The organism is Tardiphaga sp. 42S5, from assembly GCF_034044155.1.
Lineage (GTDB): Bacteria > Pseudomonadota > Alphaproteobacteria > Rhizobiales > Xanthobacteraceae > Tardiphaga > Tardiphaga robiniae.
Genome location: NZ_CP139027.1, coordinates 4733237 through 4848579, shown reverse-complemented (window position 1 = coordinate 4848579; position 115343 = coordinate 4733237). Strand labels below are relative to the sequence as shown.

The 115343-nt window shown below is 62.3% G+C and carries 87 protein-coding genes and 1 tRNA gene (2 of these 88 running past the window's edge); 70 read left to right on the top strand and 18 right to left on the bottom strand.

All coding sequences use genetic code 11. From position 1 onward, the window contains the following. Positions 1-421: the beginning of a LysR family transcriptional regulator gene (locus SFY93_RS22590; protein WP_320444669.1), read on the bottom strand. 527 nt of this gene lie to the left of the window's left edge; only the first 421 of its 948 coding nucleotides appear in the window; the start codon lies at positions 419-421; the stop codon falls past the left edge of the window. Between the two features lie 136 nt (positions 422-557). Here SFY93_RS22590 and SFY93_RS22585 point away from each other — a divergent pair, with 136 nt between their 5' ends. From SFY93_RS22585 to SFY93_RS22570, 4 genes are read left to right on the top strand one after another with little or no spacing between them, the layout of a single operon-like run. After that, positions 558-1598 (top strand): ABC transporter substrate-binding protein, encoded by a 1041-nt coding sequence (locus tag SFY93_RS22585; protein ID WP_320444668.1) that lies wholly within the window; start codon positions 558-560, stop codon positions 1596-1598. Positions 1599-1603: 5 nt separating this feature from the next. After that, positions 1604-2377 carry an ABC transporter ATP-binding protein gene (locus SFY93_RS22580; protein ID WP_320447825.1) on the top strand — a complete coding sequence of 258 codons (774 nt, stop codon included), beginning with the start codon at positions 1604-1606 and terminating at the stop codon, positions 2375-2377. After that, positions 2374-3246 carry an ABC transporter permease gene (locus tag SFY93_RS22575; RefSeq protein WP_320444667.1) on the top strand — a complete coding sequence of 291 codons (873 nt, stop codon included), beginning with the start codon at positions 2374-2376 and terminating at the stop codon, positions 3244-3246. Before SFY93_RS22580 ends, SFY93_RS22575 begins: the two co-directional genes overlap by 4 nt. Positions 3247-3253: 7 nt before the next feature. After that, positions 3254-5317 (top strand): molybdopterin-containing oxidoreductase family protein, encoded by a 2064-nt coding sequence (locus tag SFY93_RS22570; RefSeq protein WP_320444666.1) that lies wholly within the window; start codon positions 3254-3256, stop codon positions 5315-5317. 419 nt (positions 5318-5736) lie between these two features. On the opposite strand, the gene SFY93_RS22565 is transcribed toward SFY93_RS22570, so the two are convergent. After that, on the bottom strand, positions 5737-6093 hold the full coding sequence (locus tag SFY93_RS22565; RefSeq protein ID WP_320444665.1) for a transposase: 357 nt from the start codon (positions 6091-6093) through the stop codon (positions 5737-5739). A 275-nt stretch (positions 6094-6368) separates the two neighbouring features. Here SFY93_RS22565 and SFY93_RS22560 point away from each other — a divergent pair, with 275 nt between their 5' ends. From SFY93_RS22560 to SFY93_RS22535, 6 genes are read left to right on the top strand one after another with little or no spacing between them, the layout of a single operon-like run. Then, positions 6369-7610, top strand: a complete 1242-nt coding sequence (locus SFY93_RS22560) for a transporter substrate-binding protein (protein WP_120286956.1) — start codon at positions 6369-6371, stop codon at positions 7608-7610. Between the two features lie 60 nt (positions 7611-7670). Beyond that, positions 7671-9284, top strand: coding sequence for an urea ABC transporter permease subunit UrtB (gene urtB / locus SFY93_RS22555; protein ID WP_320444664.1), 1614 nt, complete (start codon positions 7671-7673; stop codon positions 9282-9284). After that, positions 9281-10375 carry an urea ABC transporter permease subunit UrtC gene (urtC, locus tag SFY93_RS22550; RefSeq protein ID WP_320444663.1) on the top strand — a complete coding sequence of 365 codons (1095 nt, stop codon included), beginning with the start codon at positions 9281-9283 and terminating at the stop codon, positions 10373-10375. The genes urtB and urtC overlap by 4 nt, the downstream gene beginning before the upstream one ends. Continuing rightward, the gene (locus SFY93_RS22545; protein ID WP_320444662.1) at positions 10375-11103 is read left to right on the top strand and encodes an ABC transporter ATP-binding protein; all 729 of its coding nucleotides are present in this window, start codon (positions 10375-10377) and stop codon (positions 11101-11103) included. The genes urtC and SFY93_RS22545 overlap by 1 nt, the downstream gene beginning before the upstream one ends. Beyond that, entirely contained in the window at positions 11100-11798 is a 699-nt protein-coding gene (gene urtE / locus SFY93_RS22540) for an urea ABC transporter ATP-binding subunit UrtE (protein ID WP_320444661.1), read from the top strand. The genes SFY93_RS22545 and urtE overlap by 4 nt, the downstream gene beginning before the upstream one ends. Before the next feature lie 24 nt (positions 11799-11822). Continuing rightward, positions 11823-12761, top strand: a complete 939-nt coding sequence (locus SFY93_RS22535) for an acetamidase/formamidase family protein (protein ID WP_120286951.1) — start codon at positions 11823-11825, stop codon at positions 12759-12761. Positions 12762-12882: 121 nt separating this feature from the next. Here the strand turns inward: SFY93_RS22535 and SFY93_RS22530 are convergent. Next, positions 12883-14075 (bottom strand): IS3 family transposase gene (locus tag SFY93_RS22530; protein WP_320444660.1). Its coding sequence is split into 2 segments (ribosomal slippage): positions 12883-13814 and positions 13814-14075, totalling 1194 coding nucleotides; the frame shifts between segments, so codons are not numbered across the junction. Between the two features lie 138 nt (positions 14076-14213). After that, positions 14214-16907 (bottom strand): winged helix-turn-helix domain-containing protein, encoded by a 2694-nt coding sequence (locus SFY93_RS22525; protein WP_320444659.1) that lies wholly within the window; start codon positions 16905-16907, stop codon positions 14214-14216. 214 nt (positions 16908-17121) lie between these two features. Between SFY93_RS22525 and SFY93_RS22520 the strand changes: the two genes are divergently transcribed. The 6 genes from SFY93_RS22520 to SFY93_RS22495 are packed head-to-tail and all read left to right on the top strand — an operon-like array spanning position 17122 to position 22697. Beyond that, positions 17122-17973, top strand: a complete 852-nt coding sequence (locus SFY93_RS22520) for an alpha/beta fold hydrolase (RefSeq protein ID WP_320444658.1) — start codon at positions 17122-17124, stop codon at positions 17971-17973. A 2-nt stretch (positions 17974-17975) separates the two neighbouring features. Then, positions 17976-19265, top strand: a complete 1290-nt coding sequence (locus tag SFY93_RS22515) for an MFS transporter (RefSeq protein WP_320447824.1) — start codon at positions 17976-17978, stop codon at positions 19263-19265. Positions 19266-19319: 54 nt separating this feature from the next. Further along, positions 19320-20504: an LLM class flavin-dependent oxidoreductase gene (locus tag SFY93_RS22510; protein WP_320444657.1), complete on the top strand. Its 1185-nt coding sequence runs from the start codon at positions 19320-19322 to the stop codon at positions 20502-20504. A 28-nt stretch (positions 20505-20532) separates the two neighbouring features. Continuing rightward, positions 20533-20976, top strand: coding sequence for a cupin domain-containing protein (locus SFY93_RS22505; RefSeq protein ID WP_320444656.1), 444 nt, complete (start codon positions 20533-20535; stop codon positions 20974-20976). 43 nt (positions 20977-21019) lie between these two features. Then, positions 21020-21646, top strand: a complete 627-nt coding sequence (locus tag SFY93_RS22500; RefSeq protein WP_320444655.1) for an NADPH-dependent FMN reductase — start codon at positions 21020-21022, stop codon at positions 21644-21646. Continuing rightward, positions 21597-22697 carry an alpha/beta hydrolase fold domain-containing protein gene (locus tag SFY93_RS22495; RefSeq protein WP_320444654.1) on the top strand — a complete coding sequence of 367 codons (1101 nt, stop codon included), beginning with the start codon at positions 21597-21599 and terminating at the stop codon, positions 22695-22697. Before SFY93_RS22500 ends, SFY93_RS22495 begins: the two co-directional genes overlap by 50 nt. 65 nt (positions 22698-22762) lie before the next feature. Here the strand turns inward: SFY93_RS22495 and SFY93_RS22490 are convergent, their stop codons facing one another. The 3 genes from SFY93_RS22490 to SFY93_RS22480 are packed head-to-tail and all read right to left on the bottom strand — an operon-like array spanning position 22763 to position 24009. Continuing rightward, positions 22763-23053 carry a hypothetical protein gene (locus tag SFY93_RS22490; RefSeq protein ID WP_320444653.1) on the bottom strand — a complete coding sequence of 97 codons (291 nt, stop codon included), beginning with the start codon at positions 23051-23053 and terminating at the stop codon, positions 22763-22765. After that, positions 23050-23523, bottom strand: a complete 474-nt coding sequence (locus tag SFY93_RS22485) for a nucleoside deaminase (RefSeq protein ID WP_320444652.1) — start codon at positions 23521-23523, stop codon at positions 23050-23052. The genes SFY93_RS22490 and SFY93_RS22485 overlap by 4 nt, the downstream gene beginning before the upstream one ends. Positions 23524-23556: 33 nt before the next feature. Continuing rightward, complete coding sequence (locus SFY93_RS22480; protein WP_320444651.1) at positions 23557-24009, bottom strand: MBL fold metallo-hydrolase; 453 nt, start codon at positions 24007-24009, stop codon at positions 23557-23559. A gap of 53 nt (positions 24010-24062) precedes the next feature. Here SFY93_RS22480 and SFY93_RS22475 point away from each other — a divergent pair, with 53 nt between their 5' ends. Continuing rightward, entirely contained in the window at positions 24063-24602 is a 540-nt protein-coding gene (locus SFY93_RS22475; RefSeq protein WP_320444650.1) for a universal stress protein, read from the top strand. A gap of 180 nt (positions 24603-24782) precedes the next feature. Here the strand turns inward: SFY93_RS22475 and SFY93_RS22470 are convergent, their stop codons facing one another. Then, positions 24783-25010: a LysR substrate-binding domain-containing protein gene (locus tag SFY93_RS22470; RefSeq protein ID WP_320444649.1), complete on the bottom strand. Its 228-nt coding sequence runs from the start codon at positions 25008-25010 to the stop codon at positions 24783-24785. Between the two features lie 23 nt (positions 25011-25033). Further along, positions 25034-25234 (bottom strand): hypothetical protein, encoded by a 201-nt coding sequence (locus SFY93_RS22465; RefSeq protein WP_141137116.1) that lies wholly within the window; start codon positions 25232-25234, stop codon positions 25034-25036. Positions 25235-26063: 829 nt separating this feature from the next. On the opposite strand from SFY93_RS22465, the gene SFY93_RS22460 reads away from it, so the two are divergent. From SFY93_RS22460 to SFY93_RS22300, 33 genes are all read left to right on the top strand, one after another. After that, positions 26064-26465 carry a hypothetical protein gene (locus SFY93_RS22460; protein ID WP_320444648.1) on the top strand — a complete coding sequence of 134 codons (402 nt, stop codon included), beginning with the start codon at positions 26064-26066 and terminating at the stop codon, positions 26463-26465. A 1262-nt stretch (positions 26466-27727) separates the two neighbouring features. Continuing rightward, positions 27728-28408 carry a hypothetical protein gene (locus SFY93_RS22455; protein WP_320444647.1) on the top strand — a complete coding sequence of 227 codons (681 nt, stop codon included), beginning with the start codon at positions 27728-27730 and terminating at the stop codon, positions 28406-28408. Continuing rightward, positions 28401-28976 (top strand): RNA polymerase sigma factor, encoded by a 576-nt coding sequence (locus tag SFY93_RS22450; protein WP_320444646.1) that lies wholly within the window; start codon positions 28401-28403, stop codon positions 28974-28976. Before SFY93_RS22455 ends, SFY93_RS22450 begins: the two co-directional genes overlap by 8 nt. Continuing rightward, positions 28943-29932, top strand: a complete 990-nt coding sequence (locus SFY93_RS22445) for a FecR family protein (RefSeq protein ID WP_320444645.1) — start codon at positions 28943-28945, stop codon at positions 29930-29932. The genes SFY93_RS22450 and SFY93_RS22445 overlap by 34 nt, the downstream gene beginning before the upstream one ends. A 160-nt stretch (positions 29933-30092) precedes the next feature. Further along, positions 30093-41186 (top strand): filamentous hemagglutinin family protein, encoded by an 11094-nt coding sequence (locus SFY93_RS22440; RefSeq protein WP_320444644.1) that lies wholly within the window; start codon positions 30093-30095, stop codon positions 41184-41186. Between the two features lie 320 nt (positions 41187-41506). Further along, positions 41507-41740 (top strand): hypothetical protein, encoded by a 234-nt coding sequence (locus SFY93_RS22435; RefSeq protein ID WP_320444643.1) that lies wholly within the window; start codon positions 41507-41509, stop codon positions 41738-41740. 544 nt (positions 41741-42284) lie between these two features. Beyond that, positions 42285-42923: an STN domain-containing protein gene (locus tag SFY93_RS22430; RefSeq protein WP_320444642.1), complete on the top strand. Its 639-nt coding sequence runs from the start codon at positions 42285-42287 to the stop codon at positions 42921-42923. Between the two features lie 10 nt (positions 42924-42933). Continuing rightward, positions 42934-43656 carry an energy transducer TonB family protein gene (locus tag SFY93_RS22425; protein WP_320444641.1) on the top strand — a complete coding sequence of 241 codons (723 nt, stop codon included), beginning with the start codon at positions 42934-42936 and terminating at the stop codon, positions 43654-43656. A gap of 146 nt (positions 43657-43802) precedes the next feature. Next, positions 43803-44309, top strand: a complete 507-nt coding sequence (locus tag SFY93_RS22420; protein ID WP_320444640.1) for an RNA polymerase sigma factor — start codon at positions 43803-43805, stop codon at positions 44307-44309. A gap of 226 nt (positions 44310-44535) precedes the next feature. Then, a complete protein-coding gene (locus tag SFY93_RS22415; protein ID WP_320444639.1) occupies positions 44536-45513 on the top strand; it encodes a FecR family protein in 978 nt (325 codons plus the stop codon). 231 nt (positions 45514-45744) lie between these two features. After that, a complete protein-coding gene (locus SFY93_RS22410; protein ID WP_320444638.1) occupies positions 45745-47523 on the top strand; it encodes a ShlB/FhaC/HecB family hemolysin secretion/activation protein in 1779 nt (592 codons plus the stop codon). 20 nt (positions 47524-47543) lie between these two features. After that, positions 47544-49517 carry a DUF2341 domain-containing protein gene (locus SFY93_RS22405; protein ID WP_414716947.1) on the top strand — a complete coding sequence of 658 codons (1974 nt, stop codon included), beginning with the start codon at positions 47544-47546 and terminating at the stop codon, positions 49515-49517. Positions 49518-49522: 5 nt separating this feature from the next. Continuing rightward, positions 49523-49927 (top strand): ExbD/TolR family protein, encoded by a 405-nt coding sequence (locus SFY93_RS22400; RefSeq protein WP_068731594.1) that lies wholly within the window; start codon positions 49523-49525, stop codon positions 49925-49927. A 7-nt stretch (positions 49928-49934) separates the two neighbouring features. After that, a complete protein-coding gene (locus tag SFY93_RS22395; RefSeq protein WP_320444637.1) occupies positions 49935-50414 on the top strand; it encodes a hypothetical protein in 480 nt (159 codons plus the stop codon). Further along, positions 50411-51136: a TonB C-terminal domain-containing protein gene (locus SFY93_RS22390; protein WP_320444636.1), complete on the top strand. Its 726-nt coding sequence runs from the start codon at positions 50411-50413 to the stop codon at positions 51134-51136. The genes SFY93_RS22395 and SFY93_RS22390 overlap by 4 nt, the downstream gene beginning before the upstream one ends. A gap of 62 nt (positions 51137-51198) precedes the next feature. Beyond that, positions 51199-53028 (top strand): putative porin, encoded by a 1830-nt coding sequence (locus tag SFY93_RS22385; protein WP_320444635.1) that lies wholly within the window; start codon positions 51199-51201, stop codon positions 53026-53028. A gap of 2 nt (positions 53029-53030) precedes the next feature. Then, entirely contained in the window at positions 53031-53624 is a 594-nt protein-coding gene (locus SFY93_RS22380; RefSeq protein WP_320444634.1) for a hypothetical protein, read from the top strand. Continuing rightward, positions 53624-54688 (top strand): peptidylprolyl isomerase, encoded by a 1065-nt coding sequence (locus SFY93_RS22375; protein ID WP_320444633.1) that lies wholly within the window; start codon positions 53624-53626, stop codon positions 54686-54688. The genes SFY93_RS22380 and SFY93_RS22375 overlap by 1 nt, the downstream gene beginning before the upstream one ends. A 27-nt stretch (positions 54689-54715) precedes the next feature. After that, entirely contained in the window at positions 54716-55216 is a 501-nt protein-coding gene (locus SFY93_RS22370; RefSeq protein WP_320444632.1) for a YbjN domain-containing protein, read from the top strand. A gap of 19 nt (positions 55217-55235) precedes the next feature. Then, positions 55236-56069, top strand: coding sequence for a lytic transglycosylase domain-containing protein (locus tag SFY93_RS22365; protein WP_320444631.1), 834 nt, complete (start codon positions 55236-55238; stop codon positions 56067-56069). Positions 56070-56075: 6 nt separating this feature from the next. Next, a complete protein-coding gene (locus SFY93_RS22360) occupies positions 56076-56459 on the top strand; it encodes a hypothetical protein (RefSeq protein WP_320444630.1) in 384 nt (127 codons plus the stop codon). 27 nt (positions 56460-56486) lie between these two features. Further along, positions 56487-57287 (top strand): S1 family peptidase, encoded by an 801-nt coding sequence (locus tag SFY93_RS22355; protein WP_320444629.1) that lies wholly within the window; start codon positions 56487-56489, stop codon positions 57285-57287. Positions 57288-57298: 11 nt separating this feature from the next. Further along, complete coding sequence (locus SFY93_RS22350; RefSeq protein WP_320444628.1) at positions 57299-57766, top strand: hypothetical protein; 468 nt, start codon at positions 57299-57301, stop codon at positions 57764-57766. Between the two features lie 386 nt (positions 57767-58152). Further along, positions 58153-58644: an STN domain-containing protein gene (locus SFY93_RS22345; protein ID WP_320444627.1), complete on the top strand. Its 492-nt coding sequence runs from the start codon at positions 58153-58155 to the stop codon at positions 58642-58644. Positions 58645-58728: 84 nt separating this feature from the next. Then, the gene (locus tag SFY93_RS22340; protein ID WP_320444626.1) at positions 58729-59100 is read left to right on the top strand and encodes a hypothetical protein; all 372 of its coding nucleotides are present in this window, start codon (positions 58729-58731) and stop codon (positions 59098-59100) included. A 302-nt stretch (positions 59101-59402) separates the two neighbouring features. Then, positions 59403-60002 carry an STN domain-containing protein gene (locus SFY93_RS22335; RefSeq protein ID WP_320444625.1) on the top strand — a complete coding sequence of 200 codons (600 nt, stop codon included), beginning with the start codon at positions 59403-59405 and terminating at the stop codon, positions 60000-60002. After that, complete coding sequence (locus SFY93_RS22330) at positions 59995-60600, top strand: RNA polymerase sigma factor (RefSeq protein WP_320444624.1); 606 nt, start codon at positions 59995-59997, stop codon at positions 60598-60600. Before SFY93_RS22335 ends, SFY93_RS22330 begins: the two co-directional genes overlap by 8 nt. After that, on the top strand, positions 60584-61618 hold the full coding sequence (locus tag SFY93_RS22325; RefSeq protein ID WP_320444623.1) for a FecR family protein: 1035 nt from the start codon (positions 60584-60586) through the stop codon (positions 61616-61618). Before SFY93_RS22330 ends, SFY93_RS22325 begins: the two co-directional genes overlap by 17 nt. Positions 61619-61780: 162 nt before the next feature. Further along, positions 61781-72526, top strand: coding sequence for a filamentous hemagglutinin family protein (locus SFY93_RS22320; protein ID WP_320444622.1), 10746 nt, complete (start codon positions 61781-61783; stop codon positions 72524-72526). 332 nt (positions 72527-72858) lie between these two features. Further along, positions 72859-73533, top strand: coding sequence for an STN domain-containing protein (locus SFY93_RS22315; protein ID WP_320444621.1), 675 nt, complete (start codon positions 72859-72861; stop codon positions 73531-73533). After that, on the top strand, positions 73530-74075 hold the full coding sequence (locus tag SFY93_RS22310) for an RNA polymerase sigma factor (RefSeq protein ID WP_320444620.1): 546 nt from the start codon (positions 73530-73532) through the stop codon (positions 74073-74075). Before SFY93_RS22315 ends, SFY93_RS22310 begins: the two co-directional genes overlap by 4 nt. Before the next feature lie 31 nt (positions 74076-74106). Then, positions 74107-75090, top strand: coding sequence for a FecR family protein (locus SFY93_RS22305; protein WP_320444619.1), 984 nt, complete (start codon positions 74107-74109; stop codon positions 75088-75090). Positions 75091-75413: 323 nt separating this feature from the next. Then, a complete protein-coding gene (locus tag SFY93_RS22300) occupies positions 75414-87677 on the top strand; it encodes a filamentous hemagglutinin family protein (protein ID WP_320444618.1) in 12264 nt (4087 codons plus the stop codon). A 223-nt stretch (positions 87678-87900) separates the two neighbouring features. On the opposite strand, the gene SFY93_RS22295 is transcribed toward SFY93_RS22300, so the two are convergent. After that, entirely contained in the window at positions 87901-88050 is a 150-nt protein-coding gene (locus SFY93_RS22295) for a hypothetical protein (protein WP_320444617.1), read from the bottom strand. 908 nt (positions 88051-88958) lie between these two features. Next, positions 88959-89657, bottom strand: a complete 699-nt coding sequence (locus SFY93_RS22290) for a hypothetical protein (protein ID WP_320444616.1) — start codon at positions 89655-89657, stop codon at positions 88959-88961. 149 nt (positions 89658-89806) lie between these two features. On the opposite strand from SFY93_RS22290, the gene SFY93_RS22285 reads away from it, so the two are divergent. Both SFY93_RS22285 and SFY93_RS22280 read left to right on the top strand, forming a co-directional pair. Continuing rightward, positions 89807-90934 (top strand): serine hydrolase domain-containing protein, encoded by a 1128-nt coding sequence (locus tag SFY93_RS22285; protein WP_320444615.1) that lies wholly within the window; start codon positions 89807-89809, stop codon positions 90932-90934. Positions 90935-91445: 511 nt separating this feature from the next. After that, positions 91446-91613 carry a hypothetical protein gene (locus tag SFY93_RS22280; RefSeq protein ID WP_320444614.1) on the top strand — a complete coding sequence of 56 codons (168 nt, stop codon included), beginning with the start codon at positions 91446-91448 and terminating at the stop codon, positions 91611-91613. A 30-nt stretch (positions 91614-91643) separates the two neighbouring features. Here the strand turns inward: SFY93_RS22280 and SFY93_RS22275 are convergent, their stop codons facing one another. The 3 genes from SFY93_RS22275 to SFY93_RS22265 form a co-directional block, all read right to left on the bottom strand. Then, complete coding sequence (locus tag SFY93_RS22275) at positions 91644-92258, bottom strand: hypothetical protein (RefSeq protein ID WP_320444613.1); 615 nt, start codon at positions 92256-92258, stop codon at positions 91644-91646. 120 nt (positions 92259-92378) lie between these two features. Further along, the gene (locus SFY93_RS22270) at positions 92379-93110 is read right to left on the bottom strand and encodes a YkgJ family cysteine cluster protein (RefSeq protein WP_320444612.1); all 732 of its coding nucleotides are present in this window, start codon (positions 93108-93110) and stop codon (positions 92379-92381) included. An 84-nt stretch (positions 93111-93194) separates the two neighbouring features. Then, positions 93195-93866, bottom strand: a complete 672-nt coding sequence (locus SFY93_RS22265) for a TetR/AcrR family transcriptional regulator (RefSeq protein WP_320444611.1) — start codon at positions 93864-93866, stop codon at positions 93195-93197. A gap of 269 nt (positions 93867-94135) precedes the next feature. Here SFY93_RS22265 and SFY93_RS22260 point away from each other — a divergent pair, with 269 nt between their 5' ends. The 5 genes from SFY93_RS22260 (at position 94136) to SFY93_RS22240 (ending at position 99921) form a co-directional block, all read left to right on the top strand. Next, positions 94136-95371, top strand: a complete 1236-nt coding sequence (locus SFY93_RS22260) for an acyl-CoA dehydrogenase family protein (RefSeq protein ID WP_320444610.1) — start codon at positions 94136-94138, stop codon at positions 95369-95371. Between the two features lie 22 nt (positions 95372-95393). After that, the gene (locus tag SFY93_RS22255) at positions 95394-96455 is read left to right on the top strand and encodes a phosphotransferase family protein (protein ID WP_116661769.1); all 1062 of its coding nucleotides are present in this window, start codon (positions 95394-95396) and stop codon (positions 96453-96455) included. A gap of 119 nt (positions 96456-96574) precedes the next feature. After that, positions 96575-97486 carry a DMT family transporter gene (locus SFY93_RS22250; RefSeq protein WP_320444609.1) on the top strand — a complete coding sequence of 304 codons (912 nt, stop codon included), beginning with the start codon at positions 96575-96577 and terminating at the stop codon, positions 97484-97486. Positions 97487-97648: 162 nt separating this feature from the next. Further along, positions 97649-98560, top strand: coding sequence for a DMT family transporter (locus SFY93_RS22245; protein ID WP_320444608.1), 912 nt, complete (start codon positions 97649-97651; stop codon positions 98558-98560). Positions 98561-98679: 119 nt separating this feature from the next. Then, positions 98680-99921, top strand: coding sequence for an MFS transporter (locus tag SFY93_RS22240; RefSeq protein WP_320444607.1), 1242 nt, complete (start codon positions 98680-98682; stop codon positions 99919-99921). A gap of 29 nt (positions 99922-99950) precedes the next feature. Here the strand turns inward: SFY93_RS22240 and SFY93_RS22235 are convergent, their stop codons facing one another. Beyond that, positions 99951-100736, bottom strand: a complete 786-nt coding sequence (locus tag SFY93_RS22235) for an SDR family NAD(P)-dependent oxidoreductase (protein ID WP_120293134.1) — start codon at positions 100734-100736, stop codon at positions 99951-99953. Positions 100737-100871: 135 nt separating this feature from the next. Between SFY93_RS22235 and SFY93_RS22230 the strand changes: the two genes are divergently transcribed. Both SFY93_RS22230 and SFY93_RS22225 read left to right on the top strand, forming a co-directional pair. Continuing rightward, entirely contained in the window at positions 100872-101609 is a 738-nt protein-coding gene (locus SFY93_RS22230) for a histidine phosphatase family protein (RefSeq protein ID WP_120293136.1), read from the top strand. Between the two features lie 143 nt (positions 101610-101752). Continuing rightward, complete coding sequence (locus SFY93_RS22225; RefSeq protein ID WP_089264737.1) at positions 101753-102520, top strand: SDR family NAD(P)-dependent oxidoreductase; 768 nt, start codon at positions 101753-101755, stop codon at positions 102518-102520. Positions 102521-102680: 160 nt separating this feature from the next. Here the strand turns inward: SFY93_RS22225 and SFY93_RS22220 are convergent, their stop codons facing one another. Further along, entirely contained in the window at positions 102681-103904 is a 1224-nt protein-coding gene (locus SFY93_RS22220; RefSeq protein ID WP_320444606.1) for a serine hydrolase domain-containing protein, read from the bottom strand. A 174-nt stretch (positions 103905-104078) separates the two neighbouring features. Between SFY93_RS22220 and tuf the strand changes: the two genes are divergently transcribed. Beyond that, on the top strand, positions 104079-105269 hold the full coding sequence (tuf, locus tag SFY93_RS22215; RefSeq protein ID WP_184517871.1) for an elongation factor Tu: 1191 nt from the start codon (positions 104079-104081) through the stop codon (positions 105267-105269). A 254-nt stretch (positions 105270-105523) separates the two neighbouring features. Continuing rightward, positions 105524-105599: transfer RNA gene (locus tag SFY93_RS22210), tRNA-Trp, on the top strand. A 69-nt stretch (positions 105600-105668) separates the two neighbouring features. On the opposite strand, the gene SFY93_RS22205 is transcribed toward SFY93_RS22210, so the two are convergent. Continuing rightward, the gene (locus tag SFY93_RS22205; RefSeq protein ID WP_309945073.1) at positions 105669-106820 is read right to left on the bottom strand and encodes a GGDEF domain-containing protein; all 1152 of its coding nucleotides are present in this window, start codon (positions 106818-106820) and stop codon (positions 105669-105671) included. 325 nt (positions 106821-107145) lie between these two features. On the opposite strand from SFY93_RS22205, the gene SFY93_RS22200 reads away from it, so the two are divergent. The 6 genes from SFY93_RS22200 (at position 107146) to SFY93_RS22175 (ending at position 112602) form a co-directional block, all read left to right on the top strand. After that, positions 107146-109302 carry an SGNH/GDSL hydrolase family protein gene (locus tag SFY93_RS22200; RefSeq protein ID WP_309945074.1) on the top strand — a complete coding sequence of 719 codons (2157 nt, stop codon included), beginning with the start codon at positions 107146-107148 and terminating at the stop codon, positions 109300-109302. A 247-nt stretch (positions 109303-109549) separates the two neighbouring features. Next, a complete protein-coding gene (gene secE, locus SFY93_RS22195; RefSeq protein ID WP_068731532.1) occupies positions 109550-109741 on the top strand; it encodes a preprotein translocase subunit SecE in 192 nt (63 codons plus the stop codon). Between the two features lie 12 nt (positions 109742-109753). Further along, positions 109754-110284 (top strand): transcription termination/antitermination protein NusG, encoded by a 531-nt coding sequence (gene nusG / locus SFY93_RS22190; protein ID WP_068731530.1) that lies wholly within the window; start codon positions 109754-109756, stop codon positions 110282-110284. A gap of 129 nt (positions 110285-110413) precedes the next feature. Continuing rightward, positions 110414-110842, top strand: coding sequence for a 50S ribosomal protein L11 (rplK, locus tag SFY93_RS22185; RefSeq protein ID WP_068731528.1), 429 nt, complete (start codon positions 110414-110416; stop codon positions 110840-110842). 6 nt (positions 110843-110848) lie between these two features. Then, positions 110849-111541: a 50S ribosomal protein L1 gene (rplA, locus tag SFY93_RS22180; RefSeq protein ID WP_089268281.1), complete on the top strand. Its 693-nt coding sequence runs from the start codon at positions 110849-110851 to the stop codon at positions 111539-111541. A gap of 110 nt (positions 111542-111651) precedes the next feature. Beyond that, a complete protein-coding gene (locus tag SFY93_RS22175) occupies positions 111652-112602 on the top strand; it encodes a 2-hydroxyacid dehydrogenase (RefSeq protein ID WP_093762203.1) in 951 nt (316 codons plus the stop codon). Between the two features lie 5 nt (positions 112603-112607). Here SFY93_RS22175 and SFY93_RS22170 read toward each other — a convergent pair whose 3' ends face one another. After that, a complete protein-coding gene (locus SFY93_RS22170; protein WP_320444605.1) occupies positions 112608-113744 on the bottom strand; it encodes an FAD-dependent oxidoreductase in 1137 nt (378 codons plus the stop codon). Positions 113745-113851: 107 nt separating this feature from the next. On the opposite strand from SFY93_RS22170, the gene SFY93_RS22165 reads away from it, so the two are divergent. From SFY93_RS22165 to SFY93_RS22155, 3 genes are all read left to right on the top strand, one after another. Beyond that, positions 113852-114532 carry a TetR/AcrR family transcriptional regulator gene (locus tag SFY93_RS22165; RefSeq protein ID WP_320444604.1) on the top strand — a complete coding sequence of 227 codons (681 nt, stop codon included), beginning with the start codon at positions 113852-113854 and terminating at the stop codon, positions 114530-114532. A gap of 161 nt (positions 114533-114693) precedes the next feature. After that, entirely contained in the window at positions 114694-115158 is a 465-nt protein-coding gene (locus SFY93_RS22160) for a (2Fe-2S)-binding protein (protein ID WP_068731522.1), read from the top strand. Positions 115159-115161: 3 nt separating this feature from the next. Further along, positions 115162-115343, top strand: the start of a protein-coding gene (locus tag SFY93_RS22155; RefSeq protein ID WP_120286932.1) for a xanthine dehydrogenase family protein molybdopterin-binding subunit. It continues 1984 nt past the right edge of the window; 182 of the gene's 2166 nt are visible here — the first part of the coding sequence; the start codon lies at positions 115162-115164; its stop codon lies off the right edge, out of view.

Here is a 115343-nt window from a genome sequence, read left to right as displayed (position 1 = left end):
CGATCTTGCCCGATCGGAGCCAGCCTCGCAGATCGCCGGTCAATCCTTCGAAGACATGGACCTGGGCGCCGGGAAACTCGGTTTCGAGCGCCTGCAGCAGTGGCAACGTCAATACACCGGCCATGCTCACGGGAATGCCGATGGATACTTCGCCGGCCACATCGGCGGCTTCCCGTACCTCGCGCCGGGCCTGGTCGAGATGGGCACTGATCTGTTTTGCGTGGGCTAGTAAAACTTCACCGCAAGGGGTGAGCGAGACGCCGCGCGCATGCCGTATCAGGAGCTGGACACCGAGATCTGCCTCCAGAGCGGCGATCTGACTGGACAGGGCCGATTGCGCGATGTTGCACCGCGCGGCCGCGGTGGTGATGCATCCATGGGACGCAACGCTTTGAAAATGCGTCAGTTGCTTGAGATTCATGGGCGCGCCGCTGCAGCCGGATCCAATTTGGAGCCATCTTAAAATCAGATCGCAGTCAGCGCAATTTACTGTTTGCTGAATTTTGAGGCGGGCGTGAAAGTTGCCTCTCCCATTAGCAAGTCGTTCCGGAGGGACTATGACGAACAGCAGTGGCAACGGCCGGTGGAGCCGTCGCGAAGTCGCCCTGGGGCTCTTGGCTGCCCCCTTCGTTCTGTCGACTGCGGCGCGGGCCCAGTCGTCGGCCAAATACGAATTCGGCGTCGCGGGCATCGACCCGATCTACAGCGCGCCCTATGTCGCCTTCAAAAAAGGGTACTTCAAGGAGGCCGGGGTCGATGTCGGCTATCTCAATTCCCAGAGCGGGCCGCGCACCAAGCAGATTCTCACGGCGGGGCAGGTGCTGATCGGTTCCAGCGGCGTCAATGACGCGCTGGCCACCACGGTTGCCGGCAAGCCGACCACGGTGGTGTTCGGCCTCGATCGCCGCATCACCTATGCCAATATCCTGATCCGCAAGGAGGATGCCGCCAAGTACAAGTCGGTGAAGGATCTCAGTGGTCAGCGCCTGGCGGTGACGCAGCTGCAGTCGGCGACCTGGCTGATGGCGGTGTTCATCGCGGAGAAGGGCGGCGCCAAGGATGTCGATATTCGTGGCCTCGGCGACTTCGCCACCATGCTCGGCGCGTTGAAGTCCAAGCAGGTGGCGGCCACGATCGCGACCTCGGCCATGCTCGAGCAGATGAAGGGTGAGGACTGGGCGGTGCCGCTGTTCAGCATCGGTGATGACTCAAGCTGGAAGTCGACCTTTGGCGGCGATGTTCCGGGGATCGGCTGCTACGTGCTGCAGGAGCAGATCAAGAAGAATCCGGCAGCCATCCAGGCGGTGGTCTCAGGCCTCGTCAAGGCGCAGGATCTGATCAATGCCAGCACGCCCGAGCAGCTCACGGAATTGCTGCACGAGGACTATATGAGCTCGCTGCCGAAGGCGACGGTGACCAGCGGACTCACCTTCTACAAGCAGAACGTCTTCTCGAAGGACAACATCATCACCGAAGAGAACTACGCGAACCTAGCCGATATCATCAAGGATCGTCAGTTCACGCCGGAGCAGATGGCCAAGATCCCCTACAAGCAGGCGATCAACATGGACTTCGTTCGCAAGGCGCGCACCGCGTGAGCGCGATGATCGAACTGCGTCACATCAGCAAGTCGTTCGAGAGCAAGAACGGCGAGATCGTGAAGGCCGTGGGCGACGTCTCCCTGACCATCGAGAAGGGAGAATTCGTCTGCATCGTCGGCCCGTCCGGCTGCGGCAAGAGCACGATCCTCAACATGATCGCCGGCTTCATGCCCCCGACGTCGGGCGAGGTCTATGTCGATGGCGCGCGGGTGGATCACAATGTGCCGCCCTCGCTCGGCTACATCTTCCAGAAGGACACGGTGCTGCCCTGGTACACCGTGCGGCAGAATGTTGGTCTCGGGCTCAAATTCGCTCATGCGCCGAAGCGGGACATCGACAAGAAGATCGACCGGCTGCTGCGGCTCGCTCATCTCAGCGATTTCGCCGAAGCCTATCCGCACCAGCTCTCTGGCGGCATGCGCCGCCGGGTGGCGCTGTGCATGAGCCTCGCGGTGGATCCGAAGATCCTGCTGCTCGACGAGCCGTTCGGTGCGCTGGACACCCATACGAAGACGCATCTGCACAGCGAGCTGCTGGAGATCTGGCGCGAGCTCGGTCAGACCATCGTGATGATCACGCATGATCTCGATGAGGCCGTGACGCTTGCGAGCCGCGTGATCGTGCTCTCAACGCCACCGAGCCACACGCTGCTCGAAGAGGTCATCGACATTCCCTATCCGCGGGATGTCTTCGAGCTCCGTCAGTCCAGCCAGTTCACGACGCATATCCAGCGTGTCTGGAAAATTCTCGGCAATCAGTTCAGGGCGGCCGCATGAGCAGAGAACACGTGCAGATCGTAAGCCCGGAGATGCCGGCAGTGCGTGCCTCGCGGGCACAGCCGCGGCGGCGCTCGCAGGGGCGTTTGAGAATCACACTGACCCAGCTGCTCGTATTGGCGGCGGTGATCGGCGTGTGGGAGACGCTCACGCGCATCACTTGGTTTCAACAGAACACGATCTTCGATCCGTTCTTTATCAGCCGGCCGTCGCTGATCGGCGAGCGGATCTGGACCTGGATGCAACCCGGCAAGAACTCGATCTGGTCGCATCTGGCTTCGACGCTCAATGCGACCGGCATCGGCCTTCTGGTCGGCACCTTGTCGGGCTTCGCAGTTGGAGTCCTGCTGGCGCAGAGCCGATTCTGGGCGAAGGTGCTCAACCCCTTCATCGTATCATTGAATTCGATGCCGCGAATCGCCTTTGTGCCGCTGATCACCATGCTGTTCGGTCTCGGTCTTGCCTCGAAGGTCGTCACCGCGTGGTTCATGGTGTTCTTCCTCGTCTTCTTCAACACCTACAAGGGAGCCAATAGCGTCGAGCAGGAACTGGTGAATTTCTGCCGCACGCTCGGTGGCCGCCCATCGCAGATCCTGTGGCGCGTGCGCATTCCCACGGCAGCTGCATGGACCTTTGCGGCGCTTCCGAATGCCATCAGCTTCGCCCTGATCGGCGTTGTGCTCGCCGAATTCGTGGGATCGACCACCGGCGTCGGCTATCTGATGACGACCTCTCTGGCGACGCTGAATGCGACGGACATGTTCGCCTCGATCGTCGTGATAAGCCTGATCGGTGTTAGCCTCGTCTATCTGATCAGCGCGATCGAGCGGCGCGTGCTGCATTGGTCGTCCGAATTCCGCAACGATTGAGGCGGCCATGCTGAGCAACAGTTTCGTCAAGACCGCATGTCCGCACGACTGCCCGAGCGCCTGCGCGCTGGAAGTCGAGCGGTTGTCCTCCACGAAAATCGGCCGCGTGCGCGGCAGCGCCGAGAACAGCTATACGTCCGGCGTATGCTGCACCAAGGTCGCGCGCTATGCCGAGCGGGTCCATCACCCCGATCGGCTCAGGCAACCGATGCGGCGGATCGGCGCGAAGGGATCTGACGAGTTCGCACCGATCAGCTGGGACGATGCGCTCGATGAGATCGCCGAGAATTTCACCCGCGCGACGCAGACCTACGGTTCGGAAGCCGTCTGGCCGTATCACTCCGGCGGCAATATGGGCGTGATCCAGCGCTACGGGCTGGATCGCCTTCGGCATGCGTTCCGCTATTCGCGCCAGCAGACCACGATCTGTGTGACGCCGGCGGAGTCCGGCTGGAAGGCCGGCGTGGGGGAATTGCGCGGCTGTGACCCGCGCGAGATGGCCGAGGCCGACCTGATCCTGATGTGGGGCGGCAATCCCGTTTCCACCCAGGTGAACGCGATGACCCACATCTCGCGGGCCCGTAAGCGCGGCGCGAAACTGATCGTGGTCGATGTCTATCGCACGCCGACCACCGCCGCCGCCGATATCGCTATCATCGTGCGTCCCGGCACGGACGCTGCGCTCGCGCTTGGCATGATGCATGTGCTCCTGAAGGAGGGCTTCGCAGATGAGGCCTATCTGGCGCGCCTGACCGATTTCGATGACAATGTGCGCCGCCATATCGAGAGTTGGCCACCGGAGCGCGCAGCCGAAGTAACCGGTGTGGCCGTCGAGCAGATCGTCGAGATCTCGCGGCTATATGGGCAAACCAAGCGCAGTTTCCTGCGCCTCGGCTTCGGTTTCACGCGGTCGCGCAATGGTGCGGCCAGCATGCATGCCGTGTCCTGCCTGCCGGCCATTACCGGCTCCTGGGCGCATAAGGGAGGCGGCGCCTTCTTTCTTGCGCTCGCCAATTGGCGGCTCGACACGACCGTCGCCCATGGCCTCGACATGCGCGATTTGAATACACGCATCCTCGATCAGTCGCGGATTGGCGCGGTGCTGACCGGCGAGCCTGATGCGCTCAAAGACGGGCCTCCCGTTGCCGCGATGATCATGCAGAATGCCAATTCTGCCAATGTGGCTGCCAATAGCCGCAAGGTGGCACACGGGCTCAGTCGGGAGGACCTGTTCCTGTGCGTGCACGAGCAGTTCATGACGCCGACCGCGCGCTACGCCGATATCGTGCTGCCTGCGGCGATGTTCCTGGAAGCGGACGATATCTTTTACGGCCTCGGCCACACTTACATCACGGCGGGCCCGCGCGTGCTCGATCGCTTCGAGCAAAGTTGGACCAATCATGAAGTTGTCTGCGGTATCGCGCGCCGGCTGGGATCGGATCATCCAAGCTTCCGGATGAGCGCGGTCGAGCTGATCGACGCCACGCTAAGGGCGTCGAACAGGGGGACCGCCGCCGAGGCTTTCGAGACCGGCTGGGTCGAGTGCGCCGAGCCGTTCGAGGACGCGCATTTTACGAACAGCTTTCCGACCGCCGACGGCAAATTCCATTTCAAGCCGGACTGGACGGCAATCGGGCCTCACGGCGACCAGATGCGATCGCTGCCGGACTTCTTGCAGAATTACGAAGTCGCCGACCGTGAACATCCCTTCCGCCTGGTAGCACCGCCCGCACGCACCTTCCTGAACACGACTTTTACCGAGATCGACAGTTCGCGGAAGCGCGAGGGCGCGCCATATGTGATTGTGCATCCCGACGATGCCGCGCGTGAGGCCGTCACCGATGGTGCGCTGGTGGTGATCGGCAATCGGCGCGGTCAGCTCGCGCTGCCGGCCAAGATTGATCAGAGCGGCCGGCCGGGCGTCGTCATCGTCGAAGGCATCTGGCCCAATGACGACTTTTCTGGCGGGCTCGGTGTCAATCAATTGATCGGTGATGATCCCGTGCCTCCCAATGGCGGCAGCGCCTTTCACGATACGGCGGTATGGCTGCGTCCCCAAAGGTCGCGGTAACGGCTGCTTAGGCCAGTATTCCGAGACAACGATTTCCGTGGCTTGTCCGCTCTTGGCGCAATGTATGGACCGGCTGCTGATCGCAAGTGAAGGTTTGCGTGGATAGCGTAAGTCGCTGATATGTATCCGGCCTGTTGATCGGCTCGTGGGCCGTGGCCTTGATGGGGATACGCACGCACTTTTGGCCTCATTAGCGGACAGGTTTTCGAGTAACCATGCTACCGGTCGCGTTGGGGAAGCCGACCCCGATCCCGCTAGCAGCTGACTCGGTACGAAGGTGAAGGCAACCAGGGTGCTAGATGTGTCGGCACTGTACGTCCAGGGCGAGAAGCTTGCGGAAGCTAACGAGTGGCCTGCCCTAAGCAGCCCGGCGATTTTGTTCCCTCGGAGTGAGGACCCCATCATGCGCGGAAGTTCGTTCAGCGCATGCCGCGAACCGAGGCGAAGCGACCCAAGGAGGTGCCGTGCATGTGCGGCAGCCTTTGCTCACCGGATCCTTTTTCGGCCCGCTGGGGAGTAGGAGAAGCTGGCGTGATCACGTCGCTGCGGCGTTCCGATAGTCGGCTTACGAGGGCCTTGAGCCGCTGATTTTCCAGCTCCAGATCCTTCATGTGCAGCAAGGCCGCCGGCGTCAGGCTGCCGTAGCGCTTGCGCCAGCGATAAAAGGTGCGCAGCGAGATGTGCGCGGTGCTGCAAATTTCAGCAATTGAAACGCCCATCTCGGCTTCATAGAGAAGGTGAAGAATCTCGCTGTCAGTGTGCTGAGAGTGTCGCATCGGCGTCTGCTTTCATCTGCTACAGGAAGCGTTGACCGGAATAGTCGTTGTGCGAGCCGGTCCCACGCACCAGCTTTTGCATTCGTTCTCGAACAAGACCATTGCGATCGTACTCTAGCAGACCTGCCGTCGTTAAATGGCAAAATTGACATCAAGGTCGTTAAGCGGGCCTCGCTGCTTGCTCGTTAAGCAGGCCTGTACGATATTTGGCGTTGTCTGTTCGTCAACGACGGCGTGAACTCCGGCCACCTTGCACGACTATAGGGGTCAGGATCATGAGCTTGCTGTCTCGCCGTTCGTTTCTTCATGCGACAGGGGCCGTTACTGCTGCGCTGGCAGCGCCCGCTCTCATTCGCGCCGGCCATGCAGCCGGCGGCACGGTCAAGCTCGGTTGCCTGTTCTCGTCGTCCGGCACCATGGCCAATCTCGAAGGGCGCCTGAACCACGTGGTCCGAATGGCGGCCGACGAGATCAATGCCAAGGGCGGCGTCAACGGCCGCATCATCGAGGTCGCCGCGTCGGATCCGGCCTCGGACGCGCCGATCTACGCGCAGGTTGCCAAGCAGATGCTGGAGCAGGACAAGGTCGCGGCCCTGTTCGGCTGCTGGACCTCGGTGTCGCGCAAGTCGGTTCTGCCGGTGGTCGAACAGGCTAAGGGGCTGCTGTTCTATCCGCTGCATTTCGAAGGCGACGAGAATTCCAAGAACGTTGTCTATGTCAACTCACCGCCGGCGAGTTCGGTGCTGCCCGCCGTTGATTACCTGATGAGTGAAGATGGCGTCAGCGCCAAGCGCTTCTTCATGATCGGCTCGGACTATGTCTGGCCGCGTACCATCAACAAGCAGTTGAAGGGCTACTGGAAGTCGAAAGGCATTCCGGAAACCGCCTGGAAGGAAGAATACGTCCCCTTCGGATTTTCGAATTTCCAGACCCTGGTCAACCAGATCCGTGCCTTCGCCGACCAGGGCGGCGGCAAGCCGGTGGTCGTGCTCACGGTGGTCGGCTCGTCGATCCCGGACTTCCTGCGTGAATTCGCCAATCAGGGCATCAAGGCGACCGACATTCCGGTACTTGGTCTCGACATGGTCGAGGCCGACCTCGAAGGATTAAACACCGAGCCGCTGGTCGGCCATCTCAATTGCTGGGCCTATCTGCAGAATGCGCCGGGCACTGCCAACACGGCGTTCCTGAAGCAGTGGGCCGACTACGTCATCGCCAAGAAGGTGCCATTCAAGGGCGACGTCGTGATCGATCCGATGGTTTCCGCCTATGACTCGGTCCACCTTTGGGCAATGGCGGCGGCGAAGGCCAACTCCTTCGACGTCCCCGAAGTTCAGAAAGCCTTCGCCGGCCTGAGTTTCAATTGCCCGTCCGGCTATAAGATCTCGATGACCGCCGAGAACAATTATGTTTCGCGCGGCGTCTTTATTGGCTCCGTCAACGCCAAGCAGGGCTTTGACATTCTCTGGCAGTCCAAGGATGCGCCGAAACCCGTCCCGTTCAGTCCGTATGGTTGAGTGGAATTCGAACGGGGCAGCCGCCGGCCCATGCTGGCCCGCGGCTATTGGTCGGACATGATGCGACGTACTCTGGGTGTTGCTGCGATCCTAATCGCGGCGTGGATTCCGGCAGCGTTGGTCGCTGCGGAGGCTCCGCGTGCGGATCTGGTCGGCAAACTGTGCGGCGACACCGGGGCGATGGGCGAAGGCGGTCGAACTCTGACGGCCCTCGCGCAGGACGGATCGCCGGACGATCGCAAATGGGCCGCTCCACTGGCCCGCGCCATGATTGATCGAAAGCTGACTTGCGACGCCGGCGGCGCCGTACTGATCACCGCCGAGGGATCGCAGGATGCCGTCACCCGTGCGCCGCGCACCGCCGGCGAGCGCGACCGTCAACCCTTCCTAAGCCTGAAAAACCGGGCGCTGCTCGAGACTGCTGCCGCGACGCTGCAACTGCGCACGGCAACGGATCTCGGGCAGCGTGCTGCAGCGTTGCGCGCCCTAGAGCGGCAGACTTCCGGCCTGCCGGACCGGCTGTTCGAGATCGCCGCCGAGGAAGAAAGCGATGCCGGGCTGAAAGCGCAGATTCTGGCGACGGCGCAGGCTGCCGCGCTGAACTCGACCGAGCCGGCCAAGCGGATCCGTGCGGTTAGGCACATCTCGACGACGCCGGACCGCCGGGCACTGGCGCAAATTCGGCCGATGACCGCCGATCCCGCCTACGCCGCCAATCCGGAATTCAGGAGCGCCGTCGATGCGGCCATCAGCACGATCAACCGCGGCATACTGACCGGCGATGTGCTGGCCGCGCTCTACAACGGTTTCAGTTTCGCCAGCATCCTGTTCATGGCCGCGATCGGCCTTGCCGTGATCTTCGGCCTAATGGGTGTGATCAACCTCGCGCAGGGCGAGATGATCATGATCGGCGCCTACGTCACCTGGCTGGTGCAGGAAGGGCTGCGGCACCTCGCGCCAGCGCTGCTCGACTGGTATCTCGTCATCGCCATCCCGATCGCATTCGTCGTGACGGCGGCGATCGGCATCGCGCTCGAGGCTATCCTGCTGCGCCATCTGTACAAGCGCCCGTTGATGAGCCTGCTGGCGACCTGGGCCGTCAGCCTGTTCCTGATCAATCTGGTGCGGGTGACGTTCGGCACGCAGAACCTCAACTTCGTGACGCCGTTTTACGTCACGGGCGGCGTGCCGGTGATCGGCGACTTCATCTTCACCTGGAACCGGATGTTCGCTATTGCCTTCGCAGTCGTGACGCTGGCTATCACTTGGGGCCTGATGCGGTTGACGCCGCTAGGCCTCAACATCCGCGCGGTCACGCAGAACCGCACGATGGCGGCCTGCATCGGCATTCCGGTGCGGCGCATTGACATGCTGGCGTTCGGGCTGGGCTCTGGCCTTGCGGGGCTCGCGGGCCTGGCGCTGGCGCCAATCTATAGCGTCAACCCGCAGATGGGTCAGAACTTCATCATCGACAGTTTCATGGTGGTTGTGCTCGGCGGCGTCGGCACCATCATCGGCACCGTCGTCGCGGCGCTCGGCATCGGCCAGATCAACGTGTTGATCGAGCCGCTGTGGGGCGCGGTGGCGGCCAAGGTTATCGTGCTGCTGATGATCATCACTTTCCTGCAATGGCGGCCGGAAGGCCTGTTCGCTATCAAGGGGCGGCGCAAATGAAGCCGCTTGCGTCGGACCGTCCATTTCTTTGTCTGCTCCTCATCGTGATTGCGGTGGCCCTGCTGCTGGCGGGGTCAGTCTTCAACTCGGCCGGGCTGTCACCCTATCTCGCCAATGCAATAGGCCAACTCGCGGCGTTCGCCGTCCTGGCGATCTCGCTCGATCTGATCTGGGGTTACCTCGGGATCCTGTCGCTCGGCCATGGCCTGTTTTTCGGCATCGGCGGTTACGTCGTCGCGATGTACCTGCTCAAGCATTCATACGAGGTGACGGGCAGGGTGCCGGACTTCATGCAGTTCATGGGCTGGACCGAGCTGCCATTCTACTGGGCCGGTTTCGGCTTCTTCCCCTATGCGCTGCTGGTGGCCGTCGTCGTCACGCTGCTGATTTCCGGTGTGTTCGGCTACGTCTCGTTTCGCTCGCGGGTCGGCGGCGTCTATTTCGCGATCATCACGCAGGCGCTGGTCTACGTCGCGATGCTGCTAATGTATCGCAACGACACCGGCTTCGGCGGCAACAACGGCATGACCGGCTTCACGGTGGCGTTCGGCTGGCCCGTCGGCTCCGGAGGCGTCGTGATTACCATGGCCGCGGTCTCCGTTCTGGTGCTCGGTCTGACCCTTCTCAGCTGCCGGTTCCTGATGGCGAGCCGCTTTGGCGTGATGATCGTCGCGGCGGGCGACGACGAAGTGCGGCTGCGCACGCTGGGTTACGATACGCTGCGGCTGAAGCTCGCCGTCTGGTGCCTGTCGGCGGTGATCGCGGCGGTGGCCGGTATGCTCTACGTGCCGCAAGTCGGCATCATCAATCCGCGGTTGCTGGCGCCGGAACTGTCACTGGAGATCGCCGTCTGGGTGGCGATCGGCGGACGCGGCAATCTGATCGGAGCCGTGATCGGCGCGGTGCTCGTCAATGCCATCAAGTTCTGGCTGTCGGCCGCGGCGCCCGAACTCTGGCCGTTTATCCTGTCGGGTCCGATCGTGCTCATCGTGCTCGTCTTCCCGAACGGGCTGATCGATCTCGCCAAGATGAAACTGGTGCGGCCGATGGGCGTCAAGCGCATCGCCGCCGAAACGCCGGAGTTGCACTGATGGCGGGCGTGGCGTTGCTGGTCGACAACATCACGGTAGAGTTCGGGAGCTTTCGCGCAATCGATGCGCTGTCGCTCGCGGTGGATTTCGGCGAGGTCCGCGCCGTGATCGGACCCAACGGTGCCGGCAAGACGACGCTGCTGGATGTGGTCTCCGGCATCGCCCATCCGAAGCACGGTCGGGTGATCTTCGACGACACGACGGATGTCACGCGAAGCAGCGAATCCGACATCGCCCGCGCCGGTATTCGCCGCAAGTTTCAGAAGCCGAGCATCTTCGAAGGTTTGAACGTGCATCAACACATCGCCATCGGCGCGCAGGGCGGATTGCGGCGCTCGCTATTGCCGGGGCAACTGGCAACGCGCGTCGATGAGGTGCTGGAAGCCATCGGCCTGCGCGATCTGGCGCAGCGCTCCGCGGCGGAACTGGGCCACGGCCAGAAGCAATGGCTGGAGATCGGCATGGTGCTGGCGTCCAATCCCAAGGTGCTGATGCTCGACGAACCCGTCGCCGGCCTGACTGACGACGAGACGGAGCGTACCGTCGCGCTGGTCCGCGGACTCAAGCGCGCCGACCGGGCGATTGTGATCGTCGAGCACGACATGGACTTCGTCGAGAAGGTCGCCGATCGCGTCACCGTGCTGCATGAGGGCCGCACGCTATTCGAAGGATCGATGGCCCATGCGCGCACCGATGAACGCGTCATCGACGTCTATCTGGGGCGATGACCATGCATTTCCGCGTCGAAGGTATCGATCAGCACTACGGCAGCGCGCAGGTACTGCGCCAAGTGGCGTTCGAGATTGCACCTGGGGAGTGCGTCGCGGTGCTCGGCCGCAACGGCGCGGGCAAGACGACGCTGCTGAAATGTTTGATGGGCGTGCTTCCGGTCTCGCGTGGCCGGGTGATGGTCGATGACACTGAGATCACGGGCTGGTCGCCGAACCGGCGATCCGCCCGCGGCCTAGCCTATGTGCCGCAGGGCCGTGAAATCTTTGCCGAACTGACCGTGGCCGAAAACATCGAGGCCGCCGCACGGGCACACGGCACTTTTGGTACCGCGCTGGTTGAAGACACCATCGCATTGTTTCCGGTGCTGACGCAGATGTGGAGGCGCCCCGGTGGCGCGCTGTCGGGCGGCCAGCAGCAGCAACTCGCCATAGCGCGCGCACTGGTCACCAAGCCCTCTTTACTGATCCTGGATGAACCGACCGAAGGCATCCAGCCCAACGTGGTCGCCGCCATCCGCGACGTGCTGGCGTCGTTCAAGGGAAAGATCTCATTGCTGTTGGTCGAGCAATATCTTGATTTTGCGATGAGCCTTGCGGACGCCTTCGTCGTGCTGTCGCGAGGCGGCGTCGTCGAAGCCGATCGCATGGAATCCTCCAGCCGCGAACTTCTGCAGCGCCATATCGCTATCTAACCATTATCATCTAAGGAGTTGCCTATGTCCCGCCGTCACGAAATCTCTTCCGCCCCCGAGAACATGGTGTGGGGATATATCGACAGCACCACCAAGCCGGTGCTCGAGATCGCATCGGGGGATACGGTGACGCTGCATTCGTTTCCAGCAGGCGGCAAGGAGGCCCTGCCGCCGGACCTCAGCATCGTGCCGGCGGACTATCTGGCCGCGCTCGACCAACTCGTGCAGGGCGGTGGCCCGCACTTCATCACGGGGCCGGTCTATGTGAAGGGCGCACAGCCCGGCGATGTCCTGCAGATAGATATTCTCGACGTGAAAGTCCGCCAGGACTGGGGCTTCGTTGCGATCCTGCCATTGCTTGGTACGCTGCCGGACGAGTTTACCGACTATGAGACGATCCACCCGACCATCGATCACGCACGGAATGTCTGCGTGATGCCATGGGGACTGGAGATTCCGCTCGACCCGTTTTTCGGAATTATCGCAACCGCGCCGCCGCCGGCCTGGGGCCGCTGCGGCTCGCCGGTGCCGCGCAAATTCGGCGGCAACATGGACAACAAGGAGCTGCGCGCCGGCACGACGCTCTATCTGCCGGTGTTCAACGAGGGCGCGCTGTTCTTCGCCGGCGACGGACACGGCGTACAGGGCGACGGCGAGGTCTGCATCACCGCGCTGGAGACCGGCGTCACCGGCACGTTCCGTCTCACCGTCCGCAAGGACATGGATCTGAAATGGCCGTTCGCCGAGAGTTCTACGCACCTGATCTCGATCGGTCTCGATGAAGATCTCGACGATGCGGCCAAGCAGGCGGTGCGGGAGATGGTGAACCACGTATGCGATCGTACCAACCTGTCGCGCAATCAGGCCTACATGCTGTGCTCGCTCGCGGGCAATCTTCGGGTGACACAGTTGGTCGATGGCAACAAGGGCATCCACATGTTGCTGCCAAAAGCGTATTTGTAACGTGATCCTTGAGAGCCCGTTTAAGGACGGGAGGTCAACTGTTGGCGGCGCAAAGCCGCCGTTTCCGCACAGCCAACCAAGAGAGTATCTACCGAGTTTGGTTTGGAGCTGGCCTGCCCCATTAGGGAGGTCCGCTGGATAAGTTAGAGCTCCGGCGGTTGTAGTCGCCGAGATTGGCTGAGCGTGGTGGAGCGTAGAGGATGCTGGCCGCACGAGGCAAGATGGCTTGCGGTGTCGGCGGTACATAGCCGAGTGAGCTGTGCGGCCTGATCGTGTTGTAGTGCTGCCGCCAGTTCTCGATCAGGATCTGAGCCTCCTTCAGTGTGTAGAAGATTTCCCCGTTGAGCAGTTCGTCGCGAAGCTTGCCGTTGAAGCTCTCGCAGTATCCATTCTCCCAAGGTGATCCTGGCTCGATGTAGAGCGTCTTGACGCCGATGCGGCCCAGCCATTCGCGAACAGTAATGGCGGTAAATTCGGCGCCATTGTCTGACCGGATATGCGCCGGCGGACCATGCCGAGCGAACAGATCGGTCAACACCGCCAGCACGTCGTCGCTTCGGATCTGACGCTGGACGTGGATCGCCAAGCACTCACGGCTGAACTCATCGATCACCGTCAGCATGCGGAAGGCCTTGCCGTCGTGGGTGCGGTCAGCCACGAAGTCATAGCTCCAGACGTGACCGCGATAGCGTGGACGCAGTCGAACACACGATCCATCGTTCAGCCATAGACGGCCACGTTTCGGCTGTCGGTGCGGCACTTTCAGCCCCTCTCGACGCCAGATGCGCTCCACCCGCTTGGCATTTACCGTCCAGCCTTCCTGACGAAGCAGGGCTGTGATGCGGCGATAGCCATAGCGACCATAGTTCGAAGCCAGCCGGACGATATCCGCCGTCAGGCGCTTCTCATCGGATCGTGGCTGCAAACGCCGGCGCGGGGTCGAGCGGTGCTGGCCAGTCACACGACATGCACGACGCTCGGACACACCGAGCGCCGCACAGACATGGGCTACGCCAGCACGACGTCGGGAAGGGCTCAGTACTTTCCCTCGACGACTTCCTTCAGGATCAGCGCGTCCAGCGTCAGATTGGAGACCGCTTTCCTGAGCCGCGCGTTCTCCTTCTCCAACGCTTTCAGCCGTGCTGCCTGGGTCATCTTCAGACCGCCATACTCACGACGCCAGCGGTAGTAACTCTGCTCCGATATCCCGAGGCTGCGGCAGATCGCACCGGTCTTCTCACCCTGTGAAAGCCGAACCTCAGCTTCGCGCAACATCCCGATGATCTGCTCTGCCGTGTAGTGTTTCCGTGCCATTCCGTGCTCCTTTCAAAGCCCAAAATAGCCGAAACTCTAACTCTCAAACCGGACCACTTCTCAGGGGGAAGGCCAGGTTGGCACGGCCAACTGCAATGGCCGCTACTTGCGCAAAGCGGACTTTGTCGTTCTGGCATGCTAAATCAGCCCGAGCGATCGTGCTCGCTCAAGTGACCCAGCGCGTTTACGGATGCCGATCTTGTTGAAGATCTGCTGCATGTACCATTTGACCGAGCCTTCGGTCATTCCGACGCGCACCGCGATCTCGCGGTTCTGTAGGCCGGCGCTGGCCATCTGCAGGATTTCTGCCTGGATGCGGGTGAGCCGCTCGGGGCTGGGCATGCTGGCGGCATGGGCCTGTGGTCTAGTTGCCGTCGAAGAAACGTTGCAATCGGCAGCGGCGGCCTGCAGCAATCGGGCGACGAGCAAATCCGTTGCGGAGGTGCGGATATGTGAGGCGCCGAGCTGTTCCTGCAGCAGGCGCGTGATTGGCGCACCCTCGTCGAGAAAGCTGCGCACGAAGCCGCCGGTGACGGCGCGGGCCAGCGCGCTGCGCAATTCGCGTTGCGCACGGGTCGTCTGGCCCTGCGCAACATAAGCGCGGGCAAGCTGTAACTCCCACCGGATCGCCGACCGAAAGGCGCCGGCCCTGACCGCGAAACGCTTCCAAATCCGGCCGAGCTCGATGGCGGGTGTCAGATCGCCGCGCGCGGTCGCGAGCCTGAACCACGAGACGGCGCGCATTTCGTCTCGCGTCGTGCAGTCTGCCCGCGGCTGCATACCGTCAGCCGCGCCGAGCAGTCCTTCCTGGCGCCCGATCTCGAAAGCGCGTTGCTGCTCGCCGTCATCTAGCAGCAACTTCACTCGTTCTCCGATCATGGCCTGACGCAGGCGCGCCAGCGACCGGCTCTCGGCCAGCACCATGCCCTCGTCTAGGCGGCGATGGGCGGCCGCCATGTCGCCCGCGTACGCCAGCAGTTTTGCGCCGGTGACATAGCCCGCCACATACTGGTCGATGAAGCCGACCCGCGGCGCCAGATGATGCCGGTCGATCAGCGCTTTAGCCTGCGTGAGGTCGTTGCGCTCGTAGCAGACTTCGGCGAGTAGCAAAGCAGGCACCGACGCGATCCATTCGGCTTCGACGAGATTGCCGGCGATGCTTGCGGCTTCCTCGAGCCGCCGAGCCGCTGTCGCAAGGTCGCCGCGCATGGCATGAGTAGGTCCAAGCACTGAGAGGTGCCACACCATGCCGAGCAGGCGTTCGCCGAGATTGAATTCGCGCACGCCCGTGGCTTCAAGTTCAGCTGCGTCGGTGAAATCGAACTGCTCGCGCCGCGCATACAGCAGCGAGCCGAAGATCGTGCCGCGGGTATAGTGGTCGAAACTGTCGATGCGCTTCAGCAATTCGGCGCATTTGCGCCCGGCGGCGATCTGATCGTCCTCATATTGCGCCGTCAGCATACGGCTGTGGAGCACAAGGCCTTCGAGTTCGGCCGCATCGTCGCGCAAGGTGGTCTCGTCGGCGAGCCGCAAGAAATCCTCGACAAGACCGAAGCGCCAGCCGGTGGACGCACCGCGCGCTGCGAATACCGCCGCGCGCGGGTGCTGCCGCAACACATCCTGAGGCAGTTTGAGCGCCATTGCGGTGACCAGTTCGCCTTGTCCGGTAAGGCAGGCGCGCATGCCGAACACGTCCAGCAGCGCGGCGGCTTTGTCCCATGCCTCGGCACGCAGGGCGCAATCAAAGGCTTCCGGCATTCGATTGTCGCGCTCGAACCAGTCGGCGCCGCGCAACGCGATCGCATCATGCTCCACGCGGCCAGATCGCATCAGCAGGGATCGAAGATAGGTCGCAAACAGCGGATGAAGCCGGTAGTCCTGTCCGCAGCCATCGACGGGATGGATGAACAGGCCCGCGCTCACGGCGTCGTCGAGTAATTCCGCGCTGGTCTCGATGGCGAGCGCGGCGTCGCAGGCGCCCGCGGTTAATGTGCCAAGTCCGGAGGCGCCGATCAAGAAATCGCACAGCGGTGCTGGCAGTGGTTGCAGGATTTCTTCGGCGAAAAAGTCATCCATCAGGCGGGAGCCGCGCCGCATCTCGCGTAGCAGTGCGGGCACACCGATCGCGCTGGCGCGCTGCAGATAAATGCCGACCGCTGCCGGCCATCCGCCGGTCGCGTCCGCAATCTCGGTCGACGCGCGCTGATCTAGCTCCAGCCCGAACTCAACGGCGGCGATCTCCGTCAATTCGTCTGCCGTTAGTCGCAAATCCCCGACGCCGATATCGCGCACGCGTTTCAGCGCGCGCGCGCGCGCCAGGGCGACGCGGAGCGGATGGCGCGTCGTCAGTAATAGCGCATGCTGATGCAGCTCGAGCTGCAGGAAGAACGTGCACAGGCTCTGCGCGATGGCATCCGGCAAGACATGGCCGCCATCGACCAGCACGATGCCGCGCGTCCGCGTGCCGAGCCAGTTGCGGATGAAAGGCATCAGTGCGTGATGATCGTCGAGCTGGATCGCCGCATGCAGCCGGCTGCCGCTGCGGATCACCGTTGCGCGGTCATCGTCGAGCATGATGTAGAGCGGTTGGTAGTCGGCCTTCGCTAATTCGCGCATCCATTGCCGCAGCAGGCTGGATTTGCCGTAGCCTGCAGGCGCATTAACCAGCGTGAGAGGCGGGAGGGATGTCCGTTTCAGCCCAAGAGACAGACGGTGGCGAACAATGCCCGATGCAAGTTCCGCATGCTCGTCGGTCGTTGCGTCGCCACCATTTATGAAGGCGACCGGCAGCGGTGGGATTTCCCAAATATCTTCAACGATATAGTCGGTCATCATTTCCACCCGCAGAGATCTGGCGCTTTGCAAGGATGGTGCCAACCGGCGCATCCCGGCGCTCTTCAACGGGTATGATGACAGCCGGAGCGCAAGCCGCAAGCGCTTTACCGTCGCATAAATGTCATTCGCTATCTTTCGATAGGTGACGCTCCGCGACCCTGGCCCCTAGCCTCCCGTCAGACTTCACATTCAGGCGGATCGAGGGGGATTTATGGCATCGGTACTTGATCGAACGAAAGCGGCGCTCGACGGCTTCGAGCGGCAGGAGATCGAGATCAACGGCATCAACACCGTGGTCTACAGCGCGGGGTCCGGCGAGCCGCTGGTCTATCTGCATGGCTCGGGCACCTTCGCCGGCTTCGGCTTTGCGCGGCATTGGGTGAAGACCCATCGCGTCATTCTTCCCTACCACCCCGGTTTCGGCGAATCCGCCGATGACGCTCGCATCGAGTCGATCAACGACCATGTGCTGCATTATCTCGATCTGTTCGACGCACTCGGCCTCGATCAGATCAACCTGGTCGGTTCCTCGCTCGGCGGCTGGATCGCATCGGAGATCGCAATCGTACAGCCGGCGCGTATCGCGCGGCTGGTTCTGGTATCGCCAGGCGGACTGGTGATCAAGGATGTACCGTCCACCGATCTGTTCACCGTGCCTCCGAAGGATGTGTCAGTCTATCTGGTCGCCGATCCCGCGGTGCTGGCACCGTTCATGCCGGAAGGTCACGACCTCGACTTTATGACGCTGCGCTATCGCGAGACCATCTCGTCGGCGCGGCTCGTGTGGGAACGGCCCGGCAATCCCAAGCTCGACCAGTGGCTGCATCGCATCTCCGCGCCCACGCTGCTGCTGTGGGGCGAGGGTGATCGCATCAAGCCGTTCGCGCAGGCCGAGATCTGGCTCAAGCTGCTTCCGAATGCGCAGCTCGAAACCATGGCGGGTGTCGGTCACCTGCCGCTCGACGAGCAGCCTGTTGCTGCCGCCGGGATCGTTTCGAACTTCTTGAACGAGAGCCCCGCCGCTGCAAAACCTGCCGCGCGCATCACCAAGAAGGCGTCGTGACCATGCAGCCGAGCCCGTGGAAGCCTTGGTATATAGTGTTCATGCTGACGCTGTTCATGGTGTTGGCTTTCGCCGATCGCGCCGTCCTCGGCTTTGCCGCCGTGCCGATCATGCGCGATCTCAATATGTCGCCGAGCGAGTTCGGTCTCGCCGCCGGCGCCATGTATTGGCTCTATCCCGTGGCCGGCATTGCCGGTGGTTTTGCGCTGAACCGCTATCCCGCCAAATGGGTGCTGACGGTGCTCGCTGTGATCTGGGCACTCTCGCAGCTGCCGATGCTATGGGCCACCACACATACGGAAGTGGTGATGGCCCGTGCATTGCTCGGCATCGGCGAAGGTCCGGCCTTCGCGGTGGCTTTGCATGCCTGCTTCAAGTGGTTCGAGGACAAGGACCGCGCGATGCCGACCAGCGTTGTCTCGGAAGGCGCGGCCTTCGGCATCATCTTCGCAAGCCCGGTGGTCGCCTATCTCATCGCCGGTTATGGCTGGCGGACCGGCTTCGCCGTGCTCGCGGCACTGACCCTGCTATGGGTGGTGGTCTGGATGATCACCGGCAGCGAAGGCAAGGTGCAGACGGCGACGCCTCGCGTGACCGAAGTCAAACGGGTGCCATATCCGAAGCTGCTGCTCGATCGCACATTCCTCGGCAACACCATCGCCGGCTTCTCGGTCGCCTGCGGCATCACCATCTTCCTGGCTTGGCTGCCGCCATATCTGCTGAAAGGCCTCGGCTATTCGACGACCCAGGCCGGCTGGCTCACTACGCTGCCTTGGCTGACCAGCATCGTACTAGTGTTGATCGGTAGTTTCGTGTCGCAGAAACTGATCCAGAAGGGCGTGTCGAGCCGGCTTTCGCGCGGATGGATGCTGACAGGTGCGCTTGGCCTCGGCGGCTTCTCCACCATCGCAATGACGCAGCTGCAGCCGGGGGCGCTGCAACTGCTGCTGCTGTCTATCGGATTCGGCCTGCCAACGCTGGTCTGGACGCTGAGCCCGGCGATCATCGCCGAAGTGACGCCGGTGGCGCAGCGCGGCGGCATGCTCGCGGTGTTCGCCACCGTGGCGAACACCGCCGCTGGATCCTTCGCACCCTATTTCATGGGCATTCTGGTGGAACGCGGCGCCACCCAGGCCCAGGGCTATGCGACCGGCTTCATGATCCTCGGGGCGCTGCAGCTCGGTGTCGCGCTGATCGCCTGGCTGCTCATCAATCCCGAAGCGACGACGGCCTCCTTCGCAAAAACCAGCACCGCGGTGACACCGGGTGAGGCTGCGCCCGCGCAGGCCTGATCCGCACGTCACTCAGCAACAACTGTCATCCTTGCATTCAACGAGGCGCCAATCATGCCGATCCTTCCTGATACCGAATTCATGGCCTGGCATTTCATGCCGTATTACGATCTGCCAGAGAATATCGACGACTACGAGTCGCTCTGGGTCGATTTCCCGAATAAATATTTCGATCCGAAGAAGGGCCACGAATATTACGAACGCTACCTGTCCGAGCTGGTGCTTGCCGACAAGCTCGGTTTCGACGGCGTCTGCATCAACGAGCATCACAATACGCCCTACAGCCTGATGCCGGTGCCGAGCATTCTGGCAGGCGCGTTGATCCCGCAGACCAAAGGCAAGATCTGCGTGATGGGCACGCCGGCCGGCCTCGACCATCCGCATCGGCTGGCGGAATCCTATGCCATGCTCGACGTGATGTCGGGCGGTCGCATGGAATTCGCGTTCCCGCTGGGCACGCCGATGGAATACTGGTCCAGCAACGTCAATCCGGTCACTGCCCGCGAGCGCCAGCGCGAGGCGCTGGAAGTGATCATGAAGATGTGGACACAGGAAGGGCCGATCAGTCACTCCGGGCGATTCTACAACTATCGCTACCTTAATATGTGGCCGAGGCCGTATCAGCAGCCGCACCCGCCGGTCTATTTGGTTGGATCGGGAAGTCCCGGCACCATCGAGCTCGCCGCTGAAATGGGCTTTGGCTATTCGTCGACTTTCAGCCCGATCACCTCGCAACTCGCGGCGCAGAAGACGCTGAAGGAGCGCGCCGCGCATTACGGCCATACGATCCGTCCATCGCAGGTGCCGATCGTCTGCATGTGCTACATCGGTGATGACGATGAGAGCGCGCTGGCCGAGATGGAGCCGCATGTGCGCTATTTCTTTACCACGCTGACCCGTGCGGGCCGCTTCATCGATGCACCAGGCTATCTGTCGCTGGAGGAATTCCAGAAGCGCAACGGCCGCATGCTGCCGTCCAGTCATGGCGGCGCATTCGACTGGGCTCAGATCCGTCAGCAGTTCCGTGTCGTTGCAGGCACCGCCAGGACAGTGGCGGACACGATCGAGAAGTGGGCAGAGGAGGCGCAGACCAGCCGCATCATCTTCCAGATCCATCGCGGAAATATGCCGCATTGGAAGGTCGTGCGCACGATCACCGGGCTCGCCAACGAGGTCATTCCGATGCTCAAGGAACGGCGCCGGCTGGCCGACGCCGAACTGTCCGTCGCCGCCGAATAGCGCCATTCAAATCGAAGGAATCGCAACCATGATCATGACCCCCGGCGTCACCAACGCCACGTCGAGTGTCCAGGACATCACCTGGAATATTCTCGGTCAGACCTATGTGCCGAAGCAGCTCTCGGAAAACTCGTTGTCCTGGCATGCCACGTTTCCGCCGGACACGTTCGTGCCGCCGCATATCCATCCGACTCAGGATGAGTTCATCTATATACTGGAAGGCACGCTCGACTTCTGGCTCGACGGTACGGATGCGCAGGCGAAGCCCGGCGATCTCGCCCGGCTCCCGATGGGGATTCCGCACGGCATCTTCAACAAGTCCGGGCAGACGGTGAAGTGCCTGTTCTGGGTGTCCCCGACGCGAAAACTGTTCGACCTGTTCAAGGCGATCCACAACGTACCGGATCCGGCCGAGGTCGTGCGGCTGGCCGCCTTGCACGAAGTCGAATTCCTCCCGCCTCCCGGCGCTTGACATCTGGCGCACCGGACTCGCGAAAACGCCCTGGCGGAAAGACATGATGAACGCTCTCTTTAATAAGCCACGCAAGCCCCTGATCGTCGGGATCGGCGGCACGCATCGCCCCAATTCTTCGTCCGAACTGGCGGCGCGCTACGCGCTCGGGATCGCGGCGCAGGCCGGTGTGCGAGTGCAGATGTTCGATGGCCCGTCGCTTTCATTTCCGCTGTACAATCCCGCCGACCCGGTGCGCGACAAGTACGCTATGTCGTTCGTCGCCGCCCTGCGCGATGCCGACGGGATCATTCTCGCCGCGCCTGCCTATCACGGCGGCATCTCGGGCCTTATCAAGAACGCGCTCGACTATACCGAGGACATGAACCGCGACGCGCGCGTCTATTTCGACGGGCGCGCAGTGGGGAGCATCGCCTGCGCCGGTGGCTGGCAGGCGGCTGGTGGAACACTATCAGCCCTGCGCTCGGTTGTTCACGCATTGCGCGGCTGGAACACGCCGCTTGGCGTGACGATCAACACAGCCAGCAAGATATTCGATGGCGATACTTGCCTTGACCTCGATGTCGAGCGCAATCTTGCGGTTATGGCGCGACAGGTCGTCAGCTTCGCGCGGGCGATGAATGCGCAGCGCGTCGATGGGGTGGACGCGCCAGGAATGCAGTATCTTTAGTGGCAAGACAGCAAAGGACGCCGGGAGGATCACGATGACAGAGCTGGCCGCGCCACGTTCTTCCAGAGGACCCAGCGTTACTTTCCTGCCCGATGGCACGACGCATATCGTCGATTTGCACGTCCCACTCCCCACCAGCATCAGCGCAGCCGCCGCCAATATGATAAGGCTGCGCAACAGCTTGCCCGACCCGACCAATGGTTTGACCGCACCGATCGAGATCGAGCGCAAATTCTATGATGAGGCGCAGGCGATCCTCGAGGCGCAGTTGCTCGAGATGTATGCGGTCTCGGTCGAGTCCGTGACGGTCGGCGGCGTGCCGGGACGACTGGTAACGCCGCGGGACCTTGCACCAGGGACACACGGGCAGTTGCTGGTCAATCTGCATGGCGGCGCATTCAAGCTTGGTGCCCGCTCGATCGCCGAGGCTGTCCCGATCGCAGCGCGCACCGGACTGCCGGTGCTCGCTGTCGACTACCGTCTGGCCCCAGAACATTCCTATCCTGCCGCCGTCGATGACACGGTTGCGGCCTATCGTGCGCTACTCGAGACCCGAGCCGCAAAGGATATCGCAATCTACGGATCATCTGCAGGCGCCGTTTTGGCGGCGCAGGCCGTCGTCCGTGCGCGTCAGCTCGCGTTGCCGCTGCCCGCCGCAATCGGCTTCTTCTCCGGCACTGCGGATTTCACCAGGACTGGCGATACGGAAGCCTTGTTCGGCGTGATCGGACTGGCGCCGCGTGTAACGACAGTGCTGGAACAGGCCAGGGGCTATCTCGCTGACGCACATCTGAGCGACCCGGTACTGTCGCCGATCCATGCCAACCTCGACGGCTTTCCGCCGACACTATGCATGTCCGGGACCCGCGATTTCTTCCTCAGCGGAACCTGCAATTTCCACCGGGCGCTATTGTGCGTCGACGTTGATGCAAGACTGGTTGTGTTCGATGCGATGCCGCATGTCCATTGGACCAAGTACCCAGAGCTGCTGGAAACGACCGAAGCACTCGATATTCAGGCCAGGTTCTTGACGGAGCACTTAAGTTCCTAACAGCAGATCATGACCCTTCCGGATTATGTACTCCAAAAATGAGCAGACGCATCTGATTCTGTTCGTCAGCTTGTGGCGCAGAGAGGACATTGGTCGGAAGGGACGTGCGCAACGTTCACCGCGTTCGAAGTATGTGGGTGGTCGTTGGCCTCCTCGACCAGGGCCAGCGTCCACACCTTGCAGAGATGCAGATGCGGATTGGCAAAGGATTCCGTCACCAACCGCCCTTTAGCGTCGATTACCTCGTTAGCTTCATAGGCGAGCGCCGCGATCGTGCCATTCGCAATGGCGATATCGGTGGCCTCTGGCTGACCGCGCAGGCGTGCTCCCTTGATGAGGATGTCACAGCTGGTCATAGGGTGCTTGCCCATTGTGCGAGGACGTCGACGGCTTCGGTGTCGCACCATTGCTCCGCCGGCAGCTTGCGCTGGTTGATCGGCAGACCGGTTTGCTCGCGCAACTCGCGCACGGTGATCGGCCGGGAAAGGTTGGGCATGGCCTGCATCGATTGCTGCGTGGACGCGCCGTAATAGACGCGGTCAATCCGCGACAGCAGCATCGTCGCGACGCAGAGCGAGCAAGGCTCGCAGGACGTATAGAGCTCGCAACCTTCGAGATTGATGGTCTGTAGCTTGCTGCAGGCATCACGGATTGCCTCTACTTCGCTGTGCGAGGTCGGATCGCAGCGAAAGACGGCCTGATTGTAGCCTTCGCCGATGATCTGGCCATCGCGGACCACGACGGCACCGAAGGGGCCAAGGCCCTTCCGGATCAGCGCCTTGCGCGACAGTTCGATCGCCCGCGCCATGAATTTGTCGTTGAACATCGAAACTCCGTCGAAGCGCCCGTGCTCAGGCCATCATGCGATGTCGCGCTGCAGCCAGTCCAGATGTCGCGCCACCGATTTATCCATCGCTTGCTTGGCACCCATTGGAATGACAGCATTCCAGAAAGCCCCATAGATCGCGTCATAGCTGTAGGGCGCAACCCGATCGGCGATCTTCCGGACGGCGGCGGCGCCATGGGGAATGAAATTCGGATAGGAGCGCATGAAGCCGAGATGCTTGCGGTCGGCCACGACCTGCAGGATGTCGCCGGACAGAAGCGCGCCGCGGCCGCCCGCGCCTTGCGCCCAATGCATGATCGTGCCGCCATCATAATGGCCGCCGAGACGGACCAGGGTCATGCCTGGCGCGATCTCCCCGGTGTCGCCGGACCACAATGTCAGGCAATCGTCCTTGCGCATTATCCATTCACGGTCGGCCTCGTGCAGATAGACCGGGACGTCGAAGGCACGGCCCCATTCGACCATGGTCGTGTAGTAGTGTGGATGTGTCCCATGAGTGAATTTTTGAGAAATGCTTCGTGCATGAAGTATCGGATGTGTTCGTCGAGTACGGACGGATGCGCGACCTGATGATTATTCCGGCCGCACCCTCTTACGATCAGTGGCACGCCGAGTCTGTAATCTTTGGAACAGGAAAGCCAACTCTGATTCTTCCGGAAAGGGCGCTCGCCGAGACGTTCAAGCTCAATACCGTGATGGTCGCTTGGGACTTCAGCCGTACGGCGGCGCGCGCGATCGCCGATGCAATCGGCATTCTCGAAAAGGCCAAGGACGTTCGGGTCGTGACCGTTCAAAATGAAAAGGAGATCGATACGAAGCGTTCGAGCGAAGAGGTCGCCAAGAACCTGTCACGGCACGGAATTAGCGTGACCTTGGAAAACGTTGATGCGGCGGGGCGGCCAATTGGTGAAGTGCTTAAAGCATCCGCAGCATCGTGCGGTGCGGATTTGCTGGTAATGGGCGCATATGGTCATTCTAGATTCCGGGAGTTCATTCTCGGGGGCGCAACGCAAAGCCTGTTGCCCGATCCACCGCTCCCGATAATGTTCTCTCACTGATGAGAATAGCTAGCGCTCGGCTTCGACGGCGGAGTTTTTCGAAAAAACCGGCGCAAAGCGGACGTAGGTAAGCCCGCCGTTACCGCAGTGACGTCACAAGGTGCTGGGCAGACACCTGCTGGATATTCGGTCAAAGGGCCGCTCTTTCAAGTTGAAATCGCAAGCGCGGCACTACGAAATCTACAAGGCGCGTAGCTTTAATGGCAATCGGTTTTGCCTGTCACAGAGAACATGAACCGGCCGCGGCGGTGGCTCGAATTCTTCAAGCACAAGCTTCAGCCGACCGGCGCGCGCATATTCGCCCACCCGATAGGACACAGCACATGTAAGGCCTGCGCCCGATAAACCAGTGTCGATCGCTGCATCGATGGTGTTGGCGCTTAGGCGAGATTGGAATGACGCGGTCACTTCCTCGCCATTTGAAGCGGTCTCTAGTCGCGAATGTGCTCGTTCGCTGCAGGGAGTAACTCATAGATCACGTCACTCAGGTTGGTCGCTTGTCCTTTGAGCAAACCAACTGTTTCGAGGCGTGCGTATCGTGTGCGATCGATCGCGCCGGCCGTGTACTTCCTGCCGCCACTTTTTGCGATTTCGCGCAAAAGCTTAAGGTCGTCTTCTGATAGGGCAATCAAGTTAGCACTCCGAATCAAACGATGTCGGTCCGCATATTAGACCTACGGACCCTCAGCTCACATCGACGTTAGGGAACCAATCCGCAGTCGTAAGCGGGATTGCTGCGTTCCGTGCCCGCGGGGAAGTGGAGCGGCGCACGGATGCGCTGTGTGGGCAGCGACGGGGAGCGGCACGCCTTGTTTTTCTATCGCATTCAGGACGCCGGTGAAGGTGATGGCAGGTGGCGGAGAGCCGGAAACGAGGGTGCCCTGTTGTGCCTCAGCTTTTCTGGGGTACCCTCCGAGGGAACGTCGTAAATAGTTGCATACGCTTGAACAATGGTGGGCGCACAAGGGATCGATCTTGGCCTCTCCCGTGTGAAGGTACTAGCTCCGAGGAACATTGAGAGAATACAAGGCCATAGCCGGCGCCCAGTAGGCGGCAAAGGCCACTGCAGGGCACCAGAATGCGCAGGTTGCGCGCCACCAGAAAAGCGAAAGCCCCGCCGGGGAAACGGGGTTCTCTACTGTCTTGGGGATGTGGGCGCTTGGGGGACCACCCACGCTAGGTGGACGTCCGGTCGCGGGAAAGGTTCAACCCTGCGACGAAATGGCCTTATGGCTGGGCGACGGGTGCCCATGCAGGCTCGGAACTCTCGATGATGCCAAAGTGTCTCCAAGAAGTCTGTTGACGCCTTTGGGCGGGTTGCCTGTTTGGAGTCGATGTTAGCGCCGAGGGGGCTGGGCATCGGGGGCGCTTGCTTCCTCGTCATCTTCCTGGTCGCGTCGTACCGATGGTTCTAGCTCGGGCTGCCCTGGGCTGCCACTATCGGCAAAACAGGGGGCGGGGATGGATTGGTCAGTCATCATATTGCTGGCGCTTGTGGGCGTCTTCTTTCTGTGGCGGTCCTCAAAGAACGAAGAGAAGGCCAAGGTTGCCTCAGCTCGCCTGGAGAGCGACACGAAGCTCTATCAGCACATCAAGACGGGTATGCGGGAGTACAATTTCCGCGAACACGAGGGGCAGTTCTGGAAGGCGAAGGATGGCAAGCTGCTGTTTGACACAGCGCACATGTCAGCCTTCCACGTCGATCATTTCGCGGAAACCCGGGTCGGGTTCTACTTCAGAGACTTGCAGGAATACGGGCTCTACGGCGGCTTCGCTGGCAACGGCGACGAATTCCATGACAGCTACTATCGGACCGACCGCACATTCCGAAAGGAAGAGGTGCTGGTAACGCTGGACGGTTGAGCGCCCGATCTGCTTGACGGGGTTCAACGCATCGGCGCACGATTCCTCCCATGCAAAAAATTCAGGCATTGACGTTCGGCGGTGGGCGCAAAGGTGCGGGTCGGCCGAAGGGCAGTGGTCTGTATGGCGAGCCTACAGTCACCGTGCGGATATCCCGGACGCAAATGCCGGGGTAGGTGCCAGCAATGGGGTCTTCGAATGAACCGCCGCTGCTATTCATTTTCATTTTTTGTCATTAGCAGAATTCACGCCCGACGCGGAAAGTTCTCGACCTTTGGATGTCCGCCGCGACTCATTATTGTAGCTGATGCGGTCAGCGAAAGTTCTCTTCACAGCCGTTGATATCCATCAACCGCGCATCTGCCGTGGGTCGGGAATTGCAACCGTTGCCCACTCCTGCGTCGATTCTCGCGAAAGACGCTTGTGTCGATGCCCATCGACAAATTCGCCGTGTGCTCTCCAAAGCCTGACTAGCTAGAAGCGCGGGGCCCGTATGGGGCTGGCTATACGCGCTCTGGTTCCTTGCGCTTATAGCTCTTCTCATCATCATCTGCAGCGGATGACTGATGGCCTGGCCGAGCGTTTGGGATGGGCCGTAGGAGCAGCCAGAATATCTGCGTAACTCTTCCAGGCATGTGATCAAGATCCAGATGACAGCATTCGACCGGTCGACAATGCTACATGTGGGTGATACACAGAGCTCAAATGCGGTAGTCTTAAATTATTGTTTTTATTGTCTTTACTGGCGGTTGGTTCGATCCCGCCCCTGGGCACCATTTCAATCCGAAAATTGCTGGTATCGCTGTTGCCCCCGAATTTCAGGGGGCAGACCGGGGCAACAAGCTAATTAGTGTTCGGCAAGCGGTGATCCCGCCTGAAGCGGTTTTCTCCGAAGGTAATGGCTATAAATCGGTAACCATTGCTTCAATTGGGGCACCGACAGTATCCGAGGCAGAACTATTGAGGTGCCCCTTTAGATAAATTGGCATCGCCTCCGATGTCCGCGTTTGGCTCGAACGAGCCGTGAGTGCTCTCTGGCTTCCTGCTAATTGTTGGGAGTTCTACGCGGAAGTCGAGTTGACCGGGGGTGTCACCAAACTGTTACCTAAACGAGCGTAAGAGACGGACGGGCTATTGGTCGCTGCTGGCGTGCGACCGCATCGTATTCCTGTTCAGGATGTGTCGGCGTGAAGACCTGGTGCTCATCGAGCCGTTATCGCCGATGGCACGCAGTCATTCGCGTCACTTTTTTGGTATCCAGCGTGCTCCCATTCACCTTGATCGCGAATTCGCGGGTCGCACTATCCGAGACGGTCGCGTCGGACACGGTTTTGCAGTTTGACATTCCTCGGCAGTCTCTGGCGTCGGCGCTTGATCGATACAGCGCCACGACGGGCATCGTCGGGCTCTATCAGGGGCGTCTCACCATCGGGCGCGTGTCGAAGACGGTGGCGGGGCGCTTCACGCCGGCCGCGGCACTTGCGCTGCTGCTGCACGATAGCGGTCTGCGGGCGGAATACGCCGCGGCAGATGCTTTCGCGATCGTCGCGGCTCCTGGCGTCTCGCCGGCGATGAAACTGGTCAATGCTGTGGCGCGAGCCGGCATCATACAGCAGGATGCGATCCAGCAGGGGTACTCCGCGCTGCTTCAGGAAAAGATCAGCGATGCGCTGTGTGGAAGCACGCTGACGCGTCCGGGAGACTACCGTGTCGCGCTGAATTTCGGGGTCGGGCCGGCAGGCGGGGTCGAGCATTTCAACCTGCTTGGATCGTCCGGCGACGACAAGCGCGACGACGCCATCTTCAACGCGCTGCAATCGCTTGCGATCGGGCGGCCGGCGCCCGCTCATATGCCGCAGCCGTTCACGATCGTCGTGCTGCCGATATCGTCCGGCGGCACCGTCGATTGCCGTCCGACCAGAAGTGCCGGCCGCAATGGCTGAGAAACCGCATTTGCCCGCCATGCCGGAGCCGGCCGATTGCTTCTCATCGCGCCCGCAGAGTGCGTCGGCACTGCTGGCGTTGCAGGAGCTTTTGATCAACCGGTATGGCGATCTCAAAACCCGGCTGGCGCGTCGCCTTGGCTCGCAGGAATGGGCCGAAGAGGCGCTGCAGGACACTTATTTGCGCCTGAACGGCGCCGAGCTGACCGGAACGGTGCGCAACCCGACCGCTTATTTGTTCAGGACCGCCTTCAACATTGCTCTCAACCGCGTGCGCGCCGACCAGCGCCGGTTGTCGGCGGTCGAAGTTGAGGGGCTGCTCCACATCGCCGACGAAGCCCCCGATGCATTGCAGATATTCGAAGGCCGCTCCGATATCGCGCGTCTCGGCGCGATCCTCGCACGGCTGCCGGCGCGGCAGCGCGCGATCCTGCTGGCATCGCGCGTCGAAGGAGCGTCGCGGCTGCAGATCTCCAAACGCTTCTCAATATCGGTGAGCATGGTCGACAAGGAATTGCAGCAGGCGCAGGAATATTGCGCGACGCGGTTTGGCTGGAAAAAGATATGACGATGCAATCCACGCATGAACTGGCGCCTCTCGACCGTGAAGCCCATGCATGGGTCCGGCGCCTGACATCAGGGGAGGCCACCGCAACCGACGCGGATGCGCTGCGCGAATGGTGCGGGCGGAGCCCCGCGCATGCAACTGCGTTCTCCGCCGCAAGCCGGCTGTGGCGTCAGTTCGGCCCCGCGGCGCGCGTTTTGGAGGACAGCCGGGCGCCGTCGGATTTGTCTGCGCGGCGCGCGAGGACGATGGGGCGCCGCGCCTTCCTCGGCGGCGCGCTTGCAGCCTCGGCAGCCGGGGTGATGCTGGTGAAGCCACCGCTCGATCTCTGGCCATCGTTCGCCGAATTGCAGGCCGATTTCCGAACCGGTGTCGGCGAGCAACGGACTATCTCGGTGTCCGACGGGGTTGCGATTGAGATGAATGGACGGACGAGCATCTCGGTGGCGTCGGATGCCATCGAACTGATTACGGGCGAGGCCTCGTTCGCGCTTCCGGAAAGCCGTCCGCGGCAGTTCGAGGTCGTTGCCGGCAACGGCAGGGCGTCCGCCACGAATGCGCGTTTTGATATCCGCCATATCGGTGCGCATGTGCGGGTGACATGCTTCGCGAACGAAGTCCGGATCGAGCATCTTGACCGCACCATGACGCTCGGCCCTCGTCAGCAGGTCAGCTATCGGGCCGACGTGATTGAAGATGTTCTTACCATTGATCCTGCGGTCGCTTCTGCGTGGCAGCGTGGGTTGATGATCTTCAACATGACGCCGCTCGGTGACGTGATCGACGAGTTGAATCGCTACCGGTCGGGCCGCATCGTTCTGCTGGACCGAAGCCTCGCAGAAAGCCCCGTCAACGGTCGCTTCAAGATCGATCGTCCCGACGATGCCCTGGCCCAGATCGAACTGGCGTTCAGCGTCCGTCGACGGACCTTGCCGGGCGGATTGATCCTGCTCGGCTGACCTCTGCCGTTACCTGCGCTGGCTCGCGATCGCAGTGACATGAAAAATTCATAAATTTCCGGTGGGGGCCGCGAAGGCTCAGGTGTCTCAGGGAGGACGTTACATTTGCCGGAGTCGTTCCCGGCGAATCCTGTCTGCCTTCGGAATTGTGAGAGTCTCCATGGTCGTTCATGCCACCACTTCGCCATCGCGCGACACGCGTAAGTCGTTCAACCGCAGCAGGATGCTCGTTGGCGTCAGCCTTCTGGCGTTGCTCGGCACGGTAGCGAAGGTAGATGCGCGCGGCTTGGGCGGCAGCGGCTCCGCTGCGCCCAGCAGCCCGGCGGCGATCGCAGCGGCTGCCGCGGCTGCAAGCGCGCAACAGTCTTCGGCCGCAGGCCGGCAGGCGATCCAGTCGATGGCACGTGCTGCCCAGGCCTTGCAGGGCATGCGTGACGCGCAGAGTGCAGTCCGTGCTGCCGCGCTGGCGGCGACAGGAAGCGGGGTGCCCAACGGGTTGACGGCGGGTGGCCTCGTGGTCGCGCCGGGTGCCGGTACGACGCCGGATGTCTGGGTTGGTGCCGGAGCGCCGTCGCAAGTGCAAGCGATTGGTCGTACCCAGGTCGAGATCAAGCAGACCGAACAGAAGGCGATCCTCAACTGGTCGAGCTTCAATGTCGGCCGCGAGACCGACGTCTATTTCAACCAGACAGCGGGCGGTGCGGACAAGGCCAACTGGATCGCGCTCAATCGCGTCACCGATCCATCGCTGGCGCCGAGCCGCATTCTCGGCACCATCAAGGCCGATGGGCAGGTCTATGTCATCAACAAGAACGGCATCGTGTTCGGCGGCGCCAGCCAGGTCAACGTCAACAGCTTCGTCGCATCGTCGCTGAGCCTGTCGGACGAGCAGTTCCGCGCCGGTATCAACAAACAACTCTTGATCTTCGACGATCCGTCAGGCGGCAGCATCGCCAAGCCGCAATTCGGTTATCTCGGTCAGGAAAATCCGAACAGATATATCGGCCTCAATGCCCCGGGGCAGGTCGCGGGCGTCGTGATCGGAGATGCGCCTGGCGATGTGCACATCGAGGCGGGCGCGCAAATCACCATGGCATCCGGCGGCAAGGCGTTGGTGTTTGCGCCGCATGTCGTCAATAGCGGTCGCATCTCCGCGACCGACGGCCAGGTGATCCTGGCTGCCGGCGAGCAGGTTTATCTGGCGACCGATCAATCCGGCATTCGCGGTCTGGATGTTGCCGTGTCGGCGCCGATGCGGTGGGTGTTCAGCTATTTCCAGATGGAACGGTGGGCCAATTCGACCCCCGGCAGTTTCGGCGACTATCAGGATGGTCTGAACGCAATCGTATTCCCCGAAATGGCGGCGCGTGCAGCGTCGGTCGGCTACAGCGTCGTCAATAACGGCATGGTGAAAGCCGATCACGGCAACATCACGCTGATATCGCGTGCCGTGACCCAAAGTGGTGCGCTCGAGGCCTCGACCGCGCTGAACAACCGCGATGGCTCGATCCGGCTGCGCGCGTGGGAAAACGGGATGGCCTCCTACGGCGGCGACGTTGTACCGGCGTCGCTGCGCTTCTGGACAGCAGGTTCGCTCACGCTCGGTTCGGGTAGCGTCACCACGGCGATGCCCGATCTGACCGATACCAGCGAGATCGAGCAGACGTCGCTCGCGACGCGCTACAGTGCCGGCCGCATCGAAATGCGCGGCAAGCTGATCGACATCGAGGCCAAAGCCAATGTGATCGTGCCGACCGGCACCATCAGCATCGTCGCCAGCACATCGACGCTGTCGGGCGAGACGCCGATCGTCGGCGAGCCGACCAAGCGCGATGGCAGCCGCGTCTATATCGGCGAAGACGCCTATCTGAGTGTCGCCGGCCTGCAGGACATGCTGCTCACCATGGAGAGCAACACGGTCACCGGCGAACTCCGCATCAACGAACTGCGCGACACGCCGCTCTATCGGGATTCATGGCTGCGCGGCAAAACCGTCAGCGTGGACAAGCGCGTGGCCGGCCTCTTCACCGACGGTCCGATGGCCGACGTGCAGTGGATCACGGGATCTCCGGGCGCTTGGGTGGGTACACCGCTCGGCGATTTCTCGGGCTGGATCGGCGTTGGAAAGACCACGTTGGGAGAGTTGTCTGCCAATGCTGCGAAGGCGTCGATTGCAATCAAGTCGAGCGGGTCGATCATCACGCGGCAGGGTTCGCTGCTCGACGTCTCCGGCGGATCGGTGCGCTACCAGGACGGCTGGATCACCACCACCCGGCTGCTCGGCGCCGACGGGCGTGTCTACGATATCGGCAAAGCGATGCCGGATCAGCTTTATATCGGCCTCGCGGGTTCGTTTTCGCGGACCCATAACGTCCAGGGCAAGCTAGCCCCGAAGCTGACCGAGACCTGGTCTTCCGTTTTCGATCGCAATCAGTCGAGGCGTTTCGAGCGCGGCTATACGGAAGGTCGCGCGGCCGGCTCGATCAAGTTTTTCGCCGCCGAGGCCATGGTGCTCGAAGGCAGCTATTGGGGCGGTGTGATTACGGGCGAACGTCAAGCGGCGTCCGGCAAGCTTGCGACCGGAGGCACGTTCACCATCGGTGGCGGCAGCGACGAACACCGGCAGTGGTTGGTCGGCAATCTCATCATCACTGATGAGCCGAAGCTGTTGCCGACCGGCTTCAACGTCACGAGCACGCTTGACCCGAGCTGGTATGTCCAGCCTCCGGCCAGCGATCCATCCGTGCGGCAGAAAGACACCTATCTCGATCCGGACGTGCTTGCCGATGCCGGCATGTCCAAGTTCCTCTTCCATGTCTCGAACGGTTTTACGTTGGCGAAGGATGAGAAGCTCGAACTGGCGCCAGGCACCAGCTTCAATGTCTTCGCCAATGTCAGTGCGATCAATCCGGCCAAGTTCACGATCGACGGCAGTGTCCGGATCGCGGGTGGCCAGGTTGGATTCGGCGGGACCGCGACGGCCACCTATGGCGCCACGGCGGAGATCGATGTCAGCGGCGTCTGGTTCAACGGCCCACGCGGCTGGCTGCCACCCGTCATCAAAGGCGGTACGATCGACGTCGCCGGCGACTTTGCGCCAGGCGTTACGCTCGATGTCTCCGGCGGCGGCTGGTATGACACGTCCGGTATCAAGCCCAAGCTGAAACTGGGCGATGCCGGTGCGCTGACCATCGCGCCGACCAAGACCGCGCAACTGGCTGGCCTCGATCTGCGCGGATATTCCGCCGCCTCGGGCGGCACGATCACCGTCTTATCGACCGGGGAGATCCGGATCGGCGGTACGGCGCCGACCGATCCTGCCATCGGTTGGCTCCCTGCCTCGTTGTTTGCCGATCGCGGATTCCGCGGCTTTGCACTGACGACGACAGGCGATGTGACTGTGGCGGACGGCGCGATCATCTCGCAGATTCCGCTGAGCGTCGATCTGAGCAGTATCGATCCCGCCACCATCGCGTCCGGCACGCGGATCGGTGATGTTGCAGGCCTGACTGTTCTGCCGCTGGAGCAGCGGGTTGACTTCAAGCCCACGACGCTGAGCCTCACCGGCGCCAATGTCTCGATCGGTGCCGGCGCGGTCTTGACCACCGACGTGCTCGGCTCGATCACGCTGGTCGCCTCGGGTAATCCGGGGACATCGGCAATACCCGAGTCGGGAAACATGACCGTTCGCGGTACGCTGGAAGCTCCGGCGGGCGCGATCTTGCTCAGTGCCAACGGCGAACTGAAACTCACCTCGGGCGCGCGGCTTCTCGCCCGCGGCCTTGCGGTGGTCGAGACCGACAAACGCGGCATCCGCTCGGGCAGCGTCCTGGCCGGCGGTGCCGTAAGCCTCGATAAAACTGTCAAGATGACGCTCGAAAGCGGGGCGCTTATCGACGTCTCCGGCGCGAGCGGTACGTTCGATATCGACCTCGGACGCAATGGCGCCGATGCCTACACGATGGCGAGCAATGGCGGCAGCATCTCGCTGAAATTCAGTGGTGAAGCAACGGACGTGGTCGATGCGACCTTGCTTGCAAGGGCCGGCGGCGCCCGGGCGAGAGGCGGCGATCTCAGCATCAGCGTCGCGTCGATCGCCAAACCCGGTAGTTCATATTCGCTGCCCTACACGCTGTATTATCGCGATCGCAATGACGGCGTGATCAAGGCCCTCGATCTCAATCTGGGTTATTATCTCGATCTGGACATCTATCACGAATACACGTCAGGTGGGGATCTGACGTATGAATTCTGGACTGTGCTGTCGCAGATCGAGCAAGCGGTCGGCCTGAATCGCACGGGCGGTCTCGCCTTCGTCAATCCCAAATCCGATAGCACGCCGGCGACCGCCAACCAGCCGCTGGAATTGATCCTGCCCAGACTGATCAATCAGCTCGATCTGCTCAGGAAGCATTTCTACGTCGATCCCGGCGCGACCATTCCGTTGTGGCAGGAGTTGCCAAACGTTGCCGTGAGCATGACAAAGATGTCCGCCGATGCCGTCAATGGCGGCGGCTTCGGCACGCTCACCACCAATTCCACGGTGCTCATGGTTGCGCCGGGCGTCGATCTCGCGGTCGCACAATCGATCTCGATCGGAAGTCCGATCGTCAGTGGCGGCGCCGGTGCTGCGAGCATCACTGCACCCCACATCCAGATCCTGTCCGGCAACGGCTCGGCGGGAGTGGCGGGCAGCGGCACGATCACCCTGACGGCGGATCTCTTCGACGTGACACGCGCGACATTTTCCGGTTTCGCCGAAACGCGGTTGGTGACGGGCGACCTGCGTCTCGGCGCCTTCATCGCCGACGCCGATCTCACGGCGGATCGCACATCCTATCTGACCGCGGACGGTAAACTGACGCTCACGGCAGCTCAGGTCTATCCCGCAACGGGTATCGTGGCGAAAATCAAAGCGGGTACGGAACTTGAAATTCGAAGCAATGGCGACAGCGGCCTGCCGCTGTCCGCTGCCGGCACCTTGAAGCTCGAAGCGCCGGTCATCGTGCAGGGCGGCGTGGTGCGCGCGCCATTCGGCAGCATCATGATCACGGCGACCGACAGTCTCACGCTTCTCGCGGGCAGTATTACGTCCGTGTCCGGTGATGGCCTGATCCTGCCTTACGGTACGCTCGCCAACAATGAATTCTGGAACGCCCCTGCGGTCACGCAGTCGCTGGAACAAGAGGCGCTGCCGCTGAGCCGTCTGCCGGAAAAGAGCATCGTCCTGCAAGGCCCGAAGGTCACGCTGGCCACGGGATCGGTGGTCGATATTCGCGGCGGCGGCGATCTGTATGCGTGGGAGCATGTACCGGGTCCAGGCGGCTCGCATGATGTGCTGGCCGGCTCGGGCATGTATGCCGTCATGCCAGGGCTCAGCGCATCCGCGGCAACGCAGCAGAAGATCTGGCTGGCGGGTGGCAACGGGCTCGCCGCAGGCTGGTACGCGCTGCTCCCGGCGCGCTACGCCTTGCTGCCGGGTGCCTTCGCGGTGTCGATGGTGAAGGGATCTGCGACGGCACGGACGCCGAATACGATGGCGATGGCGGATGGCTCGACGACCATGGCCGGCCGTCTGGCCGATAGCTATGGCGGCGGGGCGGATCAGCTCCAGTCGTCCTGGCGCGTGATGTCGGGAACGACGCTGCGCAGCTACAGCGAATATAACGAGGCCACCGCCAACAGCTATTTCATATCGGACGCGTTCAAGCTCAGCCAGTACCGCCTCACCGGCGTCGATGTCGTGACGCCGCGCATGCCGGTGGACGGCGGCTCGGTCGTGTTCAAGGCGTCCTCGACGCTCGTTCTCGACGGCACGCTCAAATCGCAACCCGCAGAAGGCGGACGCGGCGGACTCGTCGATATTTCCGGCAGCAAGATCGCCATCGTCGGCGCAGGCCAGAACCGCTCCGATCTCTCCGGCTACCTGATCATCGATGCCACATCGCTGAGCAATTTCGGCGCGGGGAGCCTGTTGATTGGCGGCGTGCGCAGCGGTGATCTGCGCGGTCTGCGCATCGATGTCGCGGCGAGCGATATTCTGGTTCGCAATGATGCGTCCAGCAGCCTCAGCGGGCCGGAGATCCTGCTTGCCGCGAGCGGCGAGGTCCGCGTCGCCGAAGGCAGCGTCATCGTGGCGGCTGGCCAATCACCGGGCAGCGGCGTCGATCTCGTCATCGCGCCCCAGCAGGCGGCGGTCTATGGCGATCCCGGCGGCAACAATGACTATGATCCGAGCAACGACGTGCTGCTCGTTCCGGTACGCGACTATGGCGCGCTGCTCCGGGTGTCGGTGGGCAACGCCGTCAACGTGCTGCGCCAGAGTGTCGATACATCGACGGGCGGCGTCATCAGCATCGGCGCCAATGCGACCCTGTCCGGCGGCAACGCCTTGCTGCTGGATGCCACGCAGAATACCGTCGTTGCCGGCAGTGCGAAGCTCTCGGGCGCGGCGATGTCGGTGGCAAGCGGTCGCATCGGCTTTGGCGGCGGCAGCAGCGGTCTCGTCCTCGATGCCACGTCGCTGGCGCAACTCGCCAATACGCAGGCGCTGACATTGCGCAGCTACAGCACCATTGATTTCTATACATCGGTCAATCTGGGCAATGCCGGTCTCGACAAGGTCGCGTTCGATGCTTCCGGTCTGGTCGGTTATGGCACCGGCGCGATCGCCGTCACCGGCAAGACGATCGCTTTCCAGAACAGCGGCGGCAGTTTCGCCAATCCCGGCGCGGTCGGTACCGTTCAGCTGTCGCTGACTGCCGACGAAATCGTGCTCGGCAGCGGCGCCAAGGCGCTGCGCGGCTTCGATACGGTCATGTTGCGGGCCAACCGCCAGATCACCGGCGAGGGCAGCGGGTCGATCGATGCGGGCACCGCGGCGGTGACGCTGGTGAGCCCGGTGGTGACCGGGCGCGGCGGCGCGGCGCAATCACTGACGGCGCAGAATGCGATCCGCATTCTCGCAGGCGGCGATACGCCGCTCGATAATCCGGAAGCCAGTCTCGGTGCCCGTTTCGGATTTACCGGCACCAGCGTCGAACTCGGTGGACGGATCGTCGCTCTCGGCGGCTCGGTCAATCTCGCATCGACTGCCGGCGATGTGGTGATCGCCCCGACAGGTGTGATCGATGTCGGCGGCTTCAGGAAGCAGTTCTACGATGTCGCGCAATATGCCGATGCAGGCAGCATTGGTCTGACGGCGGCTGGGTCCGTCGTCATGACGCCTGGCAGCTATCTCAACCTGTCCGCCCATGCGGACCGCGGCGCTGCGGGCAAACTGTCTTTGGTGGCGTCGAATGGCGGCACCGTCGTACTCGGCGGACGCATCGAGGCGCATGCTGGCGCGGGCCAGACGGGCGGCTCGTTTGCGCTGGACATCGCAGCCCTCCCGGATTTTGCGGGGCAGAGCCAGATACTGAACGCTGCCGGATTCTCGGCGTCGCGTGAGTTCCGCATCCGCTCCGGCAATGTGGTGGTCGATGGCCTGACGCAGGTCGCCGATTTCACGCTGGTGGCCGATCAGGGCTCGGTGACGCTGGCAGGGACGATCGATACCCGCTCCGGATATGGCGGCAGGATCTCGGTGAGTGCCGGCAACGGGCTGACCATGCTCGGCTCGGCTTTGCTGCAGGCCGGTGCGACCGGCGAGTTCGGCAGTGGCCGGGTCACGCTCGAGGCGAGCGGCGGCCAACTCGACATCCGCGGCGGCGTGATCGATGTGGCCGGCGGCGATGGTGGTCGGGTTCGCTTCCGCGCGCTCCAGGAAGCCGGACACGACGAGATCAACGTCGCGAGCCTCCAGGTCAGCATCGTCGGCGCGGGCTCCAGCGTTCTCGAAGGCGTCAGTGTCTACGACAGCGGCTCCGTCGATGCGGTGCGAACCGATGCGGTCTCCCATGCCAACACGTTCCTGGGCCATGCCGCGGCAATTGCCGCACGGCTCACTGCAGGCGCCGGCATCGCTGTGATGCCCGGCATCGAAATTCGCAGCACCGGCGATCTCGTGGCAGCGACAGACTGGAACCTGGCGGGCGATTTCGCCGCTGCCCGGATGGGCAGCCTGACGCTGCGAGCGGGGGGAAATCTCACCATCCTCGGCAATATCAGCGACGGCTTCTCGTCCGCGACAAGCAGCGGCGTGTTGCAGAACACGGCATCGTGGGATCTTCGTCTGGTTTCCGGCGCAGACCTGACCTCGGCGAGCACGCTGACCGTGAAGCCGCTCGCGGCGCTGGCCGCCGGCAGCGGTACGCTGACCATCGGCAGCAATACGTCCGGCAACGTCGTCCGCACCGGCACCGGTGATCTCGATATCGTCGCCGGCCGCGATCTGCTGCTCGCGCACAACACCTCGGCGATCTATACCGCGGGTCGTGCGGATCCGACCGTATATGCGGACTTCGTCACCCCGACCGACGCGGCCTATGGCATCGGCGGTGGCAATCTGCGGATCGCGGCGCAGGGCAACGCGACGTCGGTGCTGCCCACCGATCCCGATGACAACCAGCTCTTCATGGAATGGCTGAAGAAAATCGGCTCGCTTGACTCCGATTTCGTCTTCGAGACCAACCAGCAAAGCTCGTGGTGGATCGATTACGGCAAATTCCAGCAAGGCGTCGGCGCCCTCGGCGGCGGCAATGTGGTGGTCAAGACCGGCGGCGACCTCGTCAACATGCTGGTGGCGCTACCGACCAACGGCCGCGTCCGCGGCGGGCGATCGAGCGGCGAAGCGATGCATCTCGAAATGCGCAATGGCGGTTTGATGCAGGTCGAGGCGACAGGCACGGTTCGCGCGGGCTATTATTATGTCGGCCGCGGCGAAGGCGTCATCAATGCGGGCGAGTTCGCCAATGGCCGCACGGTGTCCGCGCAATTTGCCCAAGGCAATGTCGTCTACAATATCGCGCCTGTGCTTGCGCTGGGCGATGCCGTGATGACGGTGAAAACCGCAGGCGATCTGATCCTGCAGACCGTGATTGATCCGCTGCTGCTCAATTCCGACACCTATCTGTCGGGCGGCAGCGCGCGCAACAATGCTTATATGAGCGGCTACACGGACCGAACCTCTCTCGAACTGGTCTCCGTCGGCGGCAGCGTCTCGCTGACCAACCAGGGGCGCTTTCTTTCCAAGCAGCTCGACCTAACCAGCAGCTACTATGCCCCTGATGTCGATTATTCGATGATCGGCTTGTTGGCGACAAATCTCTATCCATCGGTCACGCGCATCGCCGCGCTGAACGGATCGGTGACCAATCAGAACCGGATGTTCACCTCGACGGGCGCGAATCCCGAACTCCGTATTCTGGCGGAACGGGATGTCGTGCTCGGCGAGATCACCATGTCGCGCGCCAATCCGGACATGATGCCGACCCCGTTGCGGCCGTTCGGCGGCATCAGCGCTGCCCCGCTGCAATTGCGCATGGAACTGACGCCGAGGGACTTCCAATCCCTTGAGGAAAGCGGCTTTGCGGCCCTGTTGCTTAATCAACAGCAGGCCAGATGGGCCCCCAGCGATAGCGGTGCATTGCGCAGCTATCTCATCAGCGCGAGCAATCCGCAGCAGCTGGTCAATCAGAACGACATGGAGCCGAGCCGCGTCTTCGCGCGCAACGGTTCGATCGTCGGATCGCTGATCGACACCCCGGTCGGCCCGAAACTTGCGAAGGTCACGACAAACGAGCAGACCTGGTTCCGCGCCGGAACGGACATCCGCAACATCAACTACAATTTGCGCAACCTGCATCGCACCGATGTATCGGTCCTGGAAGCTGGCACCGATATCATCGGCGGCGATATCGATGTTCAGGGCCCGGGCGCCATCGCGCTCGCCGCGGGACGCGACGTCTATGGCACCGCGTTCCAGATATTCAGTGCAGGAAACTTCGACAAATACGATGGCAGCGTGTTGGGGGGCACGGAACGCGTTCGTGCCGACCTCCTCAGCGAAGTGCACGGCCTTCCGCGCGATGGTGCATCGATCTCGGTGATGGCGGGATTGAAAGGCAAACAGCCGACTTACGATGCGATGATCGCAGCCTATCTCGATCCAGCCAATGTCGGCGCGATGCCGGACTATCTCAAGACCACTGTTGATGGCGTGGTGCTGCCGATCTATCTGATCGATCTTGTCGAGGCCCGTCGCGGCGAGGAACACACCGCGCGGTCCGGTCTGGTGTCCTTCATCAAGAGCATCACCGGTACGACCGTGTCCCCGCTCGAGGCGTGGTCGCGCTTCCAAGCGTTGCCGTCGCTGGCACAACAACGCTTCTTGCGCGACGTCTTGAGCCAGGAACTGAAGGCTGCCGGCGACAATCAGAATGCCCAAGGCCAGCCGATCAATGGCGGCTATAGCCGCGGCTACACGGCCATCGAGACGCTATTTCCGGGGCAAGACTGGAATGGTGGTGTCAAGATCGGCAATGCGACTTTCCGGACCATGGCCGGCGGCAGCGTGGAGACGTTGACACCGGGGGGCGGATTGCAAGTTGCCGCGCTCGGCACGGTCGTGCCGGCTGGCGGCGGCCTCGTGACTTTCGGAGCTGGCGATATCAACATCTTCGCAAGGGACAGCGTGACGGTGAATCGCTCGCGCATCCTGACATTCGGCGGCGGCGACGAAGTGATCTGGTCGACGCTCGGCGACATCGACGCCGGCCGTGGCTCGAAGACGGCGCGCGTTCCCTCGGCGCCCGATGTCACCACGGACGTGGATGCGATCACCGAAGTGCAGGAGAAACCCGATATCAGCGGCAGCGGCATCGGCACGATCATCGGCTTCGATGGCGTGAAGGAGGGCGACGTGACGCTGATTGCGCCGCAGGGGACGGTCGATGCCGGCGACGCGGGCATTCGGGTCAGCGGCAACTTCACGGTGGCCGCGATGTTCGTGCTCAATGCCGAGAACATCAAGGTGGGAGGCGAATCCAAGGGCCTGCCAAAGGTCGCTGCAGCGCCGGTCAGCCTGAATGTCGAAACCAAGGACAAGGCGGCCTCAGACGCGATCAAGGACGCGACCCAGACAGGGACCGGCGAGCGCCCGACGGTCATTATTGTCGAAGTTCTCGGATATGGCGGGGGCGGCAATGACACTCAGCAGCGTGAGGATGACGACCGCCGCAAGTCGGATGATCGACGCAGCTACAACACCAACAGTGTCATTCAAGTCGTCGGCAGCGGACCGCTGAATCAAGAGCAGAAACAGGTCCTGACGGACGCAGAAAGATCACGCCTCGCCGAGATTGCGGGGAGGTGACAGATTCGCTGAGAACGGCGAGATGATGCGATATGGAACCAAACCTGCGCAATACCGGTTCCTGGCGGCGCAAAGCGTCGTCAGCGCCGGAGGGAAGGCGGAATTCGCGATCGAGACGCTTCTCGGGAAGGGATATTCAGGAGTCAGCAATCCAATAACAGGGCACTGATGAGTGCCGTACATTCCTCGATGCCACTTTTCCTTGAGAAACGGCGCCTGGCTTGGATGCCGGCGACGACGGACAGCGTGGATGATCGACGCGGGCGAGGTCGCCTCCGGAGTCTTCGGCAACGTCGATCTGGCGGCGCTGCAGGCTGAAAGTGGTGATCATCCGGCGCAAGGGCACGTCGACGAGCTTGCCGACCGTGCAGATGCCGGGCACCAGCGCAGCGTTGTCGAACTCCAATGCTTCAGCGGCGACGCGGCAGACGGCGAGGCCGATTCAGGGCAGCGGCAACGCGTATCCCTCGGTCATCATCATGGAAGTGCTCGGCGATGGCTGCGGTGGAAGCGAGCTGGACGGCGCGCAAGCGGGGGAAGGCCAGGTTATGTAGGCGCCACAGTCGACGCGCTAAACTATAACGATCGCAGCACCGTTACGTCGCGCGCTACAGAGTGCAGCCGGATGTCCAAGCGCAGATGCTGCCCCTGGAAGATCGATAAAGAATGATGACGGAGTGATTTGCGACGTGGTGCCAGCCGACAGTTGCGGTTGGCGCCATATTGAACGCCGATCTTTCGCGTTGAATCGAAATATAGTGAGATACATAACATGCGTGTCACAAAAACTACGTAAACGAGTGTGGCGGCTTAGCAATCGCTATCGTCGGCTGTAGAGTTGGTGCGTCCGTATCCTTGCTGTATCATTGCGCGTCCGATATGAGTGCCTCACGCAACGTCGCCAGCGACTACGGGCATTGTCAGTGTTCTGGTCGAGGTCAATAAGTCGAAGTCTGTAATATGAGTGCTATTCGGCAGTGGGACGATCTCGAACTGTTCATGCGCCTTCGGGCGAGGTCGAGGGCGTGCATCAGCGTTGCTTGTCACCGTTTCTTTCCGCTGTTGTTCGTTGGTGCTACCATCGTTGTGTTCGGTGCAATGATTTCGGCGCTGGCCGCGAGCGAACAGCGAGAAAATCCGGCGCTGATGCGCTTCCATATTCCGATTCAGCCACTGGCCTCTGCATTGCAGACGTATAGCAAGATCACCGGCGTTCAGTTGCTGTATGAAAGCAGCGCGGCCAATAATCTTGTTTCAACATTGGTCGAGGGCGATTTCACCAGGGACACGGCGCTGCGGGTTTTGCTCGGCGATGTCGATCTGCTGATCCGCTACACCCGCGCCAATTCCATCACCTTGGTGCCGGCCTCGGCAGATCCCGACATGCCGCCCGTTGCGGTGTTTGATAAAGCAGATCTGGTGCTCGATCCGTTACGGGTTCGCAGTACACGGGAAAGTCGCGATCCGTCGCAATTGCGGGTGTATAGCGGCGTGATCCAGTCCGATATCCAGCAGGCTTTGCGTAAGGAAGCCAAGACGCGCAATGGCAGCTATAGTGCGGGTATCAAACTCTGGATCGACGGACCGCGGACCGTGAAACGGACCGAGTTGTTCCGTTCGTCGGGCGACCAGGAGCGGGACGATGCCATCGGGCGGCTGCTTGATGGGCTACAGGTGAGCCAGGCTCCGCCTGCGAACACGCCGCAGCCCGTCATGGTCATGATCACCGTGCGCTAGGCAGGATCAGATGGCATCGCCAGCACATTGGAGAGCGCTGGATCTGACACGGAGCAATCCCGTATCCGATCAGTATGACGACACCTCGGGCAGCTTTTGGCATTGGCGCTGGCTGGCCGGTAGCGTCGTGCTGGTGCCGGTGATGCTCGCCGCCGGTGTTTATTGGCTGCATCATATGCCCACTGGTCCATCGGCGCGGCAGGGCAATTCGACGATTCAGGTCGAATTGCTTCCGTCGCCGACGCCTTCACCTGAAGTGAAACAAGCTTCACTACATGCTAGCCCGCCGATTGCCGATTTCCAGGTGACGCCGACGATTTCGGAGCAGGTGCTGCCGCCGGTCGAACAGCAGGCGATGCCGCCACAGCCGCTACTCCCGCCACGTCCCGCGGCATCTCCGGAGCAAAAGCCGGCGGGAGGCGGGCAGGCGCGCCCAGTCCCGGCGGGAACGGCAACGCGTTATCAGCGCCAGCTCGAAGCGCATATCGAGCGCTATCAGCGCTATCCGATCGATGCGCGCCGCGATGGCTCGCAGGAAACGGTGATGGTCATGTTCGCCATGCGCCGCGATGGCAGCATCGTTCGCGTCGATATCAAGTTGAGTTCAGGGCGCTCCGTACTGGACAGGGAAGCGATCGAAACGATCCGCCGCGCGCAACCGCTGCCGCGCATTCCGGCCGATATGCCCGAGCTTCTAACCGTGATGATCCCCGTCACCTTCGATGCGCGATAGTCTCACATCTCTGTTGAGTTCGAGGTGTTCTAGTTTCGTAATCAATCTGTCATGTGCGATGGGTAACACCGTGCTGCTGAGACGAGTATTTCTACGCGTAAGGGCTATAGCCGGTGACTGGGGCAAATCGTACAACTCTGCGGAACGTGTTGACGGCCGATTATAGCGGTCTGTTCAAGCGTTTGACGCGACGATTGGGGTCGGAAGATCTGGCGGGCGATGCGTTACAGGAGACTTTCCTGCGCATCGAGCAAATGCAGAATGCCCCGGCGGTGAACAGTCCGAAAGATTATCTGTTCCGCATCGCGCTCAACGTGGCGACAGATCGGCGTCGTGGCGAAAAGCGTCTGCTGAGTATGGATGCGATCGACGCCTTGCTCGACATTCCGGACGAGTCGCCCGACGCGGCGGCGATCGTCGAGGGCCGGCAGGATATTCAGGCACTTGATCTTGCACTTGCCGAGTTGCCGAGCCGAGCCCGCCAGGTGTTCCTGGCCGCCGTTGTCAGGAAAATGCCGGATCACGAGATCGCTGCGCAGCTTGGCGTCAGCGTCCGGACTGTCGAGATCGATCTTCGCAATTCGCTGAAGCACTGCGCTGCGCGCCTCGGCCGGACGTTGCTGCGACGATCCGGTGGCCCGCGCCCCAAATAATTGCGGTCTTACTGCCATTTCCTGCGTTTGATCACCGGGCCGTTGTTGCGGTCGCGCGAAGCCCGTTAATTATTGTTATTTTCGCTTGCGGGATAGCCTTGCCTCAACCGTCTATACATCAGAAGGTAATTTTCGCGGCCCCCAATAGCAGAATCAGAAGCTCAGCGACGACAATGACTCACATCATTATCCCTGCCCAAGCTTCCGCCTTTTTGGTGGTGATCTCGTGAGTGCCCCTCTCGACGAAGCCGACTTGCTCGAGCGTGCGGCGGACTGGATCCTGCTGCTGCGTTCCGGCAAGGCGACGACTGAAGATGCCGAGCAGCTGCAGCTTTGGCGCCGGCAGAGCGATCTGCATGAGCAAGCCTTTGTTCAAGCGGTGCGCTTGTATCGCGATCTTGGCGCGATGGGAGCGGAGCTTGAGAACCGCAATGTCCGTCCCTTCGTGGTACGTGTGTCGGCCGCAAAACAGATGGTCAGCCGTCGTAGCCTGATCGGCGGCGCGCTTGCGGCATCCGTCGCGGGCTACATGATCGTAAAGCCGCCGCTGGAGATGTGGCCATCGCTTGCCGAACTGTCGGCGGACTATCGGACGGCAAAGGGTGAGCAGCTCGACGTCAAGCTGGCATCGAATGTCGCGCTCAAGCTGAACACCCAGACCAGCATCGCCGTTCGTGGGAACGATGTGAATCCGCGGATCGAATTGATTTCCGGAGAGGCGGCGATCACCACGCGGCGCGACAGCTTCGAGCCCCTGGTGATGATCGCTGCGGATGGGCAAATTACTTCCAGTGCTGCAGATTTCAACCTGCGATGCATCGACGGTGTTGTTCTTGCGACATGCAATGAAGGCTCGGTGACCATCTCGCATGGCGGACGCAGCGTTCGGCTCGGCCGCGGCGAGCAGGTTAGTTATTCGGCGTCAGATCCTTTGGGGCGGCCGGTGTCGATCGTCGATGCGGGGTCTTCGAGCGCATGGCGCGAGAAATTGCTGATCTTCCGCGATCAGCCGCTTTCGGCCGTAGTGGCTGAAGTCAATCGTTATCGCCCAGGCAAGATCGTCGTGACCAATGCGCAGCTCGGCCAGCGCCTTGTCAACGGTACGTTTCACACTGACAGGCTTGATGATTTCGTTGCGCAGGTGCGGCAGCTGTTTGCCGCCAATGTGCGCGCGCTGCCGGGCGGCATCGTCCTGCTGAGCTGATTGCTCTCCTTTCTCTTTTCTCTTTGGTTGTCTTCAAACCGTCGCATGCTGCGTGTTGCGCGCAGTATTCTTCGCGACCGTTTTGCTACCGCGTTCTGTCGGTGATTCGGGTGGCACCAACCTCTTAATTTTCTTTTGCGGGTTGCGATCGGCCCAAACGTCTTCAAGAGGTAGGGACCTGAACATGGGCGTGCGGCTCGTGCTCGGTGTGCCCTCTTATGGGCTTGATATATGCTTCTTCTGAACAGAGACGGTGTCGGCGCAGGCTGGACAAAGCAACACTTCCTGCGTTGCTCGGCGCCAACCGCCCTGATGCTTGCGAGCATCGGCGCTATTTTTGCTTCGACGGTGACGGCCGATGCGAAGCCGAGCCAGCAATCGGATAAGCCCTCGGCCACTGCCAAGTCCGCAGCAGATGGCAAGGACGCGAAGGCTGAAGCGGATGCCAAGCAAGCGCCAGCGGCGCCCGCAGCGCCATTGCAGCGCTTTGATATCGATGATTTCGCCGTGCAGGGCGCAGACACCCTGCCGCAGATCGATGTCGAGGAGGCGATCTATCCGTTCCTTGGCCCCGGTCGTAGCGCCGATGACGTGGAGAAGGCCCGGGCTGCGCTCGAAAAAGCCTATCACGACAAGGGCTTCCAGACCGTCAGCGTCTCCGTTCCCCAGCAGAATGCGTTGACCGGACGCGTGATCCTGAAGGTCTCCGAACTCAAGGTCGGTCAGGTGCGCGTCAAGAATTCGCGCTATTTCGATCTTGCCAATATCAAGAACCGCGCGACGTCGCTGAAGCAGGGTACAGTGCCGAACTTCAATGATGTGACGCGCGATATCGTCGGCCTGAACCAGTGGCCCGATCGCCGTGTCACGCCGGCGCTGCGCGCGGGCGTCACCCCAGGCACGGTCGATGTCGATCTGACGGTCGAGGACAAGGCGCCGATTCACGGCAGCCTTGAAGTCAATAATCGCCGCTCGCCCAACACATCGGCCACGCGCATGATTGGTACCGTGCGCTACGATAATCTGTGGCAGCTCGGTCATTCGTTCAGCTTCACCTATCAGGTTGCGCCGGAAAACAAGAGCGATGCCGAGGTGTTTTCGGGCTCATATCTCGCGCGTGTCGAGGGTATCGATTGGCTGACACTGCTGGTTTACGGCGTGAAGTCGAGCAGCGACGTTGCGACCGTGGGCGGCATGAACGTGATCGGCCCCGGCCAGATCGTCGGTGGCCGTGCCGTCATGACGCTGCCTGCGCGCGATAACTTCTTCCACACACTCTCGGCCGGTATCGATTACAAGCACTTTGATCAGACGGTGCGCGACTTCACCGGCGGCTTCTCCACTCCGATCACCTACTATCCGTTCGTCGCCAGCTATGGCGCGACGTTCCAGGCAGAGAAGTCGCTCACGCAGCTCAATGTGTCGGTCACGGCAAATATGCGCCCATCGAGCAGTGACTGGATTGCTTTCGATAACAAGCGTGCCTGGGCTTCCGGCAGCTTCTCGCATCTGAACGTCGATCTCACGCATACCCAAGAATTGCCTGAAGGCTTCCAGCTCTGGGGCAAGGTGCAGGGCCAGGTCTCGGATGGCCCGCAGGTATCCAGCGAACAGTTCAGCGTCGGTGGCCTCGATACGGTCCGCGGCTATCTTGAGTCCGAAGTTCTCGGCGATGACGGTGTCGTCGGTAACCTCGAACTGCGTTCGCCCGATATCGGGTCGATGCTGCAGAAGGAAATGAAGGACGAGACCGGGCAGGGTACGCCACGCTTCGTGACCTTCAACGAGTGGCGCTTCTTCGGCTTTGCGGATGCCGGCCACGTGAACGTGCAGCGTCCGCTGCCTGAACAACAATCGAAATTCGATGTCTGGAGCTACGGCGCCGGCACACGTTTCAAAGTCTTCGACGGCGTCAACGGCATGGTCGCTTATTCGGTGCCCATGATCAGCCAAGCCTACTCGCAGGCCAATACGGCGCGCGTCAACTTCCGAATCTGGGGTGAATTCTGATGGCTATGGGATCTGGTCAAATGAGCGATGGCATTTCTGTCCTGCGCCGACGAATGAAGAATGCGGCTGCCGGGCTCGCGCTCGGTTTCGCCGCCGCGATGACGCTGTTTCCATCCACGGCGAATGCCTGGTGGAATGACGAGTGGCAGCTGCGCAAGAAGATCAATATCGATGTCAGCGCCACCGGTGCCAACATCACCGATCCGATCGGTACTGTGCCGACGCTGGTGCGTCTGCATGTCGGCAATTTTCGTTTCAGCCTTGCCAAGGATGACGGTAGCGACCTGCGCTTCGTGGCCTCCGACGACAAGACTCCGCTGAAGCATCACGTTGAGAAGTGGGACTCGCTGCTTGGCGAAGCGTTGGTTTGGGTGTCACTGCCGAACGTGGCGCCGGGCGCCAAGTCCGAGTTCTGGATCTACTACGGCAACAAGAAAGCGGCCGCGACCAACGACGCCAAGGGCACCTACGATTCAGATACGGCGCTGGTCTATCATTTCAACGAGCGCGGCACGCCGGCGATCGACTCGTCGGTTTGGGCCAACAACGCACAGAGCGTCGGCCAGCCGGCTGACGGTGCACTGATCGGTACCGGTCTGCGTCTGGACGGTCGCAACATCGTCACCTTGCCGGCTTCGCCTTCGCTCGGCATGGCCGACAGCGCGCCATTCACATGGTCGGCCTGGATGAAACCGGCTGCACTGCAGCCAAATTCGGCGCTGTTCAGCCGTCGCGATGGCGCAAATGCATTAATCATCGGTCTCGACAATGGTGCCCCATTCGTCGAGGTGAGCAATGCGGTCGGTACACAGCGCAGTGGCGCCGGCGCTCCGGTCGCTGCAAATTCCTGGCACCATCTCGCCGTTGTTGCGGCGAGTGGCACGGTCACCGTCTATCTCGACGGTGCTGCCTATGCGACCCTCAGCGCCGCGCTGCCGCCACTGACCGGCGTTGCCCGACTAGGCGGAGATTCCGCGCCGCCTGTCGTCGCAGCACCTGCTGCCCCGGTCGCTGACGCTACGGCACCTGCTGCCGACGGCACGGCGCCCGCTGCTGAAGCCGTTGCGGCGCCCGTCGCTGTCGCAGCCATGGCCGGCTTTGTGGGTGACATCGATGAATTGCACATCGCCAAGATTGCGCGCTCCGCTGGTTTCATCAAGTTCGCCGCCGTCGAACAGGGCAGCGAACCCGCCAAGCTGATCGCCTTCAGCCCCGATGAAGAAACCGCAAGCTGGATGTCCGGCTATGTCGCGGTGATCCTGAAGTCGGTGACCATCGACGGCTGGATCGTCATCGGCCTACTGATGATCATGGCTGTTGCCAGCTGGATCGTGACGTTCGACCGCGCGAGCTACCTCAAGAAGCAGGCCAACGCCAACGACCGCTTCATGAAGAGCTTCCGCAAGCTCGCCGACAACCTCACAGCGCTCGATCGCGGTGACGTGGACGAGACTGCCGCTGTGCTCGGTAGCCGGTTGAGCGCCGAAGAGGGGCAGATGCTCCGCGCTTCGTCGCTGTACCGCATCTATCACGTCGGCGCCGAGCAGATCAGCTACCGCTTCGGTGATGGCGCAAAGATTTTGCGCCTGAGCGGTCCGTCGATTGCTGCCATTCGTGCGGCGCTGGATGGCGCCTTCGTGAAAGAAAGCCAGCGTCTCAACAAGATGATGGTGGTTCTCACCATCTCGATCTCCGGCGGTCCATTCCTTGGTCTGTTGGGCACCGTGGTCGGCGTCATGATCACCTTCGCAGCCATCGCCGAGAGCGGCGACGTCAACGTCAATGCCATTGCACCGGGCATCGCGGCGGCGCTTGTGGCAACGGTTGCGGGTCTGCTCGTCGCGATCCCCGCGCTGTTCGCCTACAACTATCTGGTTACCCGTATCGGCGAACTAACCACCGACATGCAGGTCTTCATCGACGAGTTCGTGACCAAGATGGCCGAGGCTTACTCGCCTGAAGCCGTCATGGATCACCGCCAGGCTGCGGAGTAATCACTGTGCAGCTTCAGAGCCGTAACAAGCCTTATGACGACATCAACATCACGCCGATGCTCGATCTGGCCTATGTGCTGCTGATCATCTTCATCGTCATGACGACGGCGACGGTGCAGGGACAGAAGGTCAACTTGCCGAAGGCATCTGCGGCGCCAAGTCTCGCGACGCAGACCACCAAGGCGATCACCGTGTCCAATGACGGAAAGATATTCCTGGACACCATTCCGGTGACGCTGCCCGAGCTCGAGCAGCGTCTGGTTCAGCAAAAAGCTCTGACGCCGGAATTCCCGGTGGTTCTGCGCGGTGATGCGCAGACCCAGTACCAGAGCGTCATGGATGTGCTCGATCTGCTCGGCCGCGTCGGCCTGTCCCAGGTCGGTCTCGCCACCAAACCACTCGTGAAGTAACACGTCGATGCACAGCGCCAGCCACATTCCTGACGAAACCAAGCGGGCGTTCGCGACCCTGTGGTCCTGGTTGCGTTGTGGGGCGTCGAAGAAGGAATTGGTCCAGGTCGATTTGCCGCTTTGCGCGGATTCGGAGCCGAGCCTGCAGCAGGAGAGCGGCACCGTGCTGCAATTCCCGCTGCGCGGGGAGGCGCTCCTGGTGCGGTTGGCGGAGCTGCTGCGCCGTCGGGTGGCGGAGTTGGTTCCGCAGTTCGATTGCCTGTCGCTGACTTTGTCGCATCGCCCGCTGCTGCGGCTGTCGATCGATGACAACGCTTATATCGAATTCGATACGCACAGCACCGAATTCGATCTGGTGATCGAAGCGCCCAGCGGCACGCGGATGATCATCCAGACGACGGACTTCGATGCGGTGGTGAAATTCGTTCTGCAATACGTGGTTGAGAAGCTGTCCGACGAGATAATGCTGGAGGCTGCTGCGTCGTGAAGAATTCATTCGAACAGCAACAGGACGAGGACGTACGGAACAGTCGGACGGCCTATATCCGTTACGGCAGCGCCGTCGCCGTGATCACGGTGATGTTTGCCGGTGGTTGGTACTTCATGAGCGGTGGCAGCGATGTGCCGGCGCCGAAGCAGGTTCGCGAACTCACGGTTGTGAACATCGTGCCACCACCGCCTCCGCCACCTCCGCCGCCTCCAAAAATGATGGAGCAGCCGAAGGTGACCGAGGAGACCAAGATGGTCGAACAGCCGCTCGAGGATAAGCCCGTCGAGAAGCCGGCCGACGATCCTGTCAAGGACGCCAAGAACGAGGAGCCGCCGGGACCGCTGGCGCTCGATGCCAAGGCGACCGGGCCGGGCGATCTGTTCAATCTCGGCAGCAAGGTCGGCGGCAGCCCTTATGGCGGTCGTGGCGGCGGCGGCAGTCGTTGGGGGTGGTACGCATCGATCGTGCAGACGCAGATCGAAGCCGCGATCCGCGCCAACGAGAAGACCAAGAATGCGGTGATGCAGCTGCAGTTTCGCATCTGGGCAGACAACACCGGCCGCATCAGCCGCGTCGAGCTCGTCAACTCGAGCGGCAGTCCGGAAGTGGATGCGGCAGTGCGAAGCGATGTGATCGGCCGTTTGACGCTACGCGAACCGCCGCCCACCGACATGCCTATGCCCATCAACATCCGTGCAACCGGCCGGAAACCAACTTAGTTCGCTCGACCGGGGGACGGTCGGGAATACGCGTCACGTTATCACTAGGGGACTTGAGACCGATGTTTGACAGAAAATCCGATACCGCCTGGCGCCTGGCGCCGCTCGCCGTATCGATGTGTGCACTGGCCTGCACCGTTCCTGCTCTGGCGCAGGATGGCGGCGGTCGCGCCGATGGTAAGCGTCCGGCGGTGTCGCGCGCCAAGCCGATCTCGCCGAACTCGACGTCGAGCCTCGTCAATCTGCTGGTGAAGCAGGGCGTGATCACCGAGGAACAGGCAACGGCGCTGATCAAGCAGGCCGATGACGAAGCCTATGTCGCTCGCGAAGCTGCCAAGGGTGCAACGGCGCGTGCGGAAGAAGCCGCAAAGACCGCCAACGCCGCCTCGGCCGCGGCGTCACCTCCGGGAACGAAGCATGTCACCTATGTGCCTGAGATCGTGAAGCGCCAGCTGCGCGACGAGATCAAGCGCGAAGTGATGGATCGGGCTCACAGCGAGAACTGGGCGTCGCCGGGCAAATATCCGGAATGGGCACAGCGCATCCGCTTCTCCGGCGACATGCGTGCACGCTACGAAGGTCAATTCTATCCGACCGGAAACGATCCGCGCCTCATCAATTACAACGCGATCAACACCGGTTCGCCTTACGACCTCTCCGAGAACCAGTTCTATTGGGCGCCGACCTACAACACCAGCCAGAACCGTGATCGCGCTCGCTTGCGCGTTCGTCTGGGTGCCGACATCGACATCGCCGACAGCTTCGTCGGCAGCTTGCGCATCGCAACGGGCGATAGCAATTCCCCGGTGTCTCTGAACCAGACCTTGGGCGGCAGCGGCGGAAATTTCTCGAAATACTCGCTGTGGCTCGACCGCGCTTATGTGCGGTATCAACCGTCCAACGAATTCAACGTTGCGGTGGGGCGGTTCGACAATCCATTCTGGTCGCCCACCGATCTCGTATGGCACCGCGATCTCGGCTTCGATGGCGTTGCCGCCCAGATCCGGCATGAGGTTGCCCCTGGCGTGACACCCTTCTTCGTCGCAGGCGCTTTCCCGACATTCAATTCCGACCTGAATGCTGGCTACAATCTCGACCAGAACGATATTAAAGACGGTCTGCCGGGTAAGTATCCGAGCAACGACAAATGGATGTTTGGCGTGCAAGCCGGCGTTGGCGTGAAGTTCGATCCGCAGTCGAGCTTCCGGTTCGGCGTCGCCTATTATGACTTCACCAACACGCAGGGGCGACTTTCGACCCCGTGCTCCGTTCTCGTCTCTGCCGACGTCTGTAACACCGATCAGACGCGTCCGTCCTTTGCACAGAAGGGCAATACGTATCGCAAGCTGCGCAACATCATTCCGGAAGTGATGCCCCCCGGTACGCTTCAGTCGGAGTTCCAGTACTTTGGCCTGGCTAGCCAGTTTCGCCCCGTCGTGGTTAGTGGTCAGCTGGATCTCAGCGATTTCCATCCGGTCCACGTTGTCATCGACGGCGAGTACGTCAACAACACCGCCTTTGATCGCAATGCGATGAATTTGATCGCTATCAACAACAATGCGCCAACGTCGGATGGCTCGATCGGACCTTTCCAGGGCGGCAATCAGGGCTGGATGGGCCGCATGACCGTTGGTCATAAGGAAGTCAAACGTCTGTGGGATTGGAATGTCCACGCAGGCTACAAGTATCTCGAATCCGATGCCACGATCGACGCTTTCGCCGACTCTGACTTTGGCCTCGGTGGCACCAACCTCAAGGGTTACTTCATCGGCGGTAATGTCGGCATCGCGGACAACGTCTGGGCGTCGCTTCGCTGGATGAGTGCTAACAACATCGCTGGCGGTCCTTATGCCGTCGACGTCGTCCAGTTCGACCTGAATGCGAAATTCTGATCATGACCAGACATTTGCTCACTGTTGCTGTTGTCCTATCGTCATTGGCAAGCGTAGAAGCGCGTGCCGATGCCGAGTCGGACAAGCTCCGCGAGGCCCTGCGTAGCGCAACGGCCCAGACCCGCTCCCTTGAAGATCAGCGCTCGGCATTGCAGGCCAAGGTTGCCGATGCCGAGCGTGAAAAGGCGGCACTGACTTCTCAGATCGCTGCGGCAAAGGCGCAAGTCAAGGAAGTCGAAAAGACCCATCGCGAAGCCGTGGACGAATTCAACCAGCGTCTCGAGGATCGTAACCAGACACTGGAGAAGTGGAAGGGCGCCTATGAGGAAGCCGCCACGGTCGCGCGTACCAAGGATGGTGAGCGCGCCAAGTTCGAAGGCGAGGCGACTGCCTACAAGGCCAGCACCAAAAGCTGCGTGGCCAAAAATACTCAGCTGATGAAGGTCGGCCGTGAGTTGTTGCGTCGCTATGAAGGCGTTTCGTTCGGCGACATTGCCGTCATCAACGAACCACTCATTGGCGCCCGCCGTGTCGAGGTTCAGAACATCCTGCAGGACTACGACGACAAACTGCTCGAGCAAAAGGCTATTCAATAATGCGTATGCGTTCCTTCATCTTCGCGACGAGCTGCGGTATTGCCGGCGTCTCGGCCCTCATGCTGACAGCGGCTCATGCGCAGACGCCAGTTCAGCCGACACAGCCACGCGTGGCTCAAGCGCCTGCGCCGGCGAAGCAGAAGGCCGCTGCCCCAGCCGCGCCGGCTGTGGTTGCCCCGGCGGCGACTGCACCTGTAGCGGCGCCGAGCACGGTCGCGTCGACAAAAACTTCGGGCGAAGTGGTGGCTCGTGTCGGCAACAATGATGTCGGTGCGGACGATCTGCGCGCCTATCTCGCGACACTCGGTCCGCGCGAGCAGGCGGCAGTGGCTCAGGACCCGGCGTTGCTGAGCCAGGCCGTGCGCATGATGTTGGCCAATCGCCTCGTGCTGCAGGAGTTGAACGCCAAGAAGTGGGACCAGCAGCCGCAGGTTACCGCCCAGCTGCAGAAGCTGCGTGAGAATGCGCTGGTTGAACTCTATCTCCAGTCGGTTTCGAATCCGCCGGCGAACTTCCCGTCGGATGACGATCTGCAGAAGGTCTATGAGGCCAACCGCGCCGCGTTCCAGGTGCCCCGCCAGTACCAGCTGTCGCAGATCTTCATTCCGATGGGGAAGGATGCGGACAAGGCAACTGCCGACGCCGCCAAGAAAAAGCTCGACGAAGTCCAGAAGAAGCTGAAGGCGCCGGGCGCGGATTTTGCCGCGATCGCGCGTGCGGATAGTGCTGCGGGCGAAAGTGCCGAGCGCGGTGGCGATCTCGGGCTGCTGCCGGAAGATCAGATCCGTCCTGAAATCCGTGCGCAGATCACTGGCCTCGCGAAGGGTGGTGTGTCCGATCCAATTACGCTCGACGATGGCTACCACGTCATTCGTCTGGTTGACACAAAAGTGCCGTATACGCGCACGTTGCCGGAAGTGCGCGAACAACTTGTTCGCCAGATCCGCACTCAGCGCGCGACCGCGTTGCGACAGAACTACCTCGCGGAAATGCTCAAGCAACAGCCGCCTATCATCAACGAACTCGCTCTTGCCAAACTACTCGATGACAAGGCGCGGAACTAACACGTTCGCAACTCAGGAGTATCTGTAATGACCGATACCAATCTCGTCAGTGTCACGCTGGAATCGCTTCGCGATCTCATGCAGAATTCGGGCTACCGGGTCGATCTGGTTTCCGATCCCGCAGCCAACGTCTCGCTGCTGCGCTCGTCGACCGCCGGATTCGGCTTCGATGTTCGCCCCGGCAACCGCCTAGCAGCGGACGAGAACAGTTTCGTGGATTTCACGTTCAGCGCCTGGCTGAACATCGAGGGCGAATTGCCGCTGGACGTGGTCAATCGCTGGAACGCGCTGCGTCGCTTCGGTCGCTTGCAGGTCGTTCCGGGTTTCCTCGCGCTCACCATGGACGTGTCGCTGATCGGTGGCGTTTCGCCGAACAATGTGCGCGCCAATGTGGAGATTTGGGATCATCTGGTGCAGGCGCTGGTGCCGTATCTGCGTGAAGAGCTGCAGAAGCTCGGAACCTCGCAGCAGACCGCAGTTGCTCCTGTTGCGCCGGATCAGGTGCCCGCCGAAGCCAAGGTTGCCTGACTGGATCCAGGATAAATTCGTGCGCTCTTTCGCAAACCATCGCGCTTCCTCTCCCATCCGGATTGCCCGCCACGCGGGTGTCCGGGTGGCTCTGGGCGTTGGTTTGCTGACGGCATGCATTGTCCCGTCGGCGGCTGAGACTACCGAGAACACCAGGGTCGCTTCGGTGCAGACCGAAGTGGCTGAAGCCGGAACTGATGCTGCGGCGTCGGACAAGCAGCGAACGGATGCTCCGCCGGCATCGCCGATGGCGCTAGTCGCAACGCTACGCACAGCCAATCCGCGTGCGCTCTATCGTTCGTTGATCGAGCAGGAAGTGCGTCTCACGAGCCTTCCGGCAGATGTCGCCGAAGCCGTGATGGGTGTGGAGAGCGGCTATGAACCGAGCCGGATCGGCGCCGATGGTGAGATCGGCTTGATGCAGGTGATGCCGGCGACGGCGCGCATGCTCGGCTATTCAGGCGACATGGCTGGCTTCGCCGCGCCCGAGGTCAATATCAAATATGGTGTGCGCTATCTCGCGCAGGCGTGGTCGAAAGCCGGTGGCGATCTGTGTACGGCGCTGATGAAGTATCGCGCCGGCCATGGCGAGACACGGTTCTCGCAACTGTCGGTCGATTATTGCACGAAGGCGCGGGCACGTCTGGCCGCCAAGGGTTATTCGCTGACAGGAACGGTGCCGGTTGCCACATTCGGTTTCCGCCCGGGCCTCGGTGGTGGCACGGCGACGGCGAGCTGCCGCAAGCGTTGCCTGACATTGGGTGGCGCCGGCCGCGTGGACTTTGCAGCGCTGAACAATCGTCTCGCGCAGGTTGCCATTCAGATCAACGTTGCGAAGACCGCAGGAAAGTGACGCGTGATGATCGCCAGGCTTTCCATCGTGATGTGCTCGATGTTGCTGTCGATGCCGGCGTTCGCGCAACAGCCTCCGCCGGCCGATGCGCCCAAGCCTGAAGTGATCATCGGCGGGCAGACGGCGCTCGCGCGAACGTTCGAACGCTGCGTCGATGTCGAGATCGGCGGCTCGCGGAGCTACGGCTGTCTTAATCAGACGCTGAAGCGCGACGTGGACAAGGTCAATCCGAGCCTGAACCTGCCGCCGATCGACGCGAGGTCGTCCGATACCCGGATCGGGATCGTGAACCTGCCTGGGGTCCAGCAGCAATATGGCCAGAACTACGGTCGCTCGATCGTGCCGTTCCGAATGCCGCAGCCGACGTTCAACGGCAATCCACGGCGCTAGCCAGATATGTCCGTCAAGCTAGTGCGGATGACCACCGAGCCTCCGGATCGCCTTGCGCAGCCGGGCAGGTCATGCATCGCCAGATGGTGCGCCAGCGTGATCCTGGTTGTCTTGCCGCTTACTGCGGGCACGGTGTCGCCGGCCCGGTCTCAATTCCTGCTGCCGGCCCGTACCGACGTTCCTGTGCTTGCGCCGCCGAAACCGTTGACGCGCGCCGATCTGCCGCCTGTGGAGCGCGGCGAACGCGCGGGCACTGGGTTCTTCGTCGATGAAGCCGGCCATATGCTGACTGCGCGTCATGTCGTGCAGGCCTGCGGTCGCATCATGGTGCAGAAAGAGGGACGCACCAGCGCGGCACGCTTGGTGGCCGTCTCGACTCCCTACGACCTGGCCTTGCTGAAGACCGCGAAGACGCGCGGACTGGCTGCAACCTTTCCACGCAGCGTCGTGTCCGCGCCCAGCGGCATCGTTTTCGTCGCCGATTACGTGAATTTGCCGACATCGCTGGCCCGGGGAGCGATGCTTGCCAACGCATCCGTGGGCACCACCAATGGAAGCGACGAAGCTGGGCATATCGCGCTCAATACCAACATCACCTTCGGCGCGAGCGGCGCGCCGGTTCTGGACTCGCGCGGGCTGGTCGAAGGCGTGGTCAGTCGCAAGACCGCCGTCAATCGCGTGCTCGCAGTCGGCGCCGGCGGAGCCAAGGCATTTCTGGCCGCCAGCAATGTGCGGTTGCAGGAGGACGATCGGCCTCAGATCAGCGGCTCCGCATCGCGGGCGCATCGTGCGGCAAGCATTTCCGCACGCATCATTTGCATGAATTAGAGGGCGTCACCATGAAACGAACGCGCGGTTCTTTCACGGGAGCCTTAAGGACGGGCAAGCTCCGGGCGCTGCTTGCCTCGGTCGGCCTGATTACCATCGCGGCATCGCCGGCGGTCGCTCAAGGCATCGACTATCGCAGCCCCGAAGCCGCGCCGCCGGCATGGGGACAGTTTGCCAAGCTAGTGAAATACAGGTTCGAAGAATGGATTTCCGCCGATGAAGCGATCGCCAATCGCTTTCGCTCCTGGCTGAAAGAGACCAATGGCACCCAGAACGGTGCGCCTGCATCGCTCGTCGTCAAGGCCTGGCTTAACCCCGATGGCACCGTTGAACGGGTATCATTCGCGCCGTTCAAGGACGAGCGCGCCAACACCGATCTGCGCACCGTTCTGACCCGCGGCAATATTGGCGAAGCGCCGCCGCCAGAGATGTTGCAGCCGATCAACCTGCGCTTCTCGCTCAATCTGTCGAAAGACTAGCCAGGAACCGGAAGTGAAGCGAGGACGCCTGCAGTTCGCTAAGCCGTCCATAAAGAAATGCGACGTCGCAGTTTCATTCTCGACTCTATCTTTCCTGGAACATTTGATTATTGCGCGGACCGATTCAAGTCATTGTGCAACCTGGACGTTGGACTGTTCTCGTCCAATCTCGGGTGGTCGTCTATCTGTAATAATTGATCTCTAAGAGATTAAGTATGATCGGTGCGTTCGGATGCGCCGTCTTGTTGGGCGAAACGGCCTACCCGAATTGCTCGTGATCGCGACGGATGTACGAACATCAGATTGCCTATCCGTGGCGAGAAGCGCTTTCGAAAGTTTCGCAGCGGTCTTATTCAGGCTGTCGGCGATTGGTAGCCGTGGCGATCATGACGCTGACGGTTGCAACCGTTGTCTACGCGAAAGACGATCGCCTCAGTTTCGACATCCCCGCGCAGTCGTTGGCATCCGCGCTGGACGCCTATGTGACCGCGACGAATATCGAGACCTTCTACGATAGTGAACTCGCGCGGACGCGGCGATCGACCGCAGTGAAAGGTATCCTGGCTCCTGATGTAGCGTTGCGCGTCTTGCTGGAAGGGACCGGGCTGACCGAAGTATTGACCGGAAAGGCCTTTGCGGTCGTGGCAGCATCGCGGCCGACACAATATGGCGGTGCGCGACTTTCCGAATTCGGCCCATATTATAACGCCTTGCAGGTCGGTGTGGCGCGAGCATTCTGTCGTCATGTGGAGACGACTCCCGGGGACTATCGAGCGGTCATTCGATTCTCCGTCGGTTCGTCCGGCGAGTTGCAGGGTCTCAACCTGCTCAGCTCCACCGGCGAGATTCGATCATCGCCGACGAGTTGCGCGGCGTGAGCTTCGACGCGCCGCCGCCGAGGCTGCCGCAGCCGGTGACAATGGTGGTCGCGCCGCGTGCGGCCGAAGCGACCGGAGATTGCGATGGCGGCGCTTCAGATCGTCAATGCCGCGAACATCCAGGTGCAGGGCTCATCTTCGGGCATTCCGACGGTGCAGGCGCCAAGCATCACCGCGGCACTGTCGAGTTCGAATGCCACGGCGGCGACGCAACAGACTGCCACGCCGACGCAGACCACCACCAACAATCCATCGGTCATCATCGTCGAAGTGCTCGGCTATGGCGGCGGAGAAGGCTCAACGCCAGCCGACAGCGAGGACTTGAAGCGATCGAAGCGAAGCGAGCGCAGCTACGACCACAACAGCGCATTCCAGGTCGTCGGCGTCGGCGAACTGAACGAAACGGAGAAACAGAACCTCAGCATGTCCGAGCGTCAGTCGCTAAACACGCGGTAAGATGCAGGGCGAATGATCGATCTGGGGAGGCCATGGTCGTCAGGCGCAATGTCTTGGAGCCGTTGTTTGACATGTCAGTGTCACAGACGGGGCCTACATCAGCGCTGATGTGATAGTTGCAGATGGGGAGGGCGGACGTGGCACCGGGGGCGCGTTTGTCGATCTGGGCTCGTGCCTGGTCTGGCCGTGCGTCGCTAATAGGTCTCGTTTTGTTGCTGTCCAGTCACCCCCTCGCTGCGGAAAGCAGGATCGATCGCGTGCGCGTTGATGCGACGCAGGAAGACGCCGGCGTCAAGTCTGTCATGCTGGATATTCCGTCGCAGGCCCTGGACGTCGCGCTCAAGGCATTCGGTGTCGCCACGCAGGTTGCGTTGTTTTACGAAACTGGCGTCGTCTCCGGGCGGCGTTCGTTTCCGGTACATGGCGAATATCCGGTGGACGCCGCGCTGCGGGTGATGTTGAAGGGGACTGGCTTGTCGAGCACGTCGTTTGATCGCGGCACGATCACCATTCTTGCTCCAGCACCAAGCGATGTGGCATCCCATGTGAAACGGACAAAAGCGGGGCTCGCGGAGTTCTCGTCCTATCTCGCTCTGGTCCAGCAAAGCCTTGATCAGGCGTTTTGCCGCGCACCCGTTGCTACGACCGACCCGGACGATTTTGTCGCGCGGGTCTGGATATCTCCGGCGGGCAACGTGCAGCGCGCGGAGCTGCTGCCGGGAACCGGGATTGACGCGCGTGATCGTGTCTACATGTCCGCGCTGACGCGGTTGTCGATCGGCGCGCCGCCGCCGGCCGCCATGCCGCAACCGATCAATCTGATGCTCATGCCGAAAAAGTCGCGGGGGTCGTCGGCTTGCATGATGCAGGGAACGGAATCGCGATCCGCTGCCCATGAGTAATTCCGCGGATGTCACCCTGCTACGACAGATGCTGGTCGGCGAGTATGACGATCTGCGACGGCGACTCACGCGTCGGCTCGGATCCGAGGATGTTGCAAGTGACGTATTGCAGGAGACTTATCTGCATCTCGAGCGTTCCTCGCTGATGAGCGTCATCGAAAGTCCGAAGCGCTATCTGCTGACGATTGCCACCAACATTGCGCGGATGCGCTTTCGCCGCGAACGCCGCCTGACCAGCCTGTCCGAGTTGGATGAAGCGCTCGGCTTTGTCGATGAAGCGCCCGATCCGCTGAGCAGCCTGGAAGCCCGGCAGGAGTTGGAGGCCCTCAAGGCGGCGTTCGACGAACTCTCTCCGCGTCGGCGCTACATCCTGTTTGCCTCGCGGCTGGAAGCGCGCAAGTTGCGCGAGATCGCCGACGAATTGGCCGTCTCGCAGCGCCTCGTCGAAAAAGAACTGAAAGCAGCACTGATGTTTTGTGGCGCGAAAGTGAGCCGCGACGTGATCCGGAGATTCGGTCCGGGCGCGCGAGAAGCATCTTCCTTGGAAGTGTTACCCGTCGCGGCAATACGCGAAGACCGTCATGACGATGCCGAATGAGACAACACCGATGAAGATTGCGTCCGTTGCCGATGATCGTCCTGTGGACCTCGGTCCGGTCAGGCAAGAGGCCTATGACTGGATCGTGCGTTTCATGGCCGGGCATATGACACCGGCAGATGTCGCCGTCATGAAAGCTTGGTATCGGCAGAGCCCGGAGCACAGGAGCGCTTATGCCGAAGCGCGGCGGGTGTGGCAATCGCTCGGGCCGATCGCCAGCGAGAGCCGCCGCAGCGCGGACGACCGGCAGGTGATTCCGATGGCGCGTGCCGCTCCGCGGCGGTCTCCGGCGATGCCGAGCCGGCGGTTGTTCCTAGGAGGAGCGTTGGCGGCTGCGTCGGTGGCATGCGTCGCGATCCGCCCCCCGCTCGATCTCTGGCCGTCCTACACCGAGCTGATGGCCGATTACCGCACCGGCGCGGGCGAGCGGCGGCAGGTTCAGCTGTCCAATCATGTCGCGCTCGACCTGAATACAAAAACCAGCATCGCAGTCCGAACCCAGTCGCCGATGGCGACGGAGATCGAAATGTTATCGGGGGAAGCTGCCATTTCAACGGCTGCATCTGAATCGCCGTTGACGGTGGTTGCGGCGAACGGACGCGTAATCACGACCAATGCCGAATTCAACCTGCGATGCGACGGCGGGCAGGCGTCCATCAGCTGCCTCAAGGGCCAACTTAACGTTGCGCGCGATGGTCAGTCCATGGCGCTTACCGATGGTCAGCAAGTTACATACGGCAGCCAAGGCATGGGCGCTGTCGCCGCAATCGATCCGGCCAGCATCACGGCATGGCAGCAGGGCGTGCTGACATTCGATGCGACACCGGTGCATCAGGTGATCTCCGAGCTCAATCGCTATCGCCCGGGACGCATCGTTCTGATGAATGGCGATATCGGACGGCGCTTGCTCAATGCCCGCATCAAGATCGCCGAGACCGACAAGATCATCGTGCAGATCGTCCAGATTTTCGGCGCAAAAGCCCGCGAATTGCCTGGCGGTGTCGTGTTCCTGACATGATGGCTGGTATCCGCCGTCGGATGACGTGGCCGCGGTCGGAATAATCTTTACGAAACCTGAAAAAGTTGTTCGGTCGTCGTCGGCGCCATTCATCCCGGGCTTAGAAGTGTCGCGAAATGGCGGTGCTGCCGGTTTGTAATCCGTTATCGAGAAGGCGCCAGCATGTCAGTCCAGCACACTCGCCAGCACACGCGTCCGAAGCAGGCGTATCGCGGCCTCGGGCATAGCGCTTTGTTGGCTGGGGCCAGCGTGGTCGCATTGCTGGCCACGTCGTTTGGCGGAGCGGATGCGCGCAGTCTTGGCGGCGGCAGTTCGAGTGGAGCGCCGACGTCGGCGGTCAATGTCGCGACAGAGGCGGCTCAGGCGCGGGCGCAGCAAGCCGCGCAAATCGGGTCGCAGGCGATGATCCGTGCAGCGAGCGCCATGCAGACCATGCGCAACCTGCAGCAAGCGGCGCGTGCGGCTGCGATGGCGACCGCAACAGGCGTGCCGAACGGGCTTGCGCCGGGTGGTCTCGTCGTCGCGCCCGGTGCAACGTCGGGCAGGACCGATGGCGGTGCGGGCCTGTGGCAGGGTGCCAACCTGCCGACGCAGACCACATCGGGCGAACGAACCGAGGTCGTGGTCAAGCAGAACGAAGCCAAGGCGATCCTGACCTGGGACGAGTTCAACGTCGGCCGCGAGACAGACCTGCGGTTCGACCAGAGCGCTGGCAGCGCGAATTCCGCAAGCTGGATCGCGCTGAATCGCGTGCTTGATCCGTCGCTGGCACCGAGCCAGATACTCGGTACCATCAAGGCCGAGGGACAGGTCTATGTCATCAACCGCAACGGCATCGTGTTCGGCGGTTCGAGCCAGGTCAACGTCCACACTCTGGTGGCGTCGTCGCTGAACCTCAGCAACGCGCAGTTCATGGCAGGCATCAACACGGTCATTGCCAGATATAATAACAACAACTCCACAATCGTTTTGCAGACCTTCGGCGATATTCCCGCAAGTGTGGAGCCTACGGCAGCTCCTATCGTGTACGGCAGGACGCCGGGAGACATCACGGTCGAGGCCGGTGCGCTGATCGAGAGCCAGGTCGGCGGTAAGGCCATGATGTTTGCGCCGCATGTCATCAATGCCGGCACCATCCGGACGCCGAATGGCCAGACGCTGCTCGCCGCCGGCGAAAATGCGTGGCTGTTCGACCCGTTTACTTTTGATGCGACCAGCGCTGTTCGCGGTCTGGATGTCACGACATCGTCGCCAATGCGCTTCTCCATGAACTACAGCGACTTCGATGGGACCTATGCGCTACCCGCGGTGAGGTTGATTTATGCTTCCGCGATCGCCGAAATGGACGCCCGTGCCGCCGACATAGGCTACAGTATCTTGAACAGCGGCGTGGTCGAGGCCGCCCGTGGCAACGTCACGATGGTGGCTCGTAACGTCGCCCAGAACGGGGGCGCGTTTGCCTCGACGGCGCTGAACAACCAGGATGGCTCAATCATTCTGCACGGCTGGAGCCAGGGCTTCGTCGGACATAACGGCGATAGCTATGCCCTGAATCGCTGGCGAGCCGGCACGCTGACACTGGGATCGGACAGCGTCACGACCGTGGTGCCGGACTTGACCGACACCAGCGCCATAGAGCTTTCGGCCGTCGATACGCGTTACCGCGCCGGCAGCATCGATCTACGCGGCAACCTGATCGACATCAGAGCGGGTGCCACTGTAGTGGCGCCGTCGGGCACCATTTCGGCGATCGCGAGCAAGATACCCAATATCGCCGTCGAACCGCTTGACGGAGAAAAGTCCATCGCCGATGGCAGCCGACTTTACATTGGCGAAGGGGCGTTGTTGAGCGTCGCTGGCCTGCGCGATGTGTTGTTGACGATGGAAAGCAACACGGTGAAGGCCGAGCTGCGGATCAACGAATTGCGCGACAGCGTACTCTATATCGACTCCTGGCTGCGTGGCGCGACCATCTACGTCGACAAGCGCGTCGAAGGTACATTCGTCGATGGGCCGATGGCCGGCGTGAACTGGATCCAGAACAAGGACGGCAGCTACAAGATCGGTAGTTGGAAAGGCACGCCGATCGGCGATGTCAGCGGCTGGATCGGCACAGGCTCGACCAATCTCGCTGAACTATCGACCGTTGGCGGCAGGATCAACCTGAAATCGAGCGGTGACATCGTTGTCCGTGCCGGCGCGATGCTCGACATCGCCGGTGGCTCGGTTCGTTACGCCGACGGTTACATCACCACGACCAAGCTGCTCGGGGCCGACGGCCGAATCTACGATATCGGGGCGGCAATGCCCGACCGGCAGTATGTCGGCCTGGCAGGCGGGTTCTCGCGCTATCACGCACGGATCAACGTCACGGAAACCTGGAGTTCGATTTTCGACCGGCACAACGGCAGACGGTTCGAACAGGGCTATTCGGAAGGCCGCAACGCGGGCAGCATTTACATCTACAACGGTGCGGGCTTTGCCATGGAGGGCGAACTCGACGGCCACGTCATTACCGGCGAACGGCAGGCGGCCGGCGGTAAGGCCGCGGCAGGCGGCCTTTTGCAGATCGGTGGCGGGAGTCCGACAAAGGACAATCCGTGGCTGACGTCGAACGTGATCGTCACACGATCGCCCGTTCACCTCGCGGATGACTTCGATGTCAATTCCATGCTGCCAACGACCTATTTCGATTCTACGACGCCACCGCCATTGGCTAGCCGTGCCAAGACCGTTTGGCTCGATTCCGGAATGCTCAACCGGTCGGGGATGGGAAAATTCAACCTGTTCTTCGACAGGTCGTTCGTGCAGGAAGCGGGCGCCGACCTTGATCTGTCGCCGGGCGCCGAATTGAACATCAGCACGATCGGATCTCCCTCGACGGGGAGTCTTGGTACGATTGCGATCAACGGCAACATTCGTATCGCCGGCGGCAAGATCAGACTGTTTGCGGACGACAACATCGTGATCGGCAATCGCGTAACGCTGGACGTGTCCGGCCAGTGGATCAACGAATATAGTAACGGCGCGGCGACACTCGCACCGAAGATCAACGGTGGCGAGATCAAGATCCAGATCGACCCCAATGCGACGATTCTCGGATTTGACGGCAAGGTCGGTATCGCCAGGACGGCGCTGTTGGATGTCTCCGGCGGCGGCTGGCTCAAAAAACTTGGCAGCAAGCAGAAGCTGCAGTTTGGCGATGCCGGCGCCATCACGCTGAGTAACCTTGCCACCAGCGTGGCGGATATCGATCTGCGTGCTTTCGCCGCCGGATCGGGCGGTTCGTTTACGATCAGCGCAGCGGGCAGTGTCCAGATCGGCGGGATCGTGCCGACGGATCCGGCGAACAGCTATCTGCCAGCGACATTGCTGGCCGAACGCGGCTTCCGGTCGGTGCAGATCGAAGCGCAGGACAACGTCACCTTCGCCGAAGGTGCGGCGATCAGTCAGATCCCAGTCAACATCGATCTCGGCACCGATTTCGTCTCGGCGCCTTCCGGAACAAAGCTGGCGGATATCGGACGGATTCGCGTGCTCGACCTGCCGGAGCGCCTGGCGCGTAAATCCGCTTCGCTGACCGTCACGGCACCCAGGGTCATCACGGTTGGAACAGGAACGACGCTGACGACCGACGTCAAAGGCAGCATCACCCTTGCTGAAAACACCACTGCAGCCGTTCCTGTTGCCAGCGGCACGGTAGTCGTCAATGGTCACATCGATGCGCCGGCAGGCACCATTTCGATTTCCGCTACGACGCTACGCGTTGCGCCCGATGCACAGTTTACTGCGCGAGGTCTCGCCGCCATTGCGCCGGACTTCAAGACCGGTTTGCTCGGCGGAAGTGTGCTTAACGGTGGCGCCATCCGTCTGACGGGCGCGATGAATCTGGCATCCGGCGTGCTGATCGATGTGTCGGGAACAACTGGCGTGATCGACGATCCCCAGCACGGACGCGGCAGCGACGCGACGGTCTCGCTGGCGAGCGATGGCGGTGAGATTTCGTTGCAGGGTGGAACCCTCGCTTCGTCCTCGATCGCGGCCAGCTTGCAGGCCAGAGCGGGCGGTCCCGGTGCGGCCGGCGGCCGACTACGCATCTACAATCCGTCGTTGGCCGGCGCCGGCAACGTGCCGTCGTCGAGCCTGTTCGACGCGATCAGTCTGATCGGTGCCAACGGTATGAACGTGACGGCATCGATCGGTGCGATCAACGGTGGCGGCTTCTCCGCTATCAATCTCTCCACAATGTTGGGCCTGATGATCGGCAACGGCGCCGTGATGGATGTGCCGACTGCGGCGGTCACGGTATTTGGAACGATCATTGCCGCCAATCCGGCTGCCAGCGGCGAAATTCGTGCCGGTATGCTGTCGCTGAATGGCGGCCTGAGCGCCACCAGCGCCGCGGCAGGGACTGGCTCACTTGTGCTGAGAGCAGGCGTTATCGATGCCACGCTCGCGGTGGTGCGCGGCTATGCCTCGACGATATTGATCGCCGGCGACCTGCGCTTGCGCACGCCGGAGGTCACTGTGAGAGGCGAGACCCTGACGGGGGTGAGCGCGCTACTGGATACGGTCGGTACGCTGACGCTGCAGGCCGGGCAAATCTATCCAACAACACAGACCACGGCGACTGTCTCTGCCACCGAGAGGATCCTCGTCCGCGCCAACGGCGCTCCAACGGCGGCACTGTCGGCTGGCGGCAACCTGACGATCAAGGCGCCGGACGTCGATATCGGCGGTACCGTCCGGGTGCCGTTCGGCTCGCTGACATTGTCCGCGTCCAATTCGGTCACGCTTGGGGCCGGTGCCGTGGTCTCGGTGTCTGGCGACGGAATGGACCTGCCTTATGGTGTGCTGCTCAACCGTGAGAACTGGGCCGTGCAGATCAGCAGCGCGGGCAATCCGCCGACCGTCCTTTCGGCGCTGCCGGAAAAGAAGATTATGCTCGACGCGCCGTCGGTAAACGTCGCGGCGGGATCGACCATCGACATCCGCGGCGGCGGCAACCTGCACGCGTCGGAATTCGTGGTCGGCAGCGGCGGTTCGCATGACATCCTGGCGATGCCCAACACCTATGCCATCATGCCGGCCTTCGCGTCGGCAACGGCGCCCGCGGGCACCGTGGGCAGCGGCGTGTGGCTGGCCGGCGGCAATGGTCTGGCAGCCGGGTGGTACAACCTGATGCCGGCGAAATATGCGCTGATGCCGGGGGCGTTCGCGGTCCAGATGGTCGCGGGCAGCGCCGGGAAATCGATCCCGACATCGACCAGGCTGCCCGATGGCACGCTTCTGATGTCCGGCCGGTCCGGCAATGCGGTGAGCGGGGCATCTGATGTTCAGGCCTCGAACTGGCGGGTGATGAGCGGCAGCGTGGTTCGCGCCTACAGCGAATACAACGAAGCCAGCGCCAACACGTTCTTTGCGTCGGAAACCTTCCGGACAACGCAATATCGCCTGTCGGCGCTCACCCCGGCCATTCCTGACCGTCCAATGGACGGCGGTTCGGTGGTCTTCAAGGCTCGCCGGGATCTGACCCTGGACGGACAGCTTCTCTCGCAAGCGGCTGACGGCGGTCGCGGCGGCCTGGTCGATATCTTTGCGACCAACATCGCCGTGGTCGGTGCCGGACAGGATCGCTCGGGCCTTGCCGGCTATCTGATCATCGACTCGGCGCGGCTCAGCAGCTTTGGCGCAGCCAGCCTGTTGCTCGGCGGCACCCGTAGCAATTCCATCAACGGCGTTGCGCTGACCGTCGGTGCCGGCAACATCATCATCCGCAACGACGCCGGCAGTGCGCTGACCGGCCCCGAGATCATCCTCGCCGCCACCGACACCATTGCGATCGCGGACGGCAGCGTGCTGCGCGCCCAGGGCGCATCCAGCAGCTACGACAGCGATCTCACCATCGTGCCGCAGGTTGCAACCCCGGCGCGCGACTATGGCGCACTGATTCGGCTGTCCAACGGCAGTGCGGTCAACGTGCTGCGCAGCAATGTCGATCAGACAGCAACGGGCACCGTCACCATCGGCGCCGGCGCCGTGATCGACGGCGGCAATGCCCTGATAGTCGATGCCACCCGCAACACCACGCTGTCCGGCTCCGCGCTCGTCCTGGCGAAGGACATCACGCTGTCAGGCAACAGCATCGGATTCGGCGGCGGCACTGGTCTTGTGTTCGATGCCAATGGCTTTGCGCAGTTCAATCGCGCCGAAAATCTGACCTTGCGCAGCTACACCAGCATCGATTTCTACACCGGGATCGATTTTGGCGCCGCCGGTCTGCGATCGGTCACGCTGGATGCAGCCGCGCTTGTCGGACGGAGCACGGGCTCGGTCGTCCTCAATGGCGACACCGTGGTATTGCGCAACAGCAGCGGCAGCTTTGTCGATCCGCTCGTTGCCGATCAGGGAATGCTGGAGCTGAGCGCCAATCGGCTTGTGCTCGGCAGCGGCGCCAAGAATTTCCGCGGCTTCGGCACCGTGGCGCTGACGGGACGCAGCAGCATCAGCGGCCAGGGCGTCGGCAGCCTCAATGCCGGTACTGCGACCGTCAGCCTCTTCGCGCCTCTCATCACCGGGCAGAAGGGCGCCAACCAGTCGATCGCGACAGGCGGAAGCCTTGTCGTCGCCGGCGCGGATGCCGCGCTGGTACGCGACGCGGACAGCCTCGGCTCGCGCTGGGCGTTCAGCGGCGGCCGCATCGAATTCGGCGGCCGCGTCGATGCCATCGGCGGCATCGTGTCGCTGACCGCGACGTCGGGCGACGTCAACGTCCTCGATGGCGCGATGATCGATGTCGGCGGCTTCAGCAAGACGTTCAATGACGTCACCGCGTCCGCCAATGCCGGCACCATCAACCTGGCTTCGGCCGGCGGCAGCGTGATCGCCCATGTCGGCTCGGTTCTCAAACTGGCCGCGGCGACCGGCGGCGATGCAGGCACCCTTGCGGTGACATCGGGGGGCGGAACTGTCGTGCTCGGCGGCATCGTCCATGCGCAGGCGGATGCGGGCAAAGGCGGGTCATTTGCGCTCGACGTCGGCACGCTCACCAACTTCGCAGGCCTGGCGCAGCAGCTGGAAGCTTCCGGCTTCACGCGCTCGCAATCATTCCGTGTCCGCACGGGCGATGTCGTGCTCGATGGCAGCAGCCGGGCAGCAAGCTTTTCGCTCAGCGCCGATGCCGGCCTTGTCACCATCACCGGCAGCGTCGATGCCAGCGCCGCATATGGCGGCAGCATCGCGATCGCCGGCGGCGGCGGTCTGACCATGCTGGCGGGATCGAGCCTGAGCGCGCGCTCAACCACCGCGCTCGGCAGCGGCCGGGTGGTGCTCGAGGCCGGCAATGGTACGCTGGATGTCCGCGGCGGCAGCATCGACGTCTCCGGCGGCGATGGCGGCAAGGTGCGCTTCCGCGCCCTGCAGAAGTCAGCCCATACCGACGTCATGGTGAGCAATCTGGCGGCGGTCATCACCGGCGCGCGTTCGGCGGTGCTGGAAGCCGTCGCCGTCTACACCAGCACCGACGGGAGGGTCGAATCCCAGTTGCTGCCCGGCGCCCCCGGCATCCCAGGCGCCATCGTCGATGCCGGCACATTCATGGTGGCGGCGCCCGGCATCGCAGCGCGGATTGTCCCGGGCATCGACGTGATGGCCGGCATCGAGATCCGCAGTGCCGGCGATCTGTCGCTGACCTCCGACATCGATCTTGCCAATACGTTCGCGGCCCATGAAAGCGGCCTGACGCTGCGCGCAGCCGGCAATCTGACCATTGCCGGCAATATCAGCGACGGCTTCAGCAGCGCCGTCCGCACGGGTGCGGTGCTGCTCGATCAGGCCTCCTGGGACATCCGGCTGGTCGCCGGCGCCGACCTCGGCGCGGCCAGCGCGCTGACGGTAAAACCGCTGGGAGGTCTGGCGGCCAACAGCGGCACGCTGACCGTCGGCGCGGCATCCACCGGCACTCAGGTGCGCACCGGCATCGGCGATATCGCCGTGCGCGCCGGCCGCGACATCAGCCTCGCGCACTACCAGTCCGTGATCTACACCGCCGGTCGCAAGGACAATGTCGGTTATGCGGGCTTCACCGCGCCGGGCGCTGCAGTCTACGGCGTGCTCGGCGGTCATCTCGGCATCGAGGCCAGTGGCAGCATCAGTTCGGTGCTGCCTACGATCATGACCAACAACATGGTCATCAGCGACTGGCTGAAGAAGGAGGGCAACGTCGGAGCAAACCTGCGCTTCACGCAGCAATCGCAATCGACCTGGTGGGTCGACCATAGCGCCTTTATCCAGGGCGTCGGCGTGCTCGGCGGCGGCAACGTCAACGTTCGGGCCGGCGGCAATCTCGACAACTTGATGGTGGCGGTGGCCACCACCGGGCGTGTCACCGGCGGCGTCACCGCCGACGACGGCGTCGTGCATATCGACAATGGCGGCGCGATGAACGTCGCCGCCGGCGGCGCCATCAAGGCTGGCTACTACTATGTCGCGCGGGGGACGGGGAGTATCGATGCCGACACCTTCGCTATCGGACGTCAGGTCCTGTCAATCATCACCAGCCCCGCCTCGTGGACGACTTACGACATCGCGCCGGTGTTGGCGCTCGGCGACGCGCGTCTCGACGTTCACACCGCGGGGGAGCTGCGTCTGCAGACGGTGATGGATCCGCTGATGGCCTTCGATCGGAAAAAGGGCGCCAATGCTCAGGCCCTGATGGTCGGCGAAACCGGCGACAGTCGTCTGAACCTGACCTCGTTGGGGGGCGACGTTACGCTGGTCAACCAGATTAACTATCTGTCACAGGATGTGACTTCCGCAAGGGCAACTACGCCCAACGTCCTTGCCTTTCTGAACCAGTTTTCCGGCAATCTGTATCCGGCACAGACCCGGATTGCGTCGCTGAGTGGTTCGATCAGCAATCTCGGCCGTATTGCAACATTGCCCGGCGCCACCTCCGACCTGACGATGCTGGCGTCGCAGGACATCACCGCTGGCATGATCGTGATGGCCCGCGCTACGCCCGGAATGTTGCCGTCCTATCTGCGCCCGTTTGGCGGGGCCACGCTGCAGCTCAACACCAACACGCGGTTCTCCGAGACGCGGTTTCTTGACATCCTGCGCAATCCGATTGATCCGCTGGTCGATTTTGGTGGCAGCAATGCGTATTTTCGTAGCATCAATAATCCAGACGTCCTGACCAATGCCGGCGACATGGAGCCGAGCCGGTTCTATGCGCTGAATGGAAACATCCTCCGCGGCGCCGGACGCATCCTGGCCGGCGAGGTTGTCAAGACCGAGAACACCATCACCACCAACGAGCAAGTCTGGATGTCGGCTGGCAAGGATATCCGCGACCTCAACCTGAACCTGCGCAATTTGCGTTCCACCGACGTGTCGTGGCTGAATGCCGGCAATGACTACATCCACCACAACATCAGACCGCAGGATCCAAGCATCGTTCCTGCGATCGTCGTCCAGGGGCCGGGCTCGCTCCTGCTGACCAGCGGACGTGATATCTATGGCGATGCGCTGGCGATCCGAAGCGACGGCAACCGTCTGTATGACGCGACCACCAACGAGGTGCGGCCGAACACCACAATCAACGGCTTGTCCAAGACCGGCGCCTCAATCGAGATGATTGCGGGGCTCAACGGCAAGCAGCCGGATTACGCTTCCATGGCAAAGACCTATCTAGATCCAACGCAGACCGCGGCGATGCCTGCTTATCTCACCACGATGGTTGGCGGTCAGGTGCTGCCGCTGTATTTTACGGACGACAGTCGGCCCGCCCTCGGCGGCGACAAGCAGACTCGCTACGGCCTAGTTTCCTTCGTCCTCGACATGACCGGTACGACGCTCTCGCCAATTGACGCTTGGGCGGCGTTCAAGGCGATGCCGGCGCTAACGCAGCAGCGCTTTCTGCGGCAGGTCTATATGCAGGAGCTTCGCGAATCCGGCCGCGACCAGACCGCCGGCGGCGCGACCGGCGGCTACAAGCGCGGCTACGCCGCCATCGCCACCCTGTTCCCTGGCGACGGCTGGAAGGGCAATGTAGAAAGCGACAACGCCATGTTCCGCACCATGTCCGGCGGTAACATCGAGGTGATGACGCCGGGTGGCGGGCTGCAGATCGCGGCGCTGAACCAGGTGGTCCAGCCGGGCTTCGGCCTGATCACGCTGGGCTACGGCAAGATCGATATCTTTGCGAAAAAGAGCGTCGTCGTGAACCGCTCGCGTGCGCTGACCTTCAGCGGTGGCGACGTGACGATCTGGGCCACACTCGGTGACATCGACGCTGGCCGCGGCGCCAAGACGACGCGCGTCGGCACGCCACCGCAGATCGTCACCGACAAAGACTCAGTCACGCGACTAGTCGAAAAGTCAGGGATCAGCGGCGCCGGCATCGGTACCGTGATTGGCTATGCCGGCGTCGAGCCCGGCGATCTCGATCTGATCGCGCCATCAGGCACGGTGGATGCGGGCGACGCCGGCATCCGGGTCGCAGGCAACTTCAACGTCGCCGCGATGTTCGTTCTGAATGCCGATAACATCAAGGTCGGTGGCGACAGCAAGGGCGTGCCGAAGGCGGAAGCACCAGCTGTCAATCTTTCGATCGACACCAAGGACAAGGCCGCCGCCGACGCCGTCAAGGACGCTGGCCAGCAGACCACGACGGCCCAACCGTCGGTGATCATCGTCGAGGTGCTGGGTTACGGGGGTAGTGCCGGCGATGCCGATAGAAGCCCATCTGACATGGAAAAGGCCAGGAAGGAAGAGGAGGAGAGGCGCAAGCGAAGCGATGTTCGCGGCTATGACGCCAACAGCCCAAATCAGGTTCTTGGGCTGGGTCCATTGACGGATAGCCAGGTTGCGGAGCTTGCTGCAGAGAAGCGCCGCCAACGCCCTTGATGAGGGCCGGCAGATCGGCCTGTGTGGTTTCTAACGGCTCATCTTCCTCAACGATCCGGTAAGCCGGATCCGCTCCTGGGACGTAAAGCAGGCACTCGGCAGCGGATTGATGTGCTCGCTTGCTTGCCTTTGAACTAGGTGATCGAGCAAGAATGTTCGACGTGCCGATCACAGACATCGTGCAAGGTACATCGGATAAGCTAACGCAGCTTGGTACGCAGGAAAAATCTGTGACTTTTCGGGCGGTTCTGGCCTGACATCTAGTTGTTATACTTGTCACATAGGTACGTGCTTGGCACGTCACGTGCCCTTCAATGTGAGGATGGGGTCAAATGCCCGCGCCATGGGTTGCGCATGTGGGCGTTGCGCTTCGTCTTGCGGTAGGTGTTGCTTTGCTGGGTTCTCCGATCGACGCGCGAGCGTCCAGCGAAGCACGACGTTTCGACATTGCTGCGCAGCCGCTCGCCAGCGCGCTGGTCGAATTTGCCGACAGCACGGGGTTGGCCGCGTTGGTCGATGCCGAAGTCGCCGGCGGCAAGCGATCAGCCGCGGTTCACGGGCGGTTGCTCCCGCAGGACGCACTGCGCATTCTTCTTGCTGGAACCGGTCTTTCGTTTCGTCGTGCCGGCGACACCGCCTTCACGGTCGGTCCGAACACGACGGCGCCGATGATCGATGGCGAGCATTCTGACGGGCATCGTCGCGCGGAGTTCAGCCATTACTTCGCGCTGATTCAGGGTACGATCGAACAGGCGCTCTGCAGCGATGCGGAGGTACGGCCCGGACCGTACCGTTCGGTGGTGCAGGTGTGGGTCGGACAGGCTGGATCGATCGATGCGATCCATCCGGTCGGTTCGAGCGGTGACGATGGCCGCGATGCGCGCATAGCCCTCGCGATCGCGCGCGCCGGAGTGACACCGCCGCCGGTCGGGCTGCCGCAGCCCGTCACCGTTATCCTGCAGCAAGGCACGTCCGACGCGGTCTGCGCGACCGGGGCTGCGCGATGACGGAAACGTCGATTCTCCGGATGCGGAGCATCTTTGAGGCCAAATATCAGCGGTTTCGCGAGCGGCTGCGTCGCCGGCTGGGCTCCGATGCCCTGGCGGTCGAGGTGCTGCACGAGACCTGGCTGCGGCTCGACCGGATAGGCGACATCGATGCCATCCAGAAGCCGGAATCCTACCTGTTTCGCATGGCGCTGAACGAGGCCGCGGACCGCCGCCAGGCTGACAGCCGCAAGCTTTCCGTTTCCGAAATCGAGGTGGTACGCCATATGATGGACCACACCCTCGATCCCGAGCGCATTTCGGACGCGCGACGGGAAATAGAAGAGCTTGCGGCTGCGCTGAACGAGCTGACGCCGCGTCGCAAGGCAATTTTCCTGCTCGCGCGGGTTCATGAAATGAAGCACGCCGACATCGCGGTGAAATTCGGCATTTCCCCACGGATGGTGGAAAAGGAGCTCGTGCAGGCCCTGCAGCACTGTTCGCAACGTCTGGGAAGAAAAGTCATCCGTCGGTTCGGTCCCGGCCTCCCAAAAGAGTCTTAAGGGGTAAGGGATGGGTGAGGACAGCACTCCAATGACGGACGTGAAGGGACATCAGGCGCTGGCGCACGCGGCGCAGGCGTGGCTCGTCCGCCTGACATCCGGCGAGGCCACGGCTGCGGATAGCCGGGATCTGGCGAGCTGGTGCGCGCGCAGTCCGGCGCATGCGCGGGCTTTCGCCGAGGCCAATGCGCTGTGGGACAGGCTGGAACAGGCGGCGCGCCACCCAGCCGTATCGACGTCGCCAGGGCTTGCGGCGTCAGGTCATGCGTTGTCGGGCCGAACAGCACGTTCCCGTCGCTGGTTTCTCGGCGGAGCGATTGCGGCATCGGTTGCCGGGGCCGGTTATCTGATTGCGCGCCCGCCGATGGAGCTGTGGCCATCGCCCCAGGAGCTGGCCGCCGATTACCGAACCCGTACCGCGGAGCGACGCCAGATTGCGGTGGGTGATGGAATTACGGTCGAATTGAATACCCGCAGCAGTCTGAACGTCCTTCACGAGGCGAACGCGCGAAGGCTTGAGTTGATTTCCGGTGAGGCCGCGATCTCCGTCTCGCAGCAACAGCCCGCAACACTGACGGTTGCGGCCGGAGGCGGGGCCGTTCACGCCACCGATGCGCAGTTCAACCTCCGATGCGAAGGCGGGCGCTCCGTGGTCACATGTCATCGCGGCATGGTCGCGATCGCCTATGCGGGGACATCCGTCACCGTGGGTGAGGGCAAGCAGGCCTCCTATGCCGATGGCATCGTGAACGCACCTGCCATCGTCGATCCTGCCGTCGTCATGGCCTGGCGCGACGGTCAACTGGTGTTTCGGCAAACGCCGCTTGCTGACGTCGTCAGCGAGGTCAATCGGTATCGGAACGGTCGGATCATTCTCGCGAATGAGGCACTCGGGCGCCGTCCCGTCGAGGCACGCATTGCTATCGACCGCGTCGACGATCTGATCGCCCTTGTCAAGGAAGCCTATGGCGCCAAGGTGACGTCGCTTCCCGGTGCCATCGTCGTGCTCTCCTGATCGGCTTTGGCTGTGTCGCCATTTGCGAAATTTTCATGACACGGTTCAGTCCCGTTCTGCCTCGGACCGTCTTAGGGGCAATCAGAAGAAGAGACGAAGTGCAGGCGCGTTGAAGTCATTAGCGGTTGGCATTGCAGCGATAGAGCTGCCGATGCTGGGCGCGGATATTGATGTTGTTCTCCTTGGTCCCTTCTAACGAACGGTCTCGGTTCGACTTCGGTCGCGCCGTATGAGGGGCAATCATGGCGTCGCACATCAATAGAATGCAGGCTTTCTCGCGTCGCGGCGTTTTGCTGACCACGGTCAGCGCGATGGCGCTCCTGATGTCTGCGTCATTGGTTCATGCGCGTTCCATGAACGGCGGCAGCAGCGGCGGTGCGGTGTCGGCGCCGAATATCGCGTCGGATGCCGCAGCGCAGGCGGCGCAGCAGGCGGCAGCGGCCGCGCGGCAGTCGCAAAATTCACTCGCACGCGCTGCACGTGCCGTGCAGGAGATGCAGGGCGTGCAAGCGGCGGCGCGGGCTGCGGCTGCCGCGCGGCAGACTTCGATGGCGGCGCCGGTCAGTGTGCCGAACGGCATTGGCGCCGGAGGCTTGCTGCCGAACATGCCGGAAGGCTGGACCGGCGCCAATGCGCCGACGCAAAGCGTGGATGGATCAGGCCAGACCCAGGTCGGTATCCGGCAGACCACGCAGCAGGCGATCTTGAATTGGCAGAGCTTCAATGTCGGCGTGCGCACCACGCTGACTTTCGACCAGCAGGGGCAGTCGAATTGGGTCGCGCTCAACCGCGTCAATGCAGCCACGGCGCCGAGCCAGATCCTCGGCAATATCAAGGCCGATGGTCATGTCTATATCATCAACCAGAGCGGCATCATTTTCGGCGGCAACAGCCAGGTTAATGTCGGGTCGCTGATCGCGTCGACGGCCGATATCGCCGATAGCCAGTTCCGTGCCAACGGCATCTACAGCACGCAGACCGGCAACATCTATGCCCCGAGTTTCACCGCAGCAGGCGGCAAAGTCGTGGTCGAAGCCGGCGCATCGATCGCCACGCGCACGCCGTCGTCGGTGACGTCGGGCGGCGGCACTGTGTTGATGATCGGCAGCGAGGTCGAGAATGCCGGCAGCATTTCGACGCCGAAGGGCCAGACCTTGCTCGCAGCCGGCGACAGTTTCATTCTGCGCCGCGGTTTCGGCACCGAGGGCAACGCGACATCCACGACGCGCGGCATCGAGATCTCGACCGCCATCGGAAACACGCGCGGCAGCGTCCGCAACAGCGGTGTGATCTTCGCCCAGCAGGGCGACATCACGCTGGCCGGACGCACGCTCACGCAGAGCGGCGTGTTGCTGTCCACCAGTTCCGTCAATACCCGCGGCACCATCCACCTGGCCAATTCGGCGGCGGATCGCCAGGGCAGCGTCACACTGGGCGCCGGCAGCGTCACTGCGATCCTGCCCGAACTCGACAGCAGCGAGACCGCGCTCGACAGCCAGCGCGATGCGCTGATCGCTTCGTCGGCGGCAGCCAATCTGCTGCGCGCCGGCAGTGCCGCGGGGGCGTTCGACAATCTGTCGATTCTGGCGGACCGCCAGGACCAGTCCCGCATCGAGATCGTCACCGGCGGTGTGGTCAATTTCCAGAACCGGTCGCAGACCATGGCGCAAGGCGGCCAGGTCGCCGTGAGTGCCGGCACGCGCGTCTTTGCCGAAACCGGCTCCAGCATCGACGTCTCCGGCGTGCGGGGCGCTGTGCGGCCGATGTCGGCCAATCAGGTACTGGTCAACGTCCAGGGCAACGAACTCAGGGATTCGCCTGTAAATCGTGACAGCGGCGCGCTGATCAACAAGAATGTCTGGATCGACATCCGCGATCTCGTGCTGCTGCCGGCAGGCACGGGCGGCTATGCCGGCGATCGCTACTACACCAAGGGCGGTCTGCTCGAACTCGGCGGTTATCTTTCCAACACCGCGCACAAGATCGGCGAATGGACGGCGCTGGGCGGCACCATCACGCTGGCGGCACCGGACGTCATCGCGCAGGCGGGCGCAAAGTTCGATATCTCCGGCGGTTCAGTGAGTTACGATGGCGGCCGGATCTATTCGACCAAGCTGATCGGCTCGGACGGTCGCATTTATAGTTTCGACAATGCGCCGGCCGATATGAAATTTATCGGCGCTGCCGGCGGCTTTGTGCGTCAGCATAATATCCAGGGCAAGGTCGCCGACTCGCTGACCGAAATCTGGAGCACGGTGTTCGATCGTTCGTCGTCCTGGCGCTACGAGGCCGGCTATACCGTGGGCCGCGATGCCGGACGGCTCAACCTATCGACCCCGACCGCCATGTTCGAGGCTGATATCATCGCCGACGTCATCGCGGGCGAGCGCCAGAACAGCGCGCGCGCCGCGAATGTCGCCGACAACTACAAGCAGGTACAGAATGCGTCGCCGCGGGCCGGCACGCTGGGGGTCGGGCAATATACGGCGCTCGGCCAACCCGATCTCCACAACAGCGATGTCCGGATCGGAGATTTCCCGGTCGTCACGACGGCGCTCGGTGTGGCGGACGTTCTGTCCGCGGGCCGTGTCAACACCGTGTGGCTCGATGCCCAGCATCTGTCCGAACAGGGCCTCGGCGGCCTGCAGATCGGCACCCGCGGGACCATCACCATCGACGGCGATCTTACGTTTGCCAATGGCGGCGCGCTCGGTCTCATTGCGCCGATCGTCGATATCAAGGCCGATATCACGGCCCATGGCGGTTCGATCGACGTCACCAATGTCTTCACCTCCGCAGCCTTGGGCACTGTCAATCTCGCATCGAACGGGACGTCGCGGATCGCGGTGCGCGCGGGCTCGGTGCTCGATCTCAGCGGGCTCCGCGGCGACGGTATCAATGCCTCCGAACTGAACGCGTTTGCATATCTCGATGGCGGCTCGGTCTCGCTGCGATCGAGCCGCGATGTCGTGCTTGAAGACAAGACGCTCATCGATGTGTCGTCGGGCGCCGGAATGCTGCGCACCGGAAAGATCCAGGGCGGCCGGGGCGGCTCTGTCACGCTCAGGGCCAATCTCAACGGCGCGGATTCGACGGGCGACCTGACCCTTGCCGGCGACGTGCGCGGCTATGGCATGAACGGTGGTGGCGGCTTGACCCTGCAGACCGATCGCGTCGCGATCGGTGCAGCCTCCGATATCACCGCCGGCACGCTGGCGCTGGCGGCGAATTTCTTTTCCAAGGGATTCGGATCTTACACGATCATCGGCAACCGCGGCGTGACGGTGGCTGACGGTGCGATCGTGGATGTCACGATGCCGGTCTATCGTCTCGCATCGGATCAGGCGTCCGCGAGCCTCGATGTCTGGACGCCGCCGGTTTACATCGCCAATAGCGTGACGGGCGCACTGACCCAGCGTGGCGGCGCCAGCCTGACGCTGCGGGCCGGCAACAACCTGTTGCTGGCGAGCGATCTGCCGTCGGTCGATCTGAGCATTGGCAAGAATGCGGCGATCAATGTCGATCCCGGCAATGCCATCACGCTGAGCAGTGCCGGCCAGTTGACGGTGGACGGTTCGCTGCACGCGGCAGGTGGCAGCATTGCGCTGAAGACCATCGATTTGATCACGACCGAGGCCGACAAAGTTGCGGCCACCACCAATAGCCGTTCGATCTGGATCGGCGAGGGCGCACGGCTGGATGTGGCGGCACAGGCCGTGACTACCCACGATGCGCGCGGTCGACGCTATGGTGTGGTCGCCAATGGCGGCAGCATCGTCATTGGCGGCGAGATCGACGGCGCGCTCGGGCAGGCGACGTCCTCGAATAACTTCGTCGTGGTGCGGCCCGGTGCTGTGCTCGATGCATCGGGCGCCGCGGCAACGCTCGACATTTCCGGGCGTGGCGCGGTCGATGTCGCCAGCAATGGCGGCAGCATTTCGCTGGTGTCCAACAACGGCTTGTTCCTGGACGGCACCATGATCGCCCGTGCGGGTGGTGCCGGCGCTGCCGGCGGCAACCTCAATGTCTCGCTGCAGATGCCCGAATATCGCATCCAGACCTATGATCCGGTGAGACTGCCGCTTGCCGACCCGGCCTACCGGGCACTGCGCCAGATCGTGCTCGCCGATCTGCAGGGCGACTCGGTATTGAGCGCCGGACTTCAGGCCGGTGCGGCCGATCCGGCCTTGGTCTATGGCTACGGGCGGCTTGGCGCCGACACCGTGGCGCGTGGCGGCTTCGATAGTCTATCGGTGATGAGCAGCGCCATCGGCTTCGACGGCAATGTCAGCCTGCGTGTCGGGCAGAGCCTGAATCTCTACAGCGACATGATGATGCCGGTCGTCGGCAGTGCGCAGGATGCGCGGATCTCGCTGGCGGCCGCCTATGCGCGATTGGCGCAGATCAACTATGTCTACAAGGAGCCGGATGCGCAGAAGTCCCGTACCCCGGTCTTCACCGCAGCGCCGACGCGCTACGACGTTCGATTCAACGTCGAAGCGAATCTGATCGACATTCGCGACACCGTAAATCTGACGTTCGGACAGACGCGCCTGGCAAGCACCGGCGACTTGCGCTTCCTGCAGGGCGTGCGGCCGGTGCCCGGCGTGCCGGTCGTTGGCGCGATCACCACGTCGCTGCTCAGCCCCGGCAGCATCACCCTGCGCGCGGCGCAGGTCTATCCGGCGACCGGCACGGTCGCGCAGGTCCAGGTCGGGCAAAACACCGTGACTGGCGTGATCGGCTACGATCCCGCACGAATTCTGCGCATCGAGGCGACCTCGGCCGAGATCCCGACGGTGCCGTATTCGGTGTTCGGCGACCTGACCCTGGCGGCCGCCTTTGTCGAGCAGGCCGGCGTCGTTCGCGCGCCGCTCGGCAAGCTGACGATCGGCACCGGCCAGTACGAGGGGGCGAACTCCACCCGCGTCAGCTTGCTGGCGGGCAGCCTGACCTCGGTGAGCGGGCGTGGCCTCGTGATGCCCTATGGCGGGACGGTCGACGGGTTGAGCTACCAATATAACGGCAAGGACGTGACGTTGGTCGGCGCGGGTGGGGCGGGCTCCACGACCTTGCTGATCGGCATCGCCTTGGGCGGCAAGAGCGCCATCGTCGATTCCGGTGCGGTGCTGGACCTCTCCGGTGGCGGCAATCTCACCGGTGCGGGCTTCATCAGCGGTCGCGGCGGTTCGGTCGATATCCTGCGCACGTCATTCCGCAACGCCAACCCCGCGAATGTTTTCAGCGCCTCGGGCAATGCGGTCTATGCGATCGTCCCGAATTTCAAGGGCGACTATGCCCCCGTCGGCGCGGATGCCGGCGCCGGCAATCCGCTGGTCGGGCGCCAGATCACGCTGGATGGCAGCACACCCGGACTGCCGGCCGGCACCTACACATTGATGCCATCGACCTATGCTTTGCTGCCAGGTGCATTCCGCATCGAGATCGGCGCACAGCAGTCACGCACTGCCCTCGCCGGGGCCAATCCAGTCGCCAACGGCTCGTACCTCACAGCTGGCATGCTCGGCTTTGCCAACACCGCCATCCGGGACAATCTCGCCAGTCAGGTGGTGCTGACGCCGTCCGCCGTGGTTCGCAGCTTTTCGCAATATAACGAGATCGGCTACGCCGACTATGCGCTCGCCGACGCGGTGAAGCGCGGCGTGCCGCGGGCGATGTTGCCGGTCGATGCCCGCAGCCTGGTGCTGGACCTCAATCCGGGCGCAGGGATCGACGCGCTGCGCTTCAACGGCACGGCGCGTTTCGATGCGGCGAGCGGCGGCTATGGCGGCGCGGTCATGCTCGCCACCCGCTCAGGTGGCGGCTACGATGTCGAGGTTGTCGCCGGCGGCGCGACCGCCACGGCCGGATTCCAGGGCGTGTCGATCGACTCATCGATGCTCAACGCGCTTGGCGCCTCGCGTATGGTGATCGGCGGAATCCAGTACGTGCTGTACGGGCAGGGCGGCCGGCTAGTCGATAGTTACGACATGACGCAATACATCTATCTCCGTCAGGGGTCGTTGCTGTCCGCGCCGGAGGTTTTCCTGATGGCCAACAGCGGGAACTACTTGACCGGATCGGGGATCGTCATCGAGCAGGGCGCCCATATCAATACCATCGGCAGGGGTGCGGCGGCCTACGATTCGCGGGATGGCTACGTCTACGCTGCGACCGGCAACCAGGTGATGGTCTCCAACGGCATGCTCGATCTGGTGCCGAACACGGCGGCGGCGAATACGGTCCTGGCCAGCGGCGTGCGCATCGGCGTCTGTGACAGCGGCAATTGCAGCGGTCAGACCGAAATCTATTCCGAAGGCACCATCGCGCTGGTAACTCCGAACCAGTTCCAGCTCGACGACGCCGTGCGTTACGGCACCCGCAATCTCACGCTTTCGGTCAGCCGGATCAATCTCGGCGACAGCGCCGTGTTGATTGACGCGGCGACGCGCAACATCCTGCCGAGCGGGCTGTCGATGAACCAGTCGCTGCTCGATCGCCTGCTGCGCGGCGATACACGATATGGCGCGCCAGGGCTTGAGACGCTGACGCTGTCGGCGTCCAATGCCGTCAACATTTTCGGCACCGTCACGCTGGACACCGTCGATGCCGCCACCGGCAAATCGACGCTCGCCAATCTCGTGCTCAGCACTCCGGCGATTTACGGCGCCGGCGCCGCCGGCGATGTCGCCACCATCCGCACCGGCAATTTCATCTGGCGGGGATCGACGCTGGCGCCGGGCGAACTCGTTGCCAATGGCGCGGGCACTGGCAGCGGCACGCTGAACATCGCCGCCGATCGCATCGTGTTCGGCTACGGCGCCAATTCGCACCCGACCGGCAACGATATCGACGGCCGACTGGCGCTCGGCTTCGCCAATGTCAATCTGTCGGCCAGCGACCGCGTCAGCGCCAACCAGCAGGGCAACCTGTCAGTGTATCAATCGCGCGGAGTCTATGTCGCCGGGCAGGGCTACAGCTACAGCGGCGGCAATCTCACCATCGCGGCGCCTTTGGTGACCGGCGAGGGCGGTTCGGTCAACAGCATCACCGCGGGCGGCGCACTGCGGCTGGTCGGCGCTGGCGCGGCCGGCGCGGTCGCGACCGACGCGCTCGGCGCGCAACTGACGCTGAGCGGCAACAGCCTCACGCTCGATACCGCGATCGTACTGCCGAGCGGCAAGCTGACGCTAAAGGCCAGCAACGACATTATCCTGACCGGCGCGTCGCGGATCGACGTTGCCGGCCGCGAGGTCGTGTTCAACGATGTCAGCAAATATAGCTGGGGCGGCGACGTCACGCTCGACAGCAGCACCGGCAACATCCGTCAGGCGGCGGGTTCGGTGATCGATCTCTCGGTGCGCTTCAACAATGCCGGCAGCCTGACCGCGATCGCACTTGATGCTGCGGCCGGCACGGTCGATCTGCAAGGTGCGATCCTCGGCACCACCGAGGGCCGCTACGATGCTGGCGGCACGCTGGTGCCGTATCGCGGCGGCAGCGCCACCGTGCGCGCGCAAAATCTCGGCGACTTCGCCGCGCTCAATGCGCGGCTCAATGCCGGCGGCGTCTATGGCTCGCGCAGCTTCCAGATCAAGCAGGGCGATCTCACCATCGGCAACGAGTTGAAGGCCAATGAGGTCAACGTCTCGCTCGACAACGGGCGTCTCACTGTGGTGGCCACCATCGATGCCAGCGGCGAGAGCGTCGGCACCATTCGCCTCGCTGCGAAGAACGGCCTGATCCTGACGGGATCGGCCGTGCTCGATGCCCACGGCACGGTGCTGCGCGTCGACAGCTACGGCAAGATCATTGACAGCCCGAACCGCGCCATCGTCGAACTCAGTTCGGGCAATGGCCGGCTGACACTGGCGCTGGGCGCCCGCATCGATCTGCGGCACGGCACCAATGCGGCGGTGGGCTCGGCGGCGGGACAGAACGACGGTCTTGCTCGCGGTACGCTGGAGCTGAACGCGCCGCGGATCGGCAGCAGCGGCAATGTCACCGATCCCGACGCGCCGACCTTCGGCGATATCGATATCGATGTCGGCGGCATGCCAATCATCCAGGGCGCGCGCTCGATCGCCGTCAACGCGATGCGCAGCTACGACGATGCGCCTTACGCAGCGGATCCCGCGGCCAACGGGCGGCTCTATCAATTCATCAACCAGACGTGGCTCGACGGCAAACATGCGGACAGCGAAGCGTTCATCAATGCGGCGCGCGGCAATGCCACGCTTGTCGACGGCAAGCTCGCGGGTCTCAATAATGCAACTTATCGCGATGCCTTCCATCTGCGGCCTGGCGTCGAAGTCGTCAGCAAGACGCCGGATGGCGATCTCGTTGTGCAGGGCGATCTCGACCTGTCCGGTTACCGCTATGCCAGCCTTAACCCGCATTCACCGCTCACCGGCATCGCCGGAGACGGCTCGGGCGAAGCGGGCGCGCTGACGCTGCGCGCCGGCGGCGATCTCACCATTTACGGCAGCATCAATGACGGCTTCACAGCGCCGCCGGCGACGCAGGACGACAAGGGGTGGCTGCTGCTGCCCGGCGTGGAATTCACCGGTGCGGATATCACCATCCCGCGCATCGGCGTGATCCTGGCAGCCGGCACCAAATTCGGCAGCGGCAAGACGTTGAACTTCGATCTGCCGCTGCAAGCGTCGAGTTTCGACGCGGGCACGGTGATCCCCGTGGGAAGCTCGTTAAGCGCGCCGATGAACCTGGCCGCAGGAACCGTGCTGAGCGCCAATGTGCGCGATCAATTCGGCATGTTGCTGTTCGCGGCGGGTTCGATCGTCATTGCGCCCGTCACGCTTCCGGCCGGCACGCAGTTCGATGCCGGCATGAAGCTGCCGGGGTCCGCGTCGCTGGCGGCGATGATCTGGCCGAAGGGTGTCGCGCTGCCCGTAGCGGGCACGCTGAGCAGCGATCTCGCGCTGCCGCTTGGCGCGGTGCTGCCCTCGGGCACCAATGTCCTGCTGCCCGGCGGCTTGACGTCGGTCGACTTGCGGCCCGGTGCGGCCGGCAAATTATACGCCGTGGCGGCGATGCTGCCGGAAGGTTCGCAGTCGTGGTCGGTGCGGCTGGTGGCCGGCGCTGATACTGGCGCGGCCGACAGCCGGCTGATCAATCCGAGCGCGAAGCATGGCAATCTGGTGCTCGCCGACAATCACTACGGACTATATGGTAAGCCGACCCCCGAGAGCATCCTCCTGACCTATTATGGCTGGGAGAGCTACATCGCCGACGGTGACCCCGCGGATTATGTCGGCAAGCCGGTCGACTATGATTACTTCGGGACCACCATTTGTTCGGACGATCCGATGGTCTGCGAATTGTCCGCCAATCCCACCTTCGACTATCTGCCCGGGAGCACGCGTTTCAGTGTCGTTCGAACAGGTGCGGCCGACCTTGACCTCATCGCATCCGGCAATGTGCAAATGGGCACGCTGTACGGCGTCTACACCGCCGGCACGTCGTCCACGACGACCAGCGCCAGCGATCCGTACAATCTGCCGCGCGCCAGGAAAGCGTCGGGCACGGTGCTCGGCGACCTGAACGGAGGCTACGAGAAATTCGTCGATGGTGGGGCGGACAGCCTGGCGCGCGCCTGGTATCCGACCGGCGGCGGCAACCTGACGATCAAGGCTGGCGGCGATCTCACCGGCAATCTGATGACCTTGCCGGTCTACACGAACGGGCCCAACCGCCCGAATACGCAAGATATCGGCTACAACAGCGCGGCGATCAGCAACTGGTTGTGGCGGCAGGGCACCGGCTCCACGCTCGGCGGCGGCGCCGATCAGGCAACCGCCTGGTCGATCAATTTCGGCACTTACGTCGCCCCGTCGATCCTTGGCGTCAGCCGGGCCGACACATTGGTCGGCTTCACCGGTTTCGGCACCCTGGGCGGCGGCAACCTCCGCGTCGATGTCGGCGGCAATGCCGGCATCGTCACGCTGATGGGCAACAACAACATCACGTCGACCGGGGTGGACGTCCAGGATCAGTTCTCCAACCAGCGCACCCAGGGTCTCGTGCTCGCCGTGGGCAGCACTGGCCGGGTCGGCGCCGATGGCAGCCTGACGCTGACCGGCGGCGGCGACCTCGACCTGCAAGTCGGCGGCAAGCTGAACCCGGCCTCGCTCTACACCAACAGTGCCTTCAACGGCACCGTCACCAATCTGCGCGGCGACACCCAGATCGCTACAGGTTCGCTGGGCATATTGAGCCCGACCTATGGCGTCCAGCCGCTCGAACAGTCGCCGCGCGAAACCCGGGCCTTTGATCCGTTTACGTCAACGCGGGCATTGGCCTTTGGCGGGTTGTTGCTGGCGCCCGGCGATTCGACCTTTACGCTGAACAGCGGCAGCGACCTGGTGCTGTCCGGCGCCAGCGATCCCGGCCGCATTACCACGGTCGTCGATGCACCCTATGGGCGCGACGGCGCGGCCGGCGGCACCAGCTGGTTCTCGCTATGGACTAACCATAGCGCTATCAACCTGTTCTCCGCGGGTGGCGACCTGGTGCCGCTCAGCCTCGGCGCCGTTTTACCCTCCACCGACTCGGCGGTCATGTTTCCGTCGATCCTCACTGCGGTCGCGGCTGGCGGCAGCTTCTACTACGGCAATGCGATCTCCGATCGCTCCGCCCCGGTCACGACCGTCTACGCGCCGCTGCTGCTGGCGCCTTCGGCCAACAGCAAGCTCGAATTCCTGGCCTCGGATTCGATCTATTCAGGAGGCTTTACGGTTGCGCGGAGCAGTGCGTCGGCGTCGTCGCTGGCGACGCCGTTCCGCCCGGCTTTCACCGTGGTTGACGCGGTCACTGGCGGGACCAAGTTCAGCAATCTGTCGGCGACCGGCAACGTGGCCTATGAGAGCCAGGGCATCCTTCCATTGTTTGCCTTCGGGCCCAACACCGCGACTGCGGAATGGGGCGATCTCGATCCGGCGCGGTTCTACGCCGTCAGCGGTGATCTCGTCGGCGTCAGCAGCGGCCGCACCGTGACGTTTGCGGACAATGATCCGACGCGGGCCGGACAGGTCTGGTATCAGGGCGCGGGCCCGGTACGCATGATGGCCGGGCGCGACATCGTCGGCAGCGGCACCGCGCTCGGCGCTACCGAGGACGGGCTGGGCGGGAGCTACCGCACCTACTTCTCCTCGACTGGCAACCTGTTCGTGCACAATTCCGAGACCGATGTCTCGCTGGTGCAGGCCGGACATGACATCATCTATAGCAGCTTCAATATCGGCGGCCCCGGCATGCTGCAGATTTCCGCGGGTCGCAACATCCTGATGGATGACAAGGCCAGCGTCGTCTCCGTAGGCCCCGTGGTTGCGGGCGACAACCGTCCCGGCGCCAGCGTTGCGATGCTGGCCGGTATCGGCGCCAAGGGGCCGGATTACGACGCGCTGCTGCGCTATCTCGATCCGGCTAATCTGGTGCCGGCGGGCACGCCGCTCGAAGGCTCGGGCAAGGTCGCCAAGACCTATGAGAAAGAACTCGCAGCGTGGCTGCAGCAACGCACCGGCTTTGCCGGGACCGCTGCCGAAGCCCGCGCCGCGTTTGGTGCTTTGGCACCGGAGCAGCAGCAGATCTTCCTGCGCCAGGTCTATTTCGCCGAACTCACCGCCGGCGGCCGCGAATATAACGACGTCACCAACACGCGCTACGGCAGCTATCTGCGTGGCCGTGCCGCCATCGCAGCGCTGTTCCCCGTTGCCGCGGACGCGTCGGGCGATATCACCATGTTCGGCGGCTCCGGCGTGCAGACCCTGTTCGGCGGCGACATCCAGATGTTGACGCCATCAGGCAAGCTGGTGGTCGGCGTCGAAGGCATCGCACCGCCTGCGACCGCCGGCCTGGTGACACAGGGCACGGGCAACATCCAGATCTACAGTCAGGGCAGCGTGTTGCTCGGCCTGTCGCGCATCATGACGACGTTCGGCGGCAATATCATCGCATGGACGGCGGGCGGTGACATCAATGCCGGCCGCGGCGCCAAGACGACGGTAGTGTATACGCCGCCGAAGCGCGTCTATGACAAATACGGCAACGTGACGCTGTCGCCGACGGTGCCGTCGTCGGGCGCCGGCATCGCCACGCTCAATCCGATCCCGGAAGTGAAGGCGGGCGATATCGACCTGATCGCGCCGCTCGGCACCATCGATGCAGGCGAGGCGGGTATCCGCGTCTCCGGCAACATCAATCTGGCCGCGTTGCAGATCGTCAATGCCGCAAATATCCAGGTCCAGGGCTCATCGACGGGCATCCCGACCGTGCAGGCGCCGAGCATCACGGCGGCGCTGTCGAGTACCAACGCGACGGCAGCGACGCAACAGACTGCGACACCCACGCAGGCCACCAACAACAATCCGTCGGTGATCATCGTCGAAGTGCTGGGGTATGGCGGCGGCGGCGAACCGAATGAGGACGATAACAAGCGCAATCGGCCGCGCGAGGACAAGCGCGCGCAAAATCCGGCAAGCCCTGTGCAGGTTCTCGGCGCGGGCAGACTCGAACAGGCAGCGATAAATCGACTGACGCCAGATGAACGAAGGCGTCTGGTGCAGTAAGTCAGGGATCGCATGCATGTTGAAGGCGAATGGTCGATCGTTATCCCCACGGCAACAGCGCCAGTTCGCGGTCGCCGTCGGCGTTGCGTACGACCGGCGCCATATAGTCCGGACAGATGCCCGGTCCAAGGCAGGTTGCCGGAGCTGTCCTGCTCGACCTTGAACAGCTTCCGAATGGCGGCCCGGTTCTTGGTCATCGAATAGACATTGCACATTTGGCTATTCAGATTTTCGTGCGGTCTTTGTAAGAGGCGATAATGGCTTGAATGGCTTCGTCGCTCGAAATCTTGCCGTCAGCCACGTCGTTCGTTCGTGAAACAGCCGCGGTGACGAGGTGACTTCGATGCGTGCCGACGACTCGGAGATCGCTCATGAGTCTCGCAAGACCATTCCGACAAAGAGAAATTCTGTAGTAATCTCAATCGCCCAAAGGGCTGCAAAATGTCGGAATGAGTGTTGAAAACACTGCCGAAATTCGAAAGACTTCCAAGCTGAATACGAGGGTTCGATTCCCTCTACCCGCTCCAGCCCCTAAAGCAAAAATCACCGCAGATTCAGTTGCGTGCGCTGGGTATTCAGATTTTTGCGCCTGAGATGGCCTTGCAAAATTGACAGCCATCCATAGGTTGATGCTGCCCTTCGGGGCACGCAGGTCGCACATAGCAAAAATCGCACAGCACACAAACAGTTCAGCAAATCAGCAACGCGCGCAAAACAGTCAGACAGCAAACCGATCAACGCAGAACAGCAAACAGCAACAAAAATCTTAAAATCAGCAAACAGCAGCAAAAATTCAGAGATCGATGACAACGAGGGCCGTCTTTCGGCCGAAGACACGAGGCCCAGAACTACTCACTGCATGATCATGCTGCCGACTTAACAGTCTGTGGCCACGGACCCAGAACATAGGCTAATCATGTTCAAGGTTCGTTTTGAAGTGACCGCAGATCTGCAGGCAATCCTCCGTATGGTTGTCTTGCTCGTTCTGCTTCTGACTTAACGGAAAGCGCGGGAGGGAGACTTCCCGCGCTTTTTGTTGAGCGCAAGCCCCGGTGTCTGCTGGCGCTTGCCTAGCGCCAAACCCCGATCAAAGTGATCGTTACCAGCGCGAGTGCGAACAGTAGAATAATGGCAAGATTGCCTTCGGCCGCAGCCTCCAAAAGGAACGGGATTCGCACTTTTAGTTTGGGTTTGTTTGCCATGGCTCGACTGCGAAATGGTGGGTTCGCGCGGACGATGCCCGGTCCATCACCGTTGCGCACGTACAATCGCGCGCAACACTCACTCTCTAGGCTTACCTAGTGGACGCAGCTTGCCGTCCTTGTCGAACCATTTGGCATAAACGTCTCGTTCTTGCTCGAACTCTCCTGGCTCAAACCAACGCTTGACTGTACTTGGCGCTACTCCAAGCGCTTCACCAATAATTTTGAATGTGGGATTGACGCCTCGCGCCATAAGCTGTCCAGCTATCAGTCCAGCGTTTTGTTTGTTCTGCCGGATTTCTCCCTCTTTCTCGTAATGCAAGTTGGATCCACCCAGCCGCTCTCGCATAAGAACGATGAGGTCACGTGGAATCGTCAGGTCATCATTCCAGCTGAGCGCATCGAGTGAGCAGCAGATTATCCAATCGATCAGCTTGTCTGGGATAGCTAGCCCACGTCGGATCAGGTGGGTTTCGCCATCGGCGGCGATCTCGCGCGCCTCGATGATCTTCTCCATAAGCCGAAGAGCCATTTCGCTGATCGTGTCCTGATCAGCATCAAGGATACCTCCGAGCAGTTCGGGATCGATGCCGTATTTAGCTAGTTCTTCGCGCATGTAGAACATCGACTCGAACCCGCCGATCGTGCTGACCTCAATCTCAGCTTCCGGATTTCCGCGCCGAAGCCTCACGTAATTCTCTATCGTACGGTCTGCTTTGTATTCCTTCGTGATCTCATTGAAGCCGCCACCTTCGTTTGATCCGAAGTTCCGAGACATCCCAAATCCTCTCACATGCCAAGGTCCGCTCAACGGCAATCGCTAGTCTAATCCGAATGAGTGGCCTCATGCACGTCTCGATAGCTTGCCGCCGCGCTCCATCCGGTCAATAACCGCAGCTCACTACCCAAACCGAGCCCGATATCCCCATGACAGAGTCACGTTATTTCCCGGCCAGCGCAAACGCCTGGGACAAGATCGATCCCCACACCGCCGGCTACGCCCCTGACAAACTCGCGTCCGCGGTCGCCTTCGCGCAGGCCAATGAAACGCCGTGGCCGCGCGGGTTCTATTACGATGACGGCCGCTATGCGCCGAATGTGGACTGGAACGAGACCGGGCCATGGAGCGCGGTGCTGGGGCCGGTCAAGGAGCGCGGCGGGTCGGCGGGCATGGTGCTGCAAGCTGGTCGCGTGCTGGCGTCGTGGGGCGATATCGCGCGGGCGGATATGACCTTCTCCATCGCCAAGAGCTATCTCGCGGTGTTGACGGGGCTCGCACTGGATGACGGGCTGATCGGTGCTATTGACGAGCCCGTGGGCCAGCGCGTGCCGGGGTCGCTGTTTGCCGATGCGCATAACAGCAAGGTCACCTGGCGACATCTCCTGGAGCAGACCAGCGAATGGCGCGGCGAGCTGTTCGGTAAGCCGGACCAGATCGATCACAACCGTCTGGTCGCGCCGAATGCCGACAACAGCCGCAAGGGCGAGCTGCGCGAACTGCAAACGCCGGGCAGCTTCTACGAATATAACGATGTGCGCGTGAACCTGCTGTCGCTCTGCCTGCTGAATCTGTTCAAGCACCCGCTGCCGGATGTGCTGCGCGCTCGCATCATGGATCCGATCGGCACGTCCAGGAACTGGAGCTGGGTCGGCTATGACAATTCCTTCGTCGAGATCGACGGACAGCGGATGCAGTCGGTGCCGGGCGGCGGCCATTGGGGCGGCGGCATGTTCATCGGCGCGGAGGACCATGCGCGCTTCGGCCTGTTGATGGCGCGCGGCGGCGACTGGAATGGAAAGCGACTGCTCTCGCAGAGCTGGGTCGATGCGATGTGGACGCAGTCGTCCCAGCAGCCGAATTACGGCTTCCTGTGGTGGTTGAACCGCGGGCCGCATGCCAACAAGAGCGCGCCGGACACCGCCGTCTATGCGCTCGGCGCCGGCGGCAACATGATCTGGATCGACCGCGACGCCGAGATGATCGCGGTGACGCGGTGGCTCCCCAGCGCGAAGGCGCCGGAGTTCATCCGTCAGTTGATCGCGGCGCGGATCTAGGACGCTTCCGTTCGGACGTGGACCTTTAAAGCTCGCACCTTGGTGGTGCCGCGCAAGGGAGGCAACGCAGGCGGGGCTTTGCGGGATAGCGCATTCTTCCGCTTCCGGATGAGCCGCTGCTCGGCTTCCGCGTCGTTTTATCTCAAGCCGATTCCGGTCGTGAGATAAACGGCGATCAGGAAGGCGCAACCTGCCAGTGGCAGGGCAATCAAACGTAAAATTTGTGCTTCCGAAATCATCTGAGGCACCTATGTCGGCAGCTTCGATGGGAAGATGGCAGTTTATGCTTAATGCGCGGTAAATAGCTCCTCCCGCCAGTCGTTGCGTCCGGCATCGAGCAGGGCCCGTATCAACCCGTCATCTCGTCCAGCAGTGCCTGCGCCAGTCCCTTCTGCGCATCCGGCAACTGATCGCGGCGCGGATCCAGGACGCTCCCATTCAGAACGCAGACGTCGCCTCCCATGCAACGGATTGCACGGGGCCGCGTTGGCTTGCAAAGGGAGGCACCAGCATGAATGTTCGCAAGCCAGCGGAGCGGGCCCCGGAAGGTCCGGGCGAAAAGCCGGACCCGCTCACGATTCTCGGCGACCATCCCGCTCCGGGGGATCAGTTCGGCGGCGGCGACATCTGCTCGCCGGAGGCAGAGCCTCCGACCGACGACGACAAACCGCTCGACTGATCCCCCGGCGCAATGCGCGCTTCGCGCGGGCTACATCGGCGGCACGACGCCATTGGTGCCGGCGACCACGTTGCCGGTGGAGAGCGTTCCGTCGTCCGCCTTCTGCGACGGCACGAACACGGTCATGCCCGGCTTCAGGTCACCTTGCGCGGCAGCCGCAAAGGTCACGACTGTCGTGTCATCCGCGACCGAGATGGTCTTTTCCTTGCCGTGGAAGGTCACCGTGACGTTGCGGCCGTCCACGTCCTTGACGGCGTTGGTGACGGTGGCGTTGGTCATCGTGCTGTTCGGCTTCAGATCCCAGGGATAGCTGCCTTCGCCGGTGCCCTTCATGCCGGCCGGGAAGATCAGGACTTCGAGGGCGCCGTCGCCGCCGCGCGACTTGGGCAGCGAGGCGATGCCGACGAAGTCGCCGGGCTTGATGTCGTTGAGCGAGGCCTTGGCGACGCCGGTGACTTTCCAGTTGTCGTTCAGCTTGATCGCGGTCGAATTGCCCTCGCGGGTTTTGACCGTCAGCTTCGCGCCGTCGACACTCTCGACCGTGCCGCGCACGCGCACCGTCTCGGCTGCGCTTGCGGCGGAAATGGTGGCTGCACTCAGCAGGGCAATGCCCAGCCCGGTGATTACAGCAGAAAACGCTCTCATATTTCGTCCTTTCACGTAACGCTCTGGCGTGGTGCCGATAGCGTTACGTTCGGGGATCGCGATGATTACGTAGGCGAGGATCACGGTGCGGTGATCGGAAGGCGCTGTGTTCCTGCAGTCTTACTTCTGCGCGGCGAGCTGCTGGTCGGGGGAGGTCGCTGTGTCCAAAGGTGTCATCTCATCCAACAGCGCCTGCGCCAGCTCCTTCTGCGCATCCGGCAGCCCGCGATTGCGCGCGGCCTGCTCCAGCGCGAAGGTCGCTTCCATGTGGATGCGGAAATGCGCGGCGTTCTGCTCGACGCCGGTGCCTTCAGGCACGTCGCCGAACACCACGTCATGGCAGCGCGCCACCGAGCGCGAGGTGAAGGCGCGGCAGGAGAGAGGGCGGACCTCGTAGACCGTGCAGCGATTGTCCGATCCGAGCAGCGCGCAGCGCATGCGAAGCTTCATGACGTCGGCGGCATCGCGTGCGGCAGTCGCGGCGACTTCGAGGCGGCCGCGGAGTGCCTGCTGTTCGTCCGGCGTAAAATGCGCAGCGATATGTTTGGCCATCACCGTCGCGGTGCCGGGCGGCACCTGGACGTAAAGGTGACAGCAGGCGGCGCAGCCGCTGGTGCAGGCATTGCCGGGCTGGTTCGGGATGTTGTCGCGAAAGCTTGCGGTGGCGGCGTCCGCAATGGCGGTCGCATCGCGGGCGGCGTCTGCGATGCTGTCCGCCTGTTCGAAGGCGACGCCATAGGCCGCGCGCAGATTGCCGAAGATGCCTTCATAGCGGCCGGACAGCGAGCGCATCAGCGTGCCCACTTCCGCGATATTGTCCGACACGAAGTCGATGGCGTCCTGTGCGCTCATGCTGGGGTCCCGATCCGCTCCCGTCCTACGCCGCGAATCGGCGGGACGTCACGAGCAATCTCAAGTGGAACCGGGCTTTACCGTTCAGGCGCGCGCCTTGGTCTTGGCCGGTTCCTTCGCGGGTGCCCTGGCCGCGCGGCCCGTCAGCGCCATGACAGCGACCGCAGCGACGCGGTCGGTGATCGCCTGCACATCGTTGAGGTCGCATAATCCGTCGGACATGCGCGTCAGGCGTTCGCTGTCGCGGATGGTCTGGTGCGCCATGGCCAGCGCGAAATGCAGCGCCCAGAAGATATCCGCTGGGTCCTGATCGGGCAGGGACCGGCGCATCGCCGCGGCGAAGCGCTTGAGGTGATCGACCTCGCGGTTCTTGATCTTGCGGATCGGCGGCACGGATTCGATCGAGGCGCGGATCATGAAGCGCGCGGCGTCCGAGCGCTGCTTCTCGGGGCCGAGGCAGCCGCGCAGCGTGGGGCCGACGAGGGCGGCAAAGATCGCATGGATATCGGCGCGGCCGTCGCCGGCTTCTTCCGCCGCCTTCAATTCACGCAGGCGCTCGCGATTGGTGGCGAGGCTGCGCGTCACGAACAGTTCGGCGATCAATTCGTCCTTGCTGCCGAAATGATAATTCACCGCCGCGAGATTGACGTCCGCCGCGGCGACGATGTCGCGCATGGTCACATCCGCGAAGCCGCGTTCGGCATAGAGCCGTTCGGCTGCGGTGATGATCGCCGTCCGTGTGTGGTCTGCTGCCATGCGATCGTCCTGATCAAAACGGTCCTTTTGCAACATGGCCCCATGCAAGCGGCGCGGATTGGGGTCATTGCATTTCAAACGCGTGTATGAAACTATCGTTTGAGCGTCGGGAAATGTCAATGTGCGCCTGATGGCATATTGCATCTGCTCAACGCCATCGCCCCCGCGCGGATCTGTGCCGCATCAGCAGAGACAAATTTGCTCTTGCGGTGATCCAGCGACGGGACAACAGTGCCGCCAACAATTCTAAAAAACGCGAGGATCGCCCCATGGATTTCAATATGTCGGACCGCCAGCGCGAATGGCTCGAGCGCGTGTCCTCCTTCATGACCAAGCATGTCCGCCCCGCCGTGCCGATCTATCGTCAGCAGGACGAAGCGGGCGAGCGCTGGAAGGTGATCCCGATCGTCGAGGAATTGAAGAAGAAGGCGAAGGCCGAAGGCCTGTGGAACATGTTCATGCCGCCGTCGTCGCATGAAGACGACGAATTCCACGGCGCGGGACTGAGCAATCTGGAATATGCGCTGCTCGCCGAGCAGATGGGCCATATCAGCTGGGCCTCGGAAGTGTTCAACTGCTCCGCGCCGGACACCGGCAATATGGAAGTGTTCATGCGCTACGGCTCGAAAGAGCATAAGCAGAAGTGGCTGAAGCCGCTGATGAACGGCGAGATCCGCTCCGCCTTCCTGATGACCGAGCCGGATGTCGCCTCGTCGGACGCGACCAATATCGAGACCTCGATCAAGCGCGACGGCGACGAATACGTCATCAACGGCACCAAGTGGTGGTCGTCGGGCATGGGCGATCCGCGCTGCGCCGTGATGATCGTGATGGGCAAGACCGATCCGAGCGCGGCGAAGCATCAGCAGCAGTCGCAGATCCTGGTGCCGCGCGATGCCAAGGGTGTGACAATCGAGAAGATGCTGCCGGTGTTCGGCTTCGACGATGCACCGCACGGCCATGCGCGGGTGAAGCTGGACAATGTCCGCGTTCCCGCCAGCAATATCCTGCTCGGCGAAGGCCGCGGCTTCGAGATCGCGCAGGGCCGTCTCGGTCCGGGCCGCATCCATCACTGCATGCGCACCATCGGCAAGGCCGAGGAAGCGCTGGAGAAGATGGTGCGCCGTCTGTCGTCACGCACGGCCTTCGGCAAGAAGATCATCGAATATTCGATCTGGGAGCAGCGCATCGCCGAAGCCCGTACCGATATCGAGATGAACCGTCTGCTCTGCCTAAAGGCGGCCGACATGATGGACAAGGTCGGCAACAAGACCGCCCAGCTCGAAATCGCGATGATCAAGGTCTCCGGCCCCAACATGGCGCTGAAGATCATCGACAACGCGATCCAGGCTTACGGCGCCGCCGGCGTGTCCGACGATGCGGGTCTCGCGCGTGACTATGCGTCGATGCGCACCATGCGTCTCGCCGACGGTCCGGACGAGGTGCACAACCGTGCCATTGCGCGGCTCGAACTGCGCAAGTATGCCAATGAGGCAAAGCACTAAGAAACGCTAAGCGGAGACTGACGTGACCGATGGTGTGAAGCGCGACGACGAGTATAACGGCACGAGGCCAGTGGAGGAGCGGCATCGCTTCGACGAGATGAGCCTCGAGGCCTGGATGCGCGAGCATGTGGAAGGCTATGAGGGACCGCTGACGGTCCTGCAGTTCAAGGGCGGACAAAGCAACCCGACCTATCGGCTGAATACGCCGAAGCAATCCTACGTGATGCGGCGCAAGCCGTTCGGCAAGCTTCTGCCATCGGCGCACGCCGTCGATCGCGAATACAAGGTCATCGCGGCGCTCGGCAAGCAAGGCTTCCCGGTCGCCAAGGCCTACGCACTCTGCACCGATGACAATGTCATCGGTTCGGCGTTCTACATCATGTCGATGGAAGACGGCCGGATCTTCTGGGATCCGGCGCTGCCGACGGTGCCGAAGGAAGATCGCCGCGCGATCTTCACGGCGAAGATCGAGACGCTGGCGCAACTGCACAGCTACGATCCCGAAAAAATCGGGCTCGGCGATTTCGGCCGTCCCGGCAATTACTTTTCCCGTCAGGTCGATCGCTGGACCAAGCAGTACCGCGCCTCCGAGACGCAGCTCATTCCGGAAATGGAACGGCTGATCGAATGGCTGCCGACGTCGGTTCCAGAGCAGGAGCGGGTGTCGGTGGTGCATGGCGACTATCGCATCGACAACATGGTGTTCCATACGACGCAGCCGAAGGTGCAGGCGGTGCTCGACTGGGAGTTGTCGACATTGGGCGATCCGATGGCCGACTTCACTTATCTTTTGATGCAGTGGATCATGCCGGGCCTCGACGGGCTCGATTTCAAGGCGCTCAACATCCCGACTATGGATGAAGCCGCGAAAATCTATTGCGAGAAGGCCGGCCGCAAGACCGTGCCGGATCTGAACTGGTACTATTGCTACAACCTGTTCCGGCTCACCGGCATTCTGCAGGGCATTGCCGGCCGTGTTCGCGATGGCACCGCGTCGTCGGCCAAGGCGATGGAATCCGCCAAGCGCACCGTTCCGCTGGCGCAGGCGTCGTGGAAATACGCACAGCTCGCCGGCGCGAAATAAACGATTGAAGAGGCGCGACCGATTGGGGATCGCGCCTCTTTCATGATCGCTTTAGAGATGCCCCGCCAAGAGGGCCGGCCGCAGCAAGTGCTGCTGCGTCGATCGACCTGGAAACGCACTTGTCTCTCTCTCCCAATCTTCGCGGCAGCGTGCTGATGGCCACGGCCATGGCCGGCTTCAGCCTCAACGACGCGCTCACGAAATTCCTGACGCTGCACATGAACTTCGGTCAGGTGATGCTGGTGCGGGGTCTGTTCGCCGCCGTGCTGATCGGCGCGCTCGCCACCCAGCAGAAGGCCCTGCGTCCGCTGCGTATCCTGTTCGTCCCGTCTGTGGCGCTGCGCGTATTCGGCGAGATCGGCGGCACCGTGACTTTTCTGGCGTCGCTCGCACATCTGCCCCTTGCGAACGTATCGTCGATCTTTCAATCGCTGCCACTCGCGATCACGCTCGGTGCGGCACTCATCTTCGGTGAGCAGGTGGGCTGGCGGCGCTGGCTGGCGATCGCTGCGGGCTTCGTCGGCGTTCTCATTGTGGTCCGGCCCGGCATCGAGGGCTTCAACCAGTTTTCGCTGCTGGCGCTGTTGTCGGTCGCGTTCTGTACCGTGCGCGATCTCGCGACCAAGCGCATTCCGACCGAAATCCCTTCACTGTTCGTCACGTTTTTGACGACGATCGTTGTGACGATCGTCGGCGCCATCCTGCTCGTTCCGCTGGGCGGCTGGACGCCACCCTCGAACCGGTCGCTCGGCCTGCTGGCGCTCGCCGCTGTGCTGGTGCTGATTGGATATCAGTGTGTGATCCTGGCGTTGCGCGCCGGCGATATCTCCGCTGTTGCGCCGTTCCGGTACTCGCAACTGCTGTGGGCCATGTTGCTTGGCTACCTCGTGTTCGGCGATGTGCCGGACGGCCCGATGGTTCTCGGCGCGTCGGTGATCGTGCTGTCCGGTCTTTATGCGTTCCATCGCGAGCGTGTTCGCAACCGGTTGCCGGCGGCCAGTGCGCCGAGCATGCCGCCGGATGGGTTGTAGGCTTGGCGCCCGGCCATCAGTCCGGCGCACAGTGAATGGCAGGGACGCGTGAGCCATCTGGCTCGCACGTCCGTCTTCGTGCACATGAGGCGCAATCATTTGGCCTGAGTCTTGCTCCTTTCGGAGCCTGTCTGCTCTGACCGTAACTCACCCAGGATTGTCTTGCCTCTCTCTCCCAATCTGCGCGGCAGCCTGCTGATGGCTGTCTCCATGGCAACCTTCAGTGTCAACGACGCCATTGCCAAGTTCCTCACCGTGCAGATGCATTTCAGCGAGGTAATGATGCTGCGCGGGCTGTTCGCCAGCGTCATGATCGGTGCGCTGGCGGTGCATCAGGGCGCGCTACGGCCTCAGCGGTTGCTGTTCGTGCCGTCAGTGGCGCTGCGCATCTCCGGGGAGATCGGCGGCTCGGCGCTGTTCCTGGTCGCGGTCAGCGCGTTGCCGCTCGCCAATGTGACCGCCATCGTTCAATCGCTGCCGCTGGTGATGACCTGTGGCGCCGTGCTGATCCTGGGCGAGCCGGTGGGATGGCGGCGATGGCTGGCGATTGCCGCGGGCTTCATTGGCGTGCTGATCATCGTGCGGCCGGGCGCCGACGGGTTCAGCCAGTTCACTTTGGTGGCGCTGCTGTCCGTGTTGTTCTACGCCACGCGCGATCTCGTCACCAAACGCATCCCGGCCGAAATTCCCACGCTGTTCGTCACCTTTCTCACCGCCGTTGCGGTGACTCTGGCAGGGGCAGTGTTCACGCTGCTGCACGGGGACTGGACTGCGCTATCGTTTCATTCGCTCGCTTTGCTGGCGCTGGCGGCAGTGATGACGCTGATCGGATTCCAGTGCGTCATCCTCGCGCTGCGCGTCGGCGATGTCTCGTCGGTCGCGCCGATGCGTTATTCGCAGATGCTCTACGCGATGCTGCTGGGCTATCTGGTCTTCGGTGACGTGCCCGACGCCATGATGGTGCTCGGCGCGAGCGTGATCGTGCTGTCCGGCATCTACACATTCCACCGCGAGCGCGTGCGCGACCGCTTGCTGGCGACGAATTCGTCGAACGCTCCGCCTGACGGATTGTGACTGTCTGCGTTATTTCTTGACTGCGATCCGATACGCAGCGATGGCATGGCGCCGCAATCATAGGTAGCGTTCTATGGGGACGCATTGAGCGCGGCGGTGGGGAAATGCAAACGCATGCGATGGCCGAGACCGATCCGGCTGACGAGACGTCGTTGCGCTATATGGGCTGGCGGATTGTTGCCGCCCTGTTTCTGGTCCAGATCTCGATCTTTGGTTTCGGCCTGTACGGGCATGGCATCTATGTCGCCGAACTCCGCCGCCTCAACGATTGGCCGACCGGGTTAATCGCAACGGGAAGTACGCTCTGCCTCGTACTGGGCTCCCTGCTATCGATGTTCGTCAGCGATCTGTTGCGCTGGATCGGGCCGCGCAGCCTGGTCCTTGCGGGCGTCGCCGCGCTTGCGACAGGTCTTGTATTGCTGGCATCGGCGGACTCCCTCCTGCATCTCTATGCGGGCTTTGTCGTGCTCGCGCTGGCCTGGGTCGGCCTCGGGACGATCACCGCTGCGGCGATCGTCGGTGCGTGGTTCGACCGCAAGCGCGGCCTGGCGATCAGTCTCACCTTCAGCGGGGCGACGTTCAGTGGCATCTTGCTGATGCCCGGCCTGGTCCTGCTGGTCGAAGCCACCGGATTTCGTCACGCGCTCGATATCGCCGCCGCCGTGTTGGCCATTGTGCTCGTGCCGGTCGTGGCAATCATGGTTCGATTCCCGCGCGCAGGGGAACGGCGGATTACCGAAGCTGTACATGCGGCTCCGCCGTTGTCACGTGCAGACCTCCTGCGCGATCCCGGGTTCTGGAGCTTGACCGCACCATTCGCGTTCGCGATCCTGGTGCAGGTTGCGTTCATCGTGCATCAGATATCGATCCTGACGCCGGTAATCGGATTTCAGTCGGCGGGCGGCGCGGTCTCGCTCACAACGGCCATGTCGCTGGTCGGGCGCATTACGCTTGGTCTCGTTGCCGACCGCGTCGACCCACGCCGCGCTGCCGCGGTATCGATCTTCAGCCAGGCTGCGGCACTGAGCGTATTGGGATTCTCGACCAGCACGACCGGGCTATTCCTTGCCTGTGCGGTGTTCGGCTTTTCGATGGGCAATCTGATCACGCTGCCGGCGCTAATCGTTCAGCGCGAATTCCCGTCGAACGCGTTCAGCGTGGTGCTCGGGCTGTCCATCGGGATTGCCGGCGTGATCAATGCCTGTGGGCCGGCAACCATGGGGCTTCTGCGCGACCTTACGGGCGGCTACGCGACACCGATTTTCATCGGCGTCGTCATTCAGGCGGCCTCGGCGCTTGCCGTATTGGCCGCACCGCGAGGAGGCCATGCAGCAGTTGTTCTGGATCGCAGGATGAGTTGAGCGAAGCCAAACCCATCCCGCGTCCCGTCTTAGATCGGCTTGCCTGCGTAAGGCATCGACGCCGTCAGGCCGCCATCCACCGGGATCGCCTGGCCGTTGACGTAGGACGCTTCGTCGCTGGCCAGAAACAATCCCATCGCCGCGAGTTCATGCGGCTGGCCGGCGCGCTTCAGCGGATTGAGTTGGCCGATCTTGCCCTGGGTGCCCCGTTCTTTCGCATTGTCGAAGATCGGCTTGGTCATGCCGGTCTCGATCAGGCCGGGGCACACCGCATTGATGCGCACGCCGGTGCCGGAGAGCGAATAGGCCGTGGTCTGCACCAGGCTGATGACGCCGGCCTTGCTCGACGCATAGGGATGGCCGGAGGCGCCGGACTTCAGGCCTGCGACAGAGGCGGTGAGGACGATGGAGCCGTGCCCCTGTTTCACCATATGCGGCATGGAATGCTTGATTGCGAGGAACGGCCCGATCAGATTGATGCGCAGGATCTCCTGCCATTGCTCGACGGTCTGCTCCAGCAGCGGCACGAGGCCGCCTGATATGCCGGCATTGGCCCAGATCGCGTCGAGCTTGCCGTATTTTGACAGTGCCTTCTCGACATAGGCTTTCACATCGCTCTCGGAACCGGCATCCGCCGTGATCGCTTCAATGGTGCCGCCGGCATCGCTCACAAGTTTGGCTGTCTCATGCACGCTCTCGCTGCGGTCGACGATGATGAGCTTCGCGCCTTCCAGCGAGAACAATTGCGCTGCGGCGCGGCCGATGCCGCTACCTGCGCCGGTGATGATGACGGATTTGCCTGCGAGGCGGCCCATAACTCTCTCCCTGTATGTTTTTTGTGCGGCGTGCCGCCATATGGAATTCAATGATGCGTGCCAAGCTGCGAAGATGCTTGAGGCGCTTCGCGCTCTGACGTAGGACGGATGAAACAGTATTGAAGGGTGGTCACGATGTCCAACGCCGAGAAACCGTTCGTGGCGCAGCATACAGTCCCTCAAGGTGTGACGGCGACGCGGTGGTGGTGGGTGCGACACGCCCCGGTGCGGAGTGACGGCGGCAACATCTACGGCCAGAAGGACATGGACTGCGACTGCAGCGACCGCGTGGTGTTCGATGCGGTCGGCAAGATCCTGCCACGCAATGCCGTCTGGGTCGCCAGCAATCTCAAGCGCACGCATCAGACGGCGAGTGCGATCTGGGCCGCAGGATTTCCGAAGCCCGACGCGATGCCGCATGAAGCGGATTTCGCCGAACAGCATCTCGGCGACTGGCAGGGCATGAACCGCGCCGCGTTCTTCGCCAGCCGTCCCATCAATGTCGGCAGCTACTGGTTCGCGCCCATCGATGAACCATCGCCGAATGGCGAAAGCTTCATGGACCTCTACAACCGCGTGCGCCGTGGCATCGAGCGCATCAATGTCGAGCACGCCGGCAAGGATATTATTGCAGTGGCGCATGGCGGCACGATCAAGGCGGCCATCGGTCTTGCGCTCAACGATCAGCCGGATCGCGGTCTCGCTTTCACCATCGACAACTGCTCGGTCACGCGGCTCGATCATCTCGCCAGCGACGGCCATAGTGGCTGGCGCATTCCAATGGTCAACCAGCAGCCCTGGATCGCCGATCCGTCGCATGCAGCGATGCATCAGCCGGCGGGGCCGGAAGTGACGCCGACGAAACTGGCTTAGTCATAGCCGTCATTGCGAGGAGCCTCTTGGCGACGAAGCAATCCAGTTCTTTTCGTCAACAAGAAGGACTGGATTGCTTCGTCGCTTCGCTCCTCGCAATGACGGAGGAAAACTCAAACAGAAAAAACTAGGGAGAAACACACATGAACCTGTTCGACATGACCGGAAAAGTTGCCGTCATCACCGGCTCGACGCGCGGCATCGGCCGTGCCATTGCCGAGCGCATGGCGGAGCACGGCGCCAAGGTGGTGATCTCGTCGCGCAAGCAGGATGTCTGCGACGAAGTGGCGACGGAGATCAACGCGCAGTTCGGCAAGGGGACTGCGGTGGCGATCGCCGCCAACATCTCCAGCAAGGAAAACCTGCAGAACCTCGTCGACGAAAGCAAGAAGGCGTTCGGCAAGATCGATGTGCTGGTGTGTAACGCTGCGTCGAATCCGTATTACGGGCCGCTGGCCGGCATTTCTGACGATCAGTTCCGCAAGATTCTCGACAACAACATTGTCGCCAACAACTGGCTGACCAGCATGGTCGTGCCGGACATGATCGAACGCAAGGACGGCTCGGTGATCATCGTGTCGTCGATCGGCGGGTTGAAAGGCTCGACGATCCTGGGCGCCTATGCGATCTCGAAAGCGGCTGACATGCAGCTCGCGCGCAATCTCGCCTGCGAATACGGCAAGTTCAATGTCCGTGTGAACTGCATCGCGCCCGGCCTCATCAAGACCGACTTTGCGAAAGCGCTGTGGGACAATCCGGAGAACCTCAAGGCCTCCACCGCACGCTCGCCGCTGCTGCGCATCGGCATCCCCGATGAAATCGCAGGCGCTGCGGTGTTCCTGGGATCTGCAGCCGGGAATTTCATGACCGGCCAGACCATGGTGATCGACGGCGGCGCTACGATTAGCTGAGATCAATCTCGTCATTCCGGGGCGAGGACGTCGCCGAAGGCGGCGGCCGCGAACCCGGAACCTCGACGTGGGAGTCTCCGTCGGTGTCAGGCCATTTCGAGATTCCGGGTTCGCGTCCGGCTTGCGCCGGCCGCGCCCCGGAATGACGAGTTTTTCTTGCTTACTCCACCGCCGCGTAGACGAGACTCCGGATCAGCGTCCTGAAATATTCCCGCTGGCCGGGTCCCTGCGACATGAACACCGCAAACAGTTCTTCCTGCGGATCGATCCAGAAGAACGTGCCGGCGACTCCGCTCCAGAAGAACTGGCCCTTCGATCCCGCATAGGGCGCGTGACCATCGTCGGTGCGTACGGCGAAGCCGAGGCCGAAGCTGTGGCCGGGCGGTACGAGATGTGTCTCCAGCTTCACGTTAGGGCTGAGGTGATTGGACGCCATCAGGTGCAGCGTGCGGCTGCCGATCACGCGGTTGCCGTCCAGCGTGCCGCCGTTGAGCAGCATCTGGCAGAAGCGCGCATAGTCCATGGTCTTCGATACCAGTCCGCCGCCGCCGGATTCCATCTTCGGAATTTCGAGCGGATCGAACAGCGCGACTTTCTCGCCGGTCCAGGGATCGGTGGGGAAGGGCTGCGCGATACGGTCCTTGTTCGTGCCTGCTGTGTGGAAGCCGGTCTCGGCCATCTGCAGCGGCGCCAGAATGTTGTCGGTGAGATAGTTGCCCAGCGATTTGCCGGACACGACCTCGATGACGCGGCCGAGAATATCGGTGGAGCGGCTGTAGTTCCACTCGCTGCCGGGCTGGCAGATCAGCGGCAGGCCGGCAACGATTGTCGCGTGTTCTTCATTGGTGATGTCGCGATTGCGTAGGTTCGACTTCTGGTACATCCGCTGCACCATGCCGTTGCCGGTGATCTCATAGGAAATGCCCGACGTGTGGCGCAGCAGGTCCTGGATCGTGATCGGTCGAACAGGCAGCGCCAGTTCGAGCGCGCCATTGCGCTCGACGCCGACCTTGGTGTCGGCGAATGCGGGGATGTATTTCGCCAGCGGGTCGTTCAGCAGGATATGGCCGTTCTCGACCAGCTGCATGATGCCCAGCGAGACGATCGGCTTGGTCATCGAGAAGATGCGAAACAGGCTGTCGCGCGACATCGCGGTCCCGCCGTCCGGGGTCTGCTTGCCGAAGGCCTCGAAATAGCCGATCTGGCCGCGGCGGGAGACCAGCATGGTGACGCCCGGCGTGGTGCCTTTGTCGATCTCGCGCTTGAACGCGTCCGACATGATTTGAAGACGGTTTGATGACAATCCCAGCGTTTCCGGCCGGGCCTGCGGCAGCTCGGGGGTCTCAAGGGAAATGGCGTGTTTTGCGGCAGTTTGGGCGTTCATGGCGGCTCCCGATAGTGCTTTGATTGATCTTGTCATTTGCCGGCTTACATAGGGGGCTCGCCGGCATGGTTGGACGAGCTTGGCCCAGAAGTTCGGGCTTGAACAGGGCCGTTTTCCCTTGTAACCAGCCGCCGGTTTGGTGCTGCGCACGGGCGTGGCTTAACAGGTGGATCTATGGCCAAAGCAAAATTTGAACGTAACAAGCCGCACTGCAATATTGGTACGATCGGTCACGTTGACCACGGCAAGACGTCGCTGACGGCGGCGATCACGAAGGTGCTGGCAGAGACGGGCGGTGCCACGTTCACCGCTTACGACCAGATCGACAAGGCGCCCGAGGAAAAGGCCCGCGGCATCACCATTTCGACCGCTCACGTCGAATACGAGACCGCCAACCGCCACTACGCCCACGTCGACTGCCCCGGCCACGCCGACTATGTGAAGAACATGATCACCGGCGCCGCGCAGATGGACGGTGGCATCCTGGTCGTGTCGGCCGCCGACGGCCCGATGCCGCAGACCCGCGAGCACATCCTGCTCGCCCGCCAGGTCGGCGTTCCCGCGCTGGTCGTGTTCCTGAACAAGTGCGACATGGTCGACGATCCGGAGCTGCTCGAGCTCGTGGAAATGGAAGTCCGCGAATTGCTCTCGAAGTACGACTTCCCGGGCGACGACATTCCGATCATCAAGGGTTCGGCGCTGGCCGCTCTCGAAAACTCGGACCAGAAGCTCGGTCACGACGCGATCCTCGAACTGATGAAGAACGTCGACAGCTACATCCCGCAGCCGGAGCGTCCGGTTGACCAGCCGTTCCTGATGCCGGTGGAAGACGTGTTCTCGATCTCGGGCCGCGGTACGGTCGTGACCGGCCGCGTCGAGCGCGGCATCGTCAAGGTCGGCGAGGAAATCGAAATCGTCGGCATCCGCGCCACGCAGAAGACGATCTGCACCGGCGTTGAAATGTTCCGCAAGCTGCTCGATCAGGGCCAGGCCGGCGACAACATCGGCGCGCTGCTGCGCGGCACCAAGCGTGAAGACGTCGAGCGCGGCCAGGTGCTGTGCAAGCCGGGTTCGGTGAAGCCGCACACCAAGTTCAAGGCCGAGGCCTACATCCTGACCAAGGAAGAGGGTGGCCGTCACACGCCGTTCTTCACCAACTACCGTCCGCAGTTCTACTTCCGCACCACCGACGTGACCGGTGTTGTGCATCTGCCGGAAGGCACCGAAATGGTGATGCCGGGCGACAACATCGCCATGGAAGTGCACCTGATCGTGCCGATCGCGATGGAAGAGAAGCTGCGCTTCGCCATCCGTGAAGGCGGCCGCACCGTTGGTGCAGGCGTGGTGGCCTCGATCATTGAATGATCGACGCAACAACTCCGAAAGGTCCAACCGAAAGAAAATATGCCCAAGTGCGGTATACCGCACTTGGCTGCGGTGCAGGCGTCGTCGCTAGCATCATCGAGTAATCGATACAGGCGGCGGGCAGGGGCTTGTTCCCTTGCCCGCCGTTTTGATTCCGGCGGGATTTGATTTCGGAGGGGGCGCTTCACCTCTTGCAAATCAGGCGTCGCCTATGCTTCAAACAGCGCGGAAATGACGGTGCGCCGTTTTCCTGTAGGGGTGTAGCTCAGTTGGTAGAGTACCGGTCTCCAAAACCGGTTGTCGTAGGTTCGAGCCCTACCGCCCCTGCCATTTTAAGCCTTTGAAATATCGATATATTTTAGCCTAAGCGCGCCTTTCAGGCGGGTCTCCGACTGCCGCTCAGCTGAACTGCCGCTTTTGCGGCGCTGCCACCACGCGGTCGCGGCCGGTATCCTTGGCTCTGTAGAGCGCAAGGTCGGCGCGCGCCAGAATGTCTTCCGGCGTATCGTTGGGCCTGATGGCGCTGATCCCGGCGGATATCGTCAGAGTCAAATCCTGCGCAATCGCTGACCAGTTCAGTTCCGTGATCAGGCCGCGCAATCGATCGAGCGTCTGGATCGCAAGATCAATGTCGGTGTCCGGCAGGATCAGCAGAAACTCCTCGCCGCCCTGACGGCCGAACCTGTCGATGGTGCGGATATTGGCGAAGACAGAGATGGCGAAGGCGCGCAGCACTTCATCGCCCACCGGATGTCCGAAGTGATCATTGATCTTCTTGAAGTGATCGAGGTCGATGATCGCGATGCAGCAGGTTGTGGCGTTGCGCTGGGCCTTGGCGATCTCGTCGTTCAGGCACTTCATGATGTAGCGCCGGTTCAATGCGCCGGTGAGCTCGTCGAGTTGCGCCAGTTCCTCGATCCGCACATTGGCAGCCGCGAGGTCGTTGCTGCGACGATACAGCAGTTCGCGCATCGAGCTGCCGTAGAGGCCGGCGCTGGCACAGCGGCCAAGCGCGCTGACGAAACAGGCCAGCGCCAGAGCGCGCTCGGTCGCGGTGGCCATGGGAATGCCGATCGGCTTGTCGGTCATCAGGAAAAGTAGTGCGAGGCCCAGCGTTGCAGTCGACCAGACGATGCCGGTCTGGCGCGCGCTCATGCGGAGTGCGGCGAAGCCGAGCACGACGAAAATGATGGAGATGAAGTAGAAGCCGATCTGCGGCACGAGATAGATCGCGCCGATCTGGACGATGATGCTGACGATGGAGAGAGGGACCGTGAGGTACGGGTCCTTGAAACGGTCGTTGACCTGGATCTCCGAGAGATAGGCAGCAATGCCGACGACAGCGAGCCTGATGGCCAGATACACGACCCCCGTCGCCACGGTGGTCACGCCGATCACGGCGTAGAGCAGCAGGATCGCAGCATCGATCAGATAGCTCGACGCCTGCGCGATATAGGCGGTTCGCCGCCGCGCGATCCGCAATGCCGAATCCTTGCGGAGGTCCCTCGTGGAGGCGTCGGTTCCCTCGGACAGGGTGGTGATGCTGGTCATTCGCTGATGCCCGTCGCATTGCCGATCAAACAAGCAATCTGCCGATCAAAACATTTAGGTCTGCTAATACATCCACTTACTGGAGTACCTGGGTAGCTTCTCGCGTTTTAGTCTGGCCGCGGGGTTAATGGAATCTGACCATCCGCGGGGCAATTTGCTCAATAGGCTGATGGCCATGTCCGACATCGGCTTTGCCAATCATGCGCGATCGTGCTGCTCCCCGCGTTTCCGTTGTGCTGCGTCCCTGCGGCGTGCGGTCGCGGCGATGAACCTGGCTTGCCGCGCGCGCGACACACCCGTTGGGAATTTCAGCCGGAAGTCGAGAATGAAATTACTTGTGACGTTCGTCGTGGGGGCCACGACGTTGCTGGTGTCGTCCTTTGGACATTTGTCATTGAGTCATGGCGCTCATGCCGCCGATCTGCTCTGGCAGGTGGAAAGTCCATTTCGCTTCTTCAAGAATGCCGCATCCTTCGCGATGTATGAGCGCGGCTATCCCGCTGCGCGCAACGAGATGGTGCTGCCGCCCGCCGATGTGGTGTGGCGCACCGAGCGGCGGCTGAACGATCCCGATTGCCGCGACATGACCAGCCCGACCAGTTGCGCCGACACCGCGCGGGCGCGCTACGATCGCTCGCGTCTCGGCTGGGCGTCGCAGACCGTCGACGCCGTCTGCTACGACAGCCGGCAGGGCCGCTATCTCGCGAGTTGCGACCGGCGTTATTCGTGGGGCACGGCCAAGGAAGATTACGTACTGCCGGATGCGCATACGGTGCTGATCCGGCTGTCGCCCGAGCGCATTGCCGAAGCTGGCGCATATGATTGCGTCTGGAGCTGGACGCCGCGGCGGCCGGGCAGCAGGACCGAGTCCACAACGCAATCCTGCGCGACGCCGCTCAAGATCACGCGCCTGCCTTATGCCGTCGATCGCAACCTTTCCGGTGCATCGGTCCAGGTCAAATTGCCCGACGGTCGAATGTTGAACGACCCGCAGGTCGTCGTCGAGGATCTGTTCATCGTGGCGCTCGGCGATTCCTTTGCCTCGGGCGAAAGCAATCCGGACGTTCCGGTGACATTCAGCGCCGTCCGCGAGATGGTCTACGATCCCACCCTGATGCGCGAGGAGATGGCGACGCGCAGCACCGCCAAGTCGCTGCAGAAACTGACCCCCGCTGCACCGGTGGGAAGTTTCGACTACAAGAACCTGCCGCGGCGCAAGCTCGCCGACGAGGAGCAGGAGCTTTATTTCCCGCTCGCGTCTGCGCAGTTCGACAAGGCCTTCAACGCTGCCAATCCGCGCTGGCTCAGCCCCGATTGCCACCGCTCGCAATACGGCTATCCGTTTCGCGTCGGGCTGCAACTCAGTTTGGAAAATCCGCACCGGTCGATCACGCTGGTAAGCCTTGCCTGCACCGGCTCGGAGGTCACCGAAGGTCTGTTCCTCGAGAAGAAGGCGCGTGAGGGCGCCGGCAACGCGATGGTGCGCTCGCAGCTCGATCAACTTGCCGATCTGATCTGCAAAAGCCCCGCGGGTCGCACGCAGCGTGCGACCTACAATCTGCCGACCTATGCCAGCGGCAGCGTGCAGGTCGCCAATATGCCGGTGACAAAATCCTGGTGTGCGCCGAATGAGCGCAAGCGGCCGATCGACACACTGCTGCTGTCGATCGGCGGCAACGATGTCGGCTTCTCGCCGCTGATGGTCTATGCGATGACCGAATCCGCGGGTGATCTGGCACCGATCGCGAACCTGCTCGGCAAGCAGATCCGGTTCTCGCCGCAAGTTTCGCGCGCTTACATGGAGCAGCTCGACGAGCGCATGGTGGCGCTCCGCGATGCCTTGCGCGACGGCTTTGGCGTGGCGCCCGCGAAGGTGTTGCAGACGGCTTACGAGCCGATCCAGTTCGACGAGACAGGAGCCTTGTGCGGCGCGCAGCCGACGCTCGGCCTGGACGTCCACAAGAAGCTGGTGCTGTCGCGCGAACGGCTGGCCGAGACGGTCAACTTTCTGAACGATTTCTTCGCCCGGACCGCCTGCATCACCAACGGGCGGGGCGGGGGCTGCCCGGCGCTGGCCACCGGCGCTGGAACCGGCTTCCAGCTCATCACCGATCACCAGAGCGAATTCGCCAAACGCGGGCTCTGCGCGCGCGATCCGAAGCGGCCGCAGGCAGACGGCGAGGCGATGGCGATGCCGCGGCGCTGGATCGGCAAGGAAGACTTCACGCCCTATTCGCCGGCGGCCTATCTGCCCTATGCGTCGCGCTGGCGCCTGTTCCGGACCCCGAATGACGCGTTTCTGACCGCAAACGTCCATTCGCCGGGCTTTACCCAGTTCGACATCCTGCAGCCGGTCTATGCGGCCATGTATAGCGGCGCGGTGCACCCGACCGCGGAGGGCCACGCCATCGTCGCCGATCATGTCGTCCGGCACGTCCGTGCGGCGGTCGGCAAACCGTCGCCGGGGGTGGGCGGACGCTGATCCAGGTGGTATCCGGTGGCGGGAAGGGTTCCCGCCGGTCCGGCCCGGATACCTTGACCTTTGGTCCGGTCCGAAGTAGGAAGCTGCACTCGCTGTCGGCCCGGTGACCGGATATCCGACGCGGCAAATCCCCGAACGAACGAGCCCGCTTGGCGGCTCATCCTTGAATAAAGGGTTGGGCGCAAGAGGGCTGTTCGGATTCTGAAACCAATTCAATCGTCTCACGACGGATGCGGATCACATAACGATGGCGTTCAGCCCGTTCAAATTCCTGCAGGAAGTGCGCACCGAGACCAACAAGGTCACGTGGCCCTCGCGACGCGAGACGACCATCACGACCATCATGGTTTTCGTCATGGTGGCGCTGTCGTCGATCTTCTTTTTTGCGGCGGATCAGGTCATCCGCTACCTCGTCGCCTTTTTGCTCACGATGCACTGACGGAACAGAATTATGAGCATGCGCTGGTACATCGTTCACGCCTATTCGAATTTCGAAAAGAAGGTGATGGAGTCGATCAAGGAACAGGCCAAGCAGCGTGGCCTGGAAGACCTGTTCGAACAGATTCTGGTTCCGGTCGAGAAGGTCACTGAAATACGTCGCGGTCGCAAGATGGACGCCGAGCGCAAGTTCTTCCCGGGCTACGTGCTGGTGAAGATGCAGCTCACCGACGAAGCGTTTCATCTGATCAAGAATACCCCGAAGGTCACGGGCTTCCTCGGCGCGGAAAACAAGCCGATGCCGATTTCGGAAGCTGAAGCCATGCGCATTCTGCACCAGGTGCAGGAAGGTGTGGAGCGCCCGAAGGCGTCGGTGTCGTTCGAGATCGGCGAGAACGTGAAGGTGGCCGATGGTCCGTTCGCGTCGTTCTCCGGCGTCGTCGAGGAAATCGACGAAGCACGCTCGCGCGTGAAGGTCGCAGTGTCGATCTTCGGCCGCGCCACGCCGGTCGAACTGGAATTCGGTCAGGTCGAAAAGGTCTGATCGCAATAGCGCGAGGTTCGCCTCGCGTTTCTAAGGCCGTGGGAGGAAGAGGGCGGTTGCCAACCGCTTGTCGACCGAACCACGAAACCTGAAACAGCCGGTCGATGACCGGCACAACAGGAGTGACACATGGCAAAGAAAGTGACCGGATACCTGAAGCTTCAGGTGCCGGCCGGTGCGGCGAACCCTTCGCCCCCGATCGGTCCCGCGCTTGGTCAGCGCGGTTTGAACATCATGGAATTCTGCAAAGCGTTCAACGCGCAGACGCAGAAGGAAGAAAAGAACACCCCAATCCCGGTGGTGATCACGATCTATGCCGATCGTTCGTTCACCTTCGCCCTCAAGACCCCCCCGATGTCCTTCTTCATCAAGAAGGCCGCCAAGCTCACCTCCGGCTCCAAGCTGCCGGGTCGTGACAAGGCCGGCGCGGTGACCAAAGCGCAGGTGCGCGAGATCGCCGAAGCGAAGATGAAGGATCTGAATTGCGACACCATTGAATCGGCCATGAAGATGGTTGAGGGCTCTGCCCGTTCGATGGGTGTCGAGGTCGCGGGGTAAACGGTCATGGCAATTGGAAAACGTTTGAAGAAGGCCCGTGAGGGCATCGACCGCGAGAAGCTCTATCCGGTCGCCGAGGCCATCAAGATGGTCAAGGAACGCGCCAAGTCGAAGTTCGATGAGACCATCGAAATTTCGCTGAATCTCGGCGTCGATCCGCGTCACGCCGACCAGATGGTCCGTGGCGTCGTCACCCTGCCGAACGGCACCGGCCGTACGCTTCGCGTCGGCGTGTTCGCCCGTGGCCCGAAGGCTGAAGAAGCCAAGGCTGCCGGTGCAGACGTCGTCGGTGCAGAAGACCTGTTCGAGAAGGTTCAGGCCGGTCAGATCGATTTCGATCGCTGTATCGCAACCCCCGACATGATGCCGCTGGTCGGTCGCCTTGGTAAGGTGCTCGGTCCGCGCGGCATGATGCCGAACCCGAAGATCGGCACCGTGACCATGGACGTCACCGGCGCAGTCAAGGGTGCCAAGGGCGGTTCGGTCGAGTTCCGCGTCGAGAAGGCCGGCATCGTGCAGGCTGGTATCGGCAAGGCATCTTTCTCGGAAGAGAAGCTCGTCGAAAACATCAAGGCTCTGGTCGATGCCGTCTCCAAGGCGAAGCCGGCTGGCGCGAAGGGCACCTATCTGCAGCGCGTTGCCGTGTCTTCGACCATGGGCCCCGGCGTCAAGGTTGAGACGGGCACCGTGCTCGGCTAAGCCGGAACAAGGCTTGCAAGAAACCAGGGCGGAATCGGGCAACCGGTTCCGCCTTTTCTTTTGTCTTCCGCTCTTTAGACCCGCAGGAATGCTCCCAAAGGATCGTCACGATGGCCGAGAAGGTTCTGATCTATTCGCGTTTCCCGAAGTCCCAGATGGTACGCATCGGCGAGCACTTCGATCTTCTAGACGCTGCAGGCAAGCCACCGCTGCAGACCTTTTCCGCTGACCAACTAAAAGACGTGCGCGCGCTGATCACCGCGGGCGGTCAGGTGCTCAAGGCAGACGTGATGGACATGATGCCGGCGCTCGGCGCGATCATTTGCTACGGCACGGGCTATGACGGCGTCGACTTCAAGGCCGCGGCCGAGCGGAAGATCGTGGTCGGCAACAGCCCGGGCGCGAATGCGGCCTCGGTCGCCGATCTGGCACTCACGCTGATGCTCGCGGTGACGCGGCGCTTGCTGCCTGCGGATCAGTATCTGCGCGAAGGCGGCTGGTCCTCCGCAAAGCCGTCGCCGCTGATGTCGCCGCAGCCCGGCAATCCCGGCCGCAGAGTGGGCGTCTATGGCATGGGCGAGATCGGCCGCAAGATCGCATCGCGCGTCGCGGCCTTCGAATGCGATGTCGCCTATCACAGCCGCAGCAAGCATGATGTGCCGTATCGCTATGAGCCAAGCCTCGAAGCGCTGGTCGAATGGTGCGACGTGCTGATGATCGCCGTGCGGGCAGGGGCCGATACCAACCGCATCATCGATGCCGCGATGCTGAAGAAGCTCGGCGCCAATGGCGTGGTCGTGAACATCTCGCGCGGCTCGGTGATCGATCAGGCTGCGCTGACAGCGGCGCTGACGGACAAGACCATCGCTGGCGCCGGCCTCGACGTGTTCGAGAAGGAGCCCCACGCGCCCGACGCACTCACGGCTTTGCCGAATGTTGTGCTGACGCCGCATATCGGTGGTCACACACTCGACTCGCACACGGCGATGCAGGACTGCGTCATTGCCAATCTCGACGCGTTTTACGCGGGCAAGGGGCTGCCCTACGCGGTGGCGGTCTAGGGCAGCTATTCGGTGATCTGGAAACTGGTGAACAGGTCAACCACGCTCTGAGGCGCGTTGTCGTTGAAGAACAGCTTCAGATTCCGGTCGGTCTCCGCGGCAACAGACGCGCTGCGGGGAAAGAGGTCCGTTTCATAAGCGATAAGCGCGGCTTCGACGTCTTCCGGATTGGCGGCAAGTGCCCGTCCGAGCTCGGCGCCGTCATACATTGCGAGATTGGCGCCTTCGCCGGCGAATGGTGACATCAGGTGCGCCGCATCGCCGAGCAGCGTCACGCCGGCTACGCGATCCCATCGGTGTTCGATCGGCAGCGCATAGATCGGGCGAAGCACAGGGGCGGCCTCGCTGTCGGCGATCAGGGCTGTCAGTTCCGGAGCCCAGTCGTCGAATTCTGCGGCGATGCGGGCGAGGGCATTCGTCCAGTTCGAGAAGTCGATGCGGGCAATCCAGTCCTCCGGCTTGTTCAGGGCCACGTAGCCTTGCAGCGTTCCATCGGCGTGTCGGTGCGCAAAGATTCCCTGGCCCGGTGCAATCGCCATCAGCGTGCCGCCGCCAACCGCGTCCGCGCTGGCCTTGTGGCGGGTGTCGGCGTCGAAAAGAAACGTCTCGATGAATGACGTGCCGACATAGGCCGGTTTCTCCCCGGAGAGGAGCGGGCGAACACGTGACCAGGCGCCGTCGGCACCGATGAGGAGATCGGTCGATACCGTTGAGCCATGGGAGAAGGTCAACGCATGCCGCCCGCCGCCGAGCGGAGACGCCGCTGCAAGTTTATGTCCCCAGCGGATCGTGTCGGCAGGAAGGGAATCGAGCAGAATCTGGCGAAGCTCTCCTCGATCCACCTCAGGTCGACCGCCGTTGCCCATGTCGGGCCTGTCAAACAGCAGCTTGCCGTCCTTGTCGCGTATCCGCTTGGCATCGGCACCGACGATGATGATGTCGCGGAAAGCTTCGAACAATCCCGCAGCCTTCAGGGCGAGCTGCCCGTTGTAGTCGTGAATATCGAGCAGGCCTCCTTGTGCCCGCGAGTCGGCCGCGGCTTCAGCTTCATAGATCGTCGCTGCGATACCGTGAACATGGAGCACGCGGGCAAGCGTCAGCCCGCCGAGCCCCGCGCCGACAATCGCCACATGAGTATACATCTCGCCACCTTCGCAGTCGCAGACTGGCCCGGGACATTTCCCAAGGCATCAATGGAACGTCATTCCATTCTATTGGAACGGTGTTCCATTTATGGCAAGGTGGAGACATGGCCAAGAAAACTCGCAGCAGCCCACGACGCGAAGACTCGCTCTCCCGGGATCGCATCATCGAAGCGTCGGTCGCGATCCTGGACGGCAGCGGGGAAGATGGTCTGACATTCCGCGCCCTGTCGGAGCGGCTCGCCACTGGTCCCGGGGCTATTTATTGGCACGTGCCCAACAAGGGCGAGCTGCTGACCGCCGCCTGCGACGCCATCATCGCCCGCGCGATGAACGCGCCCCTGGTCGGCGCGACGCCTCAGGCCATCATTCGCACCCTCGCGCTGGGCATGTTTGACGCGATCGACGCGCATCCGTGGGTTGGGTCGGCGCTCACACGCGCTCCCGGGCAGTTGCCCATGGTGCGAATACTCGAACGCATCGGCCGGCAGGTGAGCGCCCTTGGCGTGCCTGACGAGGAACAGTGGGCGACGGTGGGTGCGTTGCTGAACTACATCCTCGGCGTCGGTGCGCAGAACGCGGCCAATGGGCAGCTCGGCCGGACGCGAGGAATCGACAGGTCTGACTTTCTGGACGCGGTCGCAACCACCTGGTCTCAGCTCGATCCGGACGCATATGCATTCACCCGCAGCATGGCTGCACATTTGCGGGGGCACGACGACCGCAGGGACTTTCTCGCCGGAATCGATCTCATCCTGAGCGGCATCGAAGCGTCGCGGCGCCTCTGAAAAGCTGACGACTGGTCTGAAGGGCCGTTTCGCAAGAACCAATTTCGTTCCCGCGCGGTACAAAAATAATTGAATGGGTTATTCCGCAATGCGGATGTAGATGTCGGCTGTTTAGAACAACTCGAATGTAGGCGTACATTCGACGACATAGGACATCAGCGATGGCTGCGTTCACTCTCAAGATCAACGGTCAGGCCCGTCAGGTCGACGTCGATCCCAACACACCTCTGCTCTGGGCAATTCGAGATGGGGCAGGTCTCACCGGCACCAAATATGGCTGCGGGGTCGCGCAATGCGGCGCCTGCACGGTCTATGTGGACGGCCAGACCGTCCGCTCGTGTTCAATGCCCGTCTCGGCCATCGGCACCAGCGAAATCACCACCATCGAAGGGCTCGACTCCAAGGAAGCCAAGGCAGTGCAGGCTGCCTGGGTCGCGCTTGACGTGCCGCAATGTGGCTACTGTCAATCCGGCCAGGTGATGAGCGCCACCGCGCTGCTTAGCGTCAATCCGACCCCCACCGACAACGATATCGATCTGGCGATGAACGGCAACATCTGCCGCTGCGCCACCTATGTTCGCATCCGCGCCGCCATTCATGGCGCCGCCAAATCTCTGGAGGGTTGAGCCATGACCGTTCATGACACCAAGCTCTCCCGTCGCACGCTGCTCAAGGGCAGCGCTGGCCTCGTGCTCGGCGCTTACGTTGCCCGTGCCGACAAACTGTTCGCGCAGGCGGCGGCAAAGCCGTCAGTCAATATCGCGCCGAACACCTTCCTGATCATCAAGCCCGACAGCACCGTCACGGTACT

Bases quoted from the DNA above. Each gene is read 5' to 3' on its own strand.
- SFY93_RS22535 (WP_120286951.1), top strand. From the start codon at position 11,823: ATGTCCCGCCGTCACGAAATCTCTTCCGCCCCCGAGAACATGGTGTGG.
- SFY93_RS22360 (WP_320444630.1), top strand. From the start codon at position 56,076: ATGATCGCCAGGCTTTCCATCGTGATGTGCTCGATGTTGCTGTCGATG.
- SFY93_RS22355 (WP_320444629.1), top strand. From the start codon at position 56,487: ATGACCACCGAGCCTCCGGATCGCCTTGCGCAGCCGGGCAGGTCATGC.
- SFY93_RS22515 (WP_320447824.1), top strand. From the start codon at position 17,976: ATGCAGCCGAGCCCGTGGAAGCCTTGGTATATAGTGTTCATGCTGACG.
- rplK (WP_068731528.1), top strand. From the start codon at position 110,414: ATGGCAAAGAAAGTGACCGGATACCTGAAGCTTCAGGTGCCGGCCGGT.
- SFY93_RS22335 (WP_320444625.1), top strand. From the start codon at position 59,403: ATGCTGGATATTCCGTCGCAGGCCCTGGACGTCGCGCTCAAGGCATTC.
- SFY93_RS22205 (WP_309945073.1), bottom strand. From the start codon at position 106,820: ATGACCAGCATCACCACCCTGTCCGAGGGAACCGACGCCTCCACGAGG.
- SFY93_RS22260 (WP_320444610.1), top strand. From the start codon at position 94,136: ATGGATTTCAATATGTCGGACCGCCAGCGCGAATGGCTCGAGCGCGTG.
- SFY93_RS22585 (WP_320444668.1), top strand. From the start codon at position 558: ATGACGAACAGCAGTGGCAACGGCCGGTGGAGCCGTCGCGAAGTCGCC.
- SFY93_RS22385 (WP_320444635.1), top strand. From the start codon at position 51,199: ATGTTTGACAGAAAATCCGATACCGCCTGGCGCCTGGCGCCGCTCGCC.
- SFY93_RS22265 (WP_320444611.1), bottom strand. From the start codon at position 93,866: ATGGCAGCAGACCACACACGGACGGCGATCATCACCGCAGCCGAACGG.
- SFY93_RS22485 (WP_320444652.1), bottom strand. From the start codon at position 23,523: ATGTTCAACGACAAATTCATGGCGCGGGCGATCGAACTGTCGCGCAAG.
- SFY93_RS22240 (WP_320444607.1), top strand. From the start codon at position 98,680: ATGGCCGAGACCGATCCGGCTGACGAGACGTCGTTGCGCTATATGGGC.
- SFY93_RS22270 (WP_320444612.1), bottom strand. From the start codon at position 93,110: ATGAGCGCACAGGACGCCATCGACTTCGTGTCGGACAATATCGCGGAA.
- SFY93_RS22395 (WP_320444637.1), top strand. From the start codon at position 49,935: ATGCACAGCGCCAGCCACATTCCTGACGAAACCAAGCGGGCGTTCGCG.
- SFY93_RS22425 (WP_320444641.1), top strand. From the start codon at position 42,934: ATGGCATCGCCAGCACATTGGAGAGCGCTGGATCTGACACGGAGCAAT.
- SFY93_RS22480 (WP_320444651.1), bottom strand. From the start codon at position 24,009: ATGGTCGAATGGGGCCGTGCCTTCGACGTCCCGGTCTATCTGCACGAG.
- SFY93_RS22520 (WP_320444658.1), top strand. From the start codon at position 17,122: ATGGCATCGGTACTTGATCGAACGAAAGCGGCGCTCGACGGCTTCGAG.
- SFY93_RS22490 (WP_320444653.1), bottom strand. From the start codon at position 23,053: ATGACCAGCTGTGACATCCTCATCAAGGGAGCACGCCTGCGCGGTCAG.
- urtB (WP_320444664.1), top strand. From the start codon at position 7,671: ATGCGACGTACTCTGGGTGTTGCTGCGATCCTAATCGCGGCGTGGATT.
- SFY93_RS22560 (WP_120286956.1), top strand. From the start codon at position 6,369: ATGAGCTTGCTGTCTCGCCGTTCGTTTCTTCATGCGACAGGGGCCGTT.
- SFY93_RS22500 (WP_320444655.1), top strand. From the start codon at position 21,020: ATGATGAACGCTCTCTTTAATAAGCCACGCAAGCCCCTGATCGTCGGG.
- SFY93_RS22525 (WP_320444659.1), bottom strand. From the start codon at position 16,907: ATGACCGACTATATCGTTGAAGATATTTGGGAAATCCCACCGCTGCCG.
- SFY93_RS22545 (WP_320444662.1), top strand. From the start codon at position 10,375: ATGGCGGGCGTGGCGTTGCTGGTCGACAACATCACGGTAGAGTTCGGG.
- SFY93_RS22370 (WP_320444632.1), top strand. From the start codon at position 54,716: ATGACCGATACCAATCTCGTCAGTGTCACGCTGGAATCGCTTCGCGAT.
- SFY93_RS22315 (WP_320444621.1), top strand. From the start codon at position 72,859: ATGCCCGCGCCATGGGTTGCGCATGTGGGCGTTGCGCTTCGTCTTGCG.
- SFY93_RS22220 (WP_320444606.1), bottom strand. From the start codon at position 103,904: ATGAACGCCCAAACTGCCGCAAAACACGCCATTTCCCTTGAGACCCCC.
- SFY93_RS22330 (WP_320444624.1), top strand. From the start codon at position 59,995: ATGAGTAATTCCGCGGATGTCACCCTGCTACGACAGATGCTGGTCGGC.
- urtE (WP_320444661.1), top strand. From the start codon at position 11,100: ATGACCATGCATTTCCGCGTCGAAGGTATCGATCAGCACTACGGCAGC.
- SFY93_RS22460 (WP_320444648.1), top strand. From the start codon at position 26,064: ATGGATTGGTCAGTCATCATATTGCTGGCGCTTGTGGGCGTCTTCTTT.
- SFY93_RS22440 (WP_320444644.1), top strand. From the start codon at position 30,093: ATGGTCGTTCATGCCACCACTTCGCCATCGCGCGACACGCGTAAGTCG.
- SFY93_RS22410 (WP_320444638.1), top strand. From the start codon at position 45,745: ATGCTTCTTCTGAACAGAGACGGTGTCGGCGCAGGCTGGACAAAGCAA.
- SFY93_RS22380 (WP_320444634.1), top strand. From the start codon at position 53,031: ATGACCAGACATTTGCTCACTGTTGCTGTTGTCCTATCGTCATTGGCA.
- SFY93_RS22275 (WP_320444613.1), bottom strand. From the start codon at position 92,258: ATGAGAGCGTTTTCTGCTGTAATCACCGGGCTGGGCATTGCCCTGCTG.
- SFY93_RS22430 (WP_320444642.1), top strand. From the start codon at position 42,285: ATGATTTCGGCGCTGGCCGCGAGCGAACAGCGAGAAAATCCGGCGCTG.
- SFY93_RS22570 (WP_320444666.1), top strand. From the start codon at position 3,254: ATGCTGAGCAACAGTTTCGTCAAGACCGCATGTCCGCACGACTGCCCG.
- SFY93_RS22230 (WP_120293136.1), top strand. From the start codon at position 100,872: ATGTCCAACGCCGAGAAACCGTTCGTGGCGCAGCATACAGTCCCTCAA.
- nusG (WP_068731530.1), top strand. From the start codon at position 109,754: ATGAGCATGCGCTGGTACATCGTTCACGCCTATTCGAATTTCGAAAAG.
- SFY93_RS22285 (WP_320444615.1), top strand. From the start codon at position 89,807: ATGACAGAGTCACGTTATTTCCCGGCCAGCGCAAACGCCTGGGACAAG.
- SFY93_RS22510 (WP_320444657.1), top strand. From the start codon at position 19,320: ATGCCGATCCTTCCTGATACCGAATTCATGGCCTGGCATTTCATGCCG.
- SFY93_RS22160 (WP_068731522.1), top strand. From the start codon at position 114,694: ATGGCTGCGTTCACTCTCAAGATCAACGGTCAGGCCCGTCAGGTCGAC.
- SFY93_RS22375 (WP_320444633.1), top strand. From the start codon at position 53,624: ATGCGTATGCGTTCCTTCATCTTCGCGACGAGCTGCGGTATTGCCGGC.
- secE (WP_068731532.1), top strand. From the start codon at position 109,550: ATGGCGTTCAGCCCGTTCAAATTCCTGCAGGAAGTGCGCACCGAGACC.
- SFY93_RS22405 (WP_414716947.1), top strand. From the start codon at position 47,544: ATGAGCGATGGCATTTCTGTCCTGCGCCGACGAATGAAGAATGCGGCT.
- SFY93_RS22280 (WP_320444614.1), top strand. From the start codon at position 91,446: ATGAATGTTCGCAAGCCAGCGGAGCGGGCCCCGGAAGGTCCGGGCGAA.
- SFY93_RS22340 (WP_320444626.1), top strand. From the start codon at position 58,729: ATGGCGGCGCTTCAGATCGTCAATGCCGCGAACATCCAGGTGCAGGGC.
- SFY93_RS22295 (WP_320444617.1), bottom strand. From the start codon at position 88,050: ATGAGCGATCTCCGAGTCGTCGGCACGCATCGAAGTCACCTCGTCACC.
- rplA (WP_089268281.1), top strand. From the start codon at position 110,849: ATGGCAATTGGAAAACGTTTGAAGAAGGCCCGTGAGGGCATCGACCGC.
- SFY93_RS22450 (WP_320444646.1), top strand. From the start codon at position 28,401: ATGGCTGAGAAACCGCATTTGCCCGCCATGCCGGAGCCGGCCGATTGC.
- SFY93_RS22290 (WP_320444616.1), bottom strand. From the start codon at position 89,657: ATGTCTCGGAACTTCGGATCAAACGAAGGTGGCGGCTTCAATGAGATC.
- SFY93_RS22300 (WP_320444618.1), top strand. From the start codon at position 75,414: ATGTCTGCGTCATTGGTTCATGCGCGTTCCATGAACGGCGGCAGCAGC.
- tuf (WP_184517871.1), top strand. From the start codon at position 104,079: ATGGCCAAAGCAAAATTTGAACGTAACAAGCCGCACTGCAATATTGGT.
- SFY93_RS22325 (WP_320444623.1), top strand. From the start codon at position 60,584: ATGACGATGCCGAATGAGACAACACCGATGAAGATTGCGTCCGTTGCC.
- SFY93_RS22320 (WP_320444622.1), top strand. From the start codon at position 61,781: ATGTCAGTCCAGCACACTCGCCAGCACACGCGTCCGAAGCAGGCGTAT.
- SFY93_RS22165 (WP_320444604.1), top strand. From the start codon at position 113,852: ATGGCCAAGAAAACTCGCAGCAGCCCACGACGCGAAGACTCGCTCTCC.
- SFY93_RS22225 (WP_089264737.1), top strand. From the start codon at position 101,753: ATGAACCTGTTCGACATGACCGGAAAAGTTGCCGTCATCACCGGCTCG.
- SFY93_RS22310 (WP_320444620.1), top strand. From the start codon at position 73,530: ATGACGGAAACGTCGATTCTCCGGATGCGGAGCATCTTTGAGGCCAAA.
- SFY93_RS22170 (WP_320444605.1), bottom strand. From the start codon at position 113,744: ATGTATACTCATGTGGCGATTGTCGGCGCGGGGCTCGGCGGGCTGACG.
- urtC (WP_320444663.1), top strand. From the start codon at position 9,281: ATGAAGCCGCTTGCGTCGGACCGTCCATTTCTTTGTCTGCTCCTCATC.
- SFY93_RS22350 (WP_320444628.1), top strand. From the start codon at position 57,299: ATGAAACGAACGCGCGGTTCTTTCACGGGAGCCTTAAGGACGGGCAAG.
- SFY93_RS22495 (WP_320444654.1), top strand. From the start codon at position 21,597: ATGCGCAGCGCGTCGATGGGGTGGACGCGCCAGGAATGCAGTATCTTT.
- SFY93_RS22235 (WP_120293134.1), bottom strand. From the start codon at position 100,736: ATGGGCCGCCTCGCAGGCAAATCCGTCATCATCACCGGCGCAGGTAGC.
- SFY93_RS22175 (WP_093762203.1), top strand. From the start codon at position 111,652: ATGGCCGAGAAGGTTCTGATCTATTCGCGTTTCCCGAAGTCCCAGATG.
- SFY93_RS22305 (WP_320444619.1), top strand. From the start codon at position 74,107: ATGACGGACGTGAAGGGACATCAGGCGCTGGCGCACGCGGCGCAGGCG.
- SFY93_RS22345 (WP_320444627.1), top strand. From the start codon at position 58,153: ATGACGCTGACGGTTGCAACCGTTGTCTACGCGAAAGACGATCGCCTC.
- SFY93_RS22580 (WP_320447825.1), top strand. From the start codon at position 1,604: ATGATCGAACTGCGTCACATCAGCAAGTCGTTCGAGAGCAAGAACGGC.
- SFY93_RS22575 (WP_320444667.1), top strand. From the start codon at position 2,374: ATGAGCAGAGAACACGTGCAGATCGTAAGCCCGGAGATGCCGGCAGTG.
- SFY93_RS22505 (WP_320444656.1), top strand. From the start codon at position 20,533: ATGATCATGACCCCCGGCGTCACCAACGCCACGTCGAGTGTCCAGGAC.
- SFY93_RS22200 (WP_309945074.1), top strand. From the start codon at position 107,146: ATGAAATTACTTGTGACGTTCGTCGTGGGGGCCACGACGTTGCTGGTG.
- SFY93_RS22565 (WP_320444665.1), bottom strand. From the start codon at position 6,093: ATGCGACACTCTCAGCACACTGACAGCGAGATTCTTCACCTTCTCTAT.